106 protein-coding genes and 1 tRNA gene are annotated in these 115,343 nt (G+C 43.1%); 89 read left to right on the forward strand and 18 right to left on the reverse strand.

Going from position 1 to position 115,343, the window contains the following annotated elements; all coding sequences use genetic code 11:
• Positions 1–223 precede the first annotated feature (223 nt).
• Complete coding sequence (locus G5B11_RS00010) at positions 224–1,135, forward strand: radical SAM protein (RefSeq protein WP_158421556.1); 912 nt, start codon at positions 224–226, stop codon at positions 1,133–1,135.
• Between the two features lie 268 nt (positions 1,136–1,403).
• Here G5B11_RS00010 and G5B11_RS00015 read toward each other — a convergent pair whose 3' ends face one another.
• The 7 genes from G5B11_RS00015 to G5B11_RS00045 all read right to left on the reverse strand — a co-directional run bounded on the left by G5B11_RS00015 (position 1,404) and on the right by G5B11_RS00045 (position 7,422).
• The gene (locus G5B11_RS00015) at positions 1,404–2,843 is read right to left on the reverse strand and encodes a TrkH family potassium uptake protein (RefSeq protein ID WP_158421555.1); all 1,440 of its coding nucleotides are present in this window, start codon (positions 2,841–2,843) and stop codon (positions 1,404–1,406) included.
• Between the two features lie 15 nt (positions 2,844–2,858).
• Positions 2,859–4,217, reverse strand: a complete 1,359-nt coding sequence (trkA, locus tag G5B11_RS00020; RefSeq protein ID WP_158421554.1) for a Trk system potassium transporter TrkA — start codon at positions 4,215–4,217, stop codon at positions 2,859–2,861.
• A gap of 386 nt (positions 4,218–4,603) precedes the next feature.
• The gene (locus tag G5B11_RS00025; protein WP_173726400.1) at positions 4,604–5,236 is read right to left on the reverse strand and encodes a manganese catalase family protein; all 633 of its coding nucleotides are present in this window, start codon (positions 5,234–5,236) and stop codon (positions 4,604–4,606) included.
• A gap of 6 nt (positions 5,237–5,242) precedes the next feature.
• Positions 5,243–5,518 (reverse strand): spore coat protein CotJB, encoded by a 276-nt coding sequence (locus G5B11_RS00030; protein ID WP_173726401.1) that lies wholly within the window; start codon positions 5,516–5,518, stop codon positions 5,243–5,245.
• Positions 5,515–5,847: a spore coat associated protein CotJA gene (locus tag G5B11_RS19375; protein WP_317258452.1), complete on the reverse strand. Its 333-nt coding sequence runs from the start codon at positions 5,845–5,847 to the stop codon at positions 5,515–5,517. Before G5B11_RS19375 ends, G5B11_RS00030 begins: the two co-directional genes overlap by 4 nt.
• Before the next feature lie 202 nt (positions 5,848–6,049).
• Complete coding sequence (locus G5B11_RS00040) at positions 6,050–6,799, reverse strand: nitroreductase family protein (protein WP_173726402.1); 750 nt, start codon at positions 6,797–6,799, stop codon at positions 6,050–6,052.
• A complete protein-coding gene (locus G5B11_RS00045) occupies positions 6,796–7,422 on the reverse strand; it encodes a TetR/AcrR family transcriptional regulator (RefSeq protein ID WP_173726403.1) in 627 nt (208 codons plus the stop codon). The genes G5B11_RS00040 and G5B11_RS00045 overlap by 4 nt, the downstream gene beginning before the upstream one ends.
• A gap of 329 nt (positions 7,423–7,751) precedes the next feature.
• Here G5B11_RS00045 and G5B11_RS00050 point away from each other — a divergent pair, with 329 nt between their 5' ends.
• The 33 genes from G5B11_RS00050 to xerD all read left to right on the forward strand — a co-directional run bounded on the left by G5B11_RS00050 (position 7,752) and on the right by xerD (position 41,617).
• Entirely contained in the window at positions 7,752–10,793 is a 3,042-nt protein-coding gene (locus tag G5B11_RS00050) for a hypothetical protein (protein ID WP_173726404.1), read from the forward strand.
• Between the two features lie 122 nt (positions 10,794–10,915).
• Positions 10,916–12,118, forward strand: a complete 1,203-nt coding sequence (locus G5B11_RS00055) for an FtsW/RodA/SpoVE family cell cycle protein (RefSeq protein WP_173726563.1) — start codon at positions 10,916–10,918, stop codon at positions 12,116–12,118.
• A 73-nt stretch (positions 12,119–12,191) separates the two neighbouring features.
• A complete protein-coding gene (gene acpP / locus G5B11_RS00060) occupies positions 12,192–12,425 on the forward strand; it encodes an acyl carrier protein (RefSeq protein ID WP_158420577.1) in 234 nt (77 codons plus the stop codon).
• A 229-nt stretch (positions 12,426–12,654) separates the two neighbouring features.
• Positions 12,655–13,398 (forward strand): SIR2 family NAD-dependent protein deacylase, encoded by a 744-nt coding sequence (locus G5B11_RS00065; protein ID WP_173726405.1) that lies wholly within the window; start codon positions 12,655–12,657, stop codon positions 13,396–13,398.
• Between the two features lie 108 nt (positions 13,399–13,506).
• Positions 13,507–14,973: a glutamate--tRNA ligase gene (gltX, locus tag G5B11_RS00070; protein WP_173726406.1), complete on the forward strand. Its 1,467-nt coding sequence runs from the start codon at positions 13,507–13,509 to the stop codon at positions 14,971–14,973.
• Positions 14,974–14,988: 15 nt separating this feature from the next.
• Positions 14,989–16,836 (forward strand): ATP-dependent helicase, encoded by a 1,848-nt coding sequence (locus G5B11_RS00075; RefSeq protein ID WP_173726407.1) that lies wholly within the window; start codon positions 14,989–14,991, stop codon positions 16,834–16,836.
• 47 nt (positions 16,837–16,883) lie between these two features.
• The gene (spoIIIAA, locus tag G5B11_RS00080) at positions 16,884–17,804 is read left to right on the forward strand and encodes a stage III sporulation protein AA (protein ID WP_158420581.1); all 921 of its coding nucleotides are present in this window, start codon (positions 16,884–16,886) and stop codon (positions 17,802–17,804) included.
• Positions 17,798–18,316, forward strand: a complete 519-nt coding sequence (locus G5B11_RS00085; protein WP_158420582.1) for a stage III sporulation protein AB — start codon at positions 17,798–17,800, stop codon at positions 18,314–18,316. Before spoIIIAA ends, G5B11_RS00085 begins: the two co-directional genes overlap by 7 nt.
• Positions 18,317–18,337: 21 nt before the next feature.
• Positions 18,338–18,532, forward strand: a complete 195-nt coding sequence (gene spoIIIAC, locus G5B11_RS00090; RefSeq protein WP_158420583.1) for a stage III sporulation protein AC — start codon at positions 18,338–18,340, stop codon at positions 18,530–18,532.
• Positions 18,533–18,607: 75 nt separating this feature from the next.
• Positions 18,608–18,994 (forward strand): SpoIIIAC/SpoIIIAD family protein, encoded by a 387-nt coding sequence (locus tag G5B11_RS00095; RefSeq protein WP_158420584.1) that lies wholly within the window; start codon positions 18,608–18,610, stop codon positions 18,992–18,994.
• Positions 18,991–20,145 carry a stage III sporulation protein AE gene (locus G5B11_RS00100; protein WP_173726408.1) on the forward strand — a complete coding sequence of 385 codons (1,155 nt, stop codon included), beginning with the start codon at positions 18,991–18,993 and terminating at the stop codon, positions 20,143–20,145. Before G5B11_RS00095 ends, G5B11_RS00100 begins: the two co-directional genes overlap by 4 nt.
• On the forward strand, positions 20,142–20,702 hold the full coding sequence (locus G5B11_RS00105) for a stage III sporulation protein AF (RefSeq protein WP_173726409.1): 561 nt from the start codon (positions 20,142–20,144) through the stop codon (positions 20,700–20,702). Before G5B11_RS00100 ends, G5B11_RS00105 begins: the two co-directional genes overlap by 4 nt.
• Complete coding sequence (locus tag G5B11_RS00110; protein ID WP_173726410.1) at positions 20,683–21,024, forward strand: hypothetical protein; 342 nt, start codon at positions 20,683–20,685, stop codon at positions 21,022–21,024. Before G5B11_RS00105 ends, G5B11_RS00110 begins: the two co-directional genes overlap by 20 nt.
• An 11-nt stretch (positions 21,025–21,035) precedes the next feature.
• Entirely contained in the window at positions 21,036–21,758 is a 723-nt protein-coding gene (locus G5B11_RS00115) for a SpoIIIAH-like family protein (protein WP_158420588.1), read from the forward strand.
• A gap of 120 nt (positions 21,759–21,878) precedes the next feature.
• A complete protein-coding gene (locus G5B11_RS00120; RefSeq protein WP_173726411.1) occupies positions 21,879–23,468 on the forward strand; it encodes a peptide chain release factor 3 in 1,590 nt (529 codons plus the stop codon).
• A 71-nt stretch (positions 23,469–23,539) separates the two neighbouring features.
• Positions 23,540–23,926: an Asp23/Gls24 family envelope stress response protein gene (locus tag G5B11_RS00125; RefSeq protein WP_158420590.1), complete on the forward strand. Its 387-nt coding sequence runs from the start codon at positions 23,540–23,542 to the stop codon at positions 23,924–23,926.
• 32 nt (positions 23,927–23,958) lie between these two features.
• The gene (gene nusB, locus G5B11_RS00130; RefSeq protein ID WP_158420591.1) at positions 23,959–24,360 is read left to right on the forward strand and encodes a transcription antitermination factor NusB; all 402 of its coding nucleotides are present in this window, start codon (positions 23,959–23,961) and stop codon (positions 24,358–24,360) included.
• On the forward strand, positions 24,353–25,567 hold the full coding sequence (gene xseA, locus G5B11_RS00135) for an exodeoxyribonuclease VII large subunit (RefSeq protein ID WP_173726412.1): 1,215 nt from the start codon (positions 24,353–24,355) through the stop codon (positions 25,565–25,567). The genes nusB and xseA overlap by 8 nt, the downstream gene beginning before the upstream one ends.
• Entirely contained in the window at positions 25,555–25,785 is a 231-nt protein-coding gene (gene xseB / locus G5B11_RS00140) for an exodeoxyribonuclease VII small subunit (protein ID WP_158420593.1), read from the forward strand. The genes xseA and xseB overlap by 13 nt, the downstream gene beginning before the upstream one ends.
• Entirely contained in the window at positions 25,769–26,656 is an 888-nt protein-coding gene (locus G5B11_RS00145; RefSeq protein WP_173726413.1) for a polyprenyl synthetase family protein, read from the forward strand. Before xseB ends, G5B11_RS00145 begins: the two co-directional genes overlap by 17 nt.
• Positions 26,657–26,669: 13 nt before the next feature.
• Positions 26,670–28,529: a 1-deoxy-D-xylulose-5-phosphate synthase gene (dxs, locus tag G5B11_RS00150; RefSeq protein ID WP_173726414.1), complete on the forward strand. Its 1,860-nt coding sequence runs from the start codon at positions 26,670–26,672 to the stop codon at positions 28,527–28,529.
• Between the two features lies 1 nt (position 28,530).
• Positions 28,531–29,346, forward strand: a complete 816-nt coding sequence (locus tag G5B11_RS00155; protein WP_173726415.1) for a TlyA family RNA methyltransferase — start codon at positions 28,531–28,533, stop codon at positions 29,344–29,346.
• 9 nt (positions 29,347–29,355) lie between these two features.
• Positions 29,356–30,216, forward strand: a complete 861-nt coding sequence (locus G5B11_RS00160) for an NAD(+)/NADH kinase (protein ID WP_158420596.1) — start codon at positions 29,356–29,358, stop codon at positions 30,214–30,216.
• 97 nt (positions 30,217–30,313) lie between these two features.
• A complete protein-coding gene (gene argR, locus G5B11_RS00165) occupies positions 30,314–30,766 on the forward strand; it encodes an arginine repressor (RefSeq protein ID WP_173726416.1) in 453 nt (150 codons plus the stop codon).
• A 35-nt stretch (positions 30,767–30,801) separates the two neighbouring features.
• Positions 30,802–32,490 (forward strand): DNA repair protein RecN, encoded by a 1,689-nt coding sequence (gene recN / locus G5B11_RS00170; RefSeq protein WP_173726417.1) that lies wholly within the window; start codon positions 30,802–30,804, stop codon positions 32,488–32,490.
• A 104-nt stretch (positions 32,491–32,594) separates the two neighbouring features.
• Positions 32,595–33,803 carry a SpoIVB peptidase gene (gene spoIVB / locus G5B11_RS00175; RefSeq protein WP_173726418.1) on the forward strand — a complete coding sequence of 403 codons (1,209 nt, stop codon included), beginning with the start codon at positions 32,595–32,597 and terminating at the stop codon, positions 33,801–33,803.
• A gap of 155 nt (positions 33,804–33,958) precedes the next feature.
• Entirely contained in the window at positions 33,959–34,765 is an 807-nt protein-coding gene (gene spo0A / locus G5B11_RS00180) for a sporulation transcription factor Spo0A (protein WP_158420599.1), read from the forward strand.
• Between the two features lie 91 nt (positions 34,766–34,856).
• Positions 34,857–36,299: a glycogen synthase GlgA gene (glgA, locus tag G5B11_RS00185; protein WP_173726419.1), complete on the forward strand. Its 1,443-nt coding sequence runs from the start codon at positions 34,857–34,859 to the stop codon at positions 36,297–36,299.
• Between the two features lie 145 nt (positions 36,300–36,444).
• Positions 36,445–37,515: a recombinase RecA gene (recA, locus tag G5B11_RS00190; protein WP_158420601.1), complete on the forward strand. Its 1,071-nt coding sequence runs from the start codon at positions 36,445–36,447 to the stop codon at positions 37,513–37,515.
• 3 nt (positions 37,516–37,518) lie between these two features.
• Positions 37,519–38,019, forward strand: coding sequence for a regulatory protein RecX (locus G5B11_RS00195; protein ID WP_173726420.1), 501 nt, complete (start codon positions 37,519–37,521; stop codon positions 38,017–38,019).
• A 160-nt stretch (positions 38,020–38,179) separates the two neighbouring features.
• Positions 38,180–39,706 (forward strand): ribonuclease Y, encoded by a 1,527-nt coding sequence (rny, locus tag G5B11_RS00200; protein WP_416796970.1) that lies wholly within the window; start codon positions 38,180–38,182, stop codon positions 39,704–39,706.
• Between the two features lie 217 nt (positions 39,707–39,923).
• A complete protein-coding gene (locus tag G5B11_RS00205) occupies positions 39,924–40,526 on the forward strand; it encodes a stage II sporulation protein M (protein WP_173726421.1) in 603 nt (200 codons plus the stop codon).
• 206 nt (positions 40,527–40,732) lie between these two features.
• Positions 40,733–41,617, forward strand: a complete 885-nt coding sequence (gene xerD / locus G5B11_RS00210) for a site-specific tyrosine recombinase XerD (RefSeq protein ID WP_158420605.1) — start codon at positions 40,733–40,735, stop codon at positions 41,615–41,617.
• Positions 41,618–41,642: 25 nt separating this feature from the next.
• Here xerD and G5B11_RS00215 read toward each other — a convergent pair whose 3' ends face one another.
• Positions 41,643–42,677: a 3-deoxy-7-phosphoheptulonate synthase gene (locus G5B11_RS00215; protein ID WP_158420606.1), complete on the reverse strand. Its 1,035-nt coding sequence runs from the start codon at positions 42,675–42,677 to the stop codon at positions 41,643–41,645.
• Between the two features lie 94 nt (positions 42,678–42,771).
• Positions 42,772–44,118 (reverse strand): oligosaccharide flippase family protein, encoded by a 1,347-nt coding sequence (locus G5B11_RS00220; protein WP_173726422.1) that lies wholly within the window; start codon positions 44,116–44,118, stop codon positions 42,772–42,774.
• Positions 44,119–44,245: 127 nt separating this feature from the next.
• Here G5B11_RS00220 and G5B11_RS00225 point away from each other — a divergent pair, with 127 nt between their 5' ends.
• From G5B11_RS00225 to G5B11_RS00240, 4 genes are all read left to right on the forward strand, one after another.
• Positions 44,246–44,737: an RrF2 family transcriptional regulator gene (locus tag G5B11_RS00225; RefSeq protein ID WP_158420608.1), complete on the forward strand. Its 492-nt coding sequence runs from the start codon at positions 44,246–44,248 to the stop codon at positions 44,735–44,737.
• Between the two features lie 82 nt (positions 44,738–44,819).
• Positions 44,820–46,007: a cysteine desulfurase NifS gene (nifS, locus tag G5B11_RS00230; RefSeq protein ID WP_173726423.1), complete on the forward strand. Its 1,188-nt coding sequence runs from the start codon at positions 44,820–44,822 to the stop codon at positions 46,005–46,007.
• A 51-nt stretch (positions 46,008–46,058) separates the two neighbouring features.
• A complete protein-coding gene (nifU, locus tag G5B11_RS00235; RefSeq protein ID WP_158420610.1) occupies positions 46,059–46,505 on the forward strand; it encodes a Fe-S cluster assembly scaffold protein NifU in 447 nt (148 codons plus the stop codon).
• A 252-nt stretch (positions 46,506–46,757) separates the two neighbouring features.
• Positions 46,758–49,316 carry an HAD-IC family P-type ATPase gene (locus G5B11_RS00240; RefSeq protein WP_173726424.1) on the forward strand — a complete coding sequence of 853 codons (2,559 nt, stop codon included), beginning with the start codon at positions 46,758–46,760 and terminating at the stop codon, positions 49,314–49,316.
• Between the two features lie 17 nt (positions 49,317–49,333).
• On the opposite strand, the gene G5B11_RS00245 is transcribed toward G5B11_RS00240, so the two are convergent.
• A complete protein-coding gene (locus tag G5B11_RS00245) occupies positions 49,334–50,152 on the reverse strand; it encodes a histidinol-phosphatase HisJ family protein (protein ID WP_173726425.1) in 819 nt (272 codons plus the stop codon).
• 196 nt (positions 50,153–50,348) lie between these two features.
• On the opposite strand from G5B11_RS00245, the gene gap reads away from it, so the two are divergent.
• From gap to tpiA, 3 genes are all read left to right on the forward strand, one after another.
• Positions 50,349–51,368 carry a type I glyceraldehyde-3-phosphate dehydrogenase gene (gene gap, locus G5B11_RS00250; protein ID WP_173726426.1) on the forward strand — a complete coding sequence of 340 codons (1,020 nt, stop codon included), beginning with the start codon at positions 50,349–50,351 and terminating at the stop codon, positions 51,366–51,368.
• A gap of 117 nt (positions 51,369–51,485) precedes the next feature.
• The gene (locus tag G5B11_RS00255; RefSeq protein ID WP_158420613.1) at positions 51,486–52,679 is read left to right on the forward strand and encodes a phosphoglycerate kinase; all 1,194 of its coding nucleotides are present in this window, start codon (positions 51,486–51,488) and stop codon (positions 52,677–52,679) included.
• A gap of 154 nt (positions 52,680–52,833) precedes the next feature.
• Positions 52,834–53,586 (forward strand): triose-phosphate isomerase, encoded by a 753-nt coding sequence (gene tpiA, locus G5B11_RS00260; RefSeq protein ID WP_158420614.1) that lies wholly within the window; start codon positions 52,834–52,836, stop codon positions 53,584–53,586.
• A gap of 149 nt (positions 53,587–53,735) precedes the next feature.
• On the opposite strand, the gene sdaAA is transcribed toward tpiA, so the two are convergent.
• From sdaAA to G5B11_RS00275, 3 genes are all read right to left on the reverse strand, one after another.
• The gene (gene sdaAA / locus G5B11_RS00265; protein WP_173726427.1) at positions 53,736–54,617 is read right to left on the reverse strand and encodes an L-serine ammonia-lyase, iron-sulfur-dependent, subunit alpha; all 882 of its coding nucleotides are present in this window, start codon (positions 54,615–54,617) and stop codon (positions 53,736–53,738) included.
• A 74-nt stretch (positions 54,618–54,691) separates the two neighbouring features.
• Positions 54,692–55,351 carry an L-serine ammonia-lyase, iron-sulfur-dependent subunit beta gene (gene sdaAB, locus G5B11_RS00270; protein WP_173726428.1) on the reverse strand — a complete coding sequence of 220 codons (660 nt, stop codon included), beginning with the start codon at positions 55,349–55,351 and terminating at the stop codon, positions 54,692–54,694.
• A 338-nt stretch (positions 55,352–55,689) separates the two neighbouring features.
• Complete coding sequence (locus G5B11_RS00275) at positions 55,690–55,908, reverse strand: helix-turn-helix domain-containing protein (protein ID WP_158420617.1); 219 nt, start codon at positions 55,906–55,908, stop codon at positions 55,690–55,692.
• A 111-nt stretch (positions 55,909–56,019) separates the two neighbouring features.
• Here G5B11_RS00275 and G5B11_RS00280 point away from each other — a divergent pair, with 111 nt between their 5' ends.
• The 7 genes from G5B11_RS00280 to G5B11_RS00310 all read left to right on the forward strand — a co-directional run bounded on the left by G5B11_RS00280 (position 56,020) and on the right by G5B11_RS00310 (position 64,110).
• On the forward strand, positions 56,020–56,250 hold the full coding sequence (locus G5B11_RS00280; protein WP_173726429.1) for a hypothetical protein: 231 nt from the start codon (positions 56,020–56,022) through the stop codon (positions 56,248–56,250).
• Positions 56,251–56,408: 158 nt separating this feature from the next.
• Positions 56,409–57,704 carry a homoserine dehydrogenase gene (locus G5B11_RS00285; protein WP_173726430.1) on the forward strand — a complete coding sequence of 432 codons (1,296 nt, stop codon included), beginning with the start codon at positions 56,409–56,411 and terminating at the stop codon, positions 57,702–57,704.
• Between the two features lie 18 nt (positions 57,705–57,722).
• Complete coding sequence (gene gpmI / locus G5B11_RS00290) at positions 57,723–59,264, forward strand: 2,3-bisphosphoglycerate-independent phosphoglycerate mutase (protein WP_173726431.1); 1,542 nt, start codon at positions 57,723–57,725, stop codon at positions 59,262–59,264.
• Between the two features lie 171 nt (positions 59,265–59,435).
• Positions 59,436–60,788, forward strand: coding sequence for an MATE family efflux transporter (locus G5B11_RS00295; RefSeq protein ID WP_173726432.1), 1,353 nt, complete (start codon positions 59,436–59,438; stop codon positions 60,786–60,788).
• Positions 60,781–61,734 (forward strand): dipeptidase, encoded by a 954-nt coding sequence (locus G5B11_RS00300; protein WP_173726433.1) that lies wholly within the window; start codon positions 60,781–60,783, stop codon positions 61,732–61,734. Before G5B11_RS00295 ends, G5B11_RS00300 begins: the two co-directional genes overlap by 8 nt.
• 161 nt (positions 61,735–61,895) lie before the next feature.
• A complete protein-coding gene (locus tag G5B11_RS00305; RefSeq protein WP_244092870.1) occupies positions 61,896–63,776 on the forward strand; it encodes a L,D-transpeptidase family protein in 1,881 nt (626 codons plus the stop codon).
• Positions 63,777–63,816: 40 nt separating this feature from the next.
• Positions 63,817–64,110 carry a DUF3784 domain-containing protein gene (locus G5B11_RS00310; RefSeq protein ID WP_158420623.1) on the forward strand — a complete coding sequence of 98 codons (294 nt, stop codon included), beginning with the start codon at positions 63,817–63,819 and terminating at the stop codon, positions 64,108–64,110.
• An 18-nt stretch (positions 64,111–64,128) separates the two neighbouring features.
• Here the strand turns inward: G5B11_RS00310 and G5B11_RS00315 are convergent, their stop codons facing one another.
• On the reverse strand, positions 64,129–64,749 hold the full coding sequence (locus G5B11_RS00315) for an HAD family hydrolase (RefSeq protein ID WP_173726434.1): 621 nt from the start codon (positions 64,747–64,749) through the stop codon (positions 64,129–64,131).
• 338 nt (positions 64,750–65,087) lie between these two features.
• Between G5B11_RS00315 and sfsA the strand changes: the two genes are divergently transcribed.
• From sfsA to G5B11_RS00330, 3 genes are all read left to right on the forward strand, one after another.
• Entirely contained in the window at positions 65,088–65,783 is a 696-nt protein-coding gene (sfsA, locus tag G5B11_RS00320; RefSeq protein ID WP_173726435.1) for a DNA/RNA nuclease SfsA, read from the forward strand.
• Entirely contained in the window at positions 65,776–66,840 is a 1,065-nt protein-coding gene (gene mutY / locus G5B11_RS00325; protein ID WP_330603017.1) for an A/G-specific adenine glycosylase, read from the forward strand. Before sfsA ends, mutY begins: the two co-directional genes overlap by 8 nt.
• A gap of 88 nt (positions 66,841–66,928) precedes the next feature.
• A complete protein-coding gene (locus tag G5B11_RS00330) occupies positions 66,929–67,945 on the forward strand; it encodes a glycosyltransferase family 2 protein (RefSeq protein ID WP_173726436.1) in 1,017 nt (338 codons plus the stop codon).
• 136 nt (positions 67,946–68,081) lie between these two features.
• Here the strand turns inward: G5B11_RS00330 and G5B11_RS00335 are convergent, their stop codons facing one another.
• Positions 68,082–68,777 carry a phosphatase PAP2 family protein gene (locus G5B11_RS00335; RefSeq protein ID WP_173726437.1) on the reverse strand — a complete coding sequence of 232 codons (696 nt, stop codon included), beginning with the start codon at positions 68,775–68,777 and terminating at the stop codon, positions 68,082–68,084.
• A 32-nt stretch (positions 68,778–68,809) separates the two neighbouring features.
• Positions 68,810–69,742 carry a diacylglycerol/lipid kinase family protein gene (locus G5B11_RS00340; RefSeq protein ID WP_173726438.1) on the reverse strand — a complete coding sequence of 311 codons (933 nt, stop codon included), beginning with the start codon at positions 69,740–69,742 and terminating at the stop codon, positions 68,810–68,812.
• A gap of 289 nt (positions 69,743–70,031) precedes the next feature.
• On the opposite strand from G5B11_RS00340, the gene G5B11_RS00345 reads away from it, so the two are divergent.
• The 31 genes from G5B11_RS00345 (at position 70,032) to G5B11_RS00495 (ending at position 105,707) form a co-directional block, all read left to right on the forward strand.
• On the forward strand, positions 70,032–72,224 hold the full coding sequence (locus tag G5B11_RS00345) for a DNA topoisomerase III (RefSeq protein WP_173726439.1): 2,193 nt from the start codon (positions 70,032–70,034) through the stop codon (positions 72,222–72,224).
• 21 nt (positions 72,225–72,245) lie between these two features.
• Entirely contained in the window at positions 72,246–72,920 is a 675-nt protein-coding gene (locus tag G5B11_RS00350; RefSeq protein ID WP_173726440.1) for a YkgJ family cysteine cluster protein, read from the forward strand.
• A 40-nt stretch (positions 72,921–72,960) separates the two neighbouring features.
• The gene (locus tag G5B11_RS00355; RefSeq protein WP_330603018.1) at positions 72,961–73,956 is read left to right on the forward strand and encodes a Gfo/Idh/MocA family protein; all 996 of its coding nucleotides are present in this window, start codon (positions 72,961–72,963) and stop codon (positions 73,954–73,956) included.
• Between the two features lie 73 nt (positions 73,957–74,029).
• On the forward strand, positions 74,030–74,632 hold the full coding sequence (locus G5B11_RS00360; RefSeq protein WP_330603019.1) for a glycerol-3-phosphate acyltransferase: 603 nt from the start codon (positions 74,030–74,032) through the stop codon (positions 74,630–74,632).
• A gap of 22 nt (positions 74,633–74,654) precedes the next feature.
• On the forward strand, positions 74,655–75,782 hold the full coding sequence (locus G5B11_RS00365) for an MGDG synthase family glycosyltransferase (RefSeq protein ID WP_173726442.1): 1,128 nt from the start codon (positions 74,655–74,657) through the stop codon (positions 75,780–75,782).
• A gap of 132 nt (positions 75,783–75,914) precedes the next feature.
• Positions 75,915–77,702 carry a leucine-rich repeat protein gene (locus G5B11_RS00370; RefSeq protein ID WP_173726443.1) on the forward strand — a complete coding sequence of 596 codons (1,788 nt, stop codon included), beginning with the start codon at positions 75,915–75,917 and terminating at the stop codon, positions 77,700–77,702.
• A 189-nt stretch (positions 77,703–77,891) separates the two neighbouring features.
• Positions 77,892–78,743, forward strand: coding sequence for a purine-nucleoside phosphorylase (locus tag G5B11_RS00375; protein WP_158420634.1), 852 nt, complete (start codon positions 77,892–77,894; stop codon positions 78,741–78,743).
• Positions 78,744–78,801: 58 nt separating this feature from the next.
• Complete coding sequence (mtnA, locus tag G5B11_RS00380) at positions 78,802–79,887, forward strand: S-methyl-5-thioribose-1-phosphate isomerase (RefSeq protein WP_244092871.1); 1,086 nt, start codon at positions 78,802–78,804, stop codon at positions 79,885–79,887.
• Positions 79,887–81,164: an amidohydrolase gene (locus tag G5B11_RS00385; RefSeq protein ID WP_173726444.1), complete on the forward strand. Its 1,278-nt coding sequence runs from the start codon at positions 79,887–79,889 to the stop codon at positions 81,162–81,164. Before mtnA ends, G5B11_RS00385 begins: the two co-directional genes overlap by 1 nt.
• On the forward strand, positions 81,161–81,856 hold the full coding sequence (gene tsaA / locus G5B11_RS00390; protein WP_158420636.1) for a tRNA (N6-threonylcarbamoyladenosine(37)-N6)-methyltransferase TrmO: 696 nt from the start codon (positions 81,161–81,163) through the stop codon (positions 81,854–81,856). The genes G5B11_RS00385 and tsaA overlap by 4 nt, the downstream gene beginning before the upstream one ends.
• A gap of 135 nt (positions 81,857–81,991) precedes the next feature.
• Positions 81,992–83,311, forward strand: a complete 1,320-nt coding sequence (locus G5B11_RS00395; RefSeq protein ID WP_173726445.1) for an aspartate kinase — start codon at positions 81,992–81,994, stop codon at positions 83,309–83,311.
• 150 nt (positions 83,312–83,461) lie between these two features.
• Positions 83,462–84,772 carry a putative DNA modification/repair radical SAM protein gene (locus G5B11_RS00400; protein WP_173726446.1) on the forward strand — a complete coding sequence of 437 codons (1,311 nt, stop codon included), beginning with the start codon at positions 83,462–83,464 and terminating at the stop codon, positions 84,770–84,772.
• Positions 84,769–85,536: a TIGR03915 family putative DNA repair protein gene (locus tag G5B11_RS00405; protein WP_173726447.1), complete on the forward strand. Its 768-nt coding sequence runs from the start codon at positions 84,769–84,771 to the stop codon at positions 85,534–85,536. Before G5B11_RS00400 ends, G5B11_RS00405 begins: the two co-directional genes overlap by 4 nt.
• A gap of 83 nt (positions 85,537–85,619) precedes the next feature.
• Positions 85,620–87,986 (forward strand): ATP-dependent DNA helicase, encoded by a 2,367-nt coding sequence (locus G5B11_RS00410; protein ID WP_173726448.1) that lies wholly within the window; start codon positions 85,620–85,622, stop codon positions 87,984–87,986.
• A 100-nt stretch (positions 87,987–88,086) separates the two neighbouring features.
• Entirely contained in the window at positions 88,087–89,913 is a 1,827-nt protein-coding gene (gene glmS, locus G5B11_RS00415) for a glutamine--fructose-6-phosphate transaminase (isomerizing) (protein WP_158420641.1), read from the forward strand.
• A gap of 159 nt (positions 89,914–90,072) precedes the next feature.
• A complete protein-coding gene (locus tag G5B11_RS00420) occupies positions 90,073–91,521 on the forward strand; it encodes a serine hydrolase (protein ID WP_173726449.1) in 1,449 nt (482 codons plus the stop codon).
• Between the two features lie 142 nt (positions 91,522–91,663).
• The gene (locus tag G5B11_RS00425; protein ID WP_158420643.1) at positions 91,664–92,041 is read left to right on the forward strand and encodes a RidA family protein; all 378 of its coding nucleotides are present in this window, start codon (positions 91,664–91,666) and stop codon (positions 92,039–92,041) included.
• A gap of 148 nt (positions 92,042–92,189) precedes the next feature.
• Positions 92,190–92,681, forward strand: coding sequence for a 2-C-methyl-D-erythritol 2,4-cyclodiphosphate synthase (gene ispF / locus G5B11_RS00430; protein ID WP_158420644.1), 492 nt, complete (start codon positions 92,190–92,192; stop codon positions 92,679–92,681).
• Positions 92,678–94,087 (forward strand): cysteine--tRNA ligase, encoded by a 1,410-nt coding sequence (cysS, locus tag G5B11_RS00435; RefSeq protein WP_173726450.1) that lies wholly within the window; start codon positions 92,678–92,680, stop codon positions 94,085–94,087. The genes ispF and cysS overlap by 4 nt, the downstream gene beginning before the upstream one ends.
• The gene (locus G5B11_RS00440; protein WP_158420646.1) at positions 94,072–94,494 is read left to right on the forward strand and encodes a Mini-ribonuclease 3; all 423 of its coding nucleotides are present in this window, start codon (positions 94,072–94,074) and stop codon (positions 94,492–94,494) included. Before cysS ends, G5B11_RS00440 begins: the two co-directional genes overlap by 16 nt.
• Positions 94,495–94,511: 17 nt before the next feature.
• Entirely contained in the window at positions 94,512–95,243 is a 732-nt protein-coding gene (rlmB, locus tag G5B11_RS00445; RefSeq protein ID WP_158420647.1) for a 23S rRNA (guanosine(2251)-2'-O)-methyltransferase RlmB, read from the forward strand.
• A gap of 26 nt (positions 95,244–95,269) precedes the next feature.
• Complete coding sequence (gene sigH / locus G5B11_RS00450; RefSeq protein WP_173726451.1) at positions 95,270–95,866, forward strand: RNA polymerase sporulation sigma factor SigH; 597 nt, start codon at positions 95,270–95,272, stop codon at positions 95,864–95,866.
• Between the two features lie 409 nt (positions 95,867–96,275).
• Positions 96,276–96,779 (forward strand): SipW-dependent-type signal peptide-containing protein, encoded by a 504-nt coding sequence (locus tag G5B11_RS00455; protein WP_173726452.1) that lies wholly within the window; start codon positions 96,276–96,278, stop codon positions 96,777–96,779.
• The gene (locus G5B11_RS00460; protein ID WP_158420650.1) at positions 96,776–97,471 is read left to right on the forward strand and encodes a hypothetical protein; all 696 of its coding nucleotides are present in this window, start codon (positions 96,776–96,778) and stop codon (positions 97,469–97,471) included. The genes G5B11_RS00455 and G5B11_RS00460 overlap by 4 nt, the downstream gene beginning before the upstream one ends.
• A 116-nt stretch (positions 97,472–97,587) precedes the next feature.
• Complete coding sequence (locus tag G5B11_RS00465) at positions 97,588–98,265, forward strand: hypothetical protein (protein WP_173726453.1); 678 nt, start codon at positions 97,588–97,590, stop codon at positions 98,263–98,265.
• On the forward strand, positions 98,249–99,523 hold the full coding sequence (locus G5B11_RS00470; RefSeq protein WP_173726454.1) for a hypothetical protein: 1,275 nt from the start codon (positions 98,249–98,251) through the stop codon (positions 99,521–99,523). Before G5B11_RS00465 ends, G5B11_RS00470 begins: the two co-directional genes overlap by 17 nt.
• Positions 99,520–100,011: a signal peptidase I gene (locus G5B11_RS00475; RefSeq protein ID WP_173726455.1), complete on the forward strand. Its 492-nt coding sequence runs from the start codon at positions 99,520–99,522 to the stop codon at positions 100,009–100,011. The genes G5B11_RS00470 and G5B11_RS00475 overlap by 4 nt, the downstream gene beginning before the upstream one ends.
• Positions 100,005–100,649: a hypothetical protein gene (locus tag G5B11_RS00480; RefSeq protein ID WP_173726456.1), complete on the forward strand. Its 645-nt coding sequence runs from the start codon at positions 100,005–100,007 to the stop codon at positions 100,647–100,649. The genes G5B11_RS00475 and G5B11_RS00480 overlap by 7 nt, the downstream gene beginning before the upstream one ends.
• Positions 100,642–103,698 (forward strand): MSCRAMM family protein, encoded by a 3,057-nt coding sequence (locus G5B11_RS00485; RefSeq protein ID WP_173726457.1) that lies wholly within the window; start codon positions 100,642–100,644, stop codon positions 103,696–103,698. Before G5B11_RS00480 ends, G5B11_RS00485 begins: the two co-directional genes overlap by 8 nt.
• Before the next feature lie 177 nt (positions 103,699–103,875).
• A tRNA-Thr gene (locus tag G5B11_RS00490) sits at positions 103,876–103,948 on the forward strand.
• Positions 103,949–104,039: 91 nt separating this feature from the next.
• Entirely contained in the window at positions 104,040–105,707 is a 1,668-nt protein-coding gene (locus G5B11_RS00495) for a glutamine--tRNA ligase/YqeY domain fusion protein (protein WP_173726458.1), read from the forward strand.
• A gap of 55 nt (positions 105,708–105,762) precedes the next feature.
• Here the strand turns inward: G5B11_RS00495 and G5B11_RS00500 are convergent, their stop codons facing one another.
• Positions 105,763–106,140: a hypothetical protein gene (locus tag G5B11_RS00500; protein WP_173726459.1), complete on the reverse strand. Its 378-nt coding sequence runs from the start codon at positions 106,138–106,140 to the stop codon at positions 105,763–105,765.
• A 185-nt stretch (positions 106,141–106,325) separates the two neighbouring features.
• Here G5B11_RS00500 and G5B11_RS00505 point away from each other — a divergent pair, with 185 nt between their 5' ends.
• From G5B11_RS00505 to G5B11_RS00535, 7 genes are all read left to right on the forward strand, one after another.
• On the forward strand, positions 106,326–106,916 hold the full coding sequence (locus G5B11_RS00505; RefSeq protein WP_158420695.1) for a Maf family protein: 591 nt from the start codon (positions 106,326–106,328) through the stop codon (positions 106,914–106,916).
• Between the two features lie 4 nt (positions 106,917–106,920).
• On the forward strand, positions 106,921–107,586 hold the full coding sequence (locus G5B11_RS00510; RefSeq protein ID WP_173726460.1) for an HAD family hydrolase: 666 nt from the start codon (positions 106,921–106,923) through the stop codon (positions 107,584–107,586).
• Positions 107,579–108,400 (forward strand): HAD family hydrolase, encoded by an 822-nt coding sequence (locus G5B11_RS00515; protein ID WP_173726461.1) that lies wholly within the window; start codon positions 107,579–107,581, stop codon positions 108,398–108,400. Before G5B11_RS00510 ends, G5B11_RS00515 begins: the two co-directional genes overlap by 8 nt.
• A 75-nt stretch (positions 108,401–108,475) precedes the next feature.
• The gene (locus tag G5B11_RS00520) at positions 108,476–108,733 is read left to right on the forward strand and encodes a glyoxalase (protein WP_158420659.1); all 258 of its coding nucleotides are present in this window, start codon (positions 108,476–108,478) and stop codon (positions 108,731–108,733) included.
• Positions 108,734–108,869: 136 nt separating this feature from the next.
• Positions 108,870–111,827, forward strand: a complete 2,958-nt coding sequence (locus tag G5B11_RS18985; protein WP_244092872.1) for an Ig-like domain-containing protein — start codon at positions 108,870–108,872, stop codon at positions 111,825–111,827.
• A 192-nt stretch (positions 111,828–112,019) separates the two neighbouring features.
• Positions 112,020–114,071, forward strand: coding sequence for a molecular chaperone HtpG (gene htpG / locus G5B11_RS00530; RefSeq protein ID WP_173726462.1), 2,052 nt, complete (start codon positions 112,020–112,022; stop codon positions 114,069–114,071).
• A 312-nt stretch (positions 114,072–114,383) separates the two neighbouring features.
• Positions 114,384–114,707: a sporulation initiation factor Spo0A C-terminal domain-containing protein gene (locus tag G5B11_RS00535; RefSeq protein ID WP_158420662.1), complete on the forward strand. Its 324-nt coding sequence runs from the start codon at positions 114,384–114,386 to the stop codon at positions 114,705–114,707.
• A 77-nt stretch (positions 114,708–114,784) separates the two neighbouring features.
• Here G5B11_RS00535 and G5B11_RS00540 read toward each other — a convergent pair whose 3' ends face one another.
• The gene (locus G5B11_RS00540) at positions 114,785–115,288 is read right to left on the reverse strand and encodes a DUF5721 family protein (protein ID WP_173726463.1); all 504 of its coding nucleotides are present in this window, start codon (positions 115,286–115,288) and stop codon (positions 114,785–114,787) included.
• Positions 115,289–115,343: the final 55 nt, after the last annotated feature.

Consider the following 115,343-nt stretch of genomic DNA (forward strand, 5'->3'; position numbering starts at 1 on the left):
GCAGTAATGTACGGAGTTGACCAGTACTAATCGGTCGAGGGCTTGACCAAAAAGCAGGATTTCACGATTCCAAAGGATGTCAGCATGTATGTGGTTTTGAAGGTACAAAAGCATTTGAGCAGTGGACTTGGTTCATTGCTTTTTTTGTATATAAAAATTAGTTAGTTTGTAATTGTTTAGTACCCTCACCTGTTACTTCTGTTTAATAAAGAAAGAGGAAAATATGGTAGAAGACAGAATCAAAACATTGACGTCATGCAGGTTATGCCCAAGGAAGTGTGGCGTGGATCGTATACATGGGAAAACCGGATATTGTGGGATGGATGATCAAGTGAGAGTGGCCAGGGCTGCTTTGCATATGTGGGAAGAGCCTTGTATTTCAGGAAAGAAAGGTTCTGGAGCAGTATTTTTCACAGGTTGCGGATTGCGATGTTGTTTTTGCCAGAATCATAACATTGCTATTGGAAAAAGTGGAAAAATAATTACAGTAAATCGTTTAGCTGATATTTTTCTGGAACTGGAACAAAAAGGTGCAGCAAATATCAATCTTGTAACAGCCACGCAATATGTTCCGCAGGTCATAGAGGCATTGGAAAAAGCCAGGGATAAGGGATTTCATTTGCCAGTAGTATATAATTCCAGCGGATATGAAAGTATTTCTACAATAAGAAGTCTGGAAGGGTATGTGGATGTATATCTGCCGGACTTTAAGTATGCAGAGGAAGAACTTGCAGCAGATTATTCCAATGCACCAGAATATCCAACAACAGCTAAGCTGGCATTAAAAGAGATGGTCAGACAGACTGGTGACTGCGTGTTTGACAGAGATGGGTATATGATCCGGGGTACAATGGTCAGGCATTTAATATTGCCAGGGCATACAAAAAATGCCATAAAAGTGATGGAGTATCTGAAAAAAACATATGGAGATCATATATTTATCAGTATTATGAATCAATATACACCCGTGTTCAAACAGGAAAAATATAAAGAGTTGAATCGAAAAGTAACTGTAAGAGAATATGAAAAAGTATTAAATGCTGCGTTGGAATTGGGAATAAGTAATGGATTCTTTCAGGAAGGTGATACAGCAAAAGAAAGCTTTATTCCAGATTTTGATTATGAAGGGGTATAATAAAAAAAGATCTTATAAATGGAAGGAGGCCGGTACTTTCGTACCGGCGCGTATGAAAAAGAAAAATATTAAATTAAGAAAGACATAATGCTTTCTACGAATATCAATATACATTAAAGATATGTCTATATAATGACGTCGATATGAACAAAATATGAATAATTAGAATTTTTTAAAACCATGAAAAAATTTTTTTATCACATCACCATCGTAGTCATTCTTTCTGAGTATTGTCATTTGGTAGATTTCTGCACGTAGTACAAGCTAATCAGAATTTTTTCCAGGTATCTTTTTTAAAGAGAATAAGAAGAGGGAAAATCTCAAGTCTTCCTGCTAACATATCAAAAATAAGTACACATTTGGAAAAATGGGAAAACAATCCAAAGTTCTGCGTTGGGCCAACCATTTCCAGGCCTGGACCGATATTATTAAAGGTTGCTGCCACTGCAGTAAAATTCGTAGTCAGATCAAAATTATCTATGCTGATCAGCAAAACAGATAATCCAAAAACTAACACATAGACGAAAAGAAAAATATTGGTAGTTCGTACCACTTCATGAGGGATTGCTTTTCCGTCCATTTTGACCTTTTTGACTGCATTGGGATGTAGACAAAGGGTTAATTCTTTACGGGCAGTTTTACACAATATGATAAGTCGGGATACCTTGAAGCCACCACCGGTACTTCCAGCACAGGCGCCGATAAACATAAGTAAAACCAAAATAGTTTTCGACAGGGCAGGCCATTGATTAAAATCAGTAGTGCTATATCCGGTTGTGGTTATAATTGAACCCACTTGGAAAGCTGACTGTTGAAATGCAGTGCCTATGTTCTGAAACAGATGTTTTGTGTTCAGGGCAATTATAATAGTAGAAAATGCAATGATCCCTAGATAATATCTTACTTCTTCGTGTTTGAAAGCCTGCGTAAATTTGCGTGTGAGGAGTAAGAAATACACATTAAAGTTAATACCAAACAGGATCATGAAAATGGTAACAATCACCTGGATGTAAGTACTATAGCCAGCTATACTGCTGTTTTTTATGCCAAAACCTCCTGTACCTGCAGTTCCAAAGGTAATACATAAGGTATCAAATAATGGCATTTTACCAATCAGTAAAAGAAGAATCTGTAACAGTGTCATGCCAAGGTAAATAGTATAAAGGATTTTGGCAGTAGACTGTACTTTGGGAACCAGACGGTTTACGGAAGGACCAGGGCTTTCCGCTTTCATAAGGTTCATATGATATCCTCCGGTTAAAGGGAGCAGGCATAGTATAAATACAAGTACGCCCATGCCACCGATCCAGTGTGTAAAACTTCTCCAGAAAAGCATACAATGGGATAAAGCTTCCACATCAGAAAGAATACTGGATCCTGTTGTTGTAAAACCGGAAACTGTTTCAAACAATGCATCTACAGGATCCGGAATGCTTCCACTTATAACAAAGGGAGCGGCACCTGCAATACTAAGAATCAGCCAGCTTAGAGCTACTGTAACAAAGCCTTCTTTTGCATGGAACACTTTATTTCCTGTCTTTTTTATAGTAAGCAAGAAACCAATGATCAGACAGATGACCATTGTGATCAGAAATGCAAATCCGGACTGCTCTTGATAGATCAGTGCTGTGATGCAGGGAAGCAGCATAAAAACGGCCTCCAGCTTCAGAATAGAACCGATAATGTAAGCAATGATTGAATAATTCATAACAGCTGTACTCCTTTACCGATCCAGGATGTCACTGATATCGCAGAGACCTTTATTAGTTGTTACAATGATTACAGTATCACCAATCTGGATCGTATCTTGACCTCTTGGAATACGAACCATGCCGTTTCGATGAAGACAGCCTACAAGAAGATTCTTTTTAAGATTCAGTTCAGACAGAGTCTTGCCTAAAACAGGACAATTTTCACGGATCACAAATTCCAGGGCTTCGGCTTTACCATCCAGGATATGATAAAGAGTTTCTACATTACTGCCAATGGAATTTCGCATAGCGCGAACATACTGTAGAATATGATCCGCTGTGATATATTTGGGATAGATCACACTGCCGATTTCGAGGGAATCTATTACATCATCAAATGCCAGACGGTTTACTTTTGCTACAAGCTTCCCATCAGAAATACTTTTAGCAAAAAGAGACAGAAATACATTTTCTTCATCAAAATTGGTAAGTGCTACAAAGGATTCCACATCAGCAAGTCCTTCTGACATAAGAAGTGGCTTTGATGTCCCGTCTCCATTGATGATCGTGGCATTGGGTAAAAGGTCACTGAGTACTTCACAACGTTCTTTGTTCTGCTCAATAATTTTTACATTGATCTTCATAGAAAGTAGTGCTTTAGCCAAATAATAGGAAATAGTGCCACCACCTACAATGATAGTATTTTTTACCTGATGTGTTTTTAAACCAATCTTTTTGAAAAACATGGCTGCATTTTGAGGAGTTGCCAGTATGGATACCATGTCTCCATCATGAATCACATGATTACCTCCGGGAATGGCCATGCCTGAACGGCTTTCAATAGCACATATCAGGATATCACAGCGAAATGTATCAGCAAAACGTGAAATCTGCATTCCGTCTAGTCCAAATTCTGGAAGGACTTTGAATTTCAGAAGTTCTACGCGGCCACGTGCAAAGGTATCAATCTTGATGGCTGAAGGAAAGCGCAGCAGTCTGTAGATTTCTTGGGCTGCAGCTAATTCCGGATTAATGATCATGGTAACACCGAGACGTTCTTTAATGAAGCTGATCTCATCACTGTAGATAGGATTACGTACACGGGCAATGGTGTGGCAATGTCCGGTTTTCTGGGCAATTAGGCAACAAAGAAGATTTAATTCATCAGAAGCCGTAACAGCGATAAGAAGATCGGCTGTTTCAATACCTGCTTCCATCAGGGTATTAATGCTGGCTCCATTACCAATCACATACAATGCATCAATATCATCAGATATTGAGTTGATCTTGTCAGCAGAAATATCGATCAGTGTTAGGTCTGTATCTTCTTCTTGTAATTGTTCAGCAAGGGTGCGTCCTACTTTGCCGCATCCAACAATAATGATTTGCATAATTCCTCCATATTTGTATCATGTAATATGATATATTGAAAATACCCACTTTATTATATCACTGTTGCTGTGGTTTTGAAACCGTATTTTTATAAGTCGGGTAGTATATAACAGTATATCAGCTGGGAGATGACTCCCACCTCTATAGGTGGTGAGCAACAAGCTGGTATCAGTGGAGGGAGTCAATCCCCCAGCTGATATAGCCTCCGGCAGGATTGCAGAGGTGCGCAGGAGAAATATGTCATGCAATTGCATGACGCGCACCTCGCAGCAAGAATGCCGAGGCATTCTTGAATATAATTTTGAGAATGAGTGCATCAAAGCAAACAGCACCGCAGGTGCGATGCTGTTTAAAATAAGAATAAGATATAACGAAGTATCCTGATTTATGAATTGCATTCCTTACATGAAGCAGTACAAGGGTTGTCAAAGCTTGGATTAAATGCATAGAAATTTTTTGCATCCAGGTTTTCTTGAATGGAACGAAGTGCTTCACCAAAACGCTGAAAATGCACTACTTCTCTTGCACGAAGAAACCGAATCGGATTTGCGATTTCCGGCGTGTTACCTACAACGCGAAGAATGTTGTCATATGTGGCGCGTGCTTTTTGTTCCGCTGCAAGGTCTTCAAAAAGATCGGTGATAGGATCTCCTTTACTTTGAAATTCGCAAGCATTAAAAGGGATTCCACCAGCTGCTTGCGGCCATATGCCTACGGTATGGTCAATATAATATGCTCCTAAACCGTACTTTTCGATTTCTTCCATAGTAAGATCTCGAGTGAGCTGATGAACGATGGTGGAGACCATTTCTAAATGGGCCAGTTCTTCAGTTCCAATGTCGTTTAAAACGGCTGTTGCCATTCGATTTGGCATTGTAAAGCGCTGGGACAAATATCTAAGTGATGCACCAATTTCTCCATCCGGGCCACCATATTGACTCATGATATACTGCGCAGCCTTAGCATTTGGTGTGGTAATGTTTACAGGGTACTGTAGTCTTTTTTCATAATTCCACATACTTGCTCACACTCCTTCCTTTTCCCATGGGAATGGCTGATCCATCCAGTTCCAGACAGTGCTGGTGTCCATAGAAGCATCATCTACTGTGAGGGGGCCGTAGGTCCGAGCATATTCTGCCATTAAATTTTTACGACATGAAACTGCCTCTTGGTAATAAGAAAGAGCTTTCTGGTCATGAGGATGGGTATCCAGATAAAGAAGAATATCGTTTACAGTAAAACTGTTTTCGTTAATTTTGTTTAAAAGCCTGGATCTGTCTTGATTTTTAGAACAATTCATCTGCAGCCACCTCTCTTTCCGCAAAATGGTTTGCAAAGTTGTGGGAAAATGGTACCTGCTTGTAAAGCATACCCTGGTTCATAAACAGAAGACATTTGTTGATCAGGAACATAAGCCATTGTAACTGGAAGATGTTGAAGATGCTGAAACATTTCACAAATGTTTTCTGAAGGTTTGGGCATAGGGCAGGATTTTTTGAATGAAGGTGTATTTGAACAGAAATTATTGTTGGAATCATCTGAGTGAATGGGCATAGGCGTCTGGTTCATCATTCCGCAGGTTCGCTGGTAGGGACGACAGCAGGGACGCATAGAAGAATTTCGTTCCATATAGATGTCCTTTCTGAATAATAACAACGGTTACCATATAGCTTATGAGAAAACATGAAAAATGGTTATTAAGCAACAGAATGGTCATACTTCAGGAAAGACAGATATGGAACGAAAAAAGATGGTAGTGAACAGCTTCTTCTGGCACAGCTGCATTGGCTGATTGCTGATGAATATGATGAGATGAATATGATTAATAATTTTAATTGCTTTCTTTCAAAGACTGATCCATAAAATCTTTCAGGTAAATTTTAGCAGAACGGTTCATTTCCCTGGAAAAATCGGATTCATATTTACGTGTGCAAAAAGCAGACATCCAGTCCTGATAATTTTTGGCGCCGGTATGACCAGTGAACATATCCTGAATTTCTTCACTTGTTTTATCCTGATATCCGTTTTCACATACCATATGGGAAAGGGAAAAACGATCAGGCTTTGGCCTGGTCTGCTGCTGTGCAGTTGGATAACCAAGAACAAGCATGCATGCAGGATATACATATTCTGGGATATTAAGCAGGGCTTTTACATCCTCGGCATTTTCCATAATATCACCAATATAACAGGAGCCAAGGCCCAGGCTTTGGGCAGCAGTTACTGTATTTTGAGCAGCAATGAGCGCATCCTCAATAGAAAGGAAAAGATCTCCAGGTCCTGGATCTCTTGGGATAAGTCCGGCTTCTCTATAGAAAGACAGCCATTTGCGGCAATCTGCACAAAAAATCAGAACAACAGGTGCATTGGCAATAAATGTCTGATGATCGCAAAGAAAGGAAAGCCGTTCTTTTTTTGCTTGATCTGTGATATCCAGGATGGTGTACAAAAGCTGGCAACCTGCAGAGGGAGCCTGCAGAGCTGCATTTAAGATCAGCTCTTTTTCCTTTTGGGAAACTGGCTGATCTGTAAATACACGAACGGATTTTCGGGAATAAAGAGCTTTTATGATTTCGTTCATGGACAGACATCTCCTTTTTCTGAAAAAGTATTAAGAAGAGCATCAATTGAATCATGAAGATATGGCTTATATTCCTCCAGAGTAACTGGCTGAGAATACAGGATACAGCTATAGCAGGTAGATCCTACCAGTTCGATGATCGTAAAGAGGACAAGCTCCGGAGAGCGAAATGTCCTGCCGCTTAAAGCAAGCAGATTAAGAAAAGACTGATAAAAATGATAGTCTTCATCGGTTTCGGTTGTTACTTTTTCTTCAAAGGCTCCTTTAAAAATTCCCCATGCCAGATTTTTGGAAATGAAAACAAGAAGGTTATGATCCTTTTCAAGCTGTGTAAGGATATAATCTACAATAAAATGAATCTGGTCATTAAAATCTGTAAGGTGTGCCTGAAGAAGTGCTTCATGTGCATCGTAAAAAAGCTCTCCGGTTTTGTGAGAGATCAGTTTGTTGCGGATATCATATTTATCTTTAAAATAAAGATAGAAGGTACCTTTCGCAACACCAGCGCTTTCTACGATATCTGAAATCGTAGTCTTTGCAATTCCTTTTGTGGTGAAAAGATCAAAAGCTGTGGTATACAATGCGTTTTTCTTTTTTTTCTTATTTGATTCCAGTTTACTCATAAAAAAACCTCCTGGATCGGCAGATATGGAGGGAACAAAGTATATTAGGTTTGAGATGAATTCCACCTGTACAGGTAGTAAGCGGCAAAATACTATCAGTTGTTATGAATTTAAGCTGTTAGCAAGTGCCCTTATCCTTATTTTAAACAATAATGACTAAAAGTCAATAAACATAAGGGAAAATATTGGAGAAAAAGATATTGACTATTGGTCATTTTTGTTATATAACATTCCATAGATTAAAACATGACCGTTGGTCATAAAAATTATAAAGGCAGATAAAGACAAAGTGATTAGCAGAAACAAAACAGAAAGGAAGTTGTAGAATCATGAATCGTAATAGAAGAATTGCAACAGTAACCGTAGCAGCAGGAATGGCAGCTGTACTTACTGCAGGAACTGTAATGGCTGCACAGGAAACAGGTGATCAGATTAGCAAAGAAGAAACAGTATATGTAAATGCAGGTGCAGATGGAGCAGTTACGGATGTAACTGTATCTGACTGGCTGAAGAATTCAGGAACGACAAAGGGCGAACTTACAGATACTTCTGATCTGTCAGATATTAAAAATGTAAAGGGTGATGAGACTTTCCAGCAGGATGGAGAGAATGTGACCTGGAATACAGATGGCGATGATATTTATTATCAGGGTAAATCAGATAAAGATCTGCCGGTTTCCGTGTCTATTAAATACTATTTGGATGGCACAGAAATTAAGCCTGAAGAACTGGCCGGCAAGACAGGACATCTTCGTATGGAAGTAACTTATACTAATAATGCAAAACAGACAAAAAAGATTGATGACAAAGATGTTGATATTTATTCACCTTTTGTTATGATGACCGGCATGATCCTTCCTGGTGATAATTATACGAATGTAACTGTAGATAATGGAAAGGTTATCTCTGATGGAGATAAAGAAATGGTTGTAGGTGTGGCAATTCCTGGATTAAAGGAAAGCCTGGATCTGTCCAGTGATCTGTCTGACAAGATTAATATTCCGGAAAGCTTTACAATGGAAGCAGACGTAACAAATTGTCCGGTAAAATCTACTTATACCGTTGCGCTTACTGATCTTCTTAAGGATTTTGATTTCAGTGACAATGAAGATCTGGATGAATTAAAGGATAACCTGAACGATCTTGATGAAGCAGCATTGAAGCTGGTAGATGGAACAAGTGATCTGTTCGATGGAGTTGATACACTGGATGAGAAATACAAAGAGTTTGCAGATGGTATTTCTACTTTGCAGGATGGAGTAGGAGAACTGTCAGAGGGGGCTGGTACACTTTCTGATGGCATCAGTTCTTATACATCTGGTGCAGATACACTGGCAAGCGGTGTACAGCAGTATACCAAGGGAACGAACACATTGGCAAGCGGTGTACAGAAGTATACAAAAGGTGTGGATACTGTAAACGATAATATGGGAGACTATGCAAAAGGCATAAAAACACTTACAAAAGGTGTGAATGCTTATGTAAAGGGTGGTAATCAGCTGGCTTCAGGTGTAACTGCTTATGTTAATGGAGCACAGACACTTACAAAAGGGGTTTCACAATATACAGAAGGCGTGGATACCCTCGCAAATGGAACAAAGGCTTATGTAGGCGGTATCAAACAGCTGGTACAGGGAATCGGACAGCTGGTACCTGGAATTAATACAGCAGTACAGGGCATTACGAATGCAGCACAGCTGTTAAACAGTGTTGCAGAGGATGTGGCAAAGCTTGAAAATCCACAGGCAATGATCCAGGGATTGGAAACTTATGTATCTGGTGCAGCTGGGGTTGCGGCAGGAACTACAAACTACATGAATAATGCAGGTGTTGTTGCAGATAATCTGGCGAATCTGCAGCAACAGAGTGCAGGACTTGGCACCACTGCAGATACTGCAAAAAAAGCAATTGGAACTGTACAAAGCACATTGACAGACGTAATGACAGAAAGCGGTAAAGCTGCCAAGGTAATGGCTGATGCAGCAAGCCAGCTTTCCGCATCTGGTGCAGCAGGTCAGTCTGCCGCTACTGTAGATACACAATCAGTAACGGCCAGCACAGCAGCTGTCAGCCAGGATCTGGGAAATGCACAGACGCAGATTGCTAGTCTGCAAAGTGCTCTTGCTGGAGCTGAGATGGACGAGGCGACTAAGGCCAATCTGAATGCTATTTTAAGTGGAATTAGTGGCAGTGTTGGAAGTGCACAGACCAATCTTGGCGCTGTAGATCAAAATGCCCAGGCAGTAGCTGCAAGTGCAAATGAAGCTGTTAATTCTGCCAATGCCCAGACCACATCTGCCAATGCTGCTGCATCTACAGTAGCAGAACTGGCAGGTCAGCTGAGTACAGAAGCAGGTAATCTGAACAAGAAGATATCTGATGCCCAGACAACTATTTCAGGACTTGGTCTTGAGAACATGACATCACAGCTGGATAAGCTGAAAACTCTGGAGACAGGTATTGATACACTGGCAACAGAGGCACAGGGACTGAAGAATAGTACAGATGCTGCTAAATTAAGTGCCGGAGCAGCAGGCATTACGGCACAGGCATCGGCTGTAGAGTCAGGCGTCAGTGCACTGGGTGGTCTTCTTACCAAAGCAGGAGATCTTTCTTCTGTATCGGCAGATGTAGCAAAATTAAATGCCGGTGTGAAAGATCTTACAGAAGGCAATACCAATCTGCAAACAGGATATGATACTCTTGTAAAGGCTGACACAGAAAAGCTTCTTGCAGGAGCAGACACTTTGCTGCAGAAAAGCCAGGAAGTGAATGCGGGTATCACACAGCTTCAGGGGAAAGATGATGCAAATGCAACACAGCTTCTTAAGGGAGCAAAAGCATTACAGGATGCAAAGAAGACCCTGACTGACGGAACAAAACAGATTAATAAGGCAACCGGAAAGCTTCAAAGTGGTGTAAGCCTTCTTGCATCTAATAGTGGAGCACTGTACAGCGGAGCAGGACAGCTTCTTGCTAACAGTGGTACTTTAAGCAGTGGAGCAGGACAGCTTAGTGCAAACAGCAGCAAGCTGAACAGTGGAGCCCAGGAGCTTACAGGCGGTATCGGTACCTTATCTGAGGGCGCTGCTGATCTGAAGGATGGAAGTGATCAGGTTCAGGATGGTATTGGTGAACTGAAGGACGGTGCAGAAGAACTGAAAGATGGACAGAAGGAATTTTATGATGAGGGTATCACTAAGCTGAAAGATATGGTGGATAAAGATCTGCAGGATATCCTGGATCGTCTGGAAGCAATCCAGTCGGATGAGGTTTCTTATGATTCCTATTCAGGAAAGGATTCTTCCATGAACGGAAATGTTAAATTCATTATCGAAACCGCATCCATTGATGCACCAGATGCTGAATAATCTAGTTGTTATATGCATTGCCTAAAAAAAAAGATTCTGCTATAATAAAGGAAATTTAAAGAAGAGGCTGCCGCAGGATGCGTTCTGCGACAGCCCCCGTTTTGTATGTAAAGGGTGATCTTATGGAACAATCAAAAGCAGGTACAAAGGCAGGCAGGCGCAGCAGGTCTTCTGTGCGGCGAAAAAAAAGAGCGGATTATTATGATTACAGTCTGGTTGCAGTGATCATTCTTCTGATCTGTTTTGGACTGATCATGCTGTATAGCACCAGTTCTTATATAGCACAAATGAATTATAATGATGACATGTTTTATTTTAAGAAGCAGGCATTGATCAGTGTGGGCTGTATTGTGATGGCTATCGGGATTTCTATGCTGGATTATCATCTGCTTATCAAATTGACCATGCCTCTTTATGGAGCTGCCATCCTTTTGATGGGGCTTGTTAAGACGTCTCTTGGGCATGAATCACATGGTGCTAAAAGATGGATCCAGATTGGCTCTCTTCCGCAGTTCCAGCCGGCAGAAGTAGCCAAGATCGCAGTGATCGTGTGCCTGTCCTATATGATCGTACAGATGGGCAAAACTGTTAAAACTTTAAAGGCCTGTATGGTTCTGGCAGGACTTGGAGGTCTGCAGGGCCTGGCTGCCTATGTACTCACCAGTAACTTAAGTACAGCCATTATTATTTTTTGTATTACAGCAGGTCTGATTTTTGTTGCACATCCCAAGACACGGCCGTTTATGATCGGCCTTGCCCTTATTGCTGCACTTGCAGTGATTGGTGTAATGATCCTTTCAAAAACATTGGAGACCAGTTCAAGCTTCCGTATCCGACGTATTCTTGTATGGCTGCATCCTGAGGATTATGCCAGCGGTGATGGGTATCAAACACTTCAGGCACTTTATGCCATTGGATCTGGTGGGATTTTCGGACGTGGCCTTGGTAACAGTATTCAGAAGCTGGGGAGTGTACCTGAGGCTCAGAATGATATGATTTTTTCCATTATCTGCGAGGAACTGGGGCTTTTTGGGGCTTTACTGGTATTGGTCCTGTTCGGATATCTTTTGTATCGTCTGTTTTTCATTGCACAGAATGCACCGGATCTTTTCGGAAGTCTTCTTGTAACAGGCATTTTTATACATATTGCATTGCAGGTTATCTTTAATATTGCAGTTGTGCTGAATCTGATGCCGAATACAGGAGTTACGCTGCCTTTTATCAGCTATGGGGGAACTTCCATTATGTTCCTTATGATAGAGATGGGACTGGCCCTTAGCGTGGCCAGAAAGATCAGGTTTCTGGAACCGGAATTTATCATGTAAAAAGTCTTGACATATACTATCACAGATTATATACTCCATGCTAAAGGCAATATCTTTTAAAGGAGACAAAGAAATGTTAGAAAGAATGAGAGAAATGATCGCTGAGCAGCTGAACTGCGAGGCAGAGACAATTACTGCTGATACCTCTTTTAAGGATGATCTGGGAGCAGATTCACTGGATCTGTTTGAACTGGTGATGGCACTGGAAGATGAATACAATCTTGAGATTCCTGCAGAAGAGCTGAATGATCTGAATACTGTAGGCGATGTGATAGAATATCTTAAAGACAGAGGCGTGGATGCGTAATTTATTTAATCTCCCCGAGGCGTAAGGCTTCAGGGAGAATTTTTGTGTAACAGGCAATTACTCTATAATGCTCCTATTACACAGTAATGATCATATTACACAAAGCATAAAAAAAGCCTGGTGACAGGAAACTTTTTTGCAGGTTCGCTAATTGAAAAATGATACTTCTCTGGTTATAATAAGGACGCAGCAATGAGAAGACAGATCCTGGAAGCAGGGAGGTAATTTTATGAATGGTTCATACGAAGAAAAGATTGGTTTCCTGAGAAATGTAGTTGACAGGAGCAAATACATGGTATGCCTATTTGGTGTTGGTATCGGCTCTGGCTGTGGCTGCACAAATTACCGTAATGAGGAGGATGCTTATGATATTGAGGCAAAATACGGGTATTCTCCTGATGAGATGTTCAATGTGACTTTTTTCAATACAAGGGTAGAACAGTTTTACCAGTTCTATAAGAAGGATATGATCAGTAATCTGGGTACTATGGACGAAGGACTGTACTGTTTGAAAAGACTGGAGGATGCAGGGAAGCTGAAGTGTATCATCACGAGAGATATTTTTTCGCTTGCCAGACGGGCAGGATGCCAGAATGTATATGAACTCCATGGTAGTGTATATAAGAATACATGTCCCCATTGCGGCAGGGAGTATCCGCTGGAGTATATCCGTGATTCCAAGGGGGTTCCGGTATGCGAAGACTGCGGATCTGTGATACGCCCGGGAGTGTCTATGGTAGGAGAGATCGTTGATAATGGGCTGATCTCACTGGCAGCAGAGGAAGTGCGTAAGGCAGATACACTGCTGGTATTGGGCTGTAATCTGAAAGCATCCCTAACAAATACGTTCCTTCGGTATTTCCAGGGAAATGAACTTGTTCTGGTAAATGACCGTGAGCACTTTGCAGATAATCGGGCAGACCTTGTGATTCACGGAAATCCTATGGACATTCTGAAGCATTTGGGAGTATAATTTAAGATGCCGGAAGGCATTTTCGGAATATTGTGTAACTGTTTGGCATGCATAAATAGCCACAGTGTCAGGCGGTTACAATATCATTAAGAAAACAGGAGAAAAAACATGAGTAAGATTCGTACCAGATTTGCACCAAGCCCTACAGGAAGGATGCATGTGGGTAATTTAAGAACCGCATTATATGCATACCTGATCGCAAAACATGAGGGTGGTGACTTTATTTTAAGAATAGAGGATACAGACCAGGAAAGATATGTGGAAGGAGCTGTAGATATTATTTACCGCACCTTGAAAAAAACAGGGCTTCTTCATGATGAAGGACCTGATAAGGATGGGGGTGTAGGCCCTTATGTACAAAGTGAGCGACAGGCATCAGGACTGTATTTAAAATATGCACAGCAGCTGGTAGAGCAGGGCGATGCATATTATTGTTTCTGCAAAAAAGAAGAACTGGAAAACATGAAACGTGTAGTAGCCGATAAGGAGATTTCCATTTATGACAAACGGTGTCTACGGCTTTCAAAAGAAGAGGTGGAGCGCCGTCTGGCAGCAGGAGAGCCTCATGTGATCCGTTTCAATATGCCTACAGAAGGCACCACCACGTTTCACGATGTAATCTATGGAGATATTACTGTAAATAATGAAGAACTGGAGGATTTGATCCTGATCAAGTCTGACGGATATCCTACCTACAATTTTGCAAATGTAGTAGATGATCATCTGATGGGGATCACCCATGTGGTAAGAGGAAATGAATACCTTTCTTCAGCACCAAAGTACAACAGGATTTATGAAGCCTTTGGCTGGGAGATCCCGGTTTATGTACACTGTCCGCTGATTACAGACGAAACACATGCGAAGCTTTCCAAGCGTTCAGGGCATTCCTCTTATGAGGATCTTCTGGATGCAGGCTTTGTATCAGAGGCAATTGTGAATTATGTGGCACTTCTTGGATGGAGTCCTCAGGATAACGAAGAGATCTTCTCCTTACAGGAGCTGATCGAGAAGTTTGATTATCATCATATTAACAAATCTCCGGCAGTATTTGATATGGGCAAGCTTCGCTGGATGAACGGAGAGTATATCAAGAAAATGGATCCGGAAGTATTCTATGAGAAAGCACTTCCTTATATGAAACAGGTGCTGACCAAAGATTTTGATTTCCACAGGATCGCAGGAATGGTACAGACAAGGATCGAAGTATTCCTGGATATTCCGGAACTGATCGATTTCTTTGAGAGCGTGCCGGAGTATGATGCTTCCATGTACCGTCACAAAAAAATGAAAACAACAGAAGAATCTTCACTTTTGGTATTACAGGAGGTTCTGCCAGTATTGGAGGCACAGGAGGAATATACCAATGATCCTCTGTATGAAGCTTTAAGTGCATTCGTAAAAGAAAAAGGCTATAAGAATGGTTATGTGATGTGGCCGCTGCGTACTGCTGTTTCTGGAAAGCAGATGACACCAGCCGGAGCTACCGAGATCATGGAGATTATCGGCAAGGAAGAAACCTTGAAAAGAGTAAAGGCTGCCATTGAAAAGCTTAGCAGCGTTACAGCACAGGTATGATCTTCTGAAAAAAGAATGAAAAGAAATCTATCTCAACAACGGGCGATCGCCCACCTGTCAGGACCTATGATGGTTCTGGCAGGCCCCGGTTCGGGGAAAACCTCAGTGATTGTAGAACGAACAGCGTATATGGTCAGGGAGAAGGGGATATCTCCATCTTCCATACTTGTTGTGACCTTTTCCAGGGCTGCTGCAAAAGAAATGCAGGAACGCTTTCTGGAATTTATGGGCATTACAAAAAGCCAGGTTACTTTTGGCACTTTTCACGGGGTGTTTTACGGCATTTTAAAGCAGGCATATGGGCTTGGTCCGGGAAATATACTTACAGAAGAAGAAAAATACGGAATCTTAAAAGAACTGGTTCTGGAATACGGAGAAGATATGTCTGGAGAGGGGGACTTTCTGGAGGATATTGCAAAGGAGATCAGTGTGATCAAGGGAAACCGGATTTCTCCGGAGCATTACTATTCTTCCAGCTGTCCAGATGAAGTATTCCGACAGATCTATCAGGGGTATAAGAAAAAACTTCAGGCAAAACGAAAACTGGATTTTGATGATATGCTTCTGTACTGCTATGAATTGTTTATACAAAGGCAGGATATCCTTAAGGCATGGCAGAAGAAATTTCGTTACATTATGGTTGATGAGTTTCAGGATATTAACCATCTTCAATACGATATTGTACGGATGCTGGCAAGGCCAGAAGACAATCTTTTTATTGTAGGAGATGATGACCAGTCAATTTATCACTTCCGTGGTGCTAGGCCTGAGATCATGCTAAATTTTAAGAAGGATTATCCAAAGGCTGACCAGGTGCTTCTTGATGTAAATTACCGGTGCAGCGGCAATATTCTTTCTGCTGCAATGCAGTTGATCGGAAATAACCGGAAACGGTTTGCAAAAAAGCTGACAACACCAAATGAATCCGGCAGACCGGTAGGGATCAGGGAATTTCAAAATCCAAGAGAAGCTTATCTTACTTTAGCTGCAGAACTGAAGAAACGGTTGGAAAAAGGAGAAAATCTGGAAGACACAGCAATACTTTTCAGGACAAATCAGGAAGCAGAGATGCTTGTAGGGATTCTGATGGAATATCAGATCCCATTTACCATGAAAGAACAGCTTCCTAACCTGTTCAGACACTGGATCTGCCGTGATTTTCTTACTTATCAGGAAATGGCAAAAGGAGATCTTAGCCGTAAAAACTTTCTGCAGGTTATGAACAGGCCTAACCGGTATATTGCAAGGGATGCGCTGGAAGCCCCTGATATAGATTTTCAAAAGCTGAAGGCATATTATAAAGATAAAGACTGGATGTGTGACAGGATCACAACTCTGGAAACCCATCTTCGCATACTGAAAACCTTGCCTCCTTATGCAGCTGTGAATTTTATCCGAAAAGGGATGAAGTATGATGAATATCTGCAGGATTTTGCGGCATTTCGAAAGCTCCGGCCGGAAGAATTCATGGAAGCGGCAGACCGGATCCAGGAAACTGCCATGCAGATGAAAAACCTGGACGAGTGGAAAGAGTATATGGAAGCATACACGGAAAAGCTGAGGGAGCAGGCAAGAAAACAGGATCGGAAAAAAGAAGGTGTTACATTATCCACCCTTCACAGGGTAAAGGGACTTGAGTATGACCGTGTATTAATTATGAACGTGAATGAGGACAGTATGCCTTATAAAAAAGCAGTGTTGGAAGAAGCTGTAGAAGAGGAAAGGCGGCTTTTTTATGTAGGGCTTACCAGAGCGAGAAAGGAACTGACTTTGTGTTATGTACGAAGGCAGTTTGAAAAAGAAAGACAGCCATCCAGATTCCTGGCCGAGGCAGGATTTTTGGAGGAGAAAAGCAGGTACTAAAAGCAAAAGACCTGCATATATTGTTATTGTTAAAGAGGTGATAGAAAATAGACGCAAATCAGATACAGAACCTGTTTCCTGGAAATATTCGAAGGCTGCTTGTAGATGCCAGACTGGATTATGAAAAATTGTATGAGATCCGGCTGCGTGTGGGAAGACCCTTATTTGTTTCCTATGACGGTGGAGAATGTTTCCTGCGAAAACAGGGAGAAGAACAGTACCTGGTTACCCGTGAGGATCTTAAAGAAACTATGGAGCACGTCAGCGGATATTCGCTGTATGCTTATGAGGATGAGATCCGGCAGGGATTTTTAAGTGTACAGGGTGGACACAGGGTAGGAGTAACAGGAAAAGTGATCCTGGACGGAAATCAGATCCGTGGGATGAAATACATTTCCTGTATTAATGTACGGCTGGCACACCAGGTACTTGGGTGTGCTGATCCGGTCATGCCTTATATCCAGAAGAATACCTGGGTGGCACATACATTGATCGTTTCGCCGCCAAGATGCGGAAAAACAACTTTGTTAAGAGATATTATACGACAGTTAAGTAATGGCAGGGAAGGTATACCTGGACTGACCGTTGGTGTGGTGGATGAACGAAGTGAACTGGCAGGCTGTTATCAGGGGATTCCTCAGAATGATCTGGGACCAAGAACTGATATCCTGGACGGATGTCCCAAAGTAGAGGGAATGCAGATGCTGATCCGCTCTATGTCACCTTCTGTTGTGGCAGTGGACGAGCTGGGAAAAGAAGACGATTATAAGGCAGTTGAGTCTGTGATCCATTGTGGCTGTAAACTGATCGCCACTGCTCACGGCGATTCCATGGAGGATGTGCTGGAGCAGCCTTTATTCCGGAAATTGTGGAAAGACCGGGTTTTTCAGAGATATATTCTTCTTGGCACAGGGGAACATGCAGGCATGATCCAGGGAATATATGACAGGAATGGAAATTTATGCTGAAAGATGCAGGATTGATTCTGATGGTTCTGGCAGGTGTAGGATTGGGCTTTTCCGGTTCCTGCCGTCTTACTCAAAGACTGGAAGCACTGAATATGTGTATGCAGATGACGGTTTATCTAAAGGGTGAGATACGCTACGGAAGATTGTCTCTAAAAGAGGCTTTTGCAGATGGAGCGAATAAGCTTTCCGGGGAATACAGGGGCTTTTTTCTGGCAGTAAGCAGGGAACTGGCGCAAAATACTGAAAAGACATTTGCACAGATTTTTGCAGAGTGTGGGGAACAGTATCTGGGAAGACTGGAACTGACCCGGGAAGAGCAGGAAGAATTTCTGATTCTTGGCAGCAGGCTGGGATATCTGGATGTGGAAATGCAATGCAGGCAGCTTGAATTGTATGAAAGCAATCTGATACAGCACATTCAGGAAGTGCGGGCACAGATTCCTGCAAAAAAGAAAGTGTATCAGAGTCTTGGACTGCTTGGAGGGCTTCTGGCAGCAGTGCTGGTCTGGTAGAGGGAATGAAAGGAGGAGACCTTGGAGGTCAGTATTATTTTTAAAATTGCTGCAGTTGGGATCCTGGTCTCCGTGCTGTCCCAGGTGCTGAAACACAGCGGCAGGGATGAACAGGCATTTCTGGTTAGCCTGGCAGGACTTCTGGTTGTTTTATTCTGGATCGTACCTTATATATATGAACTGTTTGACAGTATCCGGCAATTGTTTGAACTTTAGTAACTGTCCAGCAGTTTGTTTCTGGAAAAATACTGAACAGTTACAGACTATAAAGTCAGCAGGAGGCAGATATCCATGGATATTATCAAGATTTCTCTTCTTGGAGTATGTGGTGTAATACTGGGATTTCTTATGAAGGGCACAAGGCCGGAATATACCTGCTTTATCACCCTTGGTATTGGGCTTACGATCCTTGGCCTGGCTGTAGGAAAAATTGCCTATCTGTTTCAGGCACTGGATCAGATCAGTGAAAGTCTGCCTGTGGATGGAAGCTATTTTCTGACCCTGATAAAAATGATGGGGATCACCTACATTGGACAGTTTTCGTCCGGGATCTGTAAGGATGCAGGATATCAGGCAACCGGTGTGCAGATTGAATTGTTTTGCAGACTGTCTGTGCTGGTTTTGTGTATTCCTGTACTTATGGCTTTGCTGGAAACAGTTGAGAGTTTTCTGATATGAAAAAAAAGATGATAAAATGGCTGGCTATATGCTTTGTCTTTTTGGCCTGGACAGACTGTGCCCAGGGAGAGACAATGGCTTCAGGTGATGATTTTGTACAGGAGCAGCTTATTGGTCAGATGGACTTTGAAGGGATTCAGCAGATGCTGGATCAGGCATTGGGCAAAGGGGAATTTTCTTTTGCAGATGCAGTAAAAAAAATACTAAGCGGGAACCAGGAAGTTTCAAAAGAGGTGTTGCAGGGATTTCTGCAGGGCCTTTTTTTTAACCTTGTAAAAGGAGAAAAAGACACTTTGCTCAGGATCCTGCTTCTGATCCTTGGAACAGCGTTTCTTACAAATCTGTCAGCAGTATTTGAAGACGGACAGGCTGTAGAAATCACATTTTATATGCTATATCTTCTGCTGTTTATTATGATCATGAATTCCTTTGCACAGTTGTCCTGTAATCTTTCCGGAAGCCTTGGGTGGATCTGTGATTTTATGAAGGTTCTTACACCAGCTTATTTTATGACAGTAGCGGCCTCCACCGGAGCTGCCACAGCAGCTGTTTTTTATCAGGGAATCCTTATGCTGACCTGGATGATCCAGTGGATCCTGACTGCATTTTTACTGCCAGGTGTAAATCTGTACATTCTGTTATGTCTGGTAAATCATCTGACAAAAGAAAGCATGCTCAGCAAGCTGGCAGATCTTCTGGAAAGTCTGATCCGATGGGGAATGAAAAGCCTGCTTGGAATCGTAACAGGACTGCAGATTGTAAAAGGAATGGTGGCACCGGTGATGGATTCACTGAAACGGACCGCTCTTGGAAAAACTGCTAGTGCGATACCTGGTATAGGAAATGCGGTAAATACAGTTACAGAACTGGTGGTTACAACGGGTGTACTGGTAAGAAACTGTGTAGGTGTGGCAGCTCTTCTGGCTCTTTTGGTCACAGCTGCTGCACCTGTATTGCATTATGGCTTTTTAAGTCTTGCATATCGTTTCCTGGCAGCCCTTGCCCAGCCTGTAGCTGATAAAAGGATCGTAGGTGCGTTGACTACTATGGGAGAAGGCTGCGGATTGCTTCTTAGGATCCTCCTTACAGCTGAAGTGTTGTGTATGCTTATGTTTATTATCCTTACATTAAGCTTTGGAGGAGGCGGATGAAAGAAAATCTGTATGCCTGGATCAAAAACCTGGCTGTTTTTTATCTTCTTTTTACAATGGTGCTTCATCTGGTGCCAGCAGGAAAATATGAAAAATATGTACGTTTTTTTATGGGACTGCTGCTGATCCTGATACTTCTGATTCCTGTATTCACTTTGTTTGGAAAGGCAGAAGAATTAGGAGAAAGCTTTCAGATTTTGTATGACAAGAAAGAAGAGGAGCGAAAAGTACAGGAAGGGGAAAATCTGCAGAAAATGTTTATATGGAAAAGCCTTGAACAACAGCTGGAAGAAGAGATAGCAGAAGATTTAATGAAAAAGAACATGAAAGCTGAAAAGGTGGAAGTACTAATAGAGGGAGAAAACGTAAAAGCCGTGCTGTATCTGCAATCAGAACCGGATCAGGAACTGGAGAGGAGGCTGAAGGATGAGCTTTTGGGACAATGGGGGATCCTTGCTGGAAACTGCCAGATCCAGGTTAAAAAAAATAAACCGGACACAGTGGATCACACTTTTTCTGGTGGGACTTCTTCTGGGGGTGATAGCAGTTCCTACTGAAAAAAAGACTGGATCGGATAATCGTGTGGGAAATGCTGCCAGGGAAGAGATACAGGAGCAGGGGAATGCCTCTGCTCTGGAACAAAGGCTTCAGCAGGTGCTTTCCGGCGTGGAAGGCGTGGGAAAGGTACAAGTCATGCTTATGACAGGAAATGAAAAAAGCACCTTTGGCTTTGGCAATGATAACAGCGAATTGATCACAGGAGTGCTGATCGCTGCCCAGGGAGCTGATGATCCGGTGACAGTACGAGAGATTCAGCAGGCTGTGATGGCATTATTTCAGGTGGAAGCCCATAGAATTAAAGTAATAAAAATGATATAAGGAGAGGAAAAGTGAAAAAAGGTTTAAAAAAGAATCAGGTGATCATCACCTCCCTGGCAATTCTGATCGCAGCAGCAGGCTATCTTAATTTTGCGGATGTGGATCTGGGCTTTAAGGATCAGGAGGCCAGCAGCAGTATCCTTGAAGATGTGGATTATGACCTGACAGATGAAACAGCCCTTCTGGATGAGAACGGGGCAGATGGCACCGGGGATACGGAGGATGTGACTGCTCCGGGAGAAGCCGTACTTACAGGGGCATCCGGTTTTGCTGCCCAGGCAAAGCTTTCCAGAGAGCAGATCCGTTCCCAGAATAAAGCAGATCTTCAGGATATTATCAACAACCAGGACATTGGAGAGGAGCAGAAGCAGGAAGCTATTAATACCATGGTATCTGTCACTGAACTGACGGAAAAAGAGGCGGCAGCAGAACTGCTTCTTTCAGCCAAAGGCTTTGAGAATGTGATTGTAAATCTTACAGGAGAAACTGCGGATATCGTAGTGCCGGATACAGATCTGGATGATGCCAGAAGAGCGCAGATCGAGGATATTGTAAAACGAAAGACAGGGATCGCACCGGAAAATATTGTGATCACTCCTTTAAGCCAGAGCGCTGAGGAAAGCGGCAATAAGGATGCGGGAATCAGCCAGATACCAGACCAGGAGGCAGAAGAAACATCAGCAGGGAATGCAAAAAGCGATGATCTGGTTGAAACGGATGGAATCTATGACTAACATAGCCCCTTACTGAGGAAATTCCCTTGACAGGAAAGCTTTCTGTATACTAGAATAGGAATGTTTATGAGTTATTATGGGAAACCTATTTATGACAGAACATTTTGCAGGAGGCATACTGTGTCAAAATATACGAAAGAAATAGAAAAAAGAAGGACCTTTGCTATTATTTCACATCCGGATGCTGGTAAGACCACGCTGACGGAGAAGTTTTTGCTGTATGGCGGAGCCATTAATCTGGCCGGAAGTGTTAAAGGCAAGGCAACGGCCCGTCATGCAGTTTCAGACTGGATGGAGATCGAAAAGGAACGAGGTATTTCTGTTACATCTTCTGTACTTCAGTTTCATTATGATGGATATTGTATTAACATTCTGGATACGCCGGGACATCAGGATTTCTCTGAGGATACTTACAGAACATTAATGGCCGCAGATTCTGCAGTTATGGTCATTGATGGTTCCAAAGGTGTGGAGGCACAGACCAGAAAGCTGTTTAAGGTATGTGTTATGAGACACATTCCTATTTTTACTTTTATCAATAAGATGGACAGGGATGCCAATGATACATTTGATCTTCTGGATGAGATCGAGAAGGAACTGGGGATTGCAACCTGTCCCATCAACTGGCCCATTGGTTCCGGTAAAAAATTCCGTGGTGTTTATGACCGGAATACAGAGAAGATCCTTACGTTTTCTGATACTCAGAAAGGAACAAAGGAAGGCCATATTGAGGAGATAACGCTTCAGGATCCAAGAGCAGATCAGGTAATGGATCCGGAACAGAAAGAGCAGCTTCTTGAAGAAATTGAACTTCTTGACGGTGCAAGTGCTGATTTTGATCAGGAGCTTGTAAGCAAGGGAGAATTAACCCCTGTATTTTTTGGATCTGCACTTACCAACTTTGGTGTGGAAACATTTCTGGAGCATTTCCTGGCGATGACCACTTCTCCTCTTCCAAGAATGTCAGATGCAGGACTGGTGGATCCTATGTCAGATGATTTTTCTGCCTTTGTATTTAAGATCCAGGCAAATATGAATAAAGCGCACAGAGACAGAATCGCTTTTATGAGGATCTGTTCCGGTAAGTTTGATGCTTCCCAGGAGGTATATCATGTACAGGGAGAAAAGAAGATGCGTCTTCTTCAGCCACAGCAAATGATGGCAGAGTCAAGACATGTGGTGGATGAAGCTTATGCAGGAGATATTATCGGTGTGTTTGATCCTGGTATTTTTTCTATCGGAGATACTATTTGTGTGCCTGGCAAGAAATTTGCTTTTGAAGGGATTCCTACCTTTGCACCAGAGCATTTTGCAAGAGTGCGCCTTTTGGACACCATGAAGAGAAAGCAGTTTGTAAAGGGGATCACACAGATCGCCCATGAAGGAGCGATCCAGATTTTCCAGGAGTTGTTTGGAAACATGGAAGAGATTATTGTGGGAGTTGTTGGTGTGCTTCAGTTTGATGTGCTGAAATTCCGCCTGGAGAATGAGTATAATGTGGAGATTCGTCTGGAGAATCTTCCTTATGAGCATATCCGGTGGATCGCCAATAAAGACAAAGTAGATGTGGACAGTATTACCGGTACTTCAGATATGAAGAAAGTAACAGATCTTAAGGGAAATCCGCTTCTTCTCTTTGTAAATCCGTGGAGTGTGGGAATGACACAGGACAGAAATCCGGATTTAATATTGACGGAATTCAGCAAATAACCCTTTTCATTTATTGGGTGATTTGATATAATTACAGGTAACTGAATATAACACCTTAGGAGGGTTATCATATGGCTGAAAAGAGAACAACATATAAAATACAGGATCTTGGCGGCATTGGTGAAGTGAATATTGCAGACGAAGTAGTTGCGATCATTGCCGGTCTGGCAGCTACAGAGGTTGATGGAGTTGCTTCCATGGCTGGGAATATTACGAATGAGCTGGTAAGCAAGCTTGGGATGAAGAGTCTTTCCAAAGGCGTAAAGGTGGAAGTACTGGATGGGATCGTACGTGTAGATCTTACCCTGAATATCCAGTATGGCAAGAATATCCTGGAGACAAGCAAGACAGTCCAGGAAAAGGTTAAATCTTCCATCGAGAATATGACCGGGCTTGAAGTGGCAGATGTGAATATCCACATTGCCAGCGTAGATATGGAGAATGAAAAAGGAAAGTAAGGCTTTCCTTTTTTAGATTGCGGGAGGATATTATGCGAAGAAGGGAACTAAGAGAACATATTTTTAAACTTCTGTTTATGACCCAGTTTAATTCCCAGGATGAGATGGGAGAGCAAGTGCAGCTTTATTTTGAAGGCCTTGCTGAAGGAGAAGAGAAGGATCTGGAGTATATCCGGGAGAAATATAATCATGTACTGGAGCATTTGGAGGATATTGACAGACAGCTGAATGAGACAAGCCATGGATGGAAGACAAAGCGAATGAACCGTGTGGATCTTACAGCTTTAAGATTGGCTGTTTATGAGATCAAGTATGATCCGGATGTTCCTACAGGGGTTGCCATTAATGAGGCAGTGGAACTGGCCAAGCGCTTTGGCGGGGAAGCCTCAGGTTCTTTTGTGAACGGTATTCTTGGTAAGCTGGCGAATGAATAATATATACTCTGTAGGACAGGTAAACAGCTATGTGCGTAATATGTTTACCCAGGATTACTTCCTTCAGAAGCTTCAGGTTAAGGGAGAAGTATCCAACTGTAAGTACCATACCAGCGGACATATCTATTTTTCCTTGAAGGATGAGACAGGCACCCTTTCCTGTGTGATGTTTGCAGGTCAGAGAAAAGGCCTGGCATTCCGTATGAAGGATGGAGATCAGGTTGTGGTAGCCGGTACTATTGATGTTTATCAGCGTGATGGCAGGTATCAGATGTATGCCAGGGAGATCACTTTGGAAGGAGCAGGTGATCTGTATCGCAGATTTCTGCTTCTGAAGCAGGAACTGGAAGAGATGGGCATGTTTGCTCAGGAATACAAGCAGGAGATTCCCAGATTTGTAAAGCGCCTGGGAGTTGTGACTGCACCAACAGGGGCTGCAGTGCAGGATATCCGTAACATTTCCCTGCGGCGCAATCCATATCTGCAGATCGTTTTGTACCCGGCTCTTGTGCAGGGGGAAGGAGCTCCGGAAAGTATTATGAAAGGGATCCGGATCCTGGACGGGCTGGATCTGGATGTGATCATTGTAGGCAGGGGTGGCGGATCCATAGAGGATCTGTGGGCCTTTAATGATGAAAGGGTTGCCAGAGCTATTTTTGAGTGTCAAACTCCCGTGATCTCAGCGGTAGGTCATGAGACAGATTTTACCATTGCTGATTTTGTGGCAGACCTGCGGGCACCTACTCCGTCTGCCGCTGCAGAGCTGGCAGTGTTTGATTATAAGAGTATTGTGGACGCAGTCGATTCCGGCAGGGAACGGCTGCATCGTGCCATGTGGGGCAAACTGCAGCTGCTTAAGAGCAGGCTTGATCAGTATCAGGTACGGATGCAGTATCTGAATCCGCAGGGAAGGCTGCGGGACAGACAGCAGTATGCAGCTGATATGGAAGAGCGGCTTTATAAAGGAATGGAGGCAAAACTCCGTGAGAAACGGAATCTTCTTGCGTTATATCTGGAGAAGTATGCAGGCCTGTCGCCCCTTCGGAAACTGAATCAGGGATATTCCTATGTAACGGATATCCAGGGACATGCAGTTACCAGCATTGAAGGTATCAGAGAAAAGGACAGGCTGTTTATCGCTGTCACAGATGGAAGGGTTGAGACAGAGGTAATAGGTACAAATAAGGAGGGGCCATGGCTGAAGTAACAGAACAACAGGATGAATTGTCTGTGGAGACTGCTTTTCAGGAACTCGACAGACTGGCAGACAGGCTGGAGGATCAGGAAACATCCCTGGAGGAATCCTTTGCCCTGTATAAAAAAGGAATGGAATTGTTAAAGTATTGCAGCGAGAAACTGGACACAGTAGAGAAAAAAATGCTGCAGATCAATGAGGATGGGACATTCAGTGAATTTTCAAAGTGAATTACAGGAAAAAACAAAAGAAGCAGAAGAGATAATCTGCAGATATCTGCCGAAGGAAGAAGGTTTTGCCGCTCATCTGGCAGAGGCTATGAATTACAGCGTATGCTCAGGGGGAAAAAGGCTTCGCCCCATACTTCTTGGTGAAACATTTCGACTGTTTAGCGGAAGCGGGCATGTGGCAGAGCCTTTTATGGCTGCGATTGAGATGATCCACACCCATTCCCTGGTACATGATGATCTTCCTGCGCTGGATAATGATGATTACCGCAGGGGTCGACTTACTACCCATAAAGTGTATGGGGAAGCTATGGGAGTTTTAAGCGGAGCCGCTCTTCTGAATTATGCATATGAGACTATGCTGAAGGCATTTGCCCTTACCGAAAGACCACAGGCTGTGATCCGCGCTATGGAGATCATGACCCATAATACCGGCTTGTACGGGATGCTTGGGGGCCAGAGTGTAGACGTGGAGAATGATGGCAAGCCTGTTTCAAGGGAAATACTTGATTATATATATGAGAACAAAACTTCTGCGCTGATTCAGGCTTCTATGCTGACAGGAGCAGTTTTGGCAGGAGCAGATGAAAGAGAACTGGCAGTGATCGACCAGGCTGCAAAGAACATAGGCCTGGCTTTTCAGATCAGGGATGACATTCTGGATGTTACCAGTTCCCAGGAAGAACTGGGTAAACCGGTACATAGTGATGAGAAAAACAACAAGACTACATATGTAACACTTATGGGGATCAGCAAAGCCTCAGAGCGTGTAGCAGACTTATCCGGGGAGGCAGTAGCTCTTTTGGATAGCCTGGGTCGAAAAAATGAATTCCTGGATACACTGGTAAGGGAACTGGTGGGACGCAGGAAGTGAAAGAAGGATACGGATGTTTCTGGAAAAGATAAATAAGCCAAATGACATTCATAAGATTGCACTTGCTGATTTTCCGCAGCTGGCGGATGAAATCCGTCAGTTTCTTATTGAATCTGTAAGCAAGACCGGTGGCCATCTGGCATCAAACCTGGGAGCAGTAGAACTTACCCTTGCAATTCATAATGTGTTGGATTTCCCAGAGGACAAGCTGATTTGGGATGTGGGACATCAGGCTTATACCCACAAGATCCTTACAGGAAGAAAGGATGCATTTGCCACTCTTCGTAAAGAAGGCGGTTTAAGCGGGTTTCCTAAGAGAGCGGAAAGTGACTGTGATGCTTTTGATGCAGGACACAGCTCCAATTCCATATCTGCAGGACTTGGCTATGTTCGGGCCAGGGATCTTTTGGGCAGGAAGAACCATGTGGTGTCTGTGATCGGAGATGGGGCACTTACCGGCGGTATGGCTTACGAGGCATTGAATAATGCAGCGGAACTGGATACGAATTTTATTATTGTGATCAATGACAATAATATGTCCATTTCAAAGAATGTTGGTGGAATGTCTACGTATTTAAGTGCTTTGCGTACAGCAGAGGCTTATACAGGAATGAAGATAGGAGTTACAAAAGCGGTCAAAAAGATTCCTAAAGTGGGAACAGCTATGGTAGATGCTGTCCGCCGTACCAAAAGCAGTATCAAACAGCTTTTTATTCCTGGAATGTTGTTTGAAAATATGGGACTTACCTATCTGGGACCTGTGGATGGCCACAATATGCGGCAGATGATGAAGCTGTTCAATGAAGCTAAAAGGGTGGAAGGGGCAGTTGTAGTACATGTGATCACGGAAAAGGGCAGAGGATACAAGCCTGCAAGTACCTATCCGGACAGGTTCCACGGTACGGGACCTTTTGATATACAGACAGGAAAAGCCCTGACTGTGAAAGAAGCACCTACCTATACAGATGTATTTGCCAAAGGAATGGTCCGGCTTGGAGAAGAAAATACAAAGCTTGCAGCTATTACGGCAGCTATGCCGGAGGGAACCGGACTGAAAGCATTTCAGCAGGCATTTCCTGACCGCTTTTTTGATGTGGGGATCGCAGAAGAGCATGCAGTCACTTTTGCAGCAGGACTGGCCCTAGGAGGGATCATTCCTGTGGTGGCGGTGTATTCTTCCTTCCTTCAAAGGGCAGTGGATCAGATCCTTCATGATGTGTGTATGCAGAAGCTTCATGTAATATTTGCCATTGACCGGGCAGGATTGGTCGGCGCAGATGGAGAGACCCATCAGGGGAATTTTGACCTTTCTTATCTGAGCATGATGCCAGGGATGACAGTAATGGCACCCAAAAATGACTGGGAGCTGGAAGCTATGCTGGAAGCAGCAGTAAATGGAGACGGACCGTATGCCATCCGTTATCCCAAAGGAACAGCATGTACAGAGTTTCAGCAGTTTCAGGCACCGATCCTCCGTGGAAAGGCAGAGATCCTTTCCAAAGGGAAAAAGGCAGCCATACTGGCAGTTGGCAGCATGGTGTCTGTTTGTCAGGATGCAGTAAAGCTTCTGAAAGAACAGGGAATAGATCCCACATTTGTAAATGCCAGGTTTATAAAGCCTTTGGATACAGCCTTATTGGATGAACTGGCAGAAGACCATCAGCTGTTTGTTACCGTAGAAGAAAATGTAAAAAGCGGAGGTTTTGGAGAGCATGTATGTGCCTATATGGAAGCATGCCATCCGGGATGCAGGGTGATACCCATTGCTATCTGGGACAGATTTGTGCCTCAGGGCAGTATTGACAGCCTTCGGTGCAAGGTCGGACTTTCTGCAGCAGAGATCGCACAGACAGTAGAAACGGGGATTTCATAATATGAAAAAAAGACTGGATATTTTATTGGTAGAGCATGGACTTGCTTCTTCCAGAGAGAAAGCAAAAGCATATATTATGTCCGGAGATGTGTATGTAGACGGACAAAAAGAAGATAAAGCCGGATCCATGTTCGGAGAAGGCGTAAAGATCGAGATGCGCGGAAATACATTACCCTATGTAAGCAGAGGCGGTTTGAAACTGGAAAAGGCCATGAAGAATTTTGACATTCATCTGGACGGAAAGGTATGTATGGATGTTGGAGCATCCACAGGAGGTTTTACAGACTGTATGCTTCAAAACGGGGCTGTCCGTGTATTTTCCATTGATGTAGGATATGGTCAGCTGGATTGGAAGCTTCGCAATGATCCAAGAGTGGTCTGCATGGAAAAAACCAATATTCGTTATGTGGTTCCAGAGGATCTGGGAGAGGCTGCTGATTTTTCTTCGATTGATGTGTCCTTTATTTCATTGACAAAGGTACTGCCGCCGGTACGGCAGCTTCTGAAAGAAGATGGAGAGATCGTATGCCTGATCAAGCCTCAGTTTGAGGCGGGCAGAGAAAAGGTAGGCAAAAAAGGAGTTGTCCGTGATCCGCAGGTTCACAGAGAAGTGATCGAAAAGGTTCGTGATTTTGCCATGGGGATTGGTTTGGAGCCATGCCATCTGTCCTTTTCACCGATCAAGGGACCGGAGGGAAATATAGAATATCTGCTTCATCTGCAAAAGCGTCCGGAAGGAGTCCTGGTCACAGATCAGCTGCAGACCACGGTAGAGTCTATAGTAGAAGAAGCCCATGGTATGCTGGACAGGAAATAGGTGGATCAAATGGATAAGTTTTATGTGATCACAAACAGTGAAAAAGATCAGGATCAGTCTTTTACAGACATGATCGTGTCCTATCTGAAAAGTCATGGAAAGGCCTGTCAGGTGCAGATGGCAAAACGGAAGCAGGATGGGCCCTATCATTATACTGATCCGGAGAAGATCCCTGAGGATACCCAGTGTGTGATCGTGCTGGGAGGAGACGGTACTTTGCTTCAGGCCGCCAGGGATGTGGTTCATTGCAGGATTCCCCTTCTGGGCATTAATCTGGGTACACTTGGATTTCTGGCAGAGGTAGACAGACAGTCTGTGTATCAGGCTCTTGACAAGCTGATGCGTGGAGATTATGAGGTAGAAGAACGGATGATGCTGTCCGGCACTGTATACAGAGGCAATCAGGTGATCGGCAGTGATCTGGCACTGAATGATATTGTGATCGGCAGGGAAGGGCCTTTAAGGGTTGTACGTTTCAAGAATTTCGTAAATAATGAATATCTGAATTCCTACAATGCGGATGGTATCATATTGTCCACACCTACCGGGTCTACAGGATACAGCCTGTCTGTAGGCGGCCCTATTGTATCTCCAAGCGGCACCATGATCATCATGACACCCATTGCCCCTCACACACTTAATTCAAGAAGCATTGTATTTCCAGCAGAAGATGTGATTACTGTGGAAGTTGGGAAGGGAAGGCATGAGGATCAGGAAAAGGCAGTTGCCGCTTTTGATGGTGATGCGGTGATCCATTTAGTTACTGGTGACCGGATCGTGATTCGCAGGGCAGAGGAAAAGACAAAGATCCTGAAACTAAACCATTTGAGTTTTGTGGAAGTGATCCGTCAGAAGATGCGAGACAGTTAAGAACTAAAGATGATTTTTGTTTCGTAATTGTAAGGGTATTGAACAGTTACGAAAATAGTTGGAAAGGATACAGCATCTGGATCAGGGAGGATGAAAATTGAAATTAGCAAGACATGAAAAAATTATCGAATTGATCCGGCAATATGATATAGATACTCAGGAAGAACTGGCTGCCAGGCTGAATCAGGCAGGCTTTAAAGTGACGCAGGCTACAGTATCCAGAGATATACGGGCATTGAAGCTTACAAAGGTAACGGTAAAGGATGGTAAATCCCGTTATGCGATCCTGGATCACGGTTCTTCAGAGCTTGGAGATAAGTATTCCAGAGTGCTGAAAGATGCAGTGAGCTCCATGGATACTGGACAAAATCTGGTAGTGGTAAAGACAGTTACAGGTATGGCCATGGCTGTGGCTACAGCGCTGGATGCATTGAAATGGCCGGAGATCCTTGGGTGTATAGCCGGAGATGATACTATTATATGTGCCTGCAAGACATCTGAGCAGGCAGCAAGTGTGGTAAAGAAGCTGAATGAGATTGTAGGAAGTTAAGACAGCGTTTTGCATAAAATAAGGAGGTGGCTTTTGTGCTGGTTCATCTGCACGTAAAAAACCTTGCACTGATCGAAGAAATAGAAGTGGAATTTGGCCCTGGACTGAATATCCTTACTGGTGAGACGGGCGCCGGAAAATCCATTCTTTTAGGCTCCATACAGCTGATCCTGGGAGGCAAGACTTCCAGGGGGATGATTCGTGAGAATGCATCCTACGGCCTGGTGGAGCTTTTATTCCAAGTTGAAAATACAAAAGCAAAACAGGCGTTGGAATCTATGGATATTTATCCACAGGATGGTCAGGTACTTCTGTCAAGGAAGATTATGGAAGGCCGGAGCATCAGCAAGATTAATGGGGAAGTTTGCACAGTATCCCAGATGAAGGCAGCAGCAGCCTGCCTGATCGACATTCATGGCCAGCATGAGCACCAGTCTCTTCTGTATCCGGATAAACAGCTGGAGATCCTGGACATCTATGGAAAAGAAAAAATACAGCCAGTAAAAGAAAAAGTAGAAAAGGCTTATAAAGAATATCGTAAATGCGAGAAAGAGCTTCAGGCCTTTAACATGGATGAGGAACAGAGAAACAGGGAGTCTGCTTTTCTTGAATTTGAAGTCCGGGAAATCGAAAAGGCCGTCCTTAGGGAAGGAGAAGACGAGGAACTGGAAAAGACATACCGCAAATTGTCCAATGGACGAAAGATCGTGGATGCTCTGCAGGCTGTGAGAGGCTTTACCGGATATGAAGGAAGCAGTGCAGGAGATCTGGTAGGAGAAGCACTCAGGGAATTGTCCAGAGTCTCAGAATATGATGAAGAACTGGCTGGACTGGAAAGTTCGCTGGGAGAAGTGGACAGTCTGCTGAACGATTTTAACCGGGAGCTGTCTTCTTATATGGAGGATATGATTTTTGACCAGGAAACCTTTGAACAGACAGAACGCAGACTGGATCAGATCAATGGGCTGAAAGCAAAATATGGTCAAAGCATAGGAAAGATCCTGGAATATCAGAAGCAGCAAATGGAAAAACTGGAAAAAATACAACAATATGACCAGCTTTATCAGGAAGCAAAAGAAAAACTTTGTCAGTGTGAAAAAGTTCTCCAAAAAAATGGGGATGAATTATCAAAAATCAGGAAAGAATATAGCAGACAGCTGGAAGCAAAAGTGATCCAGGGATTGCAGGATCTTAATTTTGCCAATGTGGATTTTGCCATTTCCTTCAAACAAGCCAGAAGCTGTACAGCTGCAGGATATGATGTTATTGAATATGAAATATCTACCAATCCGGGAGAAAGCAGGAAACCGCTTGGCAAGATCGTATCCGGTGGTGAATTGTCAAGGATCATGCTTGCGCTGAAAGCGATCCTGGCAGATAAAGATCAGATTGAAACTCTTATTTTTGACGAGATCGATACTGGTATCAGCGGAAGGACTGCTCAGAAAGTATCCGAAAAAATGGCAGTGATCGGCAGACATCATCAGGTGATCTGCATTACTCATCTTCCTCAGATCGCTGCAATGGCAGATACCCATTTTGAAATCGAAAAACATGTGGAAAATAATGAAATGATCACCCAGATTCATACGCTAGAAGGTGAAGATTCTATCCGGGAGCTTGCAAGGCTCCTGGGCGGTGCAAGGATCACAGATGCAGTGCTGGAAAATGCAAGGGAAATGAAAGAATTGGCACTGGTACATAAAAATACAAGACTGAAATAAAAGATTCATCACATACTAAGAGAGGAATGACCGGAGCAGGTATCCGGCTTTTCTCTCTTTTTTGATAGAAGATGATAAATACAAAGGAAAAGGATGTGACAAAAATGAACCCAAAGAAAAGATACAGACGTTTCCTTTTATGGTGTCTTGGGCTGGATCTGCTGGTGATAGGAATCCTGGGTATAAGATACCTGAACCTGAAAATACCGGATGAGATCCATGTGGAAAAAGGGAAGGATCAGGACGTGTCTGCAATGCTGGCCCGTCCCTTTGTTACATTTGAAGACACAGTGCCTGTTTCCGGGGATGGGGCTTATTTTTTGCCCTGTCGTTTATTTGGCCTGATCCCTTTTAAGGATGTGAAGGTAATACCAGCAGAAAGCACCAGCCTTTTGGTAAGCGGAAGTACAGTAGGTATGTATATGAAAACAGAAGGTGTACTGATCATTGATACAGGGGAAATTCTTTCCAGGGACGGAAAACAGATAACGCCTGCTGAGGATCTTGTAAAGCCGGGAGATTATATTGTTGCTTTTAATCAACAAAAAGTATCCTGCAAAAAGGAACTGATAAAGGATCTGAAAAAAACTGACGGGAAGGAAGTGAGCCTTACCCTGAACAGACAGGGGAAAAAGATAAAGGTATCTTTGATGCCTGTGGAAGATCAGACAGGAGATTACAAGCTTGGAATCTGGGTAAGAGACGACACCCAGGGTATTGGTACTCTGACTTATGTGGACGCAGCAGGAAATTACGGAGCACTGGGACATGGAATCAGTGATGTGGATACTGGAGAGCTACTGTCTATTACAGGCGGTTCTTTATACAAAACCCAGATACTGGGCATTCAGAAGGGAAGTAAAGGCAATCCTGGTGAATTGTCTGGATTAATTCGCTATAATGTGGGAAATGTGCTGGGCTCCATTACAAAAAATACGGCAAATGGGATTTACGGAAAATATCAAAGCTTAGGTGGGGACGGAATTGCTTTAAAAGAAATGAAAATTGGCTACAAACAGGAAATGGAAACAGGTCCGGCATCTGTTTTATGCAGTGTAAACGGACAAGTAAAAGAATATGCAGCAGAAATTACAAAAATAGACATGAATCATCAGGACAGTAATAAGAGTTTTGTGATCCATGTGACAGATCCAAAGCTTCTTGCGGCAACCGGAGGGATCGTGCAGGGGATGAGCGGCAGTCCGGTGATCCAGAACAAAAAGATCGTGGGGGCTGTAACTCATGTGTTTGTGCAGGATGCGTCCAGCGGATACGGCATTTTTATTGAAAATATGCTGGTGGAAAAAGGGTAAAAAATGGTTGGATATGGCGGATAAAAGTCGAAAGTTATCGAACGAAAATCCAGTGAAACCGACACTTTCGGCTTGATTTCCCCATTTGGATTCCACTATAATAGCAACTGTTAATCTAGTAAAAAGAGGTAACAGGTTAGGAGGAGAGATGCCTCATGGAAAAGTTAAATGTGGCTATTGCGGATGATAACGAGAAAATGACAGAAGTACTGGGACGTATGATCGAGGAAGACAAAGAACTTTCACTGGTAGGAAAAGCACACAATGGAGAAGAAATCTGTAACATTATCAGGGAGAAGCAGCCGGATGTGGTGATCCTGGACATTATTATGCCTAAGATGGACGGACTTTCCGTAATGGAAAGATGTGTACATAGCAGTGTGCTGAAAAAGATTCCTGCGTTTATCGTAGTTTCGGCAGTAGGGCAGGAACGGATCACAGAGGATGCTTTTAATCTTGGGGCTGAATATTATATGTTAAAGCCTTTTGACAATCAGATGCTGCTGAATAGGATCAAGCATGCAAGGCATCTGGGTGACAGAAGAAGAAAAGAAATTTCAAGACAGGGAAAAAGTGAAGAGGGTGGCTGCTTTTCACAGGGTGACCTGGAACGGGATGTAACAAATGTGATCCATGAGATCGGTGTACCGGCACACATCAAAGGATATCAGTATCTAAGAGATGCCATCATCCTGTCTGTGAATGATATGGAAATGCTGAATTCCATTACAAAGATCCTGTATCCTACTATAGCAAAAAGACACCAGACCACTCCAAGCAGAGTAGAAAGAGCAATCCGTCACGCTATTGAAGTAGCATGGAGTAGAGGAAAAATGGATACCATAGATGCACTGTTTGGATATACGGTAAGTACAGGAAAAGGAAAGCCTACCAATTCAGAATTTATTGCCCTGATCGCAGACAAAATAAGACTTGAATATAAAAATCGCTCTTTCCATTAGAAAGGATATAGGGTATAATAAAAGCAGTAATACGGTTCTCCGGACATAGAAGGAGAATGCAGTGAATCCATACCAAGGAGGGAATTTACGGATGAAGAATATACTTTTTGCAGCGTCTGAGGCAGTGCCTTTTATTAAAACAGGAGGACTGGCAGATGTAGTCGGATCTCTGCCGAAGTGCTTTGATAAGAGATATTTTGACATTCGGGTAATATTGCCGAAATATGCCTGCATGCGGCAGGAATGGAAAGATAAAATGGAATATGTTACCCATTTTTATATGGATCTGGGATATAAGAACTGTTATGTTGGAATTCTCAGGATGGAATATGACGGGATTCAGTTCTATTTCATTGACAATGAATATTACTTCAGTGGTCCGAAGCCTTATGATACTGTACCATGGGATTTGGAGAAGTTCGCATTCTTTTCAAAGGCAGTACTTTCTGTTCTTCCTGTGATCGGATTCAGACCGGATGTGATCCACTGTCATGACTGGCAGACAGGCCTGGTGCCGGTTTATCTGCATGACAGCTTCCAGCAGAATGAATTTTTCTGGGGAATCAAGACAGTTATGACTATACACAATCTGAAATTCCAGGGTGTGTATGATGTAAAGACCATCAAAGAAATTACCGGGCTGTCTGATTACTATTTTGTTCCGGACAAGCTGGAAGCATACAAAGATGCTAATTTCCTGAAGGGTGGTATTGTATTTGCAGATGCAGTGACTACTGTTAGCCGTACTTATGCTGAGGAGATCAAGACTCCGTTTTACGGGGAGGGTCTGGATGGACTGCTGCGTGCACGTTCCGAAAGCCTTCGGGGCATTGTAAATGGTATCGACTACAATGATTTCAATCCGGATACAGATATTTTCCTTTCTTCCAAGTACAATGCAACTACATTCCGTAAAGAGAAGATCAAGAATAAGATCCAGCTGCAGAAGGATCTGGGACTGGATCAGGATCCGAAAACTATGATGATCGGTATTGTTTCAAGACTGACAGACCAGAAGGGCTTCGACCTGATCGCGTATATTATGGATGAACTTTGCCAGGATGCAGTACAGATCGTTGCGCTTGGTACAGGTGAGGAACGTTATGAGAATATGTTCCGTCATTTTGATTGGAAATATCATGGCAAGGTATCTGCACAGATTTATTATGATGAGGGTATGTCCCACCGCATTTACGGAGCAGCTGATGCATTTTTGATGCCGTCCCTGTTTGAACCATGCGGATTGAGCCAGCTGATGAGCCTTCGTTATGGTACTCTTCCTATTGTCAGGGAGACAGGGGGACTGAAGGATACGGTAGAGCCTTATAATGAGTTTGAAGGCACTGGTACAGGATTTTCGTTCTGTAATTACAATGCACACGAGATGCTTAGTACCATTCGTTATGCAGAGCGTATCTACTATGATAAGAAGCGTGAATGGAATAAGATGATCGACAGAGCTATGGCACAGGATTTCTCCTGGGGTCATTCTGCACGGCAATATGAAGAGATGTACAATTGGCTGATTGGCTGATCCTGTCATATTTTGTCGAAAGATAATCCATTCTTATTTGCAGGAAAGACTTGACAGAAACACAGATTTATTATACTATGGTAGCAGAAAACACGAACATAGGTTCGCATTATGAAAAATACAAGAATAAGGAGACTGCCATAGAATGATAAATGAAGAAAAGCAAAAAGCCCTGGAGGCTGCTCTGGGGCAGATAGAGAAGCAATATGGAAAAGGATCTGTGATGAAGCTTGGCGAGTCAGGTGCCAGTATGCAGGTGGAGGCGGTTCCTACAGGATCCCTTAGTCTGGATATCGCACTGGGAGTAGGCGGCGTACCCAAGGGACGTATCATAGAGATTTATGGACCTGAGTCCAGTGGTAAGACTACTGTAGCATTACATATGGTAGCAGAGGTTCAGAAGCGTGGCGGGATTGCCGGTTTTATTGATGCAGAGCATGCACTGGATCCTGTTTATGCGAAGAATATAGGTGTTGATATTGACAATCTTTATATTTCACAGCCAGATAATGGTGAGCAGGCATTGGAGATCACTGAGACGATGGTACGCTCCGGAGCTGTGGACATTGTGATTGTAGACTCTGTTGCTGCACTGGTACCTAAGGCTGAGATTGATGGAGATATGGGTGACAGTCATGTGGGGCTTCAGGCGAGACTGATGTCCCAGGCTTTGAGGAAGCTTACAGCTATTATTAGTAAGTCCAACTGCGTAGTGATCTTTATCAACCAGCTTCGTGAGAAGGTAGGCGTTATGTTCGGTAATCCGGAGACTACTACCGGTGGCCGTGCACTGAAGTTTTATTCTTCTGTACGTCTGGATGTACGTCGTGTAGAGACTCTGAAGCAGGGCGGAGAGATGGTTGGCAATCACACCAAGATCAAGGTGGTGAAGAACAAGGTTGCACCACCATTTAAGCAGGCAGAGTTTGATATCATGTTTGGTACAGGTATTTCCAGAGAGGCAGACATCCTGGATCTGGCAGCAGACTGTTCCATTGTTAATAAGAGTGGTGCTTGGTATGCTTATAATGGCAATAAGATCGGACAGGGCCGGGAGAATGCCAAAGCCTATCTGAAAGAGCATACAGATATTCGTGATGAGATTGAGAAGAAGGTAAGGATCCATTACCATCTGCTCCCTGAGGAAGAAGAGACAGTATCTGCCCAGGACAATGCGCAGGCAGATGCAGCAGCTTCCCCAGAGGATGAGGCCTGATCCATGGGACTTACAAGAGAAGAACAACAGGCGGCCCGCAGGAAGGCTTTGCTCCTTCTTGAGCATATGGACCGTACAGAGAAAGGCCTGTCTGACCGTTTGCGTCAGGCAGGCTTTTGTGCAGAGGCAGTGGAGGATGCAGTGGCTTATGTAAGCTCTTTTGGATATGTGGATGATGGCAGATATGCGGAGAATTACATTGCATACAGAATCCAGTCTAAGAGCAGGCACAAGATCCTTCAGGAACTGCTTCAAAAGGGTGTGGACAAGGAGACTGCCCAGACTGCCTGGGAGCAGGTATCAGAGTATACCCAGCCGGATGAACAGAAGATCCTTAAGGAGGCTGTCCTTAAGAAATGCCAGCCAGGCACAGTCCTGGACGAAAAGGGGATGCGCCGCCTTCAGGGATTCCTGCTGCGAAGAGGCTTTGGCTATAGTGATATTTCCCATGTGCTGGAGGAACTGCAGATCCAGATGGAATCTAATACATCGTTCTGCAAATAACTGTGGGATTCTTCCTGCCAAAATATAAATTTCATTTTTCTATAGAAAAACTTGACATAATTATCAAAAACATATAAACTTATATTGTTGTAATTGTACAATGAAAACCGAATAAGGAGGTGCTCCTGTGACAAGCACAATTATTGTTGCATTTGTCGCTGTGGTAGTCGCGCTACTTATTGCAGTTCCTATTACTACTAAAGTTGCTGTGGCAAATAAAGTAAAAAAAGACGCAGAAACTGTTGGATCGGCAGAAGACAAAGCCAGAGGCATCATAGATGAAGCTTTGAAGACAGCAGAAACGAAAAAACGGGAAACTTTGTTGGAAGTGAAGGAAGAATCTCTCCGTACAAAAAATGAACTGGAGAAAGAAACCAAGGAACGAAGAAATGAACTGCAGAAGTATGAGAAACGTGTCTTATCAAAGGAAGAGGCCGTAGATAAGAAAGCGGATGCAGTTGAGAAGCGTGAGGCAGAGTGCACAGCGAGATATGCTGAATTACAGAAGAAAGAAAAACGGGTGGACGAACTTGAGCAGAAGGGAGTACAGGAACTGGAACGAGTTTCAGGACTGACTTCAGAACAAGCCAAGGAAGAGCTGCTCAGATCTGTGGAAGATGATGTGAAGGTTGATGTTGCAAGGCTTTACAAAGAACTGGAGAACAGGGCAAAAGAAGAAGCCGGCAAGAAAGCCAAGGAGTATGTGGTAAATGCCATTCAGAAATGTGCAGTTGACCATGTAGCAGAAGCAACGATTTCTGTTGTGCAGCTTCCAAGCGATGAGATGAAAGGGCGTATTATCGGCCGAGAAGGACGTAATATCCGTACATTGGAGACACTTACAGGTGTAGATCTGATTATTGATGATACACCGGAAGCAGTTGTTCTTTCTGCTTTTGACCCGATCCGTCGTGAGATCGCCAGAGTTGCACTTGAGAAACTGATCGTTGATGGCAGGATCCATCCGGCCAGGATCGAGGAAATGGTTGAGAAGGCACAGAAAGAAGTGGAAGCCCAGATCCGTGAGGATGGGGAGACTGCTGCTATGGATGTGGGTGTACATGGTATTCATCCAGAACTTCTGAAGCTTCTGGGAAGGATGAAATTCCGTTCCAGCTATGGACAGAATGCATTGAAGCATTCCATTGAAGTGGCACAGTTATCCGGACTTCTGGCTGGTGAAGTAGGTGCTGATGTGCGTATTGCCAAACGTGCCGGACTTCTGCATGATATTGGTAAGTCCATTGACCATGAAGTAGAAGGCTCACATATTCAGATTGGTGTAGATCTTTGCAAGAAATATAAAGAATCTGCAATCGTTATTAATGCAGTGGCTGCTCATCACGGAGATGTAGAACCAGAGTCATTGATCGCCTGCATTGTACAGGCAGCAGATGCTATTTCTGCAGCCCGTCCTGGTGCTCGTAGAGAGACACTGGAAACATATACCAACCGTCTGAAACAGCTGGAGGATATTACCAACCAGTTTAAAGGGGTGGAGAAATCCTTTGCAATTCAGGCAGGTCGTGAGATCCGTGTTATGGTTGTTCCAGATCATGTTACAGATGCAGATATGGTTCTTCTGGCAAGAGATATTGCCAAGCAGATTGAGGCAGAGCTTGAATATCCAGGCCAGATCAAAGTTAATGTGATCAGAGAGAGCCGTGCTGTGGATTATGCTAAATAATCCAAGCTGTCATTCAGGAAGATAAGATACAGGAATCGTTATTCCCAAGGGAAACCAAAGGAAAACGGTTCCTGTTTTTGTGTGAAAAAATATATAAATGATTACAGTGTTTCGGTAATGAGAACTGCATAAATTCTATATGGGAAGCGTAAGATGGAAAAGAGAAAAAGATGCTGCTGTGTCAGACAGTTACATCATAAAAAGACAGGAGAAGGATATGGGGAAAAAGAAAGGCAGAATAAAAGGAAAGGAATTTTTTCCCTGGTCAGCTTTATTTTTTTGTGGCTTTTTTACAGGTACCATTCTTCCAAATATTATGTGGAAAATGAAATGGCAGCAGAAAACAGTAGCTGCTATGTATCTGCTTAGCTCTTTTTCAGGACAGGAGCTGGCTGGAACCGGACTTCTTGGAGAAATATTGAAAAGCAGGGGAAGTTTTTTTATATTATGTGCAGTGTGCGGATTTACTGTTTTCGGTGTGCCATTAGCAGTTGGAACTGTGATTGCAGCAGGCTTTGGGATTGGTGCAGTGCTGACCGTATGTATCCTTCAGTTTGGTCTGGCAGGTGCGGCAGCAGGAATTGCCCTCCTTTTTCCACAGTATCTGATCTATCTGCCTGCCCTGTTTATGCTTCTGGACATGGTTTTTAAACAATCCATAAGCATGTGGAAAAATCAAGGGATTTTTCCGGACAAAGCAGCTGGATATTCCTGGCAGACAGTTTGGACAGGGGGCATTTACTTCCTCGGAATGCTGTTGGAAGCCTATGTAAATCCATGGATAACAGAAAAAATTTTGATGACTTTAAAAATATTTTGAATGTATTTACACCATATGTGGTGTAAGTTACCATAAAAAAGTCGACATTTTGTGTAAAAATGCGGAAAGCCCCAACTTATCAGCATTTCAGAGAAAAAAAGGGTTTGATTTTATGTTAATTTCAAAGTATAATACAGTTACATTTTTTGTTATTCAGAATGGGGAGTATGAATGACAAGTATTGAACGTGACAGGAAGAAGAGAAAATGGAAAGAGAGATACATGATTTCATTAGTTATCTGCATGAAACAAAGAAGTCATCCAGCAATACGGAGATTTCCTATGAGCGGGATTTAAGAAAAATGGCCAGGTTTCTGGAAGACCGGGGGATCCGTGAAGCAAAGGCTGTGCGGGAACTTGATCTGGAGGGATATTTGGATTATATGGAGCGTGGAGAATTTGCGTCTTCTACCATATCCAGAAGTGTAGCGTCCATCCGTGCTTTTTTTCAGTATCAGATGAAAGTCAACGGTATGGAAAAGGATCCGTCAGATAATCTGAGGCCACCTAAAGTAGAGAAGAAAATGCCGGAGATATTATCCATTCAGGAAGTTGATCTTCTGCTTCTGCAGCCAGATCTGAATACACCTAAAGGGATCCGGGATAAAGCCATGCTGGAGTTATTGTATGCTACTGGTATGAGAGTCAGCGAACTGATTCATTTGCAGGTAGATGAGGTGAATCTCCAATTAGGATATGTGACCTGCAAGGAACATGAGAAAGAAAGGATCATTCCTATTGGCAATGTGAGTCGGGATGCCTTGATCCTGTATATGGACAAGGCAAGAGATACTTTTGTTAAGGACAGTAAAGAGAAGACTTTGTTCACCAACTGCTCCGGGAAAGCAATGAGCAGACAGGGGTTCTGGAAGGTACTGAAAGGATATGCAGACGCTGCCGGAATCAAGCGGGATATTACACCGCATACCTTGCGCCATTCTTTTGCAGTCCATATGCTGCAAAATGGAGCAGATATTAAAAGCGTACAGGAAATGCTTGGACATTCGGATATTTCCACAACCCAGATATACTTAAGTATGAATATGAACCGCATGCGGGATGTATATATGAAAGCCCACCCCAGACACTGATCTGAGGCGGGCTTTTATTGTAACATCAGCACAATTCAGCAATGGTGTATAACAGTTTTTCAGATTCTTCCCATCCAAGGCATGCATCTGTAATGGATTTGCCGTAGATATGAGGTGCACAGCCAATCTTCTGGTTGCCAGGTTCAATGTAGCTTTCAATCATAAGACCTTTTACAAGCTTGTGGATATCAGAATCCACAGCGCGGCTATGAAGCACTTCTCTTGCAATACGAACCTGCTGTTCGTATTGTTTGTTGGAATTGGAGTGGTTGGTATCTACAATAGTCGCCATATTTTTCAGATCTTTTGCTGAATATTTTTCGTAGAGAAGGCGCAGATCCTCATAATGATAATTGGGAATGGCTTCTCCATGTTTATTTACAGCACCGCGAAGAATCGTATGTGCATATTCGTTCCCCGATGTTTCTACTTCCCAGCCGCGGTAGATAAAACGGTGGCTTCCCTGGGCTGCAACAACAGAATTAAGCATAACGCTGAAATCACCGCTAGTAGGATTCTTCATACCGGCAGGGATATCCATGCCGCTTACAGTAAGGCGGTGCTGCTGGTCTTCTACAGAGCGGGCACCTACGGCTACGTAAGAAAGAATATCGGAAAGATAACGCCAGTTTTCAGGATAAAGCATTTCGTCAGCACAGGTAAATCCACTTTCCTGAATGGCATGTATATGCATTTTACGGATGGCGATCAGTCCGGCAAGCATGTTTGGCTTCTTCTCAGGATCTGGCTGATGAACCATTCCTTTGTAGCCTTCGCCTGTTGTACGTGGTTTATTAGTATAAACTCTTGGAATAATTAAAACTTTATCTTCAATTTTCTCCTGAACCTTACGAAGTCTTAACAGGTAATCACATACAGCATCTTCATTGTCAGCAGAGCAGGGACCGATGATGGCAAGAAACTTATCGGATTTTCCAGTTAATATATCACGGATCTCACTGTCACGTTTCTCTTTAAGAGCTTTGATCTTTGCATCAATCGGGTATTGATTGCGGATTTCGTCTGGTGTAGGTAATTTTTTGATGAATTCAAAACCCATTTTCTTTCTCCTTTGCATTTGCTATCAGTTTTTTATTATAGAACAAGTTTTTGAGAATGTCGATAGAAAAATTATCGCAGTATATAAGAAAAAGTTATGGTAATCTTGAAGCAGATGCTTGTTGCAGATGAGTAAAATACCGGATCAGGGCAATAAGATGCAGCAGAGAAAGAAGCAGTTCACCAGACAGCATACCATAAAAATAGCCTCGGATTCCCATAGCGGGAATGGCAAAGATTACAAACAGGATCCGAAGAAGAGCTCCGGACATGTTGTGGAACAGACAGCGGGAAGCTTTTCCAAGGCCATTTAGTATACTGACCATAGCGGTATTCATATATAGAAATGGGCAGATGAAAGCCAGGGAGGTAATATAGTTTCCGGCAGTAATGCTGTTAAAAAGAAAAACACCTGCAAAGTGACCGAAAAAAAGAAAAAACAGGGCACAGATACATCCAAGAAAAAGACAGCCCATGCAGGAACTGCGGACCACATAGGAAATCCTTTTTCTGTTTCTAAGTGCCTGAAGCTGAGCAATAGAAGGCATAAGCATAACTGCTGCGGAGGTGGTAAGGGTGGAAGGAAAAAGAAGAAGCGGCAGGGTCATGCCTGTAAAGACTCCATAGACCCCAAGAGCGTCTGTACGGGACAGACCATATGCCTGTAGCTGTCCGGGGATCAGCACCACTTCAATACTGCCAAGTAAGGTGAGCAATACTTTATTCAGGGTATGAGGAACCGATTCCCAAAAAAGCCGGCAGATGGATGCAAAGGGTTTATGGATGAATCTGATTTTATAGGAAGTTTTTTGAAAATGAATGCCAAGGGTAAGAAGGGATGAAAGGCAGGCAGCAATCTCTCCGCAAAGGGCACCAATGCCGGCAAGAAGCGGTGTAACCGGCTTTTTTTCTGACAGAAGGATCAGATAAACCAGGTAAGAACTGCCAATACGCACTGCCTGTTCAAATAACTGTATGCAGGAAGGCGTTAGGGCCTGCTTCATGGAATAATAGTAACTGCTGACACAGGTATGTAGCGCACTGAGAGGAAAACAAAAAGACATAAGACAAATCAAGGGAAGGGTGGCCGGCTCTTTCAGAATCCGGACTGCAATAAAAACTGCATTTTTATATAAAATAAATGAAATACCAACAGACAAAAACATACAGATGCTTGTTCCAAGGAGAAAGGTATCTTTTGCCTGCTGATCCTTTCCAAGAGCTTGCAGTGATGCGCAGCCCCGGGAGATTACTGCCTGCATACCAAAAGCGGTCATTGCAAGCAGCAAAGCAGAAAGAGGGAGAGAAAGCTGATAAATCCCCACACCCTGTGCACCAATGGTGTGTGAAAGGAATATTCTATAAAAGAAGCCAGCCAGCCGGCAAAGAAGCCCTGTACAGGTAAGAATCAATGTTCCTTTCAGAAATTGTTCCTTTGACATAACCGTACCGCCTGAATATATAATTTTTATCAGTATATTCTAAAAAGCACCTTGACAGAACGAAATGTATCTGGTAAAGTTAGGTGAAATCCAAGGAAAACACTAGGAATTAAAAAGAGGCGATAAAATGAAATTTTCCACACGGGCAAGATATGGCCTCAGGGCGTTGATTGATTTAGGCATGTACAGTGAGGCAGAGAGCGTATCTCTCCAGAGCATTGCCGACAGACAGGGGATTTCCATGGGATATCTGGAACAGCTGATGGCACTTCTTAAGAAAGCCGGTTATGTGAAGAGCAGCCGGGGAGCCTGCGGAGGATATCGTCTGGCAATGCCGGCCGGTGAGATTTCTGTGGGAGACGTTTTAAGAGTGCTGGAAGGCAGTCTGGAGGCTGTGGAGTGTGCCGGCAACGAAGACAGCGGAGGATGCACAGGCGCTGATCTTTGCGTTGCCAAATACGTATGGAAACGTATAAACGACAGTATTACACAGGCTGTGGATACAATGACCCTGGGAGAACTGATCTGCGAAAGTATTAAAGTGCAGGAAAAGAATCAGGGACAGCAAAGAGGCAATGGAGTGATCTGCCCTAACAGCCGTACAAAAAACGAAGAGTGATAGTAACTATTCAGTAGGTAGTATCTTCATTCTGTAAAGCAGTAGCAAGGAGTCTGCTTTACTATGACAGGAGGACATAGAAATGGGAAAAATGATATATCTGGACAATGCAGCAACAACAAAGACGGCACCGGAGGTTGTGGAAGCAATGCTTCCTTATTTTACAGAAATGTATGGAAATCCCTCCAGTGTATATGATTTTGCCGGAAAAAGCAAAGATGCTGTGACAAAGGGCAGAGAGCAGATCGCAAATGTTCTTGGCGCCAAAAAAGAGGAAATTTATTTCACAGCAGGCGGTTCTGAGGCTGACAACTGGGCATTAAAAGCAACTTTTGAGGCTTACAAGTCAAAAGGCAACCATATTATTACTACTAAGATCGAGCATCATGCGATTCTTCATACCTGCGAATACCTGGAAAAAGAAAGAGGGGCAAAGATCACTTATCTTGATGTGGATGAGAATGGAGTTGTAAAGCTTGATGAGCTGGAAAAGGCCATTACACCGGAGACCATCCTGATTTCTGTTATGTTTGCAAATAATGAGATCGGTACACTGCAGCCGATCAAGGAGATCGGAATGATCGCCAAAGAGCATGGCATTCTTTTCCATACAGATGCAGTACAGGCATTTGGTCAGGTTCCCATCAATGTGGATGAGCTTGGCATTGATATGCTTAGTTCCAGCGGCCATAAGCTGAATGGACCAAAGGGCATCGGTTTCCTGTACATCCGTAAAGGCGTTAAGATCCGCAGCTTTGTACATGGCGGAGCTCAGGAGAGAAAGCGCCGTGCAGGTACTGAGAATGTGCCGGGTATTGTTGGGTTTGGTGTGGCAGCAGAGCGTGCAATGCATTCCATGGCTGACCGTACTGCAAAAGAGGTCCTGGTGAGAGATCATCTGATTAGCCGGATCACCAGTGAAATCCCATATGTAAAATTAAACGGACATCCAAAGAAGAGACTTCCAAACAATGTAAACGTAAGCTTCCAGTTTGTGGAAGGAGAGTCTATGCTTCTGATGCTGGACAGCTTTGGTATCTGTGCATCCAGCGGTTCTGCCTGTACATCCGGATCCCTGGATCCTTCCCATGTACTTCTGGCAATCGGACTGCCTCATGAGATCGCACACGGTTCCCTCCGTCTCACCTTAAGCGAAGAGACTACCATGGAAGATGCAGATTTTGTTGTGGATAAGTTAAAGGATATTGTGGCGAACTTAAGAAGCATGTCTCCATTATATGAAGATTTCATAAAAAAACAGAACAAATAAAGAAGCTAAATCTAAAAAAAGTGTAAAAGCACTTGTCAGGAGGAAAAAAACATGTATAGTGATAAAGTAATGGATCATTTTCAGCATCCCAGAAATGTGGGAGAGATTGAGAACGCAAGCGGTGTTGGTACAGTTGGCAATGCTAAATGTGGCGACATTATGAGAATCTTTCTGGACATTGATGAGAATACACATATTATAAAGGACTGCAAATTCAAGACCTTTGGCTGTGGTGCTGCAGTAGCGACCAGCAGTATGGCAACTGAGATGGTAAAAGGCAAGACCATCGAAGAAGCCATGGAAGTTACCAATAAGGCGGTTATGGAAGCACTTGACGGACTTCCGCCAGTAAAGGTACACTGTTCCCTTTTGGCTGAGGAAGCCATCCATGCTGCATTATGGGATTATTCACAGAAGCATGGCATCAAGATCGAAGGATTAAAGAAGCCAAAGAGTGATATCCATGAGGGAGAAGAGGCTGAGGAAGAGGAGTATTAATCTCTTCCCAGGCCCAAGATACAGGTGAGGCTGCAGTCGTTATAGTCTATCTCAGTCGAGAAGACTCCCACCTCTTTCAGGTGTTGAGTAACTGCTCGACTTGAAGTGAGAAGATTCATCTTAAATTCGAGGCAAAAGAGATAAAAAGAAAAAGGGTAACTGTTTTGCTGGCAGTATTCATTCAGGTGATCTGGAAAGTTTTTGCATTGCAGATGCCAGTGTGTGAAACAGTTACGAAAAAGGAAAATAACGATGACAGGACTTACAAATCAACAGGTTCAGGAACGAATCGATGCAGGCAAAGTAAATGCAAATGAGAACCCTAATACCAGGACATATAAGCAGATTATCCGGGAGAATACGCTGACATTTTTCAACTTTCTCAATCTGGTGCTTCTTGTCCTGGTTCTTTTAGTGGGATCATATAAGAATTCCATGTTCGTCGGGATCATCATTGTCAATACAGTGATCGGTATCGCTCAGGAGATCCGCGCAAAGAAGACCCTGGACAAGCTGGCAATCCTTACTGAGAGTAAAGCAGTGGTGTTGCGGGAAGGACAGAAGTGGAGTGTTCCTACAGATCAGCTTGTTCTGGATGACATTCTGTTTCTGAAGACCGGGGATCAGATCCCAGCGGATGCCAGAGTGCTTGAGGGAAGTATTGAGGTGAATGAATCCCTCCTTACAGGTGAGGCAGACAATCTGACCAAGAATCCTGGGGACGATCTTTTTTCAGGAAGCTTTGTCACAGCAGGAGAGGCTTGCTGTCAGGTTGTTCATGTAGGGAAAGACAATTATGCGTCACAGATCACCAGTGAAGCAAAGGAGTTTAAAAGGCATAATTCTGAACTGCGTAATTCCCTGAATGCGATCCTGAAGGTGATCAGTATTATTATTGTACCTATGGGAATGCTGCTGTTTTACAAGCAGTATTATATAGCAGGTGATAATATCCGGGATGCAGTGGTAAATATGGCTTCTGCAGTTCTTGGGATGATCCCGGAAGGGCTTGTTCTGCTTACCAGTGTGGCATTGACTTTGGGAGCATTAAACCTTACCAGGAAGAATACATTGGTGCAGGAATTGTATTGTATTGAGACGCTTGCCAGGGTAGATACCTTGTGCTTGGATAAGACAGGCACCATCACCTCCGGTTCTATGAAGGTACAGGAAGTGGTTTCTTATAAGATGGCTTTAAAACGGACTGAAGATACCGGGAAGACAGAAGAAGTTTTGCCTGCCCTGCCTGTTGCTGTGGCAGATACAGCCAATACAATTCCAGTTGAAATAGATACAGCTGAAACCAATATGGTTGAAGCAGATGCAGAGCAGCCTGTGGTTCAGCTGTCAAATCCAGAAACAGCTGAAGACTCAGAAGAAAGCCAGGAAGAGATCCGCCATATCATGGGTAATCTGCTTTATGTGCTGAAAGATAAAAATGCTACAGCTGAGGCCTTAAATCATTACTTTACAAAGAAGAATGATTTGAAGGTTTCCCATGTGATTCCTTTTTCCTCAGACAGGAAATATAGTGGTGCTGTATTTGAAGGAGAAGGCACATATTTGATGGGAGCAGCACAGTTTTTGTTTCCAGAAGGAAATCAGCCGCTTCTGGATGTCTGTGCAGTTTATGGTGCACAGGGTCTTAGAGTGCTGGTGCTTGCAGCCAGCAAAGAGGAAAGCACAGGTACAGAGCTTCCAAAAGATCTGAAGCCTTTGGCACTTTTTCTTCTTACAGATGTGATCCGTGAGGATGCACCAGAAACGCTGGCATTTTTTGACAGCCAGGGTGTGGATCTTAAGGTGATTTCAGGAGATGATCCGGTTACGGTTGCTGCCATTGCAAGAAAGGCAGGACTTAAGGATGCGGATCATTATATAGATGCTACTACGATCACCACACCGGAGCAGATGGAAAAGGCAGTGGCAGAGTGTTCTGTATTTGGAAGGGTAACACCCCAGCAGAAAAAAGAAATGGTGCTGGCCTTGAAGAAACAGGCGCATACAGTAGCTATGACCGGGGATGGTGTGAATGATGTACTTGCCCTAAAAGAGGCTGACTGTAGTGTAGCAATGGCAGAGGGTAGTGATGCTGCTAAGAATATTGCAAATATAGTGCTTCTGGATTCTAATTTTTCTGCTATGCCGGATATTGTGAACCAGGGAAGGCGTGTGGTAAATAATATTCGTACAGCAGCATCCATGTTTCTGATCAAGACGATTTTTTCGGTGCTGCTTTGCCTGATTACAATTTTCTGGGGGGATGCTTATCCTTTTGAACCAATTCAGATGTCTCTGATCAGCACCTGCGCCGTGGGGATCCCTACGTTCCTGCTTGCACAGGAAAATAATTTTAACAGGATCCAGCAGGGCTTTCTACGGTATGTATTTATGAATGCCTTTCCGGCAGCAGTTACGATTACAGGCTGTGTATTTACTATTATGCTTGTATGCCAGAATGTATATCATTCTAATGAGATGCTGAACACAGCCTGTGTGCTTGTTACAGGATGGAATTATATGGCAGCGCTGAAGACGGTTTATGCACCGTTGAACCGGTATCGTAAAGTGATCATTTACGGTATGCAGTTTATCTTTTTTGCAGCTGCGGTGATCCTGCAGAAGCTTCTTGCCCTGGGTGCATTGGAGTTTGGTATGATTATCCTTGTGTTTATCCTGATGACATTTTCACCGGTATTGATCGACGTGATCACAGCATGGATCCACACACTTTACGTAAAACTCGAAGAAAGAGAAGAAAGAGAAGAAAGAGGTTTCCTCTCCCTTCTCTTTGAGAAAATACAGAAATGATGGGATTGATCAATCAATCAAAGCTTCAGGAACTGAGGCTTTCGTCCGCAAAAAACAGTGTAATATGTGAAGCCGCAGTCTGTTAAAAGGTCTGCGGCTTTTTCAAAACCGTAAGCCACTTTGGACGGATCATGTGCATCAGCTCCGATGGTAACGATTTCTCCGCCAAGTTCTCGGTAGCGCCGGATTACCTGTCTGCATGGATTAGGCTCTCCAAGACCATAATGGTAGCCACCGGTATTAAGCTCAAGTCCTACCTGCCTGCGGATCAGCTGTTTCAGGATCTCATCCAGGATATCCTGAAAACGTCCATATGAGTAGGAAGCATTTTTCCCTGGACCGTATCGGACAATATAGTCCAGATGGCCGTAAACATCCATCTGGTCAAATACAGAAAGATTCTCCAGGATAGATTCAAAGTATTCCATATAGCAGCGGGTAACTTTACGTCCTTTATAAAACTCCGGATAGTACGGGTCCTGACCATGTACCACATGGGAGGATCCGATCACAAAATCAAAGGGATGATCTTCTAAAAGCTGTTGGAACTGCTGGGCCAGATGAGGCTGAAGTCCGATCTCGATCCCAAAATGGATCTGCAGATCCTGGCTGTATTTCTCTTTCAGGTGATGCAGCCTGGCATGATAAGCCGGGATATCAAGGTCAAAAGTCAGGCCGTCCGGATCAGCAGGATAGTCCGGATCAAAGTGTTCTGTAAAGCAGATGCCGGAAAGATTTCTGGAAATAGCTGCCTGGATCATGTCCTCCATCGGTGTTTCTGAATCGGCAGAAAATGAAGAATGCATATGGCAGTCCCACAGGATCTGGTTCTTCATGACTGAAAACTCCTTTCATTTGAACATACGCCCCTATTGTAGCATAAGTTTAGGAAGTTTTTACAGATGATTGTAAGGTTTTTTCTAAAATGCTCTTGAATTTTTGTTTGGAATTAGGTACAATATGCCGTAGGTTGATGTTTCTTTAACAAAGGTACATCATAATTTACCATTTAATTCATAGGAGGAATTTATCATGGCAGTAAAAGTTGCAATTAACGGTTTTGGACGTATTGGTCGTCTTGCATTCCGTCAGATGTTCGGAGCAGAGGGATTTGAAATCGTTGCTATCAACGATTTAACATCTCCTAAGATGCTGGCTCACTTATTAAAATATGATTCCACACAGGGAAGATACGCTCTTGCAGATACAGTTAAAGCAGGCGAGGATTCCATCACTGTTGACGGAAAAGAGATTAAGATCTATGCAAAAGCTAACGCTGCTGAGCTTCCATGGGGAGAGATCGGTGTAGACGTTGTTCTTGAGTGCACAGGTTTCTATACATCCAAAGACAAAGCACAGGCTCATATCGATGCTGGTGCTAAGCATGTTATCATTTCCGCTCCGGCTGGAAACGATCTGAAGACTATCGTTTACAATGTAAACCATGAGACTCTTACAAAAGAGGATCACATCATTTCTGCAGCTTCCTGTACAACAAACTGCTTAGCTCCAATGGCTAAAGCATTAAATGACCTTGCTCCGATCAAATCCGGTATCATGTGCACAATCCACGCTTACACAGGCGATCAGATGACACTTGACGGACCGCAGAGAAAAGGCGATCTGAGAAGATCCCGTGCAGCTGCAGTTAATATCGTTCCGAACAGCACAGGTGCTGCAAAAGCTATCGGTCTGGTTATCCCAGAACTGAACGGCAAACTGATCGGTTCCGCACAGCGTGTACCGACCCCAACAGGTTCCACTACTATCCTTACAGCAGTTGTTGAAGGAAATGTAACAAAAGATCAGATCAATGCAGCTATGAAAGCAGCTTCCAATGAGTCCTTCGGATACAACGAGGACGAGATCGTATCCAGCGATATCGTTGGTATGAGATTTGGTTCTCTGTTTGATGCTACTCAGACAATGGTTCTTCCACTTGAGAATGGCACAACAGAGGTTCAGGTTGTTTCCTGGTATGACAATGAGAACTCCTACACAAGCCAGATGGTTCGTACAATCAAACATTTTGGTAAACTGCTGAACGCTTAATTACCGGCAGAGTAGGGTTTCAGTGCTGTAAAGCATACAAATAGACTCAGAGAAGGGTCCGGTCTGTATAGGACCGGATCCTTTTGTCTGTATAAAGTTAAAAGGAGGCATAACAAGATGCTGAATAAGAAATCTGTTGATGATATCAACGTAAAAGGCAAGAAAGTCCTTGTAAGATGCGACTTTAATGTACCTCTTCAGGATGGTAAGATCACAGACGAGAACCGTCTGGTTGCAGCTCTTCCTACAATCAAGAAGCTGATCGCTGACGGTGGAAAGGTTATCCTTTGCTCCCACCTGGGTAAGCCGAAGGGAGAGCCAAAGCCGGAATTATCCCTTGCACCGGTTGCAGTACGCCTTTCTGAGCTTCTGGGACAGGAAGTTAAATTTGCAGCAGATCCTGAAGTAGTAGGACCAAATGCAAAAGCAGCAGTAGAAGCTATGAAGGACGGAGATGTGATCCTTCTTGAGAATACACGTTATCGTGCAGAAGAGACAAAGAATGGTGACGAGTTCAGCAAGGAACTTGCATCTCTTTGCGATGTGTTTGTTAACGATGCATTTGGTACAGCTCACAGAGCACACTGCTCTAACGTAGGTGTTACCAAATATGTTGATACAGCTGTTGTTGGATATTTAATGCAGAAAGAGATTGATTTCCTTGGCAATGCAGTAAATAACCCGAACAGACCGTTTGTTGCAATCCTTGGCGGTGCTAAGGTATCCAGCAAGATTTCCGTTATCAACAACCTTCTTGACAAGGTAGATACCCTGATCATCGGCGGTGGTATGTCTTACACATTCTCTAAAGCAATGGGCGGACACATCGGAACTTCCCTTTGCGAGGATGATTATCTTCAGTATGCACTGGATATGATGAAAAAAGCAGAAGAAAAGGGCGTTAAGCTTCTTCTTCCTGTAGATAACAGAATTGGTGATGCTTTCTCCAATGACTGCAATATCAAGGTTGTGAAGCGTGGCGAGATCCCGGATGGATGGGAAGGCATGGATATCGGACCGGAGACAGAGAAGCTGTTTGCAGATGCTGTAAAAGATGCTAAGACAGTTGTTTGGAACGGACCGATGGGATGCTTTGAAATGCCGAACTTTGCACATGGTACTGAGGCTGTTGCAAAGGCTCTGGCTGATACAGATGCAACAACCATTATCGGTGGCGGTGATTCCGCAGCAGCAGTTAATATCCTTGGATATGGCGATAAGATGACACACATCTCCACAGGTGGCGGTGCATCTCTTGAGTTCCTGGAAGGCAAAGAGCTTCCTGGAGTTGCTGCAGCTAACGATAAGTAGAACACTTAATGAGAGCAAGTCGAAGACGCAGCTCGAATTTAGTGTGAACTTAGTTCGAAGGAACTTAATGAGGGCAAGCCGAGGGCGCAGCTCGAATTTAGTGAATCGAACTTCCGAAAATACAAGCTCCACAAGAGCAAAAGGAGAAATTATAATGTCAAGAAAGAAAATCATTGCCGGTAACTGGAAGATGAACATGACTCCCAGCGAGGCAGTTAAATTAGTAGAGACTTTAAAGCCATTAGTAGTAAATGATGAGGTAGACGTAGTATTCTGCGTACCTGCAATTGATATCCTTCCTGTAGTTGAGGCTGCAAAAGGATCTAACATCCAGGTTGGTGCTGAGAATATGTATTTTGAGGAGAAAGGTGCTTACACAGGCGAGATTTCCCCGAATATGCTGGTTGATGCCGGAGTTAAATACGTTGTTCTTGGACATTCTGAGAGAAGAGAATACTTTGCTGAGACAAGTGAGACCGTAAACAAGAAAATGCTGAAAGCATTCGAGCACGGTATCACTCCGATCATGTGCTGCGGCGAGACTCTTACACAGAGAGAGCAGGGCGTGACTATGGACTTTATCCGTCAGCAGGTAAAGGTTGGATTCCAGGGTGTGACCGCAGAGCAGGCTAAAACTGCAGTGATCGCATATGAGCCGATCTGGGCTATCGGAACAGGTAAGACAGCTACCACAGAGCAGGCGCAGGAAGTATGCGCTGGCATCCGTGCATGCATCGCTGAGATCTATGATGAGGCTACTGCAGCTGAGATTCGTATCCAGTATGGCGGATCTGTAAATGCAAAGACAGCTCCTGAACTGTTTGCACAGGCTGACATTGACGGTGGTCTTGTTGGCGGCGCTTCTCTGAAACCAGAGTTTGGAGATATCGTAAACTACAAGAAATAAGGACCAGCGGTTTCACAACCGCCGTCTGAATAAGAAATAATGAAACGCCCCTATATACAGTGTCGATCAGTAGTTTTTACTGATTGGACTGTTACAGGGGCGTTTTTGTAAAGTGTTATATTCGTAAAAATAGTAAAGAAACCCCGGAGTTATTCTCCGAAAACCTGTGTATGCAGTTTACGGCCTGTGGGAGTGGCAGCAAGACCACCCTCTGCAGTTTCCTTTAAGGCAGCAGGCATAACGTCACCAACCTTTTTCATGCTCCAGATCACTTCGTCTGCAGGAATAGCACTTTTGATCCCTGCAAGAGCCAGTTCCGCAGCTGTAAAAGCACCGGTAACTCCGGAAGCGTTCCGCTTGATACAGGGGATTTCTACAAGACCGGCTACAGGATCACACACAAGGCCCAGAATATTTTTCAGGGCAATGGCAACTGCAGAACCTACCATTTCCGGTGTTCCCCCGGCAAGCTCCACAATAGCGGCAGCGGCCATGGCAGATGCAGAACCACACTCTGCCTGGCAGCCTCCTCTAGCTCCTGCCAGAGAAGCATTGTTGGCGATCACCATTCCTATGGCAGAGGCAGTAAAAAGAGACATTACACATTGTTCTTCAGAAAGATGCTTTTCTTCTTCCATAGTAAGGACAGCAGCAGGAAGGATTCCACAGCTTCCGGCTGTAGGGGCCGCCACGATCCGTCCCATGGAAGCATTCAGTTCAGAAACCGCCAGAGCACGGTAAAGTGCACCGCCAATCAGAGAACCGGTCAGGTTCTCTTTTTTTTCTACAGATTGTTTCATTTTCCAGGCGTCGCCTCCTGTAAGACCACTGGTACTTTTCAGGTCTTTGGCACAGCCTGGTGTGATACAGGATTTCATTACCTGGTAATTATTCAGCATTTTCTTATAAAGTTCCTGCTGGGAAAGCTCCATTTGCTGTGCCTGCTGGTTTAATACCAGGGAAGAAATAGTGACTTTATTTTTGATGGCTTCCTGTATCAGCTGGGACACAGAAGAATAGTTAAGCTCCATAAGAAAGAAAACCTCCTGTTACAATTTTCAATAGATGCCCATACCTGAGCACACAACTTTTAATGCGGCAATCATTAGATCGGCTGCAGCATAATGCTGGAATAAATATTGGGAAGCCCCTGGATCTTTTCGTTGATGGCAGCCCCCAAATTGCCATCCACTTCAATGGTCATGACGGCCTGTCCGCCTTTGGATTCCCTGGAAAGCCGGAAGTTACAGATATTGACCCCATAGCCTGCCACCAGTTCAGTAACAGCGGCAATCGTACCGGGAGCGTCTTTGTGCAGAATGATCAGTGTAGTCTTTTCACCGGTAAGGGAAACTTCCATTCCATTAATCCTTGTAACAAGAATATTTCCACCGCCTGTACTGCTTCCAAGCAGGGATACCTGCTTTCCGTCTTTCCCCATCAGGGTGATCTGTGCAGTGTTAGGATGGGCACCATCGATTTCGCCTGTGGTAATGGTAACAGCAAGTCCTTGTTTCCTGGCTTCATCCAGAGAAAAACGAATCCGTTCATCATCTGTCTGCATACCCAGAATGCCTGCCACCAGCGCCTTGTCTGTACCATGACCCTTGTATGTTTTGGCAAAAGACCCGTGGAGAAGTATGTTGGCAGATACCGGTTCCTGGCCAAGAAGGGCACGGGTGACAAGACCGATCCTGGCGGCTCCGGCCGTGTGAGAACTGGAAGGGCCGATCATAACAGGCCCTAAAATGTCAAATACATTCATAAGATAACCTCTCAATTCATATTGCAGCGGTTTCAGGGTATTATCCCCAAAACGAACGGAACAGCTGCAATTTTTTATTAAGTTCAGTCCTACTTTCATTATATCCATAAATTGAGAAATAAAAAAGGATTATTTTCAGAAAAAAGAAGGAATTTCAGGATTGTTTACAGATGAAATCAGACTATTTTGGGATATGATAAAATACGGTGGGAGTTGCAGTGAATGAAATAGACCATATTGCTCTATGGATGAGTACAAAACTAAAAGGAATATAGGATACAGAAATGCAAATAATAATACAGAAATACATACAAAAACACAGACAGAGAACTGTATTATTAATGCTTTTGCAAAGGTGGATCCGGTACATGCTCTACAATATCTTCAATGTTGCAGTCCAGGATAGTGCATATACGATCCAGAGTATAGATTTCTATGTTTTTATTTTTACGGAAACGATCCAGCAGCGAGCGGTCGATCCCATAGTAAGTATAAAGCGCGTACTGGGAAATGCCACGCTTTTTCATTGTTTCCCATAAGCGGTCATATTTTATCATATAGACATACCGTCCAATTTGTTCTTGATATAAGGTAATTATCAATGTAAAATCATATTAATCATAGTGTGTATATAACCACCTTATTAATGGGAAAAGAGGAAGATTTTTATGAAGATATGTAAAAGAATTGTGGCTGTGGCTGTTACTGTGTTTTTTTCTTTTTTGCTGTTTTCTCTTTTGACAGCTGGTCTTCCAAAAGAGTGCATAGAACCGGGATACAGGATCAAAGCCGGCCTTCTGTCTTTTGGGATCTGTTTTCTTGTGTATGGATGTTTTTCCTATATTGGTTTTCTGCAGCGCCAGTTGGAGGAAGAAGTAAAGAAAAATGAACATGTTTGAACTGAACAGTGCCTGTTTTCAAGGCTCTCATGCTTGACAAATCCCTGTTTCTGCCATACTATTAAAGGCGCAGCAGATCCATCTGTGTTTTTACAGACAGCGCAGCGGATCTTATGTAGAACGCTGTGTACAGTAAGAATACAAAAAGGGGGACTCCGATGGAAGAAAGAGTCATAAAAGCAGCCCTTTTGGGGCTGGGCACTGTTGGAACAGGTGTATATAAAGTATTGAAAAATCAGGAAGAAGAGATGACAGCAAAGCTTGGCTGCAAGGTGAAGATTTCCCGGATCCTTGTGCGGAATCTTGAAAAGGCTGCCAGGAAGCTGGGAGATGATTCTCTTCTTACCAATGACTGGCAGGAAATCGTTGCCGATCCTTCCATAGAGATCGTGATCGAGGTAATGGGCGGGATCCATCCTGCAAAAGAATACATTCTGGATGCTCTTAAGGCTGGTAAGCATGTGGTGACTGCTAATAAAGACCTGATCGCAGTACATGGACGTGAGCTTCTGGAAGCTGCAGGGGAGACGAAAGCAGACTTTATGTTTGAAGCAGCGGTAGCAGGAGGCATTCCCATCATTGGACCGCTGAAGCAGAGTCTTGCCGGCAATCATATGACAGAGGTTATGGGAATTGTAAATGGTACTACCAACTTCATCCTCACCAGGATGACCCAGGATGGCATGGAGTTTAAGGATGCACTTGCCCTTGCTACAGAGCTTGGGTATGCAGAGGCAGATCCTACCGCAGATATTGACGGACTGGATGCAGGACGGAAGGTGGCAATTCTTGCTTCTGTTGCATTTAATTCCAGAGTTGTGTTTGATGATGTATATATTGAAGGAATTACCAAGATTTCTGCAAAGGATATCCGTTATGCAAAAGAGATGGGCTGTGACATTAAGCTTCTTGGCGTAGCGAGGAATACAGAGGGAGGGATCGAAGCTTATGTATGCCCTATGCTGATCCCAAGTACTCATCCGCTGGCTACAGTAAATGATTCCTATAATGCAGTATTTGTTCATGGAGATGCTGTGGAGGATGCTATGTTCTTTGGACGGGGCGCTGGAGAAATGCCTACAGCAAGTGCTGTTGTGGGGGATATTTTTGAGATCGTACGCAATATCCTGGCCGGATGCTGCGGACGGATCGGATGTACCTGCTATAAGCAGCTTCCGGTGAAAAAAATGGAAAGCACCTATAACCGGTATTTCCTCAGACTCCATGTGGAAGACAAGTGTGGTGTGCTGGCTGAGATGACAGAGGTTTTTGCAAAATATCATGTAAGTGTTGCGCAGATCATTCAGAAAGAACGTAAGGATGATGACTGTGCAGAAGTAGTTGTGATCACTGCAAAAGTACGGGAGGGCGATTTCAAGACAGCTATCCAGGAATTATCTAACCGTGCTTCTGTGAAACGGATCTCAAAGACGATCCGTGTATATGGAAATTGATATGCGAAAGGAGAAATTATGAGTAAAAAACCAACCGTATTAATGATTCTTGATGGTTATGGATTAAATGAAAGACATGACGGAAATGCAGTATATGAGGCTGCTACTCCGGTGATGGATAAGCTGATGGCCCAGTGTCCATTTGTCAAAGGAAATGCCAGCGGACTGGCAGTAGGTCTTCCGGAAGGACAGATGGGTAACTCTGAGGTCGGACATATGAATATGGGCGCAGGCCGTATTGTATATCAGGAGCTTACAAGGATCACAAAAGAGATCCAGGATGGTGACTTTTTTAAGAACGAAGCACTGCTTGCAGCCATGAAAAATGCAAAAGACAATGATTCTGCCATTCATTTTATGGGACTTCTTTCTGATGGTGGTGTGCACAGCCATATCACACATCTGTTCGGACTTCTGGAAATGGCCAAAAGAGAAGGCCTGAAAAAGGTTTATGTACACTGCTTCCTTGATGGCCGTGATACACCGCCTGCATCAGGAAAAGGATATATTGAAGAGCTTCAGAAGAAGATGGATGAGATCGGTGTAGGCCAGATTGGTGTTGTATCCGGACGTTACTATGCAATGGACCGTGACAATCGCTGGGATCGTGTGGAATTGGCTTACAAGGCTCTTACAAAGGGCGAAGGCGTAGAAGGCACAGATGCTGCACAGGCAGTACAGGCTTCCTACGATAATGGGAAAACAGATGAGTTTGTTCTTCCTACAGTGATCAAGAAAGATGGACAGCCGGTAGCCGTTGTTTCTGATAAAGATTCTGTAGTATTCTTTAACTTCCGTCCAGACCGTGCACGTGAGATCACAAGAGCCTTCTGTTCAGATGATTTTACAGGCTTTGAACGTGAGAAGAGACTGGATCTGACTTATGTATGCTTTACAGATTATGATGATACCATTCCCAACAAGCTGGTAGCTTTCCATAAGGTAGCACTTCACAATACCTTTGGTGAATATCTTGCAGCTCATAATATGACACAGGCTCGTATTGCTGAGACTGAGAAGTATGCACACGTTACCTTTTTCTTTAACGGTGGTGTGGAAGAGCCGAATAAAGGTGAGGACAGGATCCTTGTAAAATCACCTAAGGTTCCTACTTATGATATGCAGCCTGAGATGAGCGCACCTGAGGTATGCGATAAACTGGTAGATGCTATCCGTTCACAGAAGTATGATGTGATCATCATCAACTTTGCTAATCCGGATATGGTAGGTCATACAGGTGTTGAGGCAGCTGCGATCAAGGCTGTGGAGACAGTAGATGCCTGCGTTGGAAAAGCAGTGGAAGCAGTGAAGGAAGTTGGCGGCCAGATGTTTATCTGTGCTGACCATGGTAATGCAGAGCAGCTGATCGACTATGAGACAGGTGAGCCATTTACCGCTCATACAACCAATCCGGTTCCGTTTATCCTTGTAAATGCTGATCCTAAGTACACATTAAGAGAGAATGGATGCCTGGCAGATATTGTACCGACTCTGATTCAGCTGATGGGTATGGAACAGCCGGAAGAAATGACAGGAAAATCTCTTCTGGTCCAGAAATAATCCGGGATTTTATCATACACATAATTCACAAAAATTACGAAAAGATCATACTGAAAATACGCGAAAAAGCCCTTGCGGAAGCAGGGGCTTTTTGCTATAATCTCTCTGCTATTATGGAAACACAGCAAAATATACGGTTTTGGACAAATGTCTGTATAAGGAGGAGTAAACATGCGGACAGATATGACTGCAGGGAAGCCGATGAAAATCTTACTGGATTTTACCATTCCAGTGTTTATCGGAAATGTATTTCAGCAGTTCTACAACATGGTAGATGCTATCATTGTAGGAAAGTTCGTGGGCACGAAGGCGTTGGCAGCGGTTGGTTCCACAGGGACTATCATGTTTTTGATTCTTGGATTTCTGACTGGCCTTACCGCAGGCTTTACGGTTCTTACAGCACAGAAATTCGGTGCAGGGAAAATGGATGAAATGCGTCAGACAGTAGGAAATGCTGCACTTTTGTCTATTGTTGTATCTGTAATTATGACAGCTGTGAGTATGGCTGGAATGCACAGTCTTTTAAAGTTTATGAATACGCCGGCAGATATTTTCAAAGATGCCTATGCGTATATCATGATCATTTGCGGTGGGATTTTTGCACAGGTGCTGTACAATATTCTGGCAAGTATCCTGAGAGCACTAGGCAACAGTAAAACACCTTTATATTTCCTGATCCTGGCAGCACTTTTAAATATTGTGCTGGATCTTGTTTTTATTGTGGTATTTCATATGGGGGCAGCAGGAGCAGCCTGGGCTACGGTGGTGTCACAGGGCGTTTCTGGTTTTCTGTGTCTGCTTTATATTATAAAGGCAGTGCCGGAACTGCATCTTTCCAGGGATGATTGGAAATACCGTCCCTATCTGGCAAAGAATCAGATCAGCGTAGGGATTCCCATGGGGCTTCAGTATTCCATTACAGCCATTGGGGCAATGATGGTGCAAAGTGCATTGAATATCTTGGGAGCCTATGCAGTTGCTGCATTTACAGCCGGGCAGAAAGTGGAAAATATATTTTCACAGGCATATGTGGCCCTGGGCACAGCAATGGCTACTTATAATGCACAGAATGTAGGAGCAGGAAATGTGCAAAGAGTGCGGGAAGGTTTTCGCAGTGCCAATATCATAGGAGTGTCCTATGCCATTATTACCGGTGCAATATTGATCTTCTGGGGGAAATATTTTGCATATCTTTTCATTTCAGATAATATCGATTCTGTACTGCCTATGGTGGATACATATGTAAAATATGTGGGATTTTTCACGATTCCTCTGCATTTTGTAAATGTGCTTCGAAACGGGATCCAGGGTATGGGATATGGCCTTCTGCCTATGATGTCCGGTGTGGCAGAGCTTGTGGGCAGAGGTGTGACAGCTGTGGTGGCTGCGCATAAGAAGAGCTACGCAGGAGCCTGTCTTGCAAGCCCGGCAGCCTGGATAGTGGCAACTATACTTCTGATCACTATGTATTTTTATGTGATCAAAGATACAGAAAGAAAACTTGGGAGAACAACAAATGATTGATTTACATTGTGATACAGTATCAAAACTGGCATCGGTTTTTCACAGGGGAGATCTGATGCATAATCCATACAGTGTGGATGTGGAACGGCTTGAGAAGGCAGGAGCACTGATACAGTGTTTTTCTACTTTTTTTGATGTAGGTAAATATGGAACCACCAGGCGGGATGAAAAGGCATATGTAACTGCTAATCATATGATCGATGTATTTGAGAAAAATCTCAGACTGTGCCATGATAAAGTTATTTTTGTAAAAAAATGTGAGGATATCCGGCAGTGTATGGACACTGGCAAAACAGGGGCACTTTTAACAATGGAGGATGGGACTCCTGTAGGAAACAGTTTGGAAAAACTGCAGCATTTTTACAACAGAGGGATTCGCCTGATCACACTGACCTGGAATTATGAGAATGAGATCGGATATCCTAATTCCAATGATCCAGGAGTGATGGCCAGCGGTCTGAAAAGCTTTGGATTTCAGGCACTGGAAGAAATGAACCGCTTAGGCATCATTGTGGATGTTTCGCATTTGTCTGATGGTGGATTCTGGGATGTGGCAAAGCATACTCAGAAGCCTTTTATTGCATCTCACAGTAATGCAAGATCCATTACTGTTCATCCACGTAATCTTACAGATAGTATGATCACAGCGATTGCTGAAAAAGGTGGCGTGATCGGCCTGAACTTTTGCCCGGATTTTCTGGGAACAGACGGGAAAAGCAGTATAGCCCATATGCTTCAGCATATCCGACATATTTATCAGGTAGGTGGCGAAGATGTGCTGGCTTTGGGAACGGATTTTGATGGCATAGAGGGAAAGCTGCAGATCAAAAGCTGTGATGAATTGTACAAGCTTCGAGAAGCTCTTCTCCAGCACAAAATGCCAGAGCGGGTGATTGATAAAATGTGGCAGGGAAATGCATTGCGTGTTATGAAAGATATTCTGTAAAGCGGTAAAGAGAGATTACAAAAACGAACTGACTAAAGGATAAAATGGATAGGTAAGGATAAAATAAAGTTATAGTTTAAGTCACATAAAAAGAGAAAGTGTGTTATAATAACAGCACGTGACATTTTATGAGAGAGTGATTGCCATTGAGGAGAGTATAGATGAGCAATAAAAAGAGAAGAAGCGGGGAAAGCCAGCCATCCATTGAAGACAGGATTAATGAAGCAATGGATCCGATCACAACAGACGAAGAGTACGAAGATGAGTATGAGGAGGAAGATTCGGAGTACGAGGACGAGTATGAGGAGGAAGATCCGGAGTACGAGTATGAAGAGGAAGATCCGGAGTACGAGGACGAGTATGAAGAGGAAGATCCGGAGTACGAGGACGAGTATGAAGAGGAAGACCCGGAGTACGAGGACGAGCATGAAGAGGAAGACCCGGAGTACGAGGATGAGTATGAAGAGGATGTTCCTGGGCATAAGGAAGAAAAGAAGCAGCCTTCCCGGAAGCGTGTGCAGGAATCTTCATCCAGAAGGTCTGCCCGTCCAAAGAAAATCGCATATGTGCCCATCACAGATGAGGATTTGGATTCAGCAATAGTTCCCCGTAAGCATAAGAAAAAGCATAAAGGTCTGAAGGTTACAGGGATAGTAGCTGCAATGATGATTGTGTCTGCAGGCTGTGCTTATGCAGCTGTATCATACTACTATTCCAACCATTTTTTTCGTGGAACACAGATCAATGGTTTGGATTGCTCGGGCAAGACAGCCTATGAGGTGGAGCAGGCCATTGCAGGGCAGGTAGAGAACTATTCTATTCAGGTCCTGGCGAGAGACCAGGAGCCTGAGAGTATTTCAGGAAGCAGTATTAATTATCAGTATGCATCAGATGGTGAGATACTGGTGCTTTTAAAAAGCCAGAAGCCGTATGAGTGGATCCGTGGTTTTTTTGAAACCAGAAGCTATACCACCAAAGAAAATGCCACCTATGATAAGACTTTGCTGCAGAATCAGGTGAAGGCATTAAGCTGTGCAAAAGAAGAGAATCAAGTAAAGCCGGAAAATGCATATGTTGCTTTAAACGGCAGTGAATTTCAGATCGTTCCTGAGACACAGGGTAGTGAACTGAAAGTAAAGGAAGCTTACAAGGTACTTGATGCGGCAGTGGCAGGCAGCCAGACTACTGTGGATCTGGGAAGTGATCCGGAGGTGTATGTTCAGGCAGCAGTTACCAGTGACAGTCCGGATCTGCAGGCTGCCAGAGATGCATATAATAATTATACAAAGGCAAGCATTACCTATACTTTTGGCGACCAGCAGGTTACGCTGGACGGAGGCACCCTGAAGGACTGGCTGGAAGTAGATGAGAAAGGTCAGCTGATCGGCGGAGATGATTCATCCTTTAAGCAGCATATTACAGATTTTGTGGCGCAGCTGGCAAAGGATCATGATACAGTTGGAACTACCAGAGAATTTCATACTACCAGCGGCCGGACAGTGTATGTATATAGCTCTGTTTATGGATGGGAGATCGACCAGGCACAGGAAGTAGAGCAGCTGACCCAGGAGATCAGCAGTGGTACTCAGACAGTCCGTGAGCCTGCATATTCAAAAAGAGCAGAATCTCACGGCTATAATGACCTGGGCAATACCTATATTGAGGTTGACCTGTCTGGACAGCATATGTATTATTATCAGGACGGAAGCATTATTTTTGATTCAGATATTGTTTCAGGGGATATGCAGTATGAGGATCGGAAGACTCCGGAAGGTATTTATACTTTGTACTGGAAGAAGAGCCCAGATGTATTAAGAGGCAAGCAGAAGCCAGACGGCACCTATGAATATGAGACACAGGTTACTTACTGGATGCCTTTTAACGGTGGCATAGGATTTCATGATGCATCCTGGCAGCCTTACTTTGGCGGTGACAGATATCTTTATGGAGGATCACACGGATGTATCAACATGCCTCCTGCCAATGCAGCGATCCTGTATAATATTATTCAATATGATGTACCGATCATTTGCTTTTATTAAGCAGGAATGGATGCATATTTAAAAAGATTGGAGAAGAACGATGGGGGAAACACTGGACATTTTTATTACTGTTGTGTCGCTGGTAGTGGGAGTTATGCTGCTTACAGGACATGGGGATTTTTTTATGAAGGGCGGAAATGCAGATTTACGGAAGAAGCTTTATGATGAAGAAAAATTACAGAGAGCTTCTGGGATCGGACTGCTTTGCTATGGTGCTGTTACAGGGATAAATATGCTTTTTCAGGGATTTACAGCATCCATTATTTATTTTGTAGTCATTCTTGTTATTTCAGCAGTTCTGATCTGGTACATTCGTACCAGATGCAGGAAATAATAACTGCCGCCAGCGGATCTACCTGCAGATCGTAAGCAGGTCCGCTGGTTTTTTTATGATATAGTCTGGATTTTCTACTGTTCCATAGCCGTAAGAGGCAAAGATAAAATCTACACCGGCCTTTTGGCATGCTTCAAAATCCCCTTTGGTATCGCCTACGTATACAGGGGCATGGAGATGATGCTTTTTTACAAGTGCCATAATGTTTTCTGCCTTGGCCTGTCCGGAGATACCTGGGCAGAGATAGTCTGTGATCATTGGGGCAAAGCCTGTCTTTTCCATAACAAGCTCAATATAGCCTGCCTGGCAGTTGCTTACAATAAAAAGAGGAAAACGGCCGGACAATTCTTTCAGTACTTCCTCCATGTTTTCGTAAACAGGTGCACCTTCCTTTTTAAGGGCTTCGTGCTCCTTTTTACATAGAATATCGATCAGCTTAAGCTGGTCTTCCTGGGAAAGCGAAGGAAAAAGCTGTCTTGAAATATCGGGAAGAAGCTGACCGAATAAGGACTTCAACATAGGGGCTGTGATCACAGTATTCAGCTGCGTATGTTCTTTCACATAATGGGTCCATGTCCTTGCTACCACTTCAGTAGCATCCCAGATAGTTCCGTCTACATCAAAAATGATTCCATCCATGAATATGTAACCTCACTTGTTTTTAGATAGCGCGTCCCAAGGTTATTCTCCCACCCTTGTGCAAGCACAGGTGGGATCAGACCTTTTGACATTGTAATCATTTTATTAGAGACAGAAGAAAAAAGCAACTACCTTTTAGGAAAAGGCATATCAGCTGGGAGTCAATCCCCCAGCTGATATAGCCTCCGGCAGGATTGCAGAGGTGCGCAGGAGAAGTATGTCATGCAATTGCATGACGCGCACCTCGCAGCAAGAATGCCGAGGCATTCTTGAATATGACTATGACTTTTATAACTTTCACATTAGAAAAAATATAACAACAAGAAGATAGGAGAAAAATGAAATACGCACATATAGTAAGAGCAATATTTCTGGAAAGACCCAATCGTTTTATTGCAATTGTGGATATCCAGGGACAAAGAGAAACTGTTCATGTAAAGAATACAGGCAGGTGTAAGGAATTGCTGATTCCGGGCACAGAAGTGATTCTGGAGAAAAGTGACAATCCGGCACGGAAGACAGCATATGACCTGGTCTGTGTTTATAAAGGACACAGACTGATCAATATGGATTCAGCAGCACCGAATCAGGCAGCTGCAGAGTGGATACGGGAGGGAGGACTTTTTCCAGAAAAAGTAAGTGTGACAACTGAAAAAACTTTCGGTAATTCCCGTTTTGATATTTATGCAGAATCAGAAAAAAGAAAAGCATTTATAGAAGTGAAAGGTGTTACTCTTGAAGAAAATGGTGTGGTACGTTTTCCTGACGCACCTACCATAAGAGGGGTAAAGCATGTGGAGGAACTGATCCAATGTCTTGAAGAAGGATATGAGGCCTATCTTCTTCTGGTGATTCAGATGGAGCAGGTGCTTCGATTTGAACCAAACTGGAAAACACACCAGGCATTCGGAAGGGCGCTTGTGAAGGCACAGCAGGCAGGTGTGAAGATCCTGGCAAGAGAGTGTATTGTAACACCAGATGAGATGAAGATCAACAGTAAGGTGCCGGTTTTCTTGGAGGAGAGCAGTGAGTGAGCAGACAGTGAAAAAAGAAATTGTGGAGCCGCTTCTTACATGGTATAATGCAGTTAAGCGCAATTTACCATGGCGTGATAAAGATAATGCATATTATACCTGGGTATCTGAGATTATGCTTCAGCAGACAAGGGTTGAGGCAGTAAAGCCTTATTTTAATAGATTTATCAGCAGATTGCCAGATATCCAGAGCCTTGCCATCTGTCCGGAAGAAGAGCTTATGAAGCTGTGGGAAGGGCTTGGATATTATAGCAGGGTAAGGAATATGCAAAAGGCGGCAATTCAGATAGTGGAGCAGTATGACGGGCATTTGCCAAAGGATTTTGAGAAGCTTTTATCCTTAAAAGGGATTGGCCGGTATACAGCCGGGGCAATTGCTTCCATTGCTTACAGGATTCCTGTTCCTGCTGTGGATGGAAATGTGCTCCGGGTAGTGACAAGGCTTACAGAAAACCCACAGGATATTATGAAGACGGCAGTCCGTACAGAGATCGAGAAGCAGTTATCTGACATTATTCCAGTGCTGGCACCAGGGGATTTTAATCAGGCATTGATGGAGCTTGGAGCTATGGTCTGTGTACCATCAGGCTCACCTAAATGTAATATTTGTCCGGTAAAAGAGTTCTGCCGGGCATATATAAGCGGCCATCAGGAAGCATACCCTGTTAAAGCAAAGAAAAAATCAAGATCCATTGAAGAGAGGACAGTTCTGGTTATCCAGGATGGCTGCTGCACAGTACTGCGGAAGCGACCAGGGAAAGGGTTACTGGCCGGGCTTTATGAATTTCCCAATAGGCTGGGATACTATAGCAGAACACAGGTCCTGTCCTATGTGAGAGATTTGGGGTTGGATCCCTTATACATCCGTGAACTTCCTGATTCCAAGCATATCTTTTCTCATATTGAGTGGAGAATGAAAGCTTATCAGATCAAGGTGGCTTCATTGGACGGAGAAATGACACAGGACTTTTTCTTTGCAGGACGAGAGGAAACACAGCAACATTATGCCATACCGTCTGCATTCGGGGCATATTTAAAATATTTGAGAGAAGCGTAATGATCTGGCAGACAGTATTTTGCACATAATTGCCAGGACGCTGAACAGTTATCTTAAAATATCATAAGTTACAGGTGAGGAGAATTTTATGAAGTTATTAAGTATTGCTATTCCGTGCTACAATTCAGAGGCTTATATGGAGAAATGTATCAATTCTCTCCTTTTGGGGGGAGAGGAAGTGGAGATCCTGGTCGTGGATGATGGTTCTAGTGACAGGACTGCACAGATCGCAGATGAGTATGCAGAAAAGTATCCTACTATTGTACGTGCCCTTCATCAGGAGAACGGCGGCCATGGTGCAGCGGTAAATACCGGACTTAAGAATGCTACAGGGCTTTATTTTAAGGTGGTTGACAGTGATGACTGGGTGAATCGTGAATCCTATGAGAAGATTCTCCATACTCTGGAAGAATTGGTCAAGGGGTCCCACACAGTAGATCTTCTGATCAGTAACTTCGTTTATGAGAAGCAGGGAGCTGTCAAGAAAAGAGTGATGCATTATAGACATTGCTTTCCTACAGAAGAAGTTTTTACCTGGGATCAGGTAAAGCATATGCCAAAAGGCAAGTACCTGCTGATGCATTCACTGATCTACAGGACAAAGCTTCTGGTTGACTGTGGATTAGAGCTTCCCAGACATACCTTCTATGTGGATAACATTTTTGCATTTGATCCTCTTCCCTATGTGAAGACCATGTATTATGTGGATACTAATTTCTACAGATACTTTATAGGCCGGGATGACCAGTCTGTTAATGAAACAGTAATGATCCGCAGGATCGACCAGCAGATCAGAGTAAATAAGCTGATGGTGGATTCTTATACAAAGCATACGTCCATGAACAAAAGAACCAGAAAGTATATGATCAGTTATCTGGATATTATTACCACTGTTTCTTCTATTATGCTGATCCGTTCAGGCACAGCTGAGGCACTGGAAAAGAAGAAAGAGCTTTTAACATATATCAAGGATACCAACAGATCACTGTATTCAAGGCTGCGTTTTGGCCTGATGGGGAATTTCATGAACCTGCCGGGAAGAGGCGGAAGAAAGATCTCTGTGGCAGCTTACAAACTGTGTCAGAAATTCTACGGATTTAACTAAGAGATGCATTACAGACATGAGACAGAGTCTGTACCTGCATAAGATAAGGCAATAAGAGAGATAATGAAAGGGCTGCAACCCGGAGTGCAAAGGCATTCTTGATCCGGTGTTGCGGCCCTTATAACATACTGTGGAATCAGAATTTCCTGTGTTTTTCTTTGCTGATGCTTTCAAAAACAACTTTCTTGTGTGCACGTACAGTAGTCTTTTGCGGATAGAAAAACAGATATCCGAAAAGCGCAAGAGTGGAACCAAGGCACACATCGATTACAGAATGCTGCTTCAAAAACATGGTAGACATAATGATCAGTATGGTAAGGATCAGGGAACCGATCCGGACACCTTTACGATCTTTTAGTGACTGACAATTGGAAAGGGACATGTGAATCGCTAGAGAATTAAACACATGGATACTGGGAAGCACATTAGTAGGTGTATCTGTTCTGTAAATAAACTTTACAAGGTCTGTAAAAATATTATCTCTGGGAAATTCATGAGGTCTTAAGTGAAGTACATTGGGATACACATAAGATACGATCAGAAAAATAGTCATTCCCATCATTAGATTAAAAATCAGCTGATAATATTCTTTTTTGTTGTTGTTCTTAAAGATGAAGTACCATATGGTCATAATCATATATGGAAACCATAACAAGTATGGAACGATAAAGTACTCACAAAATGGTATGTAACTATCAAATACAGTATCGATCACATGATATTGATAACTGAATACAGTGCGGTTCTCCAGATAATTGAACGTGATCAGATATAGAAGCGCATAAATGGCGATCACAAGACCATGCCTGTATTTTTTAATGAATTTTATCATGTAAATTTATTCACTCCTTTTAAACGAAGAGATTATACCATAGGCATAATCACTTTTAAAGAATTGTTTTCAAGGAAAATGGAGATTTTATCGGAAATGCCACCGGATTCTCCGTCTTTGTGCACAGAAACCGGGGCACTGGTATTAATATCTATGCTTTTACAACGGAAAATATGTATGCCCTTGACGTGAACATGTTTACCGAAAAAGGCAGTAGGGAGCATCAGAAGAAGCTTCAGCTTGCTCATGCCTTCAGCTGTGATCACATCCAGCATACCATCCTGGGGACTGGCATCCGGACAGAATTTAAAACCGCCTCCTTCATATTTCTGGTTCATAACTGCAGTAAAATATACATTGTCATAGTGGTATATCCTGTCTCCATCCATATGTAACGTCATGGAGAAAAGATGAAGGAACATTAGCTTTTTTAAAGCTATAAAAAGATAGATCAGCTTGCCAAGGTGCAGACGGTTGAAAATCTTTTTGAAGGGAGTAGAAAGCACCTCCTGACATACTGCTGCGTCATATCCCATCCCGGCACTGATACCAAATCGGTATTTACTGCCCTCTGAAGAAATACAGGGAACATCCATCTTCATGATCCGATCCTGGCGGATAATGGAAGTAAGGGCCGCATCCGGATCCTTGGGAAGGGCCATGCCTCTACAGAAATCATTTCCTGAACCGGTGGGAATATAGCCGAAGATCACACTGCGAAGATCACTGATTCCGGTAAGTACCTCATAAATGGTACCGTCTCCGCCTACTGTCACCAGTGTTACAGGAGCATCTGGAGTACCAAGACTGCTGATTTGTCTGGAAAGAGTGGTGGCATGTCCTACGTGCTCTGTAAGATAACTGCGAAATTCAATATTCTGCTGAAGCAGCCGCGCCCGCAGGTTGTTCCAGATACACTTGCCCATGCCAGATCTGGATTTGGGGTTCACTATAAAGTAATACATTTTTCTCTCCCTGTGTTTACTGCTTTTTTATTATCCACTGATAGGTAAAATCATATGGATGCAGATCTTTTGATCCTGGCATCATAATAACATTGTAACATCTGATTTACAAATGGTTTTTTCTTTAGATTTATGAAAAAAGTGTAAAGTACAGAGTATACCCGGTGACTGCAGAGGCTGATAAGTTAGATGGCAAAAATCACAGAAAACGTTCTTTGAAGCCTTGCTGGAATTATAGCTGCGGATATGGTATACTGCAAAAAAGAGAGCTTGATCAGGGAGTGAGAGAATGAAGTCTTTAGTAATTGCAGAGAAACCCTCTGTAGCCAGAGATATTGCCAGAGTTTTGCACTGCGGTAAGAAGGGCAATGGGATGCTGGAGGGAGACCGATATATTGTTACATGGGCACTTGGACATCTTGTGACGCTGGCAGATCCGGAGGAATATGACCGCAAGTATGAAAAGTGGGAGATGGGCACCCTGCCTATGCTTCCGGAGTATATGCGTCTGGTGGTGATCCGGCAGACTGCCAAGCAGTTCGGGGCTGTGAAGACCCAGCTTTACCGAAAAGATGTAGACCAGGTGATCATTGCCACAGATGCAGGCCGTGAGGGGGAACTTGTAGCCAGGTGGATTCTTGATAAGACAGGGTGTACCAAGCCTATCCGCAGGCTGTGGATCTCATCCGTAACAGACAAAGCGATCAAAGAGGGATTTTCCAGCCTGAAGGATGGACATGATTACGATTATCTGTATCAGGCTGCAGCAGCCAGAGCAGAGGCAGACTGGCTGGTGGGCATCAATGGTACTAGGGCACTGACCTGCAAGTATAATGCCCAGCTGTCCTGTGGACGGGTTCAGACTCCTACGCTTGCCATGATTGCACAAAGGGAAGAAGAAATTAAAGAATTTGTACCAAAAGAATATTATGGACTGACCCTGACGGCAGGTAATATCCGATGGGCCTGGAAAGATTCCAAAAGTGGCAGCTTTCGTTCTTTTCAACAGGAAAGACTTGTAAAGCTGGCAAAGGAAGTTGCAAATACATCCCTTCAGGTGGTGTCTGTAGAGAAAAAGGCGAAAAAAACAATGGCGCCAGGTCTGTATGACTTAACAACTCTTCAAAGGGAAGCCAATCAGAAGTTTGGCTTTTCTGCGAAAGAAACGTTAAATATCATGCAGCGCCTTTATGAGAATCATAAGGTACTTACATATCCAAGAACAGATTCCAGGTATATAGGAAAGGATATCGTGCCTACTTTAAAGGAAAGACTGAAGGCCTGTGGTACAGGTCCTTACCGAAAATTGGCAGGTGCTTTGCTTACACGGCCTATTCAGGCAAGTACCAGTTTTGTGGATGACAAAAAAGTAAGTGACCATCATGCCATCATACCTACAGAGCAGTTTGTACAGCTGGATCATATGACCAATGAAGAACGTAAGATTTATGATCTGGTGGTCCGGCGTTTTCTGGCAGTTTTATATCCTGCAAGCCTGTATGAGCAGGTGACTATGGAAGGGAAGGCAGCAGGTGAGATTTTTACAGCAGGCGGCAGGATCATAAGAAGCTTGGGCTGGAAGGAAATCTATCAGGAGGGTTTTTCTGAAGAGGAAGATATGGATGATACTGCTCCCAGGGATCAAAAGCTTCCGGAGGTAAAGCAGGGGACTGTATTTGAAGCAGGACAGGTGACGATCACATCAGGAAAGACAAAGCCTCCGGCGAGATTTACAGAAGCCACTCTACTGGCCGCCATGGAGAATCCGGTAAGGTTTATGCAGACAAAAGACAAAGCTGCTGTGAAAACCATTGGTGAGACCGGAGGACTGGGCACAGTAGCCACCAGGGCAGATATCATTGAGAAGCTTTTTCATGCGTTCCTTATGGAAAAGAAAGGAAATGAGATTTATCTTACATCCAAAGCAAAGCAGCTGCTTAAGCTTGTTCCAGAAGATCTGAAAAAACCGGAACTGACAGCCAGCTGGGAGATGAAGCTGTCAAGGATTGCAAAGGGGCAGATGAAGCAGCACACATTTATGAAAGAAATCAGGGAGTATACCTGTGAAATCGTGGACGAGATCAAAGAAGGACAGGGAACCTTCAGACATGATAATCTGACAAATAAAAACTGTCCACGTTGTGGGAAGAAGCTTCTGGCAGTTACCGGAAAGAATGGAAAGCTGTTGGTCTGCCAGGACAGGGAATGCGGTTACAAAGAAACAGTTTCAAGAAATACAAATGCCCGTTGTCCTAAATGCCATAAGCGCATGGAAATGCTGGTAAAAGGAAAAGAAGAAACATTTGTATGTGTGTGCGGCTATAAAGAGAAGCTGTCTGCTTTTCAGGCAAGGAGGGCAAAGGAAGGTGCAGGCGTAAACAAAAAAGATGTACAGAAGTACATGCGCCAGCAGCAAAAAGAAAGCCAAGAGCCTGTAAATAACAGTTTTGCACAGGCTTTGGCCGGACTGAAACTGGATTAAGGATAAAGGATAGGAATTAAGATGCGCCGAGATGTATCACTGGAAGAGATTTCTGACGGAAAATTATATGGAACAAATGACATGGTAAAGGCAGACTGTCAGGATTGCACAGGCTGCAGTGACTGCTGCCAGGGAATGGGGGATACACTGGTACTGGATCCTCTGGATGTGTATCGGCTTGGCTGCGGTCTTGGGAAAAGCTGTGAGGAACTGGCTGCCATATGTATGGATTTTGATGTGGCAGATGGGAATATCCTGCCTCACCTTCGGATGACAGGAAGGGATGAGCAATGTGTTTTCCTGAACAAAGAAGGCAGATGCAGTATTCATCCTATACGGCCAGGGTTTTGCAGGCTGTTTCCTCTGGGACGATATTACCAAGATGGTGGTTTTCAGTATTTTCTTCAGATTCATGAATGTAAAAAGACTAATAGAAGCAAAATAAAAGTAAAAAAATGGATTGATACTCCTGATCTGAAACAATACGAAAAATTTGTAGCAGACTGGCATTATTTTCTTTTGGATGTACAGAAGGTTTTGTATGATGCACAGGATCCGGATCTGATTCGTAATCTGAATCTGTATGTGGTGAACAGTTTTTATCAGAAACCATATGATCCGCAGATGGATTTCTATAGTCAATTTTATCAGCGTCTGGAAAAGGGCAGGGAACTTTTAAAACTGGCAGATGATTAAATTGAAGAAAGAAACATAAAGAAAAGGGGAAGAAATGGGTGTGAATGGTAAGATAAGGATTGGAACCATCGGGACAGGTAAGATCGTAAGAAGATTTCTGGCAGGGGTTGCCAAGTGTCCGCTGATTGAATATCAGGCTGTTTATTCAAGAAGCGAAGAAAAAGCAAAGAATTTTGCGGCAGAATACGGGGTGGAGAAGTATTATACAACTTTGGAGGGGCTGGCTCAGGATCCTGATATTGATGGAGTATATATTGCAAGTCCCAACTTTCTTCATTGTGAGCAGGCTGTGTTTCTGATGGAGCATGGTAAGCATGTACTTGTCGAAAAACCTGTGGCAAGTAATGAAAGGGAATTGGAAAGGATGCAGCAGGCTGCTCAAAGAAACCATGTGGTATTTCTGGAAGCCATGCGTTCGATTTTTGCACCTGGCTATCAGGTAATACAGGAAAATCTGCCCAAACTGGGACAGATCCGCAGAGTAACACTTCAGTATTGTCAATATTCTTCCAGGTATGATAATTTCAAAAAAGGGATCATTGAAAATGCGTTTAAACCGGAATTGTCAAATGGGGCATTAATGGACATAGGAGTATACTGCGTGTATGCTCTTGTCATGCTGTTCGGAATGCCTGATAGGATCCAGGCACAGGGTGTCTTCCTTGAAAATGGTGTGGACGGAGCAGGTACTATTATCGGTATATATCCGGATAAACAGGCAGAACTGATTTATTCCAAGATTACGGACAGCAGTTCTCCCAGTCAGATCCAGGGAGAAAAAGCCAATATGCTGATCAGTGAGGTTGGTCGTGTGCAGGAGCTTACAATCTGCTACAGGAATGGAGAAACAGAACAGATTTCCATTGATCTGGATCCGGATGATATGGTCTATGAGGCAGGCATATGGGCAGATTGTATTCTTAATCATAAAGAAACAAAGGCTTATGATCAGTATTCCAGAATGGAAATGAAGCTAATGGATGAGGCACGTAAGCTGATGGGGATCTGTTTCCCAGCCGATCAAGGTATTTTGTAAAGACGATCAATCACAATTCAGCTGGCAGTATTTTATAGAAATACTGAACCGCTGAAAATCAGGAGTTTTGACAGTGGATCATAGATATATTTTTTATATGGCTGTGGGGTATCTGGCAGGAAGCATGCTTTTTGCACTGGAGTATCCCAAAATTTTTAAAGGAGTAGATGTAAGGCGTCTTTCAGAAGATGGCAATCCGGGAACCTATAATGCATTTGTATATGGAGGGATCGGCTGTGGGATCCTTACCTTGTTAAGTGAATTAGCAAAGGGCTTTCTGCCTGTATTTTTGTGCGGCAGACAGCTTGGCATGGATTCCCTTTGGTTTGCAGGGGTGATGGCGGCACCAGTGGCAGGACATGCGTTTTCGATTTTCCACCGTGGTAAGGGTGGAAAGGCTATAGCTGTAAGCTTTGGTGTGTTAGCTGGGCTGTTTCCAGTGTATTGTCCATTTATCAGTCTTGTGATCTTTTACCTTCTTTTTTCTCTGGTACTGCCTGTCAGATCTCATAGGAAAAGAAGCCTGATCACCTTTGCATGTGTAGGCTTGTCCTGCTTTTTTACCGCAGAACCGCCTGCTGTGCTGATAGGTGTGCTGCTCCTGTCCGGTATTGTGGCGTATAAGCACTGCATCTGTACAGAAGAGGAATCCAGGGAAGAGAAAGCTACAGTATGAATAAAAAGAAAGGGATCGCAGGATGAAAGCACTGATTTTATCATGTAATACAGGTGGAGGCCATAATTCGGCAGGACGGGCTGTTGCAGAGGAATTTGTTTCCAGGGGGGACGAGGCGTATGTGCTGGATTATCTTACCCTTGCAGGACAGGGAGTATCCAGGATCGTAGGGAACGGATATGTTCAGATCGTAAAGAAAACTCCAAAGCTTTTCGGAGTGGCGTACCATTTGGGAATGCTGGTCAGCAGGCTGATGAAAAAGTCGCCGGTTTATTACCTGAACGGCAGGATGGCCAGATATCTGGATGAATATCTTCAGGAAAATCCTGTAGATGTGATCATAATGCCACATCTGTATCCAGCAGAAACCATCACATACATGAAGCGTAAAGGAATGGAACTGCCCCTTACCGTTGCGATTATGACAGATTATACCTGCATTCCATTCTGGGAAGAAACAGATTGTGATTATTATACGGTTCCACATAAAAGGCTGATTCCATCCTGTATCCGCAGAGGACTTCCAAAGGAAAAGCTGATCCCTGTGGGGATTCCGGTGGCAGCTGCCTGTAGAAAGGATATCTCAAAAAAAGATGCCAGAAATAAACTGGGCTTATTAAGTGATGGCAGATATATTCTTGTGGCAGGAGGAAGTATGGGAGCCGGAGATCTGGCAAGGATCGTAAAGCTTCTTTTGGAAGAAACAAAAGAAGCACAGATTTTTGTGGTCTGTGGAAGCAATCGTAAGATTGAGACTGGTATGAAAAAAGAATTTCTAAAGGAAGAAAGAGTCCATGTTATCGGGTATACCAGTCAGATGGCGCTTTACATGAAGGCCTGTGATGTATTGTTTACAAAGCCAGGAGGTCTTACGTCTACAGAGGCTGCAGCTGTCCGGGTGCCTATGGTGCATACGGACCCTATCCCAGGCTGTGAAAGTGCAAACAGGAAGTTTTTCGTAAAGCTTGGCATGAGTGTTTCTGCGAAAACAGTGAAAGGGCAGGTTAAGCAGGGACTCTGCCTTTTAAATGACCAGAATATGGCATCAAATATGATGGAAAAACAGAAAGAAAACGTAGATCCTGACACTGCGTCAGGAATATGCGATTTTATTTACAAGAAGATCCAGCATGATCTCTCGGAATGCTGATTGATCATGCCTGCGAAACGCTGGCATTGAACTTTAAAAATTCATGGGTGTAAATCCTAAAGATGGATCTGAAAGCCTGATTTTACTGGGCTGAAGATTCCGAGAGATTATTTTTTATATTGGGGGGATAAAATGAAAATCAAACGATTTCTCATAGGGGCTTTTGTTGTTGTATGTATGATGTTTATGAGTAATTTTGTTGTCAGTGCTGCATCAAGTGGAAATTGCGGGAAAACCTGTACGTGGATATTGGATGATGAGGGAACACTGACAATCAGTGGAAGCGGCAGAATGACAGATTATTCAAAAGACATGTATCATGATATTCCATGGTACAGTCATATAACAGAGATTAAGAAAGCTGTGATAAATGGACCTGAAACTATTGGGGATCGTGCATTTTTCTATGCCGGAAATATGGAAGAAGTAATAATTGGCAGTTCAGTAAAGTCAATTGGAGAAGCAGCATTTACGGGCTGCACATCTCTGTCAAATATAGATATTCCATCTAATGTTACGAAGATATTTTCTTCTGCATTCAGTGGATGCAGGGGAATTACGAAACTTACGATTCCTGATACAGTTACATTATTGGGTTCAAAGGTTTTTGAAGATATGAATTCTCTACAGGAACTTACAGTGCCTTTTATAGGAACCGCAGCAGACAACCTTGGACATCTTGGCTGGTGGTTTCAGTCTACAACAACAAAAGTGCCTGGTTACACATGGACGAGGTATGATGGAAAATATTATCTGATTCCCACAACTCTGACCAAAATAACCGTAACAAGCTGTCGTGTAAGACCATACGGTTTTAACAATTGTGACTTTGTAACAGACATAAGTAAAAAGAATCACACTGGCGGCAGGGCAACCTGTACATCACCGGCAGTCTGTGAAGTCTGTCGTCAGACATATGGTGAGAAAGATGCATCAAACCATACAGGAGAAACTGAAATAAAAAATAAAAAGATTGCAACGTGTTTGGAAGCAGGGTACACAGGGGATATTTATTGTAAAGGATGTAAGAAACTGCTTGAAGCCGGAACAGAGACAAAAGCCCTCGGTCATGATATGACAAGAATAGTTTCAGAGAAAGTTGAGCCGACCTGTGAGGTGGATGGAAAAGAAGCGGTGATCGGTTGTTCAAGGTGTAATTATACAGAGGGTGGAATAATCCTCAAGGCATTTGGTCATATCTGGGATGTGGGTAAAATAACAAAAGAACCTGATGAGGATTCAGAAGGTATAAAAATATACACCTGTGAGAAATGTAATAAGACAAGAACGGAGCCTATTCCTAAAAAAGAGTCAACGCAGAGACCGCAGCCATCACAGCCGGTGCAGCCAACACAGCCGGTGCAGAAACCACAGCCAACACCACAGCCAACACAGAAACCACAGCAGTCACAGTCAAATGTTGGAAGAGTTGACGATAAGAAGACCGGAAAATATATAATTACAAATGCAGTGAAAAAAGAAGTGGCTTTCATTACTCCGGTGAGTAAAAACAGGAAAACATTTATAATCCCGAATACTGTAAAAATAAACGGTATGACATATAAAATTACGCAGATTGCGGATAATGCGTTCAGAAACAATAAGAAAATAACAAAAGTAACAATCGGAAACAACATCAGGTCAATTGGAAATAATGCTTTCAGAGGCACAGCCAGACTGAAAACAGTTGTTATCGGCAAGAATGTATCAAAGATTGGTTCTTATGCATTCAGTGGCTGCAAGAAACTGAAAACAATTATAATCAAAACCAGAAAGCTGACTGCAAAAACAGTTTCCGAAAAAGCATTTAAAGGTACACCTAAGATAACTACGGCAAAAGTACCTGGAAATAAAATGAAGACATACAAAAAACTTTTGAAAGAGAAAGGCCTTAACAGCAAAAGAATTGTAAAAGGTTAAGAAATATATAACAATATAAAATTTCTCTTGATTTAAAATCAATAGACAGAAACTAAGAATGCTGCATGCAGGATGGAGTCCTCGAAGCAGGTCCAAACTTGGAATATTTTGGTAGTCGGCATGGCTGCCGCAATTCTTAATTTGGACTGAAGATTTCAAAAAATTATCAGCAGAAAAAGGAGGAAACAAATGAATCCAGTATATGAAAAATTATTAAGATGCTATGAAAGTGTAAAGGAAAAAGTAGATTTTAAACCAAAAGCAGCCCTTATACTGGGCTCTGGACTTGGTGAGTATATTCAGGAAATGAAAGTGGTACAGACATTGGATTACAGCCAGATCCAGGGATTTCCCGTATCAACAGTGCCTGGTCATAAGGGTCGCTTTGTTTTCGGATATGTGGGGGATGTGCCTGTAGTGGCAATGCAGGGAAGGGTTCACTATTATGAAGGCTATTCTATTTCCGATGTGGTTCTGCCTACAAGGCTGATGAAGCTGATGGGTGCGGAAGTACTGTTCCTTACGAATGCGGCAGGTGGCGTAAACTTTGATTTTAAAGCAGGGGATTTGATGATGATCACAGATCAGATAGGATCTTTTGTGCCATCTCCTTTGATCGGGCCGAATATTGATGAACTAGGGCTTCGCTTCTGTGATATGAGTCATGTGTATGATCTTGATCTGCAGCAGGTGATCCGAAATGCTGCCGGTAAGCTGGGAATCGATCTTAAAGAGGGCGTTTATATCCAGCTGACAGGTCCTGCATTTGAAACACCGGCAGAAGTACGTATGTGCCGTACCCTGGGAGCAGATGCGGTTGGTATGAGTACTGCCTGTGAGGCCATCGCAGCGAACCATATGGGTATGAAGATCTGTGGGATTTCCTGTATTTCCAATCTTGGCTGTGGCATGACAGAGAATCCGCTTACCCATGAAGAGGTACAAGAAACAGCAGACAGGGTTGCACCGCTGTTTCGCAGCCTTGTTACAGAAAGCATTAAGGCTATGGGAGAAATCCTGCTCGACTTGAATATTATATGATTATTGATAAATGCCGGGAGGCAGTGTAAAGCGGTTAATTAAAGGAGGAATAGTATTAATGGAACAGACAAGCCAGAAAGTGGATATGGATCATGTACGACTGTCAGAAGACGGCAGGTATGTAGTGATCCTGGATCAGTCAAAGCTTCCCAATCTTGCTGAGTATCTTACATTAGAGACAGCGGAAGATATTTATGAAGCAATCTTTCATCTGCGGGTGAGAGGTGCTCCGGCTATTGGAATCTGTGCAGGATATGGGATGTACTGTCTGGCCCAAACGATTGATACAGACAGCTTTGACACTTTTTATCAAAAACTGAGAGAGTATGGAGAGTATCTGAACAGCTCCCGTCCTACGGCTGTGAATCTTAGCTGGGCGATCAACAGGATGGAACAGACTGCATACAAGCATAAAGAACTTCCTGTTAAGGAGATTGTAAAGCTTCTTGGAGAAGAATGCAAAAAGATTCATCAGGAAGATATTGCCATGTGTAAGAAGATCTCCCAGTATGGGCTAAGTCTTATTAAAGATGGTGATGGGATCCTTACCCACTGTAATGCAGGGCCGCTTGCAACATCCAGGTACGGTACTGCCCTTGGTCCATTGATCCTTGGGAAAGAACAGGGCATGAACTTCCATGTATTTGCAGATGAGACCCGTCCGCTGCTTCAGGGAGCCAGACTGACCAGCTATGAACTGGATAAAGCTGGGATCGATGTTACACTGATCTGTGATAACATGGCGAGTATGGTGATGAAAAAGGGCTGGGTACAGGCCTGCTTTGTAGGCTGCGACCGTGTAGCTGCCAATGGAGATACGGCCAATAAGATCGGTACCAGCGGTGTGGCAATCCTAGCAAAGTATTATAACATTCCATTTTATGTGCTTGGACCTACTTCAACGATTGACATGAACTGCCCTACAGGAGAACAGATCAAGATCGAGGAAAGAAATCCGGACGAGATCAAGAAGATGTTTTATAAGCAGCCTATGGCTCCGGAATCTGTAAAATGTTTCAACCCTGCTTTTGATGTAACAGATCATACGCTGATCGCCGGAATCGTTACAGAAAAAGGAATCTGCAGAGCACCTTACGAAGAAAGCCTGGCTGCACTTTTTGGAGAGGAAAAGGAGGATGACTGATGAATACCCGTTTTTATAATGCCAGGATCCTGGATAAGGATTTTCAGATCATCCAGGGAGAACTTCATGTGGTAGGCAACAGGATTGCTTATATAGGTCCTGAAAAAACACAGGATGCTTATGGGGAAAATGCCTGGGATAGAGAGATTGATGTAAAAGAGAACCTGCTGATCCCTGGGTTTAAGGATGCACATACCCATTCAGCCATGACCTTTCTTAGGTCTTTTGCAGATGACCTGCCTTTGCTGGATTGGCTGAATAAGCAGATTTTTCCCATGGAAGCTAAGTTAGTGCCTGAGGATGTGTATCATCTGTCAAAGCTGGCGATCCTGGAGTATCTTACCAGTGGGATCACTTCTAACTTTGATATGTATTTTTATCCTGAGCAGATCGCAAAGGCAAGTGTAGACTGTGGATTCCGTACAGTTCTGGTATCTCCTATGAATGACTTTTCATCCAGTCCAAGGGAGATGGAAGAGGACTACATAAAGTATAATGCGTATGATCCGCTGATCCGCTATTGTCTGGGCTTTCATGCAGAATATACCACAAGCCAGGACCGGCTGAAAGAAGTGGCTAGACTTGCACAGAAATATCAGGCACCTGTGTTCACCCATAATTCTGAGACAGAAGCAGAGGTACGTCAGTGTATCGAAAGAAATGGTGTTACACCAACCCAGTATCTTGACAAACTGGGTGTGTGGGAGTATGGCGGAGGTGGTTATCACTGCGTATATATGACCCAGGAAGATTTGGACATATTTAAGAGAAGAAAGCTGTATGTGGTGACAAATCCTGGCTCAAATACCAAGCTTGCCAGTGGAATCGCTCCTGTACAGAAAATGCTGGATCTGGGCATTCCTGTGGCTGTTGGTACAGACGGACCGGCTAGCAACAACTGCCTGGATATGTTCAGGGAAATGTTTCTTGTCACCGGACTTGCGAAGCTGCGTGCAAAAGATGCTTCCGCTGTAGGGGCAGATCAGGTTCTTAAAATGGCTGTATCAGAGGGAGCCAGATGCTGCGGTCTGGACGATTGTGACTGCCTTGCAGAAGGAAAACTGGCAGATCTTGTTATGATCGATCTTCACAGGCCGAATATGCAGCCTGAGAATAACCTGGTAAAGAATCTTGTATACAGTGGAAGTAAGGAAAATGTAAAGCTTACTATGGTTAATGGAAGTATTCTTTATGAAGATGGGTTATTCAGCATAGGAGAGGATCCGGAAGAGATTTATGCAAAGGCAAATGAGATCATCCGGAAATACAGAGCATGAAGGTAATTGCACACATCCAGAATGATTTCCCATCAAAGTTCGGGATTCCTCATCAAAGTGGAAGGATCAGGGAATTGAAGGCGAAGATTGTATTTGAACCGGAATACAGAAAGCCAGAGGCATTTCGCGGATTGGAAGAATACACATATATCTGGCTGATCTGGGAATTCTCACAGGCTGTGCGGGATGACTGGTCTCCTACGGTCCGGCCTCCAAGGCTTGGTGGAAATATACGAAAAGGAGTTTTTGCCACAAGATCCCCTTATCGGCCCAATCCGGTAGGCCTTTCGGCTGTAAAACTGGAAAAGGTGGAATATACAAAGGAACTTGGGCCTGTACTGTATGTTTCAGGAGCAGATCTGATGAATGATACTCCCATTTATGACATAAAGCCCTATCTTCCTGAGGCAGACAGCCATCCGGAGGGCAGGGCCGGCTTTACAGAAAGAATACAGGATCATAAGCTGGAAGTGGATTTCCCAGAGGGGCTGTTAAGAAGAGTTCCAGAAGAATTGCGAAAAGCGCTGGTGGCTGTGCTGGCAGATGATCCACGACCAGGCTACCAGAAAGACCCTGACAGGGAATATGGCATGGCATTCGGCAGACAAGATATCCATTTTAAAGTTGTGGGAAATATTCTGACAGTGCTGGATGTGACAGAGAGCATAAACAAGAAGCCCAAGGAAAAGTAAAAACAGTTGCGCTTGTGTGACTTTAAATCTTGGAAACTGTGATTTTAATCTTAAAAGAAGTACTTGCAAATTTTGTTACTTTTTTTTACAATAGCGTCAGTGCATTATAAAAAGCAGCGAGGAGTAATTACTATTATGAAAAAAGTTGTAAAATTTGGAGGAAGCTCTCTTGCCAATGCGGAACAGTTCCAAAAGGTAGGGGAGATCATCAGAAGCGAGGAAAGCCGCAGATACGTTGTACCTTCTGCACCGGGAAAGCGTTTTGACGGAGATACAAAGGTAACAGACATGCTGTATTCCTGCTATGAAGCTGCTGAAGCAGGCCAAGAATTTGACGGAAAGCTTCAGGAGATCAAGGAGCGTTTCCAGGAGATCATCCGGGGACTTTCTCTTGAACTTTCCTTGGATAGTGAATTTGAGCAGATTGCGGCTGATTTTTCAGCACATGCAGGGAAAGAGTATGCTGCATCAAGAGGAGAATTTCTCAATGGTAAAGTAATGGCAGCCTATCTTGGTTATGAGTTTGTGGATGCTGCAGAAGTGATCCGTTTTGATAAGAACGGGGTTCTTGAGGCTGAAAAGACTAATAAGCTTCTTGGAAAAAGACTGGCAAAATGTGAAAAAGCAGTTATTCCAGGGTTCTACGGGGCTGAGGATGGCGGGAAGGTACGGACCTTTTCAAGAGGTGGTTCAGATGTGACAGGATCTCTTGTTGCAAAGGCGATCATGGCGGATATGTATGAGAACTGGACAGATGTATCCGGATTTCTGGTAACAGACCCAAGGATCGTGGATAATCCGGCAGTGATCGAGACGATTACCTATCGTGAACTTCGTGAGTTATCTTATATGGGAGCAACGGTTCTTCATGAGGATGCCATCTTTCCTGTAAGAAAAGAAGGGATTCCCATTAATATCCGTAATACCAACCACCCGGAGGACAAGGGCACATTCATTGTAGAAAGTACCTGCAGAAAGCCTAAGTATACCATTACCGGTATTGCAGGAAAGAAAGGCTTCTGTTCTATCAACATTGAAAAATCCATGATGAACAGTGAGATCGGATTCGGACGTAAAGTGCTTCAGGTATTTGAAGACCAGGGCATCAGCTTTGAGCATATTCCGTCAGGCATTGATACGCTCACCGTTTATGTGCATCAGGATGAATTTGAGGAAAAGGAACAGCAGGTGATCGCAGGGATTCACCGGGCTGTATCTCCGGATTTTGTGGAAATGGAGTCAGATCTGGCATTGATCGCCGTAGTAGGACGGGGAATGAAGTCCACCAGAGGAACTGCCGGAAGGATTTTTTCAGCATTAGCACATGCTAATGTAAATGTTAAGATGATCGATCAGGGTTCCAGTGAGCTGAATATTATCATTGGTGTGGAAAATAGAGATTTTGAGACTGCAATAAAAGCAATTTATGATATTTTTGTTCTTACTCAGATGTAAAAGAAGAGGGCTGCCGTAACAGGCAGTTCTTTTTTTGTCTTTTTATGTTCGTCCCGTTTTATAGCCTTGACTGTAAAGAACATTTGTTCTATTATAGCGATACGAACAAATGTTTGCAGCAATCAATGGAGGAAAGGTACGGGACAGGTTATGGTAATTCAGGAATCAATGGGACTGATGGAGAAGCTGAGGATACTGGCAGATGGAGCCAAGTATGATGTGGCTTGTACTTCCAGCGGTGTTGACAGGAGTGGCAGTTTTGAAGGGATGGGCAACAGCATTGCTGCCGGGATCTGCCACAGCTTTTCTGCTGATGGGAGATGTATCAGCCTTTTAAAGATCTTATATACCAATGAATGTGTATATGATTGTAAATACTGTGTGAACAGAGCTTCTAATGATGTGGTCAGGACTAGCTTTACTCCGGAAGAAGTATGCAGCTTAACTATGGAGTTTTACAGACGTAATTATATTGAGGGATTATTTTTAAGCTCCGGAGTCAAGGGAAGTCCTGATCATACCATGGAAGAGCTTTGCAGGACTGTACAGCTTTTAAGAACAAAGTACCATTTTCATGGCTATATTCACCTGAAGGCTATTCCGGGGGCATCGCCGGATCTGATCCGGCAGGCAGGATATCTGGCAGACAGAATGAGTGTGAATCTGGAACTGCCTACAGCAGATGGGCTGAGACGGCTTGCTCCCCACAAAAGCAGACAGACTATTTTAAGACCTATGCGGCAGATACAGCTCCAACGGGATGCCAGTAAGGAAGAACTGACCTTATTTAAGCATGCACCACAGTTTGTGCCTGCCGGCCAGAGTACTCAGATGATCATAGGGGCATCTGGGGAGAATGATTACCAGATTCTGTCTGTGGCAGAGTCTCTTTATCAGAAATATTCATTAAAAAGAGTATTTTATTCAGCTTTTGTTGCAGTGAATAAAGACAAAGCCCTTCCGGCAGTGTATACCAAGCCCCCTCTTTTAAGAGAACACAGGCTATATCAGGCAGACTGGCTGCTGCGGTTTTACGGATTTAAGGCTTCTGAGCTTTTATCTGAATCCAGACCTGATTTTGATCTTCAGCTGGATCCAAAGTGCAACTGGGCAATACGCCATCTGGAATATTTTCCGGTGGAGATCAATACAGCCGGGTATTATCAGCTCCTTCGGGTCCCTGGGATCGGTGACAGATCTGCCAGGAGGATTGTAGGCGCAAGAAAGACGCATTCTCTGGATTTTACCGATTTACAGAAGATCGGAGTAGTTCTGAAGCGTGCATTATATTTTATTACCTGCAATGGCAGGATGATGTACAGGACTAAGCTGGAAGAAGATTATATTATCCGGAATATAACAGATGCCAGGAGACCAGAGCAGCTTCTTTACAGTACCTGCCGGCAGCTTTCTTTTTTTGACCGAGAAGAGGATGGGATTGAGAGGAGGTATGCTTTGTGAATCAGGAGAAGACAGTGTTTATCTGCGAGGATAGTACAGAGGGGATTTTTACGGCTGTATATGACGGATGGATGGAAGCTAAAAAGGTGCAGATTCAGATCCGTACCTGTGAGCCGGAGAATATGGAACTTTTTACCAGATTACATCATGTACGGTCAGACAGCGAGAAAGCCGGGCGGGTAACGAGAACTATTCTGAAGAATCTGGGATCTGCCGTCTGCCAGGATTTGTGGTATGCAGCAGCCTCTTCGGATCCGGATCGTGGAACTGCGGTTTTTTATACTCTTTATAAGTCTTTTTTCCATGGAAAGTGGGATCCCGGCATCATGGAAGATGTAGCAGATGCTTATGTGGGACAGGTATCACGATTAAGAACCAGAGTCTGGAGAGAATTGCATCATTACTATGGATTTTTAAGGTTCAGGGAAATCGGCGGTCAGGTACTTTTTTCTGAAATAGAGCCTGCTAATGATATCCTGGAAATGCTGGGCACACATTTTCAAGACCGTTTTCAAGGCGAGAACTGGATGATTTATGATAAGAAAAGAAAAAAGGCAATGATACATCCTGTGCAGTCTGCCTGCACTGTGATTCAGAACGTACAGCCTAAGGTGACAGACCAGACGCCGGGAAATCCGGAGATTTATGAAGATTTGTGGAGGGTATTCTGCAGTGCTATTACTATTCCGGAAAGGAAGAATACAGCACTTCAGCAGCAGCTTCTGCCTTTGAAATACAGAAGGAACATGGTGGAATTTACATAATGTATGTGTTACAATATCCATCAGCAAAGCGGATATAACTATCCGGCTTGACTATGTGAGAGGGCAAGAGATACTGTATCAGAATGAAAATGGCTAAACCTGTATTTCGTATTTCAGTAAGGAACCTGGTAGAATTTATTTTAAGAAGCGGTGACATTGATAACCGGCACAGTGTATCGGATAAGGAAGCCATGCAGAAAGGAAGCCGCATCCATCGCAAGATACAGAAAAGAATGGGGGCCGGTTATCAGGCTGAGGTCAGCCTGAAATGGAAAACAGAATATGAAGATCTGATCATCCTTGTAGAAGGGCGGGCTGACGGGATTTTTACGAAGGATGATATTACAGTTATTGATGAGATAAAAGGGATCGCATCAGATCCGGAGCAGATGGAAGCACCGGTTTTGGTTCATAAGGCCCAGGCAATGTGTTATGCCAGGATGTATGGGGAGATGGAATCTCTGGATCAGATTGATATCCAGATGACTTATGTGAACCTTGATACAGAACAGATACATAGATTCGGTGAGTCATTTATGCTGGAGGAACTAAAAGACTGGTATCAGAAACTTCTTGACCGTTACCACAAATGGGTTTCTTATCAGCTTCAATGGAAAGAGCTGCGGAATCACTCCATGCAGGATCTTGAATTTCCATTTCCGTACAGAGATGGGCAGAGGCAGATGGTTAGTAGTGTCTACCATGCCATATCTGCGGAAAAGCAGATCTTTATCCAGGCACCTACAGGTGTGGGGAAGACCATATCCACCATTTTTCCGGCAGTGCGGGCAGTGGGGGAAGGACATGGTGAGCAGATATTTTATCTTACTGCCAAGACGATTGCCAGAACCGTAGCAGAAGAGACTTTTTCATTTTTGAAGGAAAAAGGTCTGAAGTTTAAGGTGATCACTTTGACTGCCAAGGAAAAAATCTGTTTTCAGGAAGAAACAGAGTGTAATCCAAAGGCCTGCCCATATGCTAAAGGTCACTTTGACCGGATCAATGAATGTGTTTATGAGTTATGGACCTCCGGACACAGCTATGACAGAGATTCGCTCCAGGATCAGGCAAGAAAATGGCAGGTGTGCCCTTTTGAGATGAGCCTGGATCTGGCTTTATGGGCAGATGGCGTGATCTGTGATTACAATTATGTATTTGATCCCAATGCCAGATTGAAACGGTTTTTCGGGGAAGGTGTTTCAGGCGATTATATATTTCTTATAGATGAAGCACATAATCTGGTGGAGAGAGGGAGAGAAATGTACAGTGCTTCTGTCTGCAAGGAAGAAGTGCTGGAAGTACGAAAGAAAGTAAGGGAAAAGGCTCCGACTTTGGCAAGAAGCCTGGACAAGGTAAATCGTCAGTTGTTATCCATGCAAAAAGAATGTGAAGGCTATCAAATACTGGAGAATGCAGGAATGATACCACTTGCTATGTTGAGAGTTTTCGGAGAACTGGAGAAGTTTATGGAAGAATCGGAAAATCAGGAACTGTCAGATCAGATTCTGGATTTCTATTTTTCAGTAAGGGATTTTCTTAATATTTCCGAATTAGTAGATGATAACTATGTGGTTTATACAGAGAACAGTGAGGATGGGAAGTTCCGCCTTCATTTGTACTGTGTAAATCCTGCAGGGAATCTGAATGCTTCCCTTGAAAAAGGAATAAGCACAGTTTTCTTTTCCGCAACGCTTCTTCCTATGATTTATTACAGAAAGCTGTTAAGTGTACGTTCGGATGATTATGGAATCTATGTCAGGTCGCCTTTTAGTAAAGAACAAAGGTGTATCCTTACAGGTGTGGATGTGAGCAGCCGGTATACTAGGAGAAATTACAGTGAATACAGACGGATTGCAGAGTACATAGCCAGAACAGTATGGAAGAAAAAAGGTAATTATATGATCTTTTTTCCATCATACCGGCTTTTGCAGGACGTATATAATGTTTACGAAGAAGAATTTTCTGTGGATTGGGTTAGAACAGTATGTCAGAATCCTGGCATGGGTGAAAGGGAGAGAGAAGCCTTTCTTCAGAATTTTGATATACATGACTATACGTTCGCTGCTTTTTGCATTATGGGAGGCATTTTTTCTGAGGGAATCGATCTGATTGGAGATAAGTTGATCGGTGCAGTGATCATTGGTACAGGACTGCCCCAGGTTAGTATCAGAAGGGAGATCCTGAGAGAATATTATACAGATAAAGGGGAGAACGGGTTTGATTATGCATATCGCTTTCCTGGTATGAATAAGGTACTTCAGGCAGCAGGCAGAGTGATCAGGACCAGGGAGGATACAGGTGTGATACTGCTTTTAGATGAACGTTTCGCAGACAGAAAATATGGTGAATTGTTCCCAAGGGAATGGGATGACAGACAAAGCTGCAGCCTGGCTACACTGGAGGGCAAGCTGGAGGGATTTTGGAAAGCACTTGACAGACCGAAAAATTAGGGTATACTTTTGTTATATTTTTAGCATGGGAAAGTTTATGAGTTTATAGGTTTTTCGGTGAAAAAAGTGATTATACACATACAAAACAGGAGGTAATCTCATGTGCGGAATAGTTGGATATATTGGTGACAAGCAGGCAGCACCTATTTTGCTGGATGGTCTTTCAAAGCTGGAATACAGAGGATATGATTCTGCAGGGATTGCTGTCTTTGACGGACAGGAGATCCAGATCAAGAAAACCATGGGCAGACTGAAAGTTCTGGAGGAACTTACGCATGGCGGCGAAACTATGAAGGGTTGCTGTGGGATTGGTCATACCAGATGGGCAACCCACGGCTGTCCTTCAGATGTGAATGCACATCCTCATTTTAATAAGGATCATTCCATTGCAGTAGTACATAATGGCATTATTGAGAACTATGCCAAATTAAAGAAAAAACTGGAAAATAAAGGCTATGAATTCCAGTCTGAGACAGATACAGAGGTACTGGTACATCTGCTTACAGATTATTACAAGGGAGATCCGATAGAGGCAATCGAGAGAGTGATGCATAGAGTAGAAGGCTCCTATGGACTGGGGATCATGTTTAAGGATCATCCCCATCATATTTATGCAGCACGTAAAGACAGTCCATTGATCGTAGGTGCAAGCAGCATGGGCAATCTGATCGCATCAGATGTGCCGGCTATCCTGAAATACACCAGAAGTGTATATTATATGGAGAATGAAGAGATTGCATGTCTTTCCGGAGAGAATATACATTTTTATAATATTGATGGCGAAGAGATCGAGAAAACACCTACAACCATTAACTGGGATATTAATGCAGCTGAAAAGGGCGGTTATGAGCACTTTATGCTGAAAGAGATATACGAAGAGCCTAAGGCAGTGAGAGATACCATCAGCCCCAGATTAAAAGACGATGATGTAGTGATCGAGGAGCTTGGGATGACAGATGAGGAGATACGCAGCATCCGTAAGATTGATATTGTTGCCTGCGGTTCTGCCAGCCATGTAGGTATGACTGCTAAATATGTGATTGAAAGCATGGCCAGGATTCCGGTAGAAGTAGATGTGGCAAGTGAGTTCCGTTATCGTGAGCCTATCTATGAAGATAATATGCTAGTGATCATTATCAGCCAGTCAGGGGAAACAGCTGATTCGCTGGCAGCACTGCGTGACGCAAAGAATCATGGAGTAAGAACACTGGGTATCGTTAATGTAGTAGGAAGCTCTATTGCTAGAGAAGCAGATAATGTAATGTATACATGGGCAGGCCCGGAAATTTCCGTTGCCACTACCAAAGCGTACAGTGCACAGCTTGCAGCTATGTATCTGCTTTCTATGAAATTTGCCAAAGTAAGAGGCATGCTCACAGATGAAGAATTTGCACAGCTGAGAAGTGACCTGATTCAGCTTCCAGATCAGATTGAATCCCTGTTTGGCATGAAAGAGAAGATTCAAAAATTTGCCAACCGTTATCTGGCTGCCGGTCATATGTTCTTTATTGGCCGTGGGATCGATTATGCCATTGCAATGGAAGGATCCCTGAAGCTGAAAGAGATCTCTTACATTCATTCAGAGGCATATGCGGCAGGAGAATTAAAGCATGGAACGATTTCCCTGATCGAGGACGGTACCCTTGTTGTTGCAGTAGCCACACAGGAGAAGCTGTATCCGAAAACGATCAGTAATATTGTGGAAGTAAAGACCAGAGGCGCTTTTGTAATGGCTCTTACCAATTTGGGACATACAGATATTGAGAAAAATGCAGATTATGTGATTTATATTCCAAAGACCAGTCAGTATTTTACCAACTCACTGGCCATCATTCCACTTCAGCTGTTCGGATACTACGTTTCCGTAGGCAGAGGACTGGATGTGGATAAGCCCAGAAATCTGGCAAAATCCGTAACTGTGGAGTAGGGATACTTTCTTATGTAATCGGCAATTACTCTGTAATGTTCCTATTACATAAAACGCTCCGCAAGGATGAGACTAGTGCAGTGAAAATTAAGGCAAGTCAATATGGTGGTTACTTAATATTCACTGTATTAGATGCATAAGGAATATAAGGAGCAGTATATGAAAAGATACGCAAAAGTGATAGCCGTGGCTGTGGCAGTACTGGGGATCGTTATTTTTACAGTTAAGCCTCAGGCTGCTGCTGGTGGCAGTCTTTTGTCTGTTACAGAGGAAGCACAGGTGCGTCTTATCCAGGACGGAAGCGGGATGTATCTTCTGAAAAGCGATGGATTTTATTGTCTGAAAGAAGATGGATCCAGAGATAATCGTCCAGCAGTTCATTATTTCAAGAATTTTACTATCGATGGGACTGTTTTTGAAGGATACTATTATCATGATGAAAGTGGGAAATTTCAGGCTCATGTGCCATATTTGGCTTATCTGAAAAACCTTTCTGTTTCATCTGAGGAAGACGGATATACAGCAGATGGATGTTATATGATTAATAATCTGGGCAGGATTTCTGCTGCACCTCAGATCAGGTATATCCAGCAGCTGACTCTAAATGGAAAAACCTATGATTCCTATTATTATTTCGATGAAAACGGCAAGATGAATACAGATCCTGGGATTTTTTATATTTCAATGGATTCAAATGGCAGAAGCTTTGATGGATATTATTATTTTGGAGAGAACGGGGTACTGGCTTCAGAGGCAGGGACCACTTCCCAGGGTTATGTATATGATGCAGATGGCAGGATTCAGAATATGGATGAGGGCGGCATACAAAGGCTGAAGCTATCTTTGCAGGAAATGGTAACAGACTTTGAAGGGGAATGGAGCATCTATGTAAAAGATCTTGGAACAGATGACAAGCTGGTGATCAACAACCAGAGGATGGCATCCGCCAGCCTGATCAAGGCCTTTGTAATGGCCGAGACCTATGATAATATGGATGTGGTTACACAGAGCGAAGAAAACATCCTCAAGAAAGACGCTGGCAGTAAGGAGGTATCAAAGAAGATAGGAACCCTTCTTAGTAATATGATCACAGTCAGTGATAATGAATCATTTAATGAACTGGTTCGTCTTCAGACCAAGAAACATGATTTTGCAGCTGGTGCCAGAAAAATCAATCAATATCTTAAAGCAGAGGGTTATCAGGATACGCAGGTGCTTCATACGCTTGCTCCCTCATCTACAACACCGGTTGGAATCGGAGAGAATAATACCACTTCTGTGAAGGATTGCGGACTTTTGCTGGAGAAGATCTACAGGGAAGAGTGCGGAAGCCGTAAGGATTCACAGGCAATGCTGGAACTGCTGCTTGGGCAGAAGAATCGTACCAAGATTCCGCAGGTGCTGGATGCATCTGTAACGATTGCAAATAAGACTGGGGAAACAGACACTACCCAGCATGATATAGCCATTGTTTATGGAAATCATACAGATTATATTTTATGTGTGATGTCAGAGAAGTGTCCTAAGGAAGAGGATGCCATAGATGATATACGGAAGATTTCTGCTATGGTTTATGAATATTTGGAAAATGTGCCGGAGGGAAGCTGACTCTTTCTCCTCAGGAAAATAGCTTGACCAGACTTGCTATATGATATATTATGATGAATAAAGGTAACTATTCAGCAGTCAGTATCCTGTGAGGTACTGAATAGTTATAAAAAAGAGAAATCATTTGAAAGGAGAATAACAAATGAAAGTAGTTTATACAGATAAGGCACCGGCAGCGATCGGACCATATTCCCAGGCAATTATTCTGAATGATATACTGTTTACATCCGGACAGATTCCGGTTGATCCTGCTACAGGAGAGCTTGCAGGAGATACGATTCAGATTCAGGCTGAGCAGGTAATGAAGAATCTGGACGCTGTTCTTAAAGAGGCAGGGACATCTTTTGAGAATGCAGTTAAGACTACTTGTTTTCTTGCTGACATGGGTGATTTTGCACAGTTCAATGAAATATATGCAAAATATTTCGTGAATAAGCCAGCCCGTTCCTGTGTTGCAGTAAAAACACTTCCAAAGAATGTTCTCTGCGAAGTAGAAGTGATCGCAGCCATCGAGAAATAATCAGGCACATAAATAAATGATAAAAGCCGGGATACATCCGATTAGCTGATAGGATATTCCCGGCTTTTCAGCTTAAAAAGAAAGAGTGTAACTATTCAGCAGGGGAATGCATTTTGTACTGAATCGTTACGAAAGAGGAATACTGACAATGAGAATCGGAATGGGATATGATGTTCACAGGCTGACGGCTAACCGTGACCTGATTCTTGGAGGAGTGAAGATCCCATGGGAACTGGGATTGCTTGGGCATTCAGATGCGGATGTGCTGCTTCATGCTATTATGGATGCACTGCTTGGTGCGGCTGCACTTGGGGATATAGGTAAGCACTTTCCTGATTCAGATCCGGCCTATTCCGGTATTTCCAGTCTTGTGCTGCTTTCCCATGTGAAGAAACTAATAGATTCCAGCGGATATGAGGTTGGGAATATTGATGCGACGATTATTGCCCAGAAGCCCAAAATGGCACCCCATATTCCGGAGATGATCAGGAATGTGGCAGAAACATTGGAAATACCTGTGTCCTGTGTGAATATTAAGGCTACGACAGAAGAAGGCCTTGGATTTACAGGAAGGGGAGAAGGGATCGCTGCCCAGGCAGTGTGCCTTCTGAATAATAAGATGGAGGAAAGAGAATCATGAAGCTTTATAATACACTGACCCGCAGGAAAGAGGAATTTGTTCCTCTGGAAGAGGGTAAAGTAAAAATGTATGTCTGCGGTCCTACCGTATATAATCTGATCCACATTGGAAATGCCAGACCTATGATTATTTTTGATACTGTCCGCAGATACTTTGAATATAGAGGGTATCAGGTAGAATATGTGTCAAACTTTACAGATGTGGATGATAAGATCATCAAAAAGGCACTGGAAGAAGGTGTAAGTGCACAGGAGATTTCCGAACGCTATATTGCAGAATGTAAAAAGGATATGGCAGGAATGAATGTAAAGCCTGCTACTGTTCATCCACAGGCTACTCAGGAAATCGACGGGATGATCCGTATGATCCAGACCTTAATGGATAAAGGCTATGCATATGCAGCAGACGATGGTACTGTATATTTCAGGGTAAAGAAATTTAAGGAGTACGGAAAGCTGTCCCATAAGAATCTGGATGACCTCCAATCTGGTTTCCGTGCACTTCAGGTATCTGGTGAAGATCAGAAAGAAGATCCCCTGGATTTTGTGCTTTGGAAACCAAAAAAAGAAGGCGAACCTTACTGGGAATCTCCATGGTGCAAAGGACGTCCGGGCTGGCATATAGAGTGCTCTGTAATGTCTAAGAAATATCTTGGTGAAGAGATCGACATTCATGCAGGTGGGGAAGATCTTATTTTCCCACATCATGAGAATGAGATTGCCCAGAGCGAGTGCTGCAATGACAAGATTTTTGCACGTTACTGGATGCATAATGCATTCCTTAATATTGATAACCGTAAAATGTCCAAATCATTGGGTAATTTCCGTACAGTCCGTGAGATCAGCCAGCAGTATGATCTTCAGGTACTGCGTTTCTTTATGCTGAATGCACACTACAGAAGTCCGCTGAATTTCAGCGCAGATCTGATGGAAGCATCAAAAAATGCCCTGGAGCGTATTGTGGAGGCAGCTGGAAAGCTTGCGGACCAGAAAGACCATGCAGCAGTCAGAGAAGCTTCTCAGGAAGAAAAAGAACTTATCAAAGAATCTGAAAGCTTTGTTACAAAATTTGAAGATGCCATGGATGATGATTTTAATACAGCAGATGCTCTGGCAGCAGTTTTTGAATTGGTTAAATTTTCCAATACAAATGTAACAGGAGAAAGCTCAGCAGAGTTTGCAGGGCAGTTGTTCACTACAATGAAGGATCTGTGTGAAGTTCTGGGACTGAACGTGGAGAAAAAAGACGAAATTCTTGATAAAGAGATTGAAGATCTGATCCAGGAGCGCCAGGAAGCAAGAAAGTCCAAGAACTTTGCAAGGGCTGATGAGATCAGAGATGAACTTCTTGCAAAGGGGATTCAGCTTAAAGATACACGCGAAGGTGTAAAATGGAAAAGAATTTAGATAATCTTAAACAGCAGTTTCAATTGGAGGATAGGGACCTTAGGACCTATTCTCCCTTAACACTGGCGTATATTGGAGATGGTGTTTATGAACTGATCATACGGACCATTTTGGTTAAGCGTGGAAACTGTCCGGTGAACCAGCTTCACAAAAAAGCCAGCAGCCTTGTAAAGGCGTCTGCCCAATCTGCAATGATCGAGAAGATCGAGCCTGTACTTACAGAGGAAGAGCATGGAGTTTATAAAAGAGGCAGGAATGCCCATTCAGGTACAATGGCCAAGCATGCCACAATGTCTGATTACAGAAGGGCCACTGGGTTTGAAGCGCTTGTAGGGTATCTTTATTTAAAAGAGGATTTTTCAAGGATCCTTGAACTGGTAAAGCTGGGATTACCCCAGGAATATTAAGGTGAAAGAGGAATAATATGAGTGAGCAGATAGAGGGACGCAATGCAGTAATGGAAGCATTTCGTTCAGGACAGGTGATCGACAAGCTTTTTATTTTGGATGGGTGTCAGGATGGTCCGGTAAGAAGTATTGCTCGTGAAGCCAGAAAAAAAGACACGATTATCAATTACGTGCCAAAGGAGCGGCTGGATCAGTTAAGCCAGACAGGCTCCCATCAGGGAGTGATCGCCCAGATTGCTGCCTATGAGTATTCTACCGTAGAGGATATTCTGGAAAAAGCAAGAGAAAAGGGCGAGCCGCCATTTATTTTCCTGCTTGATAATATTGAGGATCCGCATAATCTGGGAGCAATCATCCGGACTGCAAATCTGGCAGGGGCGCATGGAGTGATCATTCCCAAAAGAAGGGCAGTGGGCCTTACAGCTACCGTTGCCAAAACATCTGCAGGTGCATTGAATTATACACCGGTGGCAAAAGTAACAAATCTTGGAAAGACAATTGATGAACTGAAAGAGGCCGGTATCTGGTTTGTATGTGCAGATATGGATGGTGATAGGATGTATGACCTGAACCTGAAAGGTCCTATCGGTATGGTGATCGGTAATGAAGGAGAAGGAGTCAGCCGTCTGATCAGAGAAAAATGTGACTTTACAGCAGCAATTCCCATGAAAGGGGATATTGATTCTCTGAATGCTTCAGTTGCGGCAGGTATACTTGCATACGAGATCGTTCGTCAGCGACTTTCCTGAAACGCCTGTAAAGGGCAGGAGGAATTATGGAACAGTACAGTAAATATAGTGATGAAGAGCTGATTCAAAGACTGCGTGCCGGTGAAACGGGAATTGCGGATTATCTGATCGAAAAATATAAATATCTTGTACGGCGGAAAGCCAGAGCAATGTTCCTTATAGGCGGTGATACAGATGACCTGATTCAGGAGGGGATGATTGGGCTTTTTAAAGCTGTCAGGGATTATCATCCGGGAAAGGAAGCTTCTTTTGTTACCTTTGCACAGATGTGTATTGACCGTCAGATTTACAGTGCTGTTCAAAGTTCCAACAGACAGAAACATATGCCATTAAATACCTATATTTCGCTAAGCCAGGAGGATGAAGAAAGCCCCCTGGCGCAAGCATGGGTTGAAACACCAGAAGAGATCATCATTGACAGGGAGAATACCCGTGCCTTGGAAGATGAAATCAAATCGGCTTTAAGCCCAATGGAAAATACAGTGTTAAATTATTATTTAGAAGGAAAAAGCTATGCAGATATCGGGATGCTGATGGACAAGAATCCTAAGTCTGTAGACAATGCTTTACGAAGGATCCGCACAAAGATCCGTAATTATCTGGAAAAGAAATATGTTCTGTAACATTGTTTTTTCAGGTGTGAAAAGTTTTAGGCTTTTTTTATAGATCTTTATAGTTCTTTCATTGACTTTTTTTCTCTATTTGGTAAGATATAGCCATCTTATAAATATTTCAGCGTTACATTTCATAAATCTAATTTCTTTTGATCTTAATCTGATCATTTTTCATTTTTGTATCTTTTTAAATTGATAATTTGTACTATTTATTTTTGCACATGCTGGAGCATGTACATGTCTTTTTTCATTTCTGGAGGTGATTCCCTTGTGCTGATTCAGTAATTCTATGATTACAGTGTCAAAAGGTTTGATCCCACCTGTGCTTGCGCAAGGGCGGGAGAATGACTTTTACTTCTGAAAAAAATGAACTTGAAAGGAGCTAAATAAAATCTATCAGAAAATGAAAAGAAAAATCATGATCTTATTTGCACTGGGCTGTATGACAGTTCTGGGAGCCGGGGCAGTTACCTATGCCTATCTGACTGATGATGATGTGAAACAAAATGAAATAAGGGCTGCAGAAAATAAAGTACACATAGAAGAAGAATTTAAACCACCGGAGGATCCGCAACCAGGCGATGTGATCGTCAAAAAGCCCTGGGTAGTCAATGACAGTAAAATTCCTGTCTATGTACGGATCAGAGTGCATTTTTCGGATTCGCGTGGGGAGTCACAGTGTGAGCCTTTGCAGATCCACAGAAAATGGAGCCGGCAAGAGGATGGCTACTATTATTATGATAATGCATTGGCAGCAGGTGAAAAGACAGAGCCCTTATTTGAAAGAATTCAGTTAAAGCCGGATTTGATAAAAGAAGAAATCTGTCCATTCGATCTGATTGTTTATACTGAATCTGTCCAGGCTTACGGATTTACAAATGCAGAGACTGCATTTGCTGCGCTTGATGGAGGGAAAGAATGAGGAAAAATATAAAAGCTATAGGGCTGCTTCTGGCGATTGCCTGCATTTCAGGGGCACTTTATCAGGGAACAGGTGCTTATCTGACAGATGAAAGAAAGGTTGTGAATCATCTGGATTTTGCAGGAGCGAAAGGGATGCAGGCAGTTCTTACAGAACCGGCATGGGAACCGGAAAAAGGCTTGTTGGTGATTCCGGGAATAAAGCTTTTGAAGGATCCGCAGGTTACGAATACATCGTCTATTGATATGGATGAACTGGTAGCTTTGAAAGTGGAATTTGTTTATACCAGGGATTCTGATGAAAGAAAAAAAGGAGAACAGCTGACAAAGGAAGACATGAAGCTAGTTAGCCAGGTATTCGAGATTGATTACAATTCAGATGATCCAAAGAAGGCAGATTGGGTTCGGTTTAAAGGAGAAAGCAGGGAAGATGTCAGGCAGTGCTTTTATTATAAAAAAGTTCTTGAACGTCAGCTTCCGGAGAAGGGAGAAACAACGGTGCCCTTATTTACACAGGTACAAGTAAGGAAAGAAGTAAACAATCTGATGGCTGAAAAGATCAGGCAGATAGGCGGTGTGGAAATCAGAGTTTCAGGAAGGGTGCTTCAGCAGATGGAAGGGGAAAGGTATTTTGGACTAAACAGTCCAGAAGAGGCTTATCAGGCAGGATTGTTCCAGGAACTGGAATTGTAGAATGAAATATGTGGAAGGATTGTTGCAGGATGAAGAAAAATAATTTTTTACTAAGGGCAGGGAAAATAGTGATTTGTATATGCCTGTGTACAGCTGCGTTATGGAAAGGTGACACAATGTCTTTTTTTACAGATAAAGATGAAAAGATCAACCGTTTTACCACAGGCAACCTGACGGTAGGATTGAAAGAACCGGAGTGGGACCCCAAAAAGGATAATGATGGTAAAAATCTATATCCGGGGTGTACCTTATATAAAAATCCTACAGTTAAGAATATTACAGATAGCAGTCATGGGGAAGAACCCTGTTATGTACGGATGAAGGTGGAAATCCTGGACAAACAGGGAGAACCGATTTCTGACATGGAAAAACTAAATCTGATTTATAAAACAATATATTATGATCCGGAATTTAAAGGAAGCTATACCAATACAGGAGAATCAATTAAGCTTGTACAGAACCGGAAACCAGGATATTCCCTGAAGGAGATGACTTCTTATTCTATGATAAACCCATTGTGGGAAAAGGATACATACAGATCCGGGAAAGCAAGTCTTGTTTTTAATTATAAGGGAAAAGACGGAACCGGAATTTTGAATAATGGAGAAGAGTCTATGCTTTTTACCACGATTGTGATACCAACCGATTGGGATAACCGTCAGATTCAATTGGTGGATGGCTACAGGCTGGATATTTCTGTACAGGCAGTTCAGGCACAGGGAATCACTGCACCAAAGGAGGCCTGGGCTGTTATGGATCAGTTAACAGGAGGTGCAGATGAAAAAGATATTTAAAAAAATAATGATTACAGCGTCTGGAGTTCTTTTGCTTACCTGTACGGCAGCAGGAGCGTGGAAAATCTCCGGAAGATCCAGAAATGTTCTTATCACAGCTTCTTTTTCCAATCGGATCATTGAGGAATATCAGATACCGGATCATGTGAATCCAGGCCAGAAGATTTCTAAAATCGTGAATGTGAAAAATACCGGAACACGGGATAGCTTTATAAGACTTCGCATTACCGGAGTTCTGGGGAAAAGGAATACAGAAGATCAGCTGGTACCGGATCCATCCTTGGATCCGGCTATGATACAAATGGAGTTTAATACGGAAAAATGGAAGAATCTGGGGGATGGTTACTGGTATTATACAGATATTCTGGAACCGGGAAAGACGACAAAGGAGCCGCTTTTAAAAGGCTTTTGGCTTCGTAAGGAGGCAGACAACCAGTATAAGGGGAAGGATGGGGAAATCCTTGTTGAATTAGAAAGCATACAGGCTTCAAGCACAGCACTGGAAGATCTGTGGAAGGTAAAGAAAGAAGTTCTGGGGGTATCAGAAAGCAAATGCAGAGCCTGCGATACGGTAACAAAGGTTACTGTGAAGAAAGATTCTAAGATTGTGATCAATGAAGGAGATGCAGATCTGTTTGCAAATTTTAAAAACCTTCTTCCAGGATGCGCAAGGACACAGAGCATAAAAATAAATAATCAAAGTGGAAACAGTATGGATCTGTATCTGAAAGCAGAGGATAATTCCGGGAAATCGCAGACAGGCGTGATGAAGAAAAAGATAGAGACCTTTCTTGGAAAATATGCATTTATACAGGTAAAGGAAGGAAATAAAGTGCTTTACCAGGGTGCTGTGAATGGAAAAACGAAAGGATCAGGACAACCTTTGACAAAAGGGATTTTGCTTGGGAGGTTTTTGGGAAAAACAAAAAAGGAACTGGTTGTGAAGCTTTGGGTGAATACGGAAATGGGCAATGAATACCAGAATCTTACCGGAAAAGTAGACTGGGTTTTTTATGGTGAAGAAACTGATCCGAACAATAAAACCGCAGACGATGCAGGAAAGAATGATCAGGCAGCGAATCCTTCATCATATGGCAATGCTGGTACCAAAATGGGTATGTCAGCCAGGATCAGCCCTAAAACAGATGACAGTTCAAAAATATCAGCCAATTTATGTCTTCTGGTAATTGGAATCAGTATGATAGCAATATACAAAAAGAAGGCAGCTGAATTTAAGAAAGGAAATTCGAAAAAATGAAAGGCGTTAGATCCTGGCTGGTGAGAATGACAGAAGGGGTATTCTGTCTAGGCATGTTTATGATGGCTGTTCCTGTGGTTTTAGGAATGCAATGTTATACGGTGATTTCCGAAAGTATGGAACCTGAAATTCCAAAAGGCGCTGTGATTTATGTGAGAAAAATATCCTTTTCCAGGATCAGACCAAAGGATGTGATCACATACCGGATAGGGCAGAAGGAAGGTACGGTCACCCACCGGGTGGTAAGGATTGACGAAAAAAGGAAGGTGCTGTTTACAAAAGGGGACAGAAATAAAATTTGGGATGCATGCCCGGTGAAAGAAGAGCAGATCCAGGGAATCGTCAAAGGGTGTATACCTGTAGTGGGATATGGAATTTTGTTTTTTAAGACAAAATGCGGGATGGTGACACTGATAATTCTTCTGGTATTGGCAGAAGGGATCTGTCTGTTTATGAAAAGAAAGGAGAAGCAGAAACATAAATGCTGAAGGTAAACAGAAAAAAATGTAAGATTTTAGCAGCAGTGGGGATGGGAACCTGTCTTATCGCAGGAGGCACATCAGCAGCTTATTTAAAAGATGCGGTTGGAGAGGTGCAAAATGTGATCACTGTAGGAAACATAAAAGCTGTATTAGAGGAACCCCACTGGAATCCGGAAAAGAAAATGTATTTACATCCTGGTGAGAGTACCCAAAAGGATCCGGTTGTGAAAAATACAGGGTTAAATGAGGAATATGCGTTTTTGGAAGTCCGTATACCGAAAAGAGAGATAGCTGTTGTTAATGACGATACAAAGATGAAAATGAACAAGGAATCAAGAGCGGTATTTACCTTTGAAGCAGAAAAAGGCTGGGAACTGGTGAGGCAGAAAGAACAGGAAGATCAGCAGGTCTATGTTTATGGATATCCGGAAATCTTAAAACCAGGAGAAAAGACGGAGCCTTTATTTAGAAATATTCGTGCGGTGAATTATCTGGAAGGAGATCTGAAAGGAGATGAGCTGCTAAAGGTTCAGGTAAAAGCGCAGGTGATCCAGACAAATGTGGAGGGAAAAAGCCTGTCGTTGATTTATCAGGAATTTTTGAAACAGGAGCAGACAGACCAGAAAGGGGAATCGTATGTATAATAAGAAAAAGAAAGGCAGGATACGCCTGCTTGCAGGTATGGTGGCTGTCTTGCTTTTGGCAGGAAGTGGTCTTGGATATGTACAGGCGGAAAATACCGAAAGCCAGAATGGGCAAAGCAGCCAGGAACTGGAAGAAACTTATCAGAATTGGGAAATCCAGGATGTTGATGAAAGTCTGTCCGAAAATAGAGGGGATGTTTTAGCATCTGATCCTGAAACTGCTGCTGAAATACCTGAAGAAATTGAAGACGTGGAAGATGTTATGGAAGAAACGGATTTACTTAACCAGCAGGAAGCAGATGAAGAGTTTTCTGATCAGAATGGAGAGATTCAGGAGAATATAGAGGATCAACTTGCTGATCCGGATTTGAAAAATGAAATAACTGCAGTAACAGAAGGGAAAGCTATCATTTCCTCCGGATCTGAATACAGGCTTGTAACAGCCGGCAGTGAAGTTTATAAGGGAAATTATAATCTTCTGGGAGATTCCAATAACAGAAAGAAATTTGTATTTGTTCCTTTTAATAATGCAGGAAATGATGTTGCATATCTGGAAGTGGGAGGTGTGATCTATTTTGTCCCCAGGAATATGAACGCAGCAGGAAAGTATGGATTTCTTGTGCAGAATGTAGGGTTTAACAGTGAAATGAACTGCGGATTGGATATGCGTTTTACAGTTACAGGATATAAGGATTATGTGCTGGATGATAATGGAAATGGAGTATCGGGAATTTATCCTGCTTTTGGATTCTGGAAAAAATATGGCTTATGTTTTGCATTTGGTGGAGCGGACCAGAATATCCGGATAGAGATTCTAAAGCATGGAACAAGCATACCGGTAAAGGGGGATTACAGTTTTCGCTGGCTGGATATTGATGCAGGCCAGAGATTCGGAATCCGTCTCCTGGATGGTACCCTGGCAGGACGATATGCAATGAAAAGCTGTTCTGCTTACTATCAGAATGATTTTTCCAGGTTTAATCAGACCTACCAGATGGTGAATGCTGCTCAGAATACAGACTATCATGGAAAAACGGGAAAATGGATGGATGGTACTGTATATTGGGAACTGAAGGATTGCTCCAAATTGAATCTGCTGATCGCAACAGCAGGTAACTCCAAGCAGGGGCGCAGGCCGGCAGAATCCAGCAGGGAGAAATATGCACAGTACAGTACCGGAAAATTTCCTGAGGATACAGGAGTGGATATGGGACTGCTTGCCTGGGATGGAGAATCTTATGGTGCAAGAGAGAATCCTCAGAAGATTTACAAATATGTTAGCAATACGGAGGTAAGCCTGGCAGAACTGGCTGGAAAAACAGAAAATCTGGTTGGAGCAGCAGGCGATTCATTTTATTATTATTTGACAAACCATGTTCCTGTAGAGGCACCTGCCTACTATTATAACCAATATACTATTGCGGATATGCTTCCGGTGGGAGCTGTTTATGATGGAGCGGTACAGGTGATCAAAGGAGAGACAGGGGAAGATGTAACCGGATGGTTCCAGGTTTCTACAGAAGGTCAGGGTATTACCTTTCAGTCTGTACACTTATCTAATAGCGACTTTTATGGCTCTACATATATTTTTAAGATACGGGTCAGGATGGATACAAGCCAGCTTCAACCTACAGCAGAAGGTAATTATCTGGTTTACCGGATTTCCAATAGTGCATCAGTCACAAGCTGTCACAAAACAGATGCGCAGGCGAAGACAGCTGTTTCTCAGCCGGTATATACTACTTTAAAAGAATTGGGAAAAGGAAAAATCCATATCCGTAAAACGGATGCTGCTGGGAAAGAACTTCCTGGAGCCGTGTTTGAGATCCGGTCTGCTGAAAATATTTATTCTCCGGCAGGAGCTTTACTTCTGGAGGAGGGGACGATAGTGCAGCAGCTTACTCTGACATCCGGGAAAGGTGTTTCAGATCCATTATATGCCGGAAAATATACGGTGTCTGAGATAAATCCACCAGCAGGTTATTGTACGGATCCGGCTCCCCAGATTGTAGAAGTGAAAAGCACCGGGTATGAAAGCCAGCCGTCAGAAGCTGTATTTATTAATAGTCCGACCACAGTATATCTGAAAAAAGTATCTGAGCGTCTGGAAGGGGAAAATGAGTATACACCATTACAGGGCGTAGGATTTATGGTCTGGAATAAAGATAGTGGAAAGGAAACAGGACAGAAGCTTTTTACAGATTCCCAGGGGCTTATACTTTTAAGTGGATATATTCCTGGCACTTATTGTTATCAGGAAACCAACATACCGGAAGGCTATGCCGGAGACCTGATATCCGGAGAATTTGTGATTGATGAAAAAGGGCTGTGCCAGGGGGAGAAGGATCATATGATCCTGGTAGAAAATTCCTGTATTAAAGCTGAATTCCTAAAAGTTGATAAAAGTACTGGAAAGCCGATTTCAGGTGCAAAACTTCAATTGACAGATGACAAAGGAACAGTAGTTGAAACATGGATTTCCGGTGAAAAACCTTACAGGATCAATCGGATACCGAAAGGCCTTTACACATTGACAGAATTGGAAGCACCCACAGGGTATAAAAAAGGAAAACCAGTAACCTGTCAGATAGAAGCAAGTGATCAGCTTCAGTCCTTCAGGATTATGAATGTAAAGTATGTAACTATAAAACTGCAAAAGACCATTCATAGTGAGGAAATCGTACAGGCACATGGAACGCCATGTTTCTTTCTGAAAGTCACAGGCCAGGATCTGGATGGGGAATCATATACTCTGTTCAAAGAAGTACGTTTTCCTGAAATTGGGATCCAGGGGAAAAAAGAGTATTCTGTGATGATAAGTTTTCAGGTGCCAGCCGGGCAGTATCAGGCTTTTGAAGAAAAAACAGCCAGATATATGCTGGAAGAAATACGAAATGTGAAAAATGGAAGTATAACTGCAGATGGCTGTGTAGACTTTCAACTGTCTGGGAATCAGGACGGAGAAGCGGAATTTGTGAATAAAAAAGTAACGGATGAATACTTAAGTCACACGGATTTTGTAAGAAATGTGATCATTCCGGCCAAGTGAAAAAATAAGTGGTGCCAGACAAAAATTAATGTGCCAGGTAAAAATATGCGTGCCAGACAAAAAATATGTGTGTCAGGCATAAAAAAAATATGCGTGTCAGGCAAAAATAAGTGTTGACAATTAATCGGTTCTCTGCTAATATAATTGACTGTGAGCGGCAAAAAGCTTGCAGTCAGTGCTGCTGTGGCTCAGTCGGTAGAGCGTCGCCTTGGTAAGGCGGAGGTCACGGGTCCGATTCCCGTCAGCAGCTTTAAAGTCCTTGATTTTCAAGGACTTTTTTTCTAAATAAAAATGCTTACAAGCGGGAAAAAGTAAGACCATTAGCAATAGGAGGGGAAAAGATGGAAAACGAAACCATTTCCAAGAATTTTATTGAGAATATTATTGATAAAGATCTGGCAGAGGGAGTTTATGATACTGTTCATACCCGTTTTCCGCCGGAGCCAAATGGTTATCTGCATATTGGCCATGCAAAGTCTATTCTTTTGAATTATGGTCTTGCTAAAGAATACAATGGTAAATTTAATATGCGTTTTGATGATACAAACCCGACCAAAGAAAAATCAGAGTTTGTAGATTCTATTAAAGAAGATATCCATTGGCTGGGAGCAGATTGGGAAGACAGACTGTTTTTTGCGTCTGATTATTTTCCACAGATGTATGAGGCTGCTGTAAAGCTGATCAAAAAAGGTAAAGCTTATGTTTGTGATCTGACTGCTGAACAGATCCGTGAGTATAGGGGAACCCTGACAGAGCCGGGAAAGGAAAGCCCTTACCGCAACCGTTCTGTAGAAGAAAACCTGAATTTATTTGAAGAGATGAAGGAAGGCAAATATGGTGATGGAGAGAAAGTACTGAGAGCTAAAATTGATATGGCATCTCCAAACATGAATATGCGTGATCCTGTTATTTACAGAGTTGCTCATCGTACCCATCACAGAACAGGAGACACCTGGTGTATTTATCCAATGTATGATTTCGCACACCCCATTGAGGATGCTATTGAAGGGATCACCCATTCTATCTGCACCTTGGAGTTTGAGGATCACAGACCGCTTTATAACTGGGTGGTAGAGGAACTGGAGTATCCCCATCCGCCAAAACAGATCGAGTTTGCAAAGCTGTATCTTACCAATGTGGTAACTGGTAAACGTTATATCAAAAAGCTTGTAGAAGATGGTATTGTAGATGGTTGGGATGATCCGCGTCTTGTATCTATTGCAGGTCTTCGCAGGAGAGGATATACACCTGAATCTATTAAGAAATTTGTAGAGCTTTGCGGTGTTTCCAAGGCAGACAGTTCTGTCGATTATGCAGCACTGGAATACTGCATCAGAGAAGATCTTAAGTTAAAAAGACCGCGTATGATGGCTGTTCTGGATCCTATCAAACTGGTGATTGATAATTATCCGGAAGATCAGATTGAATATCTGGATGCTCCTAACAATATGGAGAATGAAGCTCTGGGCAGCCGGAAGATACCATTTGGAAAAGAATTGTATATCGAAAGAGAAGATTTCATGATCGAACCTCCTAAGAAATACAAAAGACTTTTCCTAGGAACAGAGGTACGCCTGATGAATGCATACTTTGTCACATGCACCGGATTTGAAGCGGATGATGATGGTACTGTACGGGTAGTGCATTGTACCTATGATCCGGCTACCAAGGGAGGTAATGCACCGGATGGACGTAAAGTAAAAGGGACGATCCATTGGGTAGAAGCAACCCATGCAGGAAAAGTCCTGGTTCGTCTGTATGAGAACATTGTAGATGAGGAAAAGGGTGTATACAATAAAGAAGATGGTTCCCTGAACCTGAATCCGAATTCTCTGGTTAAAGCAGAGGCCTATGTGGAACCTGCACTGTTGGAAGCAAAGGGATATGACAGCTATCAGTTTGTGCGGAATGGTTTCTTCTGTGCGGATATTCATGATTCAAAAGAAGGGCAGCCTGTTTTTAACAGGATCGTATCATTGAAGAGCAGCTTTAAACTTCCAAAAGCATAAAGATAAATAGAAAGGGGATGCAGCCTGTATTAAAGGCCTGCATCCCCTGAATTATTTATTCCACAGGAATTTCGGTTGTAGTTTCATCAGCTGCATCTTCCTGGGGAGTATCAGTAGTCTTATCAGTTTCATTCTTTGCTTCCGGTTGGGAGTTGTCAGCAGTTGTGGTTTCGTCAGCTGTATCTTCCTGGGAAGCGGCTGTAACGTCATTTTCAGTTTCATCGTTTGGAGATGGTTCCCAGGACTGGAATGCTTCTTTAGATTCCTTTGCAGGCTTTTCTTCAGATTCGTCCTGATCAAAGTCTTCATCATCAAAATCAAAATCCTCAAGATCCGTGCGATTTTTCAAAAAAGCTGCAGCAATAGCACCAGCAGCAGCGGCTGTCAGGGCGCCAACAGCGACAAATCCCCAGTATTTATTAATTTTTGCCATGGTGATATACTCCTTTCATATTATGAGTAAAACCAAGTGATTAGATTACTCATTTCTAATGTGTCCATTGTAATACTTTTGCCTGAAAAAGAAAAGAAAAATATAAAAGAAGTTGCATGGCAGAAAGGGAGAGGGTATACTATAGCATGTTAAAAATCGAAGAAAAAGAATTTGCAGGAGGAATTATGGATAATATTATTCTGGCATCTGCATCTCCGCGCAGGAAAGAACTTCTGCAGCTGGCAGGAGTAAGTTTTACAGTACTTCCTGCAACAGGAGAAGAACAGATCAGTACAGATATCCCATGGGAAGCGGTGGAACAGTTATCCTTCCAGAAAGCACAGATGGTGGCTGAAAGCCATTTTTGGGAAGAGGGAACTCTGGTTATAGGAGCAGATACCATCGTTGTTTATCAGGAAAAGATACTTGGAAAGCCAAAAGATGCAAAAGACGCAGTACAAACACTGCTTTGCCTTCAAGGGAATACTCATCAGGTATACACAGGTGTGACAGTTTTTAAAAAACAGGCTGGCCAGTGGCTTACCAATACGTTCTGGGAATGTACAGATGTTACGTTCTACCCGGTGTCTTTGGAAGAAATCCAAGCATATGTAAAAACAGGCGAGCCAATGGATAAGGCTGGAAGCTATGGGATCCAGGGGGCTTTCGGGATTTATGTAAAAGAGATCAAGGGAGATTACAATAATGTGATCGGCCTTCCTGTTGGACGGCTTTTATACGAAACGAAAAAAATGGGGATAAATCTGAAAGGATGAGATTATGAGAAAAGCGTGTATTTTCGATCTGGATGGAACACTGGCATTTACACTGGATTCAATGGCGACTGTGGCTAATCAGGTGCTTACAGAATTGGGACTTAGAGAACTTCCCACTGAAAAGTTTAAATATTATTGTGGGGACGGGGCAGATATGCTGGTTCGCAGATGTTTGGAAGATGCAGGAGATCCTCAGCTGAACCATTATGAAGAGGCAAGAAAAATGTACAGAGAAAGGTTTGACCAGGATCCACTTTATAAGGTTTCTGTATATCCGCATATGATGGAAGCTTTAAATGCGTTAAAAGAAGCTGGGGTCAAAATTGCTGTTTGTTCTAACAAGCCCCATATTGCTTCTGTAAAAGTGGTAGAGGAACTGTTTGGGGATCTTTTTGATGTGGTGATCGGACAAAGCTCCCAGATTCGCAGGAAACCTGCACCGGATGAACCTTTAAAGGCAGCACAGATCATGAATGTAAAGCCAGAAGAATGTATGTATTTTGGAGATACTGGCACAGACATGCAGACAGGAAAAGCGGCTGGCATGCTGACTGTGGGTGTGCTTTGGGGATATCGCACAAAAGACGAATTGATTGCAAACGGTGCAGATCTTCTGCTTGAAACACCGAAAGATATATGGAAAATTTACAGGGAGAAAAAAGATGATTAAATTGATCGCAAGTGATCTGGACGGAACTTTGCTGCTAAACGGAGCGCAGGATCTGCCAGAGGAAATGTTTGATCTGATTCCAAGACTGAAAAAAGCGGGGATTCTTTTTGCTGCTGCCAGCGGAAGACAGTATGCGAATATGAGACGTCTGTTTGCCCCGGTAGTATCAGACATGGCATTTATATGTGAAAACGGTGCATTAGTGGTAAAAGACGATAAGATCCTATATCAGGAAACCTTTGACTCAGACCTGATGAAAGATATCATCCAGGCAGTAAATGAAAAGGAAGGTGCAGAATACTCTTGCTCTACAAAAGATTTTTACTATATTCAGCCGAAAACAGAGGAATATTACAATCTGCTCAAGAATGTGGTGAAATGTGACTGTAAGGTGATCAAAGGTGTGGAGGAGATCACGCTTCCTTGCTTGAAAATGGCAGTATATGAGCCGGCAGGAGTTACAGATGAATGTATAAAATACTGGCAGAACCGGTTCAGTGATCGTTGTAAGGTTGTGACGTCAGGAACGGTATGGATTGATTTTATACCTTTTCAGACAAATAAAGCCATTGGTCTGCGAACTTTACAGGATATGTATGGTATTGCAGCAGATGAGTGTATAGCCTTTGGGGATGAATACAATGATATTGAAATGCTTCGGGCAGTAAAATACAGCTTTGCCATGGCACATTCCAAGCCGGGGGTACGTGCTTCGGCAGATTTTGAGGCAGAAAGAGAAGAGCCGGTGTTGGAGGCTATTCTTCAGTCGGAGGGAAATATAGAGAAAATTCCCCTTACTCCGGCGAGAAGATAATTCCATGCAAGCAGGAGACACAACTAAATAGAAAACACAACTAAATAGGAAACTGAACAGCAGGAGGAAAATAATATGTATACAGAAGAATGCATTAACATATTTCTGAAAAAACAGGGACAGCTTTTTGATGAACCAGTAGCAGAGAATCCGGAAGAGGCAGAGGCTTTTCTGGAAGACTGCATGGCGGTTGTGGTAGATTCCATCAAGGATGTAAAAGTATATCTGTCCGGAATGGGCGCAGATGTAGATGGACTTTCAGATGAAGAACTGGAAGAAGAAAGTGAAGTTTTTCCTCTTCCTGATGGAACATATTTGATCGTAGAAGGGTGAAACTGTCAGGTAAATCCATTTTACATGAAGAAAAAAAAGTCTGCTATAATACATATAGAAAATAAAACAGCAGATATATCCGGATCAGAATTAGTGATATGATTTGCCGGACATAAAATGTAAAGGAGGATGGCATATGAAACCCAAAAAGATTTTATCTGTTCTAATGGCAATGCTTATGGCTCTTTCGTTACTTCCGTCACTTGTATTTGCATCGGAAGCACAGGCTGTGAAGCTTGAGGGAAAGCTGAAGATCAAAGGAACAGCTTCTGTGGGAAGTGTGCTCAGAGCAGAGTATAAAAAGGTAATTCCTGAAGGGATTACAGACGAGGATGTTACATTCCAGTGGTCAAGAAAGACTGGAGATGAACTGACTGAGGTGGGTAAAGAGAAAACGTACACCCTGGTACAGGAAGATATGGGCAACAGGATCCAGCTTAAGATTACAGGAAATGAAGAACTTGGTTTTACAGGTGAATTAAAGGCACTTAGTGTGGAGGTTGTGGCAGAGGGTGAGACTCCTGCTCCGGATGAGGATAATGAAGATGACCTTACACAGCAGGATGTACAGATTCCGGAGGCTGCAGGCGAGGGTGCTTCAGACGCAGACATAGATGTTCAGGGTGATACTCAGGATACAGACATTCCGGAGGCTGGGGATGATACCCAGGATGCAAATATTCCGGAGACTGGGGATGATACCCAGGATACAGACATTCCGGGGGCAGGGGATGACACCCAGGATGCAAACATCCCGGAGGCTGGAGGAGATACCCAGGATACAAATATTCCAGAGGCTTCTGATGACGGCACTACGGGAACTGCCCAGGATATTCCGGCAGATACAGACAACAGTGCGATCCAGATCAATAATGAAGAGACTCTTAATATTCCGGAGACTACAGATGCAGATGCTCCGGAACTGACATACAGTGCAGAAGTATCTATGGATAACAGCACTGATGTACTTGATTTTGGCAGTGCAGAGGCAGGATATACACAGCTTCCTGGTGAGCAGTATGTGACTATTACCAATACAGGCACAGGCGATTTGAATTTCACCAGTGTTTCACCAGAGCACTTTATGGTACAGGATATTACAGAGCCTTTGAAAGCAGGAGAATCTGTAAATGTATGGGTTCAGCCAAGAGAGGGTATACCGGCTGGTATTTATAAGGACACGATCACCTATACTACCGAGGAAGGGGCACAGGCTTCCTTTGAAGCAGATTTCACAGTGAATGAAGCAGCTCAGGTAACAGATGGAAATGGTGAGGATACAAATGCACCACAGGATCAGCAGAAAACTGATCCGGCACCTTCTGTGACACCAGACGTGCCTGCAGGAACAGCCCTTACATTTGATCCTGTTACAGCTGGATATACAGAACTTCCGGCAGGGAAGACTGTAAGCTTCAGCAATCAGGCAGGCACAGCAGAGGCACAGCTTAAGGCAGTGCTTGACGCAGGTGCACAGGCAGCTTTTACAGCAGCATTTTCAGCAGATACCTTAGCAGCAGGCGCAACGGAATCTTCAGTATTGACAGTTCAGCCAGTAGCTGGTCTTACAGCAGGTACTTATTCCGGTGATGTGACTGTACAGGTTAATGGAGTGGATTTTGCCACCTATCCTGTATCCCTTACAGTGAATGCACCGGCAGCAGCGAGTCTGGCAGCAGATCCGGCAAGCGGAAGTACTCTTGCATTTGATTCTGTAAAAGAAGGATATGCAGCAGCACCAGATGCAAAGTCTGTTACAGTAAGCAATTCAGGAAATGCAGCAGCGAATCTGACAGCTGTTCTTGATGAGGCAGGACAGAATGCATTTACTGCAGCTCTTTCACAGGCTTCTATAGCAGGTGGGGAGTCTGCTATTCTGGCAGTTCAGCCGAAGATGGGGTTGAAAGCTGGTACCTATACAGGTCAGGTGTCTGTATTGAATGACGGAAATGTTGTATTCACATATACATTTTCTTTGACGGTGGCACCGGCAGATGTATTTGGATTATCTGTAAATCCCAGCATAGTTGATTTTGGTACTGTGAAAGCCGGTTATACAGAAGCACCACAGGCCTACACAGTTACCGTAAAGAATGAAGGTAATACAACCATCAATCTGAAGCAGCCAACCGGCGGTGATTTTGAGGTGGGCGCTCTTTCTGCAGTGACACTTGCACCAGGTGAGAGTGCAACCTTTACTGTAAGACCTAAGACAGGTCTTGCAGAAGGACTGTTTGATCAGGATATTGTAGTAGCAAGCGATAATTCCCAGACAAGTGTAAAGGCAATCCTTACAGTTGCAAAAGCAGAGGTTAAATTGACAGGGATTACCAAACCTTCTCAAATTACAGGGCTTGCCAATGGTACGAAGAAATCCGCTAAGGCTCTGAAGCTTCCTGAGACTGTTGTCATCAGTACTACAAATGGAAAGATGAAAGCATCCGTTAAATGGGATGTAAATGGCAGCTCTTATGATCCGGACAGCACAGATGCACAGACATTTACCGTAAAGGGAACAGTGAAATTACCTAGTGGTGTGACCAATCCTGATCAGATTAGCACTATTGTTTCTGCAAAAGTAAGTGTGAATGGACGTTCTGCAGTGCTTGCAGACCCATCCGGAAATACTATTGCAGGGATTGATCCTAACGCAGCTTATACTACAGCGACCAAGATCACCGTCACAGCAAATGGTGCAGGTATGAATAATACCGATCCTGGAACCGGAGATACCAGATATATTCCGGCAAGCTGGAAGGTTCTTGAAGAAAGAAAGTGGGAGCAGGCTCCTTATTCAGCTACATTCAGAATGGCTAAGGCAGGCAGCTATACTATGACAGTTGTATTCAATCAGCAGAAATACGATGGAAGTAACTGGGTAAATACAGGTGCACAGGATGCTAAGCAGGTCAACTTCAATGTTTCACAGGCAGATGGCCAGGATCTTACCCCGGCAGCGAACCGTACAGATGCTAACCAGAAAAATGCAGTACGTACCGGTGATAACACACCGATCATGACATTTGTGATCATTCTGGTGGTTGCAGTGATCTGCATCATTGGTGTAGTTGTTTACAGAAAAAAGAAAAAATGATTTCATAATATAGTGATGTTGTCAGCAGGCTTTTTAGGGAATAATAAGATTCCCTAAAAAGCCTGCTGTTTTATGAAATAAAGCCAACTGTTAGCACTCAACTTACATGAGTGCTAAATTTTTCTTGACTTTTGAAAAGAAGAGTATTAGTATATATTGCATAAGAGTAAAAATCAAAGGAGAGTGATCTACATGGCTGAAAAGCATGGTAGTTTATCAATTAACAGTGACAATATTTTTCCAATTATAAAGAAATGGTTATATTCTGATCATGATATTTTTGTCAGGGAACTGGTTTCCAATGGTTGCGATGCAGTGACGAAGCTGAAGAAACTGGATGTAATGGGCGAGTATACATTGCCGGATGATTACAAGCCGGAGATCCATATTATTGTAGATCCGGAAAAGAAGACCCTGAAGTTTATTGATAATGGTCTTGGTATGACTGCAGATGAAGTAGAAGAGTATATTACACAGATAGCCTTTTCTGGCGCTACCCAGTTCCTGGAGCAGTATAAGGATAAGACTACAGATGATCAGATCATCGGTCATTTTGGACTGGGATTTTATTCTGCATTTATGGTTGCAGATGAGGTTCATATTGATACTCTTTCTTATAAAGAGGGCGCCACAGCTGTACATTGGACATGTGATGGCGGTACAGAGTATGATATGCAGGATGGGGATAAGACAACAGTTGGTACAGAGATCACATTGTTCCTGAATGAAGAGAGCGTAGAATTTGCCAATGAATATCGTATGCGTGAAGTACTTCAGAAATATTGTTCCTTCATGCCGGTAAATATTTATCTTGCTAAGGAAAATCAGGAGCAGGAGTACGAAACCATTGATGAGTCAGAGCTTCGTGAGGATGATGTAGTTGTTGAGCATATTCATGAAGATGCTAAGACTGAAGAGAAAGAAAATGATAAAGGAGAGAAAGAGGTTGTCGAAGTTTCTCCTGCAAAGGATAAGGTAAAGATTAACAAACGTCCAGTATCCTTAAGCAATCCCCATCCACTGTGGATGAAGCATCCAAATGAATGCACAGAGGAAGAATACAAAGAGTTTTACAGGACTGTATTTATGGACTACAAGGAGCCATTGTTCTGGATTCACCTGAATATGGATTATCCTTTTAACTTAAAAGGTATCCTGTATTTCCCGAAGATCAATACAGAGTATGATTCTATCGAAGGAACCATCAAGCTTTATAATAATCAGGTATTTATTGCTGATAATATTAAAGAAGTGATTCCAGAGTTCCTGCTTTTACTGAAAGGTGTGATCGATTGTCCGGATCTGCCTCTGAATGTATCCAGATCAGCACTTCAGAATGATGGATTTGTACAGAAAATTTCTGAATATATTACCAAAAAGGTTGCAGACAAATTGACCGGCATGTGTAAGACCGACAGAGAATCCTATGAGAAATACTGGGATGATATTAGTCCATTTATTAAATTTGGCTGCATTAAGGATAATAAATTTGCAGATAAAATGCATGATTACATTCTGTTCAAGAATATTGACGGAAAATATCTTACATTGAAGGACTGCATTGAAGAAAATAAAAAAGATCAGAATGTTGAAGAGAAGGCTGAAGATACAAAAGAAGCAGCTTCTGATGATAAGAAAGAGCCGGAAAAGACAACCATATTCTATGTGACAGATGAGATCCAGCAGAGCCAGTATATCAATATGTTCCGTGAAGCAGGCAAAGATGCTGTGATCATGAAACATAATATCGATGCTCCGTTTATTACTCATCTGGAGCAGAAAGATGAGCATGTACAGTTTAAGAGAATTGATGCAGACCTTTCTGAAGAAATGAAAGAAGATACTGCCATTGACGAAGATACAGTAAAGAAGCTGACAGATATCTTCCGTACAAGCCTTAAGAAAGATAAATTGGAAGTAAAGGTTGAAAAGCTGAAAAATGCGGGTGTTGCAGCAATGGTTACTTTGTCTGAGGAAAGCCGCCGTATGCAGGATATGATGAAAATGTATAATATGTATGGCATGGATCCGTCCATGTTTGGCGGTCAGGAAACCCTAATCCTGAATGCAAACCATCCGCTGGTACAGTATGTGGCAGAGCATACAGATGGCGAGAATACATCCATGATCTGTGAACAGCTGTATGATCTGGCAATGATGAGCCATAAACAGCTTTCACCAGAAGAAATGACAAAATTTGTTAAGAGAAGCAATGATATTCTGCTGAAACTGGCAGAAGCTTAATAAAGCCGGAAGAAGGTCGCTGTCTGGTACAAGATATATTATATCTGTACCAGATACAGCGATTTTTTTTATCTCAGTCGAGAAGACTCCCGCTTCTTTCAGGTGGTGAGTAACAGCAAACTCGACTTGAAAAAAATCATAAAAAATATATATATTTTTCTGAAGTTGTTGTGTATAATATTAATGGGTTATTGTTGTAATTCAGATGATTCTTTCAGATAGAATCCAGAAAAGTGTAAGAAAAGCCGTATTGTATCACTGTGTGAACCAAGGTAAGAAGTAAAGGAAACATTGTTTTACAGGAGGAGAGTTATGAGAAAGGTTTACGGCTTGATTAGAACACTTGGAGCTACTTCAAAGTATAAAGGTTATTATTTTGTTGCAGAAGCAGTGAAATTGTCAATGGGATTCGCAGAAAAGCCTGTACGGATCACGAAAGATGTATATCCCTGTCTGGCACGGAAATTTAAGTCCACACCTGTAAATGTGGAGCATGATATACGTACCGTTATTAATATATGTTGGGAGAACAACCGTGAAAAGATACAGGAAATTGCAGGTTACACTTTAGAGTATAAACCTACAAACAGTGAGTTTGTCGATATGTTGGCATATTATCTGAAAGAGCAGATCTGACAAAGCACATGTGAAAGATGACAAAGGATGAAGAAGAGCTGAAACAGGAGTCGGAATGGCGAAACTGACTCCGGAGATTACATCTCTTCAAATATGATTTGATGCTGGGAAAAAAAGTCCAGTACCATACCGTCCCATAACTGTTCCAGACGTTTGTCTGGAATAAATGTGTTGAAAGCTGTCCCTGTTGTACATAGCAGGATTTTGTTTTTGAACTGAAGATTCAGATAAAGTCCACTGATGGCAGAAGGGGCAGCAGAAAGGCTGGCCTGAGCCGCAAGAGCCTGTGTCTGAGTTTTAGACAGCTGAAGAACGATCTTGAAAGAAAGAGGCGTGCGTTTGCCACGGATCACGGACCAGCAGAAAGGTCTTGTTTCTTTCCAAAGGGAGTAGGTGCGCCCACTTTTCTGGAGTATCTGAAGCTGGTCACTGTCCAGAAAATCTGTATGCAGTTTCCCATCAATAGAAAATGTATTATAAGTTGTAATCTCAGCCTGGTTCAACCAGAATGAATCAAATACTTCTCTTATAAATAGTTTGTTCGTAAAATCTCGAAGATCTGTTATTTTTAAAGCAATCATTGAAAATCCTCTGTTTCATAATATGTAAGATACCTATTCCCACATCATTATAAAC

This window comes from Blautia glucerasea, assembly GCF_013304385.1.
Taxonomy (GTDB): domain Bacteria; phylum Bacillota; class Clostridia; order Lachnospirales; family Lachnospiraceae; genus Blautia_A; species Blautia_A ammoniilytica.

Excerpts from the sequence above, each read along its gene's own strand:
- G5B11_RS00010 (WP_158421556.1), top strand. The coding sequence starts at position 224 with ATGGTAGAAGACAGAATCAAAACATTGACGTCATGCAGGTTATGCCCA.
- G5B11_RS00015 (WP_158421555.1), bottom strand. The coding sequence starts at position 2,843 with ATGAATTATTCAATCATTGCTTACATTATCGGTTCTATTCTGAAGCTG.
- trkA (WP_158421554.1), bottom strand. The coding sequence starts at position 4,217 with ATGCAAATCATTATTGTTGGATGCGGCAAAGTAGGACGCACCCTTGCT.
- G5B11_RS00025 (WP_173726400.1), bottom strand. The coding sequence starts at position 5,236 with ATGTGGAATTATGAAAAAAGACTACAGTACCCTGTAAACATTACCACA.
- G5B11_RS00030 (WP_173726401.1), bottom strand. The coding sequence starts at position 5,518 with ATGAATTGTTCTAAAAATCAAGACAGATCCAGGCTTTTAAACAAAATT.
- G5B11_RS19375 (WP_317258452.1), bottom strand. The coding sequence starts at position 5,847 with ATGGAACGAAATTCTTCTATGCGTCCCTGCTGTCGTCCCTACCAGCGA.
- G5B11_RS00040 (WP_173726402.1), bottom strand. The coding sequence starts at position 6,799 with ATGAACGAAATCATAAAAGCTCTTTATTCCCGAAAATCCGTTCGTGTA.
- G5B11_RS00045 (WP_173726403.1), bottom strand. The coding sequence starts at position 7,422 with ATGAGTAAACTGGAATCAAATAAGAAAAAAAAGAAAAACGCATTGTAT.
- G5B11_RS00050 (WP_173726404.1), top strand. The coding sequence starts at position 7,752 with ATGAATCGTAATAGAAGAATTGCAACAGTAACCGTAGCAGCAGGAATG.
- G5B11_RS00055 (WP_173726563.1), top strand. The coding sequence starts at position 10,916 with ATGGAACAATCAAAAGCAGGTACAAAGGCAGGCAGGCGCAGCAGGTCT.
- acpP (WP_158420577.1), top strand. The coding sequence starts at position 12,192 with ATGTTAGAAAGAATGAGAGAAATGATCGCTGAGCAGCTGAACTGCGAG.
- G5B11_RS00065 (WP_173726405.1), top strand. The coding sequence starts at position 12,655 with ATGAATGGTTCATACGAAGAAAAGATTGGTTTCCTGAGAAATGTAGTT.
- gltX (WP_173726406.1), top strand. The coding sequence starts at position 13,507 with ATGAGTAAGATTCGTACCAGATTTGCACCAAGCCCTACAGGAAGGATG.
- G5B11_RS00075 (WP_173726407.1), top strand. The coding sequence starts at position 14,989 with ATGAAAAGAAATCTATCTCAACAACGGGCGATCGCCCACCTGTCAGGA.
- G5B11_RS00085 (WP_158420582.1), top strand. The coding sequence starts at position 17,798 with ATGCTGAAAGATGCAGGATTGATTCTGATGGTTCTGGCAGGTGTAGGA.
- G5B11_RS00095 (WP_158420584.1), top strand. The coding sequence starts at position 18,608 with ATGGATATTATCAAGATTTCTCTTCTTGGAGTATGTGGTGTAATACTG.
- G5B11_RS00100 (WP_173726408.1), top strand. The coding sequence starts at position 18,991 with ATGAAAAAAAAGATGATAAAATGGCTGGCTATATGCTTTGTCTTTTTG.
- G5B11_RS00105 (WP_173726409.1), top strand. The coding sequence starts at position 20,142 with ATGAAAGAAAATCTGTATGCCTGGATCAAAAACCTGGCTGTTTTTTAT.
- G5B11_RS00125 (WP_158420590.1), top strand. The coding sequence starts at position 23,540 with ATGGCTGAAAAGAGAACAACATATAAAATACAGGATCTTGGCGGCATT.
- nusB (WP_158420591.1), top strand. The coding sequence starts at position 23,959 with ATGCGAAGAAGGGAACTAAGAGAACATATTTTTAAACTTCTGTTTATG.
- xseA (WP_173726412.1), top strand. The coding sequence starts at position 24,353 with ATGAATAATATATACTCTGTAGGACAGGTAAACAGCTATGTGCGTAAT.
- xseB (WP_158420593.1), top strand. The coding sequence starts at position 25,555 with ATGGCTGAAGTAACAGAACAACAGGATGAATTGTCTGTGGAGACTGCT.
- dxs (WP_173726414.1), top strand. The coding sequence starts at position 26,670 with ATGTTTCTGGAAAAGATAAATAAGCCAAATGACATTCATAAGATTGCA.
- G5B11_RS00155 (WP_173726415.1), top strand. The coding sequence starts at position 28,531 with ATGAAAAAAAGACTGGATATTTTATTGGTAGAGCATGGACTTGCTTCT.
- G5B11_RS00160 (WP_158420596.1), top strand. The coding sequence starts at position 29,356 with ATGGATAAGTTTTATGTGATCACAAACAGTGAAAAAGATCAGGATCAG.
- spoIVB (WP_173726418.1), top strand. The coding sequence starts at position 32,595 with ATGAACCCAAAGAAAAGATACAGACGTTTCCTTTTATGGTGTCTTGGG.
- spo0A (WP_158420599.1), top strand. The coding sequence starts at position 33,959 with ATGGAAAAGTTAAATGTGGCTATTGCGGATGATAACGAGAAAATGACA.
- glgA (WP_173726419.1), top strand. The coding sequence starts at position 34,857 with ATGAAGAATATACTTTTTGCAGCGTCTGAGGCAGTGCCTTTTATTAAA.
- recA (WP_158420601.1), top strand. The coding sequence starts at position 36,445 with ATGATAAATGAAGAAAAGCAAAAAGCCCTGGAGGCTGCTCTGGGGCAG.
- G5B11_RS00195 (WP_173726420.1), top strand. The coding sequence starts at position 37,519 with ATGGGACTTACAAGAGAAGAACAACAGGCGGCCCGCAGGAAGGCTTTG.
- G5B11_RS00205 (WP_173726421.1), top strand. The coding sequence starts at position 39,924 with ATGGGGAAAAAGAAAGGCAGAATAAAAGGAAAGGAATTTTTTCCCTGG.
- xerD (WP_158420605.1), top strand. The coding sequence starts at position 40,733 with ATGGAAAGAGAGATACATGATTTCATTAGTTATCTGCATGAAACAAAG.
- G5B11_RS00215 (WP_158420606.1), bottom strand. The coding sequence starts at position 42,677 with ATGGGTTTTGAATTCATCAAAAAATTACCTACACCAGACGAAATCCGC.
- G5B11_RS00220 (WP_173726422.1), bottom strand. The coding sequence starts at position 44,118 with ATGTCAAAGGAACAATTTCTGAAAGGAACATTGATTCTTACCTGTACA.
- G5B11_RS00225 (WP_158420608.1), top strand. The coding sequence starts at position 44,246 with ATGAAATTTTCCACACGGGCAAGATATGGCCTCAGGGCGTTGATTGAT.
- nifS (WP_173726423.1), top strand. The coding sequence starts at position 44,820 with ATGGGAAAAATGATATATCTGGACAATGCAGCAACAACAAAGACGGCA.
- nifU (WP_158420610.1), top strand. The coding sequence starts at position 46,059 with ATGTATAGTGATAAAGTAATGGATCATTTTCAGCATCCCAGAAATGTG.
- G5B11_RS00240 (WP_173726424.1), top strand. The coding sequence starts at position 46,758 with ATGACAGGACTTACAAATCAACAGGTTCAGGAACGAATCGATGCAGGC.
- G5B11_RS00245 (WP_173726425.1), bottom strand. The coding sequence starts at position 50,152 with ATGAAGAACCAGATCCTGTGGGACTGCCATATGCATTCTTCATTTTCT.
- gap (WP_173726426.1), top strand. The coding sequence starts at position 50,349 with ATGGCAGTAAAAGTTGCAATTAACGGTTTTGGACGTATTGGTCGTCTT.
- G5B11_RS00255 (WP_158420613.1), top strand. The coding sequence starts at position 51,486 with ATGCTGAATAAGAAATCTGTTGATGATATCAACGTAAAAGGCAAGAAA.
- tpiA (WP_158420614.1), top strand. The coding sequence starts at position 52,834 with ATGTCAAGAAAGAAAATCATTGCCGGTAACTGGAAGATGAACATGACT.
- sdaAA (WP_173726427.1), bottom strand. The coding sequence starts at position 54,617 with ATGGAGCTTAACTATTCTTCTGTGTCCCAGCTGATACAGGAAGCCATC.
- sdaAB (WP_173726428.1), bottom strand. The coding sequence starts at position 55,351 with ATGAATGTATTTGACATTTTAGGGCCTGTTATGATCGGCCCTTCCAGT.
- G5B11_RS00275 (WP_158420617.1), bottom strand. The coding sequence starts at position 55,908 with ATGATAAAATATGACCGCTTATGGGAAACAATGAAAAAGCGTGGCATT.
- G5B11_RS00280 (WP_173726429.1), top strand. The coding sequence starts at position 56,020 with ATGAAGATATGTAAAAGAATTGTGGCTGTGGCTGTTACTGTGTTTTTT.
- G5B11_RS00285 (WP_173726430.1), top strand. The coding sequence starts at position 56,409 with ATGGAAGAAAGAGTCATAAAAGCAGCCCTTTTGGGGCTGGGCACTGTT.
- gpmI (WP_173726431.1), top strand. The coding sequence starts at position 57,723 with ATGAGTAAAAAACCAACCGTATTAATGATTCTTGATGGTTATGGATTA.
- G5B11_RS00295 (WP_173726432.1), top strand. The coding sequence starts at position 59,436 with ATGCGGACAGATATGACTGCAGGGAAGCCGATGAAAATCTTACTGGAT.
- G5B11_RS00300 (WP_173726433.1), top strand. The coding sequence starts at position 60,781 with ATGATTGATTTACATTGTGATACAGTATCAAAACTGGCATCGGTTTTT.
- G5B11_RS00305 (WP_244092870.1), top strand. The coding sequence starts at position 61,896 with ATGAGCAATAAAAAGAGAAGAAGCGGGGAAAGCCAGCCATCCATTGAA.
- G5B11_RS00310 (WP_158420623.1), top strand. The coding sequence starts at position 63,817 with ATGGGGGAAACACTGGACATTTTTATTACTGTTGTGTCGCTGGTAGTG.
- G5B11_RS00315 (WP_173726434.1), bottom strand. The coding sequence starts at position 64,749 with ATGGATGGAATCATTTTTGATGTAGACGGAACTATCTGGGATGCTACT.
- sfsA (WP_173726435.1), top strand. The coding sequence starts at position 65,088 with ATGAAATACGCACATATAGTAAGAGCAATATTTCTGGAAAGACCCAAT.
- G5B11_RS00330 (WP_173726436.1), top strand. The coding sequence starts at position 66,929 with ATGAAGTTATTAAGTATTGCTATTCCGTGCTACAATTCAGAGGCTTAT.
- G5B11_RS00335 (WP_173726437.1), bottom strand. The coding sequence starts at position 68,777 with ATGATAAAATTCATTAAAAAATACAGGCATGGTCTTGTGATCGCCATT.
- G5B11_RS00340 (WP_173726438.1), bottom strand. The coding sequence starts at position 69,742 with ATGTATTACTTTATAGTGAACCCCAAATCCAGATCTGGCATGGGCAAG.
- G5B11_RS00345 (WP_173726439.1), top strand. The coding sequence starts at position 70,032 with ATGAAGTCTTTAGTAATTGCAGAGAAACCCTCTGTAGCCAGAGATATT.
- G5B11_RS00350 (WP_173726440.1), top strand. The coding sequence starts at position 72,246 with ATGCGCCGAGATGTATCACTGGAAGAGATTTCTGACGGAAAATTATAT.
- G5B11_RS00365 (WP_173726442.1), top strand. The coding sequence starts at position 74,655 with ATGAAAGCACTGATTTTATCATGTAATACAGGTGGAGGCCATAATTCG.
- G5B11_RS00370 (WP_173726443.1), top strand. The coding sequence starts at position 75,915 with ATGAAAATCAAACGATTTCTCATAGGGGCTTTTGTTGTTGTATGTATG.
- G5B11_RS00375 (WP_158420634.1), top strand. The coding sequence starts at position 77,892 with ATGAATCCAGTATATGAAAAATTATTAAGATGCTATGAAAGTGTAAAG.
- mtnA (WP_244092871.1), top strand. The coding sequence starts at position 78,802 with ATGGAACAGACAAGCCAGAAAGTGGATATGGATCATGTACGACTGTCA.
- G5B11_RS00385 (WP_173726444.1), top strand. The coding sequence starts at position 79,887 with ATGAATACCCGTTTTTATAATGCCAGGATCCTGGATAAGGATTTTCAG.
- tsaA (WP_158420636.1), top strand. The coding sequence starts at position 81,161 with ATGAAGGTAATTGCACACATCCAGAATGATTTCCCATCAAAGTTCGGG.
- G5B11_RS00395 (WP_173726445.1), top strand. The coding sequence starts at position 81,992 with ATGAAAAAAGTTGTAAAATTTGGAGGAAGCTCTCTTGCCAATGCGGAA.
- G5B11_RS00400 (WP_173726446.1), top strand. The coding sequence starts at position 83,462 with ATGGTAATTCAGGAATCAATGGGACTGATGGAGAAGCTGAGGATACTG.
- G5B11_RS00410 (WP_173726448.1), top strand. The coding sequence starts at position 85,620 with ATGAAAATGGCTAAACCTGTATTTCGTATTTCAGTAAGGAACCTGGTA.
- glmS (WP_158420641.1), top strand. The coding sequence starts at position 88,087 with ATGTGCGGAATAGTTGGATATATTGGTGACAAGCAGGCAGCACCTATT.
- G5B11_RS00420 (WP_173726449.1), top strand. The coding sequence starts at position 90,073 with ATGAAAAGATACGCAAAAGTGATAGCCGTGGCTGTGGCAGTACTGGGG.
- G5B11_RS00425 (WP_158420643.1), top strand. The coding sequence starts at position 91,664 with ATGAAAGTAGTTTATACAGATAAGGCACCGGCAGCGATCGGACCATAT.
- ispF (WP_158420644.1), top strand. The coding sequence starts at position 92,190 with ATGAGAATCGGAATGGGATATGATGTTCACAGGCTGACGGCTAACCGT.
- cysS (WP_173726450.1), top strand. The coding sequence starts at position 92,678 with ATGAAGCTTTATAATACACTGACCCGCAGGAAAGAGGAATTTGTTCCT.
- G5B11_RS00440 (WP_158420646.1), top strand. The coding sequence starts at position 94,072 with ATGGAAAAGAATTTAGATAATCTTAAACAGCAGTTTCAATTGGAGGAT.
- rlmB (WP_158420647.1), top strand. The coding sequence starts at position 94,512 with ATGAGTGAGCAGATAGAGGGACGCAATGCAGTAATGGAAGCATTTCGT.
- sigH (WP_173726451.1), top strand. The coding sequence starts at position 95,270 with ATGGAACAGTACAGTAAATATAGTGATGAAGAGCTGATTCAAAGACTG.
- G5B11_RS00455 (WP_173726452.1), top strand. The coding sequence starts at position 96,276 with ATGATCTTATTTGCACTGGGCTGTATGACAGTTCTGGGAGCCGGGGCA.
- G5B11_RS00460 (WP_158420650.1), top strand. The coding sequence starts at position 96,776 with ATGAGGAAAAATATAAAAGCTATAGGGCTGCTTCTGGCGATTGCCTGC.
- G5B11_RS00465 (WP_173726453.1), top strand. The coding sequence starts at position 97,588 with ATGTCTTTTTTTACAGATAAAGATGAAAAGATCAACCGTTTTACCACA.
- G5B11_RS00470 (WP_173726454.1), top strand. The coding sequence starts at position 98,249 with ATGAAAAAGATATTTAAAAAAATAATGATTACAGCGTCTGGAGTTCTT.
- G5B11_RS00475 (WP_173726455.1), top strand. The coding sequence starts at position 99,520 with ATGAAAGGCGTTAGATCCTGGCTGGTGAGAATGACAGAAGGGGTATTC.
- G5B11_RS00480 (WP_173726456.1), top strand. The coding sequence starts at position 100,005 with ATGCTGAAGGTAAACAGAAAAAAATGTAAGATTTTAGCAGCAGTGGGG.
- G5B11_RS00485 (WP_173726457.1), top strand. The coding sequence starts at position 100,642 with ATGTATAATAAGAAAAAGAAAGGCAGGATACGCCTGCTTGCAGGTATG.
- G5B11_RS00495 (WP_173726458.1), top strand. The coding sequence starts at position 104,040 with ATGGAAAACGAAACCATTTCCAAGAATTTTATTGAGAATATTATTGAT.
- G5B11_RS00500 (WP_173726459.1), bottom strand. The coding sequence starts at position 106,140 with ATGGCAAAAATTAATAAATACTGGGGATTTGTCGCTGTTGGCGCCCTG.
- G5B11_RS00505 (WP_158420695.1), top strand. The coding sequence starts at position 106,326 with ATGGATAATATTATTCTGGCATCTGCATCTCCGCGCAGGAAAGAACTT.
- G5B11_RS00510 (WP_173726460.1), top strand. The coding sequence starts at position 106,921 with ATGAGAAAAGCGTGTATTTTCGATCTGGATGGAACACTGGCATTTACA.
- G5B11_RS00515 (WP_173726461.1), top strand. The coding sequence starts at position 107,579 with ATGATTAAATTGATCGCAAGTGATCTGGACGGAACTTTGCTGCTAAAC.
- G5B11_RS00520 (WP_158420659.1), top strand. The coding sequence starts at position 108,476 with ATGTATACAGAAGAATGCATTAACATATTTCTGAAAAAACAGGGACAG.
- G5B11_RS18985 (WP_244092872.1), top strand. The coding sequence starts at position 108,870 with ATGAAACCCAAAAAGATTTTATCTGTTCTAATGGCAATGCTTATGGCT.
- htpG (WP_173726462.1), top strand. The coding sequence starts at position 112,020 with ATGGCTGAAAAGCATGGTAGTTTATCAATTAACAGTGACAATATTTTT.
- G5B11_RS00535 (WP_158420662.1), top strand. The coding sequence starts at position 114,384 with ATGAGAAAGGTTTACGGCTTGATTAGAACACTTGGAGCTACTTCAAAG.
- G5B11_RS00540 (WP_173726463.1), bottom strand. The coding sequence starts at position 115,288 with ATGATTGCTTTAAAAATAACAGATCTTCGAGATTTTACGAACAAACTA.